Genomic DNA, 115,343 nt, shown 5'->3' with positions numbered 1-115,343 from the left:
GCCGATCCTGTTCATGGAGGCCTGCGCGGACACGGTGGTCGGCTCGCTGCGGCTCGCGGCGGGGACGCGGATGATCCTGCTGACGCGGCAGATCGCCCTGAAGGAGGAGCACTTCCACGACGCGGCCTCGTTCATGCCCGAGCGCTGGCTGTCCCCGCGGCCGGCGGGCGCCGGCAAGCACGACCCGCGCGCCGCCCTCGCGTTCGGCAGCGGCCCGCGGGTCTGCCCCGGGCGCGCGCTCTCGATGGTCGAGAGCGCGATGGTGGGCGCCATGGTCGCGCGCGACTTCGATGTATCGCTTGTCGACCCGGCGCGGCCCGTGAAGGAGCTCCTCGGGTTCACGATGAAGCCGGAAGGGCTGTTCGTCCGCTTCACCCCCCGCCGCCGCTGACCTCCCATCGAGCCTCGTTCCGGGGCGATGCTGCGGTTGATCCCGCCGCGAAAGACGCCCTGAGCCCATCGGGACACGACATGCATACCTCCTTCCAATCCGTAAAAATGCGCTACCTCCTGGTCCTCGGTGTCGCCGTCGTTTCCTTTGCGCTCGGGTGGTTTTTGAGGCCATCCGTCCGCGTCGCTGGCTTTCCGGAGATAGGGGAGCTGCAGCCGTTCACGAAACGGGGCTGCACGAAGGTGGGAGTACCGCTAACGGAGCTCGGGGCGTTCTCGGAGGCCTCGCTCCGCTACTCGCCCGGCGACAGCGCGCGGCTCCAGGTGGTGGCCTTCCGCCGCACGGGCCCGGACGCGGAGCTGCTGCAGCTCGACGCGGGCGAATACGATGACGAGTTCGACGCCAGCGGGGAGGTCTTCAACCTGCGCTGGGATGCCGCCAAGGGATGGCAGGTCGACGACTGTCACGTGGTCGTGAGGTACTGGCCCGGGAGGCCATGAGCCGAGCGTCGTGCTCATTCCCCACAGCCGACCGGAGATCTCGTGCGGCCGACAAAGATTTCCACACGACTTGCTCTGCCTTCCGGTAAGCGCTTGTTCTCGCACGCTGCATTACGTGCACAGCTCCACTCTCGCAGTGCAAATTGCGGCTCTCCGATTCGCCCCTTCGCATCGAACAAGGCTGGACATGCCGCGATGTTCGATTAGAGTCCCGCGCCAGTGCACAACCGCTCCGACCAGTTCACCAAGAGCTTGCTGCGGGACGGACTGAGCCTTGCCTCGGCGGCCGAGACCGAGGTCGAGGTGCTGGCGGCGACACAGAAGATCGATGTCTACAGCGTGCCTGATCCCGCGCGGGCGTCCGAGCGCGCCGCCATGGGACTGCTCGGCGAGCTCTCGGCGGAGCCGAGCCTGTTCGAACCGTTCAACGGCACGCCGGGCCTTCGTCAGGTCCGGCACTGCCTGCGCAAGCAGCTCACGTGGCATCACGAGCTCGAGCGCCGCGTCCGCTCTGCAGCCCGCTCGGTCGCGCCGGACGAGGACACCGACACGCCGCCGCAGCCGGCGGTCGCCTTCCCTGCGCTGGTCGTCATCGGCCCGGGGCGTCCCGAGACGGTGCTCCACGCCTACCGGTGCGAGCCGGTGCAGGCTGGCGTCTACCAGGCCGTGCCGGGCCTGGCGATGCGCGTGGTGGTGCTCGCGGAGCTGCCCCGGACGCGCGCACCCCTGCTGCTGCGGCTGCTCGGCTCGGGCCGCCGCTTTCGCGAGGCGGTGGCGGATCTGGCGGCGTTGCCCCGCGATGCCTTGGAGAAGAGCGTCGCCGTGCCGCTGCTGTTACACTTCGGGTTCGACCAACAGGAGCCCACAACCGACGAGGAGGACGATGTGAGCGCAGCGATCCGGGCTTGGTTCGAGGAGTACACGCAGCAGCTCCGCGACGAGGGGCGGAACCAGGAGCGCGCCGAGGAGGCGGCGCGTGCCGTGCTGACCGCGCTCCGGGTTCGCGGCATCGCGGTACCGGACATCCTGCGCAAGCGTATCCTGATCGAGAAGGATCCTGAGCTCCTGGAGCGGTGGCATGAGCGGGCCATCGTCGCTGCATCGATCGAAGATGTGCTCCCGGACCTGAGCTGAGCGATGCCAGCCGACGGCAGACTGCCGAGCTCGTAAGCGTCGCTCATCACCTCCCCGCGGTCTCCGCCGCCTCCCGAGCCACCCCGTGCCCCACGCCGTCATCACCTCCCCCAGCGCCGCCGCCCGCATCGATCGGGCCGTGGGCTGGCTGCGCCGCCGGCGCCCCGCGGAGCGCGTGCTCCTCGTCGGCGCCTCGGTCGAGGCCGTGAGCGAGCTCGCCCGCGCGTCGATCCGCGGCCGCCGCGCCACCTTCGGCTGGCACCGGCTGACCCTGGGGCGCCTCGCCGCCGCGCTCGCGATGCCGGCGCTCGCCGAGCGCGGCCTCGTCCCGGCCAGCGCGCTCGCCATCGAGGCCCTCTGCGCGCGCACCCTCGACGGGCTCGCGCAGGACGGGCAGCTCGGCCGCTTCGCCCGCGTCGCGGATCGACCCGGGCTGCCGCGCGCCGTCGCGCGGACGCTCGACGAGGCGCGGCTCTCCGGCGTCGCGCCGGACGCGCTCGCGCCGGCCGATCTCGACCGCATCGCCCACGCGTTCGACGCCGCCCTGGACGACGCTGGGCTCGCCGATCGCGCGATCGTCCTGCGCCTCGCGGCCGAGCGCGCCCGGGCCGCGGACGACGACGACCCCCGCTCGCGCCACCCGCTGCTCGGGCTGCCGATGCTCCTGCTCGACCTGCCCGTGCGGTTCGCGCTGGAGCGCGAGCTCCTCGAGGCCGTCGCCGCGCGCTCGCCGGACGCGCTCGCCACCGTGCCGGCCGGCGACGCCGCGTCGCTGCGGCACCTGCAGGCGGCGCTCCGATCGCCGCCGCGGCGGGTCTCGCTGACCGCGGTCTCCGCCGCGCACGACGGCGCCGGCGCGGGCAATGGCGTGGACGACGGCGCAGATGACGGCGCGGGCGACGAGCCGCCGCCGGTCGCGCCCAGCACCTCGCTCGCGCGCCTGCAGGAGCACCTGTTCGACCCGCTGACCGATGAGGCCCCCGGGCTCGGCGACGAGGTCGAGATCCTCTCCGCGCCCGGCGAGAGCCGGGAGTGCGTGGAGCTCGCGCGCATCGCGCTGCGCGAGGCCGCCCGCGGCGTGCCGTTCGAGCGGATGGCGATCCTCCTGCGCGCGCCCGAGCAGTACCGCGCGCACCTCGTCGAGGCGCTGCGCCGGGCCGGGATCCCTGCGCACTTCGCGCAGGGCTCGGTGCAGCCCGACCCGGCGGGCCGCGCGCTGCTCGCGCTGCTCGCGTGCGCCGCCGAGCACCTGTCGGCGTCGCGCTTCGCCGAGTACCTCTCGCTCGGGCAGGTCCCCGACGCGACGCCCGCAGGCGAGCCGCCGCCGGCCGCGCCCGAGGCCGATCGCTGGGTGCCGCCGGACGACGACCTCTTCCCCGAGCTCCTGCGCGGCGGCTTCGACGAGGCGCCGCCGGACGACGACATGGCGGGGGAAGATCTCGGGTTCGATCCGCCAGGGAAGAGCTTCAGTCCGTCCGCCCAGAACCCCAATCGGACAGCCCAGAGCCCCGATCGGACAACCCCAAACCCCGATCCGACAGCTCAAAACCCCGATCCGACAGCCCAGGGCCCCGACGCGCCCGTGCACGACGGCACCCTGCGCGCGCCGCGGCGCTGGGAGCGCATCCTCGTCGACGCGGCGGTGATCGGCGGGCTCGATCGGTGGGAGGCGCGGCTCTCGGGCTTCGAGCGGGAGCTCCGGCTTTCGCTCTCCCGCGCCCCCGAGGACCGCGACGCCGCGCGCATCGCGCGGACGCTCGCGGACCTGTCGGCCCTCCGCGCCTTCGCGCTGCCGCTGCTCGCGGCGCTGCCCGGCGCGGGCGAGCGCGCGACCTTCGGCGAGTGGCAGCGCCGCCTCTCGGCCCTCGCGACGCGCGCGCTCCGGCGGCCCGAGCGCGTGCTCGCCGTGCTCGCCGAGCTCGCGCCGATGGCCCACGTCGGCCCGGTGGACCTCGGCGAGATCCGCCTCTGCCTCTCGCGCCGCCTCACCGACCTCGTGCTGCCACCGGCCGCCCGCCGCGACGGGCGCCTCTTCGTCTCGCCCATCGAGGGCGCCCGCGGGCGCTCGTTCGACGTGGTCTTCGTCCCCGGGCTCGCCGAGCGGATCTTCCCGCAGAAGGTCACCGAGGACCCGATCCTCCGCGACGCTCTCCGCCGGACGATCGCCGGGGGCGACTCGGGCCTCGACACGAGCGACGACCGCGTGGCGCGCGAGCGCCTCGCGCTCCGGCTCGCGGTCGGCGCGGCCCGCCAGCGGCTCGTCGTGTCGTACCCGCGCGTGGACATGGATCAGTCCCGCCCTCGAGTGCCTTCGTTCTACGGCCTCGAGCTCCTGCGCGCGGCCGAGGGCAGGCTGCCCGGCTTCGGGGAGCTCGAGCGCCGCGCCGAGCAGGGCGGCGCCGCGCGCATCGGCTGGCCCGCGCCCGCCCGGCCCGAGGACGCCATCGACGCGGCCGAGCACGACCTCGCGCTCCTCGAGACGCTCTTCAGCCTGCCGGAGGCGCAGACGGTCGGCACCGCGCGCTACCTGCTCAACGCCAACCCCCACCTCGCGCGGGCGCTCCGGTTCCGCGCGCGGCGCTGGATCCCGGGCTGGACGAGCGCCGACGGGCTGTTCAAGCCGATCGCGGAGGCGCGCGAGGCGCTCGCGAAGCACGCGTTCGGGCGCAGGTCGTTCTCGCCGACCGCCCTCCAGCACTTCGCCGCGTGCCCTTACCGCTTCTTCCTCTACGCCGTGCACAAGCTCGCCCCGCGCCCGGCGCCCGAGGCGATCGAGGAGCTCGACCCGCTCCAGCGCGGCCGGCTCGTGCACGACGTGCTCTACGAGGTGCTTGTCGCCCTCCGCGACGCGGGCAAGCTGCCGCTCGGCCTGCCAGCGCTCGACGAGGCGCGGGCCGAGCTCGATGGGGCGCTCGACCGCGTCGCCGCGCGCTACGCGGACGAGCTCGCGCCGGCGATCCGGCGCGTCTGGGACGACGGCATCGCGTCGGTGCGGGCCGACCTCCGGGAGTGGCTGCGGCGCGCCGCGGAGGACCGCGACTGGGAGCCGATCCATTTCGAGCTGTCGTTCGGGCTGCCGCGCCGCCTCGCCACCCGCGATCCGGGGAGCTCGGACGCGCCCGTGGAGCTCGACTGCGGCGTCCGGCTCCGGGGCTCGATCGACCTGGTCGAGCGGAGCGTGTGGGGCGCGATGCGGGCGACCGACTACAAGACGGGCAAGGCGCGGGCGCCGCGCGACGCGGTCGTGAGCGGCGGCGGCACGCTCCAGCCGGTCCTCTACGCGCTCGCGCTGGAGAAGCTCATGCCCCCGGGCACGCAGGTCGAGTCCGGGCGGCTCTACTACTGCACCTCCGCCGGCGGGTTCACGGAGGTGCCGATCTACCTGGACGCGCGGGCGCGCGACGCGGCCGCCCAGGTGGCGGGGATCATCGGAGACGCGATCGACAAGGCGGCGCTCCTGCCGATGCCGGCGGAGGGGGCGTGCGCGCAGTGCGATTACCGGCCGGTGTGCGGGCCCTACGAGGAGCTCAGGACCGGGAAGATCAAGCGGCGCGACATCGAGCCGCGGCGGCGGCTGGAGCAGCTCCGCCGGCTCGCGTGAGCGCGGGTGTCGCACGGAAGCGTCGCCCCCAGACGGCGGCCCGCGATCGCCGGGGGCGTGGCCGGGGATGTATACACTCCATCATGCACAGCAAGATCGCTTTGCCCTGCGCCCTGCTCGCGCTCGCGGCGACGGGCACCGGCTGCAATCTCATTTTCGGCATCGAGCCTGGCACGGAGGGGCCTTCCGCCGCTTCCTCGACGACGAGCACCGGACCTGGTGACGGAGGCTCTGCCCAGACGACGTCGGGCGGCGGCGGCGACGGCGGCGATGGAACCGGGGGCGACGGTGGCGATGGCGCTGGCGGCAGCGCCGGGGGCACGCCCTCGTGCCCCCCGTCGAACTGCGCCGTGGGGGAGTGCCCGGTGACGCAGATGCAAGGGGAGCTCGGGTCCAACGTGAAAGGCATGGTGGTCACCCGGGATCTCGTGCTCATGGCCAACAACCAGGCCATCGTCGCCATCCCGAAGGACGGCGGGGCCGCGCGCACGCTCCCGGGCACCCTCGGCTTCGGGGATACCGCCTGGATCACCTACTCGGGCGGGCAGCTCTCGTGGACCAACTGGAGCAACGGAGACGTGCTGGGGATCTCGATCGAGCCGCCGAGCTCCAGCCCGATCCAGATCGCGCAGGTCCCCCTGCAGGAGAACGGTGATCCGGCGGTCACGGCCTTCGGCCGGATCGCCTCCTTCGGCGACAGCGTCTACTGGGCGACGCAGACGCCCGCAGCCGTCTGGCGGGCCAAGGCCGACGGCAGCCAGGCCGTCGCCGAGCTGGTCGCCCCCGACGACCATCCGATCGGCGTCGCCGTCGACGCGACGCACGTCTACTGGTCCAACTACTGGTCGCGCCAGATCCTGCGCAAGACGAAGGATCCGCTCGGCGAGACCGCCGAGGTCTTCGCGGAGACGAACGGCAACCCGACCACGCTCGTCCTCGCCAACGGCGTCGTGCACTGGGTGACCGACACCAACGGCGCGGTCCAGTCCAAGGCGACGAGCGCGGCGCCGAGCGCCCCGCCCTTCACCACCACGGTCGACGCTCAGGCCGTCGCCAAGTCGCTCGCTGTGGACGACGAGTTCGTCTACTGGACCGTTTACATGAACAGCGAGGGGAAAGGCGAGGTGCGGAGGGCGCACCTCGGCATGGGGGACATGATCACCCTCACGACCGGGCAGCCGTACTTCTTCGAGATCGCCGTCGACTGCGGGTCCATCTACTGGAACGTGAACAACGTGGAAGCCGAAGAGGAAGGCGTGGTGTTCCAGATGCCGAAGCCCTCGAACTGAGCACCTCGTCCCCCGACTCCGTCGCTGGCAGCGCGCTCCCGGGCAGCTCGGCGGGCGCGACGACTACCCGGCGCCCTCCGCCTCTTCCCTCCTGGGCCACGTGAACCGGAACGTCGCGCCGCTCTTGCCGTCCGACTCGACCCACGCCCGCCCGCCGCGGCTCTCCACGATCTTTCGCACGATGGCGAGGCCGATCCCCGTGCTCTCCACCTTGTCCCTCGCCTGCAGCGTCTGGAACATCCCCCACACCTTCTCCTGGAACGCAGGCGCGATCCCAGGCCCGTTGTCGGATACGGAGACCTCGACCCTGTCGCCCTGCTCCCGGGCGGACACGGAGACCGCCGCGTCCTCGCGGCCCGCGTGCTTGAGGCCGTTCGTGATGAGGTTCATGAGCACCTGTTGCAAGGGCACCCTGTACGTCCGCAGGGTCGCCGGCGGCACGTCGAGCGTCACCCGCGCGGGCGGCCTCGGGGCGATGAGCTCGACCACCTCCCTCGCCAGCCTCTCGAGGTCGACGCTCTCCGGCTTCTGGCGGAACCTCGTGGCGCGGGAGTAGGCCAAGATCCCCTCGATCAAGGCCTCCATGCGCCGCACGCGCCCGCGCAGGAGCTCCATCTGATGGCGCGTGTCCGCGGTGAGCTTGTCCGAGAGGTCCTCCTCGATCCACTGGGCGAGGCTCGCGATGCCCCGGAGGGGCGCCTTCAGGTCGTGGCTCGTCACGTACGCGAACTGGTCGAGCTCGGCGTTGGTCCGCTCCAGCGCGCGGATGAGCGATTGCGCCTCCTGGAACCGCCTCGCGTTGTCGATCAGCAGGGCGACGCGGTTGGCGAGCTCCTCGGCGAGCGCGACGTCCGCCTGGCTGAAGCGGCGGCCCGACTCCGCGTGGACCAGCGTCAGCGCGCCGATGGTCCGGTCGCGCCCCCGGAGCGGGACGACGACATACGATCTCAGCCCGAGCGACCGGATCAGGCGCAGGTGCTCGGGGCTCAGCGCGGCGGACTCGATGGCGGCGTCCGGGATGTCGGCCATCCACTCGGAGCGACCGGCGCGGATCACCGCGGACACGCCCGCCGGGGCGTCGGGCCGGGGCGGGGCCATCGCCCGGAGGCGCTCGGCGAGCTCGATCTTCGCGGGATCGCCGTGGTGGACGGCCACGCGCTCGATGGAATCGCCGTTCAGCATGTCGACAGCGCACCAGTCGGCCAGGGTGGGGACCGCCAGGTGGGTCAGGTGCGTGAGCCGCGACGCGACGTCGAGCGAGCCGGAGAGCGCGGCGCCCGCCTCGCTCAGGAGGCGGAGCGTCGCCTGCTGCCGCTCGAGCTCCGCCGCGAGCATCTCCGCGCGCGCCCGGGCCTCGCGCTCCCGCTCGAGGAGGCGCGCCCTGTCCAGCGCCGACGCGCACTGCGCCGCCACGCTGAGCAGGAACTCGCGCTCTTCTGGGCTCCACGCCCGATCGTTCGCGAACGAGAACGCGAGGCCGCCGAGCAGCGCCGCGTGGGCGACGATCGGCAGGACGGCGAGCGCCTTCACGTCGTCGCGGACAGGCCGCAGGGCCGCGAGCTCGGGGTACGCGGCGTGCAGGCTTTGCCTCGTGTCCACCCAGATGGGGCGGCGCTCCCGGAGCGCGTCCGAGAGCGGCAGTCGGGCGTCGAGGGGCACCCTGGCGTAAGGGCTCGTGCGCTGCTCCTCGAGCCCCGAGTGGCCGACGAGCGCCGCGACGCCGGCCGCCTCGTCCGCCGTGTACATCATCGTCGTCGAGGCGCCGAGCACCCGGTGGATGTCGTTCACGACGGCGGCGGAGACCTGCTCGACCGTCACGGCGCCGCTCAGCGCGGTGCTGACCGCGAGCAGCGCCTGGGTGAGCCGGGCGCGGCGATCGAGCTCCTCGACCCGCCTCGTGAGCTGCGCGGCGAGCTCGCCGCGCTCGGCCTCGACCTGCTTGAGGCGCGAGATGTCGGCGAACACCGAGATGCCGCCCTCGAGCTCGCCGCCAGGCCCGATGATGGGCGCGGCGCTCCCGAGGACCATGCCATACGTCCCGTCGAAGCGCTGAATCCGGGTCTCCTCGCTCTCGATGACCTGCCGTTCGGACATCGCGCGGGCCATGGCCCAGTCGTTTGCCTCGTACGGGCGGCCGTCCTCGTGGAAGGCGCGATACAGCGTCCAGTCGTTGATCGATTCGGTCGAGGCGCTGCCGGCCCAGATGCGCTCCGCCGCCCGGTTGTGCAGGACGAGCTTCCCGGAGGCGTCGCAGAGGATGACCCCGTGCGGGCTGTGCTCGAGCACGGCGTCGAGCCACCCGCGATCCCGGGACCCCACGGCGCGGAGCCGTTCGAGCTCACGCTTCAGGGCCTCGATGTCCGTCGTATCGACGCGGGCGGCGGGCCCGGGAGACGGGCCGTTGTGCGCGGAGGTTCTCATAGGATGACGGCGACCGGCGCCTCGGCAGAGGGCCGAGGCGGCGCTCGGTCGGACGTCGCCGGAGCTTACGCGCATCGATGGCGCGGCGGAAGGCGGCGCGACCCGGCCGGGCGGGTTCCTCAGCGCGCGGCGCTCGTGCGCATGCCCGGCTGCCTGGCGGCGATCCGGCCGCCTGGCAGCTTGTCCGGCGCCGCGCAGGCGCGGGCGCGGGCGGACAGCGCCGGCGGCGGCGCGCCCTCGCGCGACCGAGTGCCCGAGCGGGTCCTTGGGATCACGGTCGATCGCCGGGCCGGCCGCTGCGCACCGGCTGGGTCTGGGTCAACGCCGAGCGGGACTGCGACTCTCGGCGCGATCGCGCAGGGGGCGCAGGGGCGCTCGGGGAAATGACGATGCTGGCTTAGGGCTCCACCTCGCTCACCATCCTCGCTTCCCGAACCCAGATGTTCGGGGCCGATAACCGGCAGGTGAGCGCGACAGCGCGCCGGTGTCGGCCAAGGAGCAAGCAATGATGGGCAATCGTTCAGGTCGCCTCATGGCGATCATGTTCGCTGGGAGCTTTGTCCTCGCGGGGGCCGGCGGCTGCATGGGCAGCGACGATGACGCCGAGGCGAATCGCGATGGAAGGGATGGGCAAGAGCGGACCGGCACGGGCCCCGACGGCAGGAGCCACGGACAGACGGGCCGAGACGGCGCGCGAGGCGCCGGGAGGGGCGGTGGAGCGCAGGCCGGCGGCAGGCAGGGAGGCCGCGAGCAGCCCGGTCATCAAGGCGGCCGACAGGGCGGCGGCCAGCGCGCGGGCGACAGGCAGATGTGCGGCGAGCAGGCCGGCCATCAAGGCGGCAGGCAAGGGGGCCGCGGACAGATCGGCAGTCAGGGCGACAGGCAGGGAGGCAGCGGACAGCGTAGCGGGATGCAGCAGCCGTCGGACGCGGAGCTCACGATGCTGATCTCGTTCATCCACCAGAAGGAAGTGGATCTGTCGCAGATCGCCTTGGACAAGGCCGAGTCCCCGGATGTGAAGCGCTACGCCGAGCAGATCGTCGAGGAGCACGCCCAGTCCGAGCAGCTCGGCGCCGGCTCGAGGGGTTCAGGTGTGAAGATGGAGTCGTGCTCGCGCTGCCGGGAGCTCGACGAGAGCTCGACCGAGGTGAGCGGAGCGCTGGAAGAGGAGGAAGGCGCCGAGTTCGACACGGCCTTCATCTGGGCTCAGATCTCCTTCCATCGCCGCGCCCTCGAGCTCCTCGACGTGCCGGGCGTCGCGAACGCGGAGAACGCCAGGATACGAACCAGCGTGAAGGCGATGCGAGCGGACGTCGAGCAGCACCTGACCGAGGCCGAGCAGCTGTTCTGCTTGCTGCTCCACGAGCAGCAGGGAGGCGGCCAGCAGCAACGCGGCCAGCAGGAAGGCACCCAGCCCGGCCAGCAGCAACGCGGCCAGTTCGGCTGGGCGCAAACCGGCCAGCAGCAGGGTATCCAGGTCGGACAGCAGCAAGGCATCCAGGTCGGACAGCAGCAGGGCATCCGGGTCGGACAGCAGCAGGGTACCCAGGTCGGACAGCAGCAACGCGGCCAGGCCAGCCAGATGCAGCCCGGCCAGCGGCAAGGCGCCCAGCTCGGCCAGCAGCAACGCGGCCAGCAGCAACGCGGCCAGGTCAGCCAGATGCAGCCCGGCCAGCGGCAAGGCGCCCAGCTCGGCCAGCAGCAAGGCGGCCAGTTCGGCCAGCCGCAACCCGGCCAGCAGCAACGCGGCCAGCAGCAAGGCCCCCAGGCCTACGCGCAGCGGCAAGGGGAATCGCAGAAGTCCCAGTAACAGGGCTTCATGTCCGCAGGGCGGCGGCGACGGCGCCTGCTCGCGGCCTTCGCGAGCGCCGAGCTCGCCGAGCGCGACCCCGCCTACCCGATCCAATCACGGCGTCCATGATCTCGTGACCGCGATCGCGGGCGAGTAGGCGCCTGCGCGCCGCCGCTCGGGTGAGCCGCGCGCGTCATGAGTCGATCCACGTCCACGGGAAATCGACCTCCACCAGCGTGTCGGCGCCGTCGAACACGTCGACGCTCTCGACGCGCACGATGTCGCTCATCGCGTGTCCGTCGAAATCCACGAGCCAGACATCGACGTCATAGTACCCCTCGGAGAGGCCGTCGATGGTGAGGCCGAGATCATCGCAGTCCCCCACGGCGTCGAGGACGAGGAAGCCATCCTCGTCCTCGACGCTGACCGCGACCCCGCTCACGTCGTGATCGAAGCACGCCCACGGGTCGTCGCTGCCGTCGATGGTCAGGGCGACGGTGAGCGAGCCGCGCATGAGGTGATCGTGGTCATCGTCATGATCGACGACGATGCACCCCGCGAGCGAGGCAGTGGCGAGGACGCAGCCAGCGAGACCGGTGAGCACCTTCGAAAGTTTCATGGGGATCGTCTTCCTTTATCCAAGTCTGGCGCTGTCGCGCCGATGCGCGGCACGGCAGCAAGCGCTATACCAGCGAGCGGCGCCCTGCGGTGCCACGCGGCCACGCCCCCCTTCGCCGGGTGGCACCGCAGTTGCTCCTGTGAACCCCATGGAGATGAACGTGCCAGTCCTCGATATTTCCTCCCCCAGAGCTGCGGCGCGCGCTCAGCAGCGCAGCAGCAGGCTCGCTGTGCTGGCCGCGCTCGTTGCGCTCGCGCTCCTCGGCGCGATCGGGTGCGCGGCAGAAGTCCACACCAGGGCCGCTGCGCCGGCGCATGCGACCGTCACGTACCAGGAGTTCGCGGTGTACGAGGAGCCGGTCGTTCACATCGCAGCGGCGCCGGTCCACGTCGAGACCTACCCGCGCGTGTACTACCGCGGGACCTACGTCTACTATGTGGACGGCCGCTGGTACTACCCGTCGCACCACGGCTGGGTCTACTACCGCGACGAGCCGCGCGCCCTGGTCCGCTACCGCGTCGGCTTCGAGCGACACGGCCACCATCACCATCACCATCACCACGCGCACCGCACAACCACGGTCAGGCCGGCAGCGACGGTCCGGGCGGGGGCCTCGGTCCGGGCGGGGGCCTCGGTCAGGCCGGCAACCTCGGTCAGGCCGGCAACCTCGGTCAGGCCGGCAACCTCGGTGAGGGCGGGGGCAACGGTGAAGGCGGGGGCGTCGGTCAGGCCGGTGACTCCGGCGAAGCCGGCGAAGAAGCATCGCGTGGAGCGTCGACGGCACCACGTCGAGGAGAGGCGCCCCGAGCGCTGACTTCCGCCTCGGCGTTGGCACAAACGTTGCGCTTACACCAGCGACGAGGCGGCGGCGCGAGTCGCGGCATGACCGCGCTCCCTTCGAGGCCGCCTCCGCCCGCGCACGGGCCCAGCCTCCCCCGATCCCCTCGCCCGCCCTTCCGCTACCCGCCCTTCGCGGCGTCAGCGAAGGCCTTCCAGGTCGCCTCGGCCGCGCCCACGCAGGCGCGCGTCCCGTCGCGCACGATGGGCGTGCGGAGCAGGAGCGGATCGTCGACGAGGAGCTCCGCGAGCCGCGCATCGCTCGGGCCGAGGTGCTGGAGGCCACGCTCCCTCACCCGCGCGCTCTCCGCGTCGTAAAGCGCGCGCACGCCGCCCACCGCGCGCGCTACGCTCGCGAGCTCCCCCTTGGAGAGGCCCTTCTCGCGCAGATCGACGAGCTGCACCTTGATGCCCCGGTCGGCGAAGAACCGCTGCGCCGCCCGCGTCGCCTTGCACTTGGCCGTGCCGAAGATCTGGATCATGCGCGTCGCTCCTCGGTGGAATGGCTACTGCGCGCTCCGGAGGGCAGCGCGGGCGTGGAGCATAGCAACCGCTGCCCGGACGGCGCAGGGCCAGCGGCGCGCGGGACGCTCCGCGTCGTGCCCGAAGCGCATCGCCCCGAAGCGCGGCTCAGCAGCAGCGCCGCCGCGCGCACGGGTCGATTCTTCCGACCGACGTTGCCGTCCGCTGCCGTCTCGGATCGATGCGCCCCGTCGCGGCCGCTCTACCGGACGGATGGCGACCTCGCGCCGCCCCCTCCGAGGTCGCCCGCTCCGGTCTCGACCGGCCCCGCTCCCCCGCCGGGCGGTCCCGGCAACTCGCGACCTCGCCGTACCCCCTCCGAGGCCGCTCGTGTCGGTTCGAGAGCGCCCCCCCCTCGAGGCCCTCCGCCAGCGCCCTCACGTCGCGCCCTCCAACGCCCGCTTCTCCGCCCCGCAGCGCGTTCGATCGGGACGCGCCCGCTCGCCCGGCGACGTACACTCGTCCGGCAACGCACACGCGCGCGCCGCCATCCCAGGACAACGAGAACGCGCCGCGCCGAGCGGGGCAACAACACCGAAAAACGCCGTGGAAATGCGCCATGTCGGCGGTCGATTCGTTTTCCTATTTACGTCCTCAGCGGTTAGGATATCGAGGCGCATTGATGATCGTGCCCCCTCACACCCTTCGCGGTCGGGTACGACGCAGCGGCAACACTGGAGCGCATTGAATGAGGTTCCGTCCCTCGCTCCCGACGAGCGAGTCCGAATCGAGTCATCCCGTTTCCATCGCTTCCGCGGGCGGACGCGCGGGCGAGCGCGCGCCTGCTCGGCGCGCGAAGGCCGCCGGCGCGCAAGCCACGCTCGGCGCGACCGAGCTCTACTTCAGGGCGCTCGCCGGCAGCCAGCCGCTGACGCGCGAGGGCGAGGTCGCGATCGGCCGTCGTATCGAGGCGGGCGCGCTCGCCTGCTTCGAGGCGTGGGTCCGATCGCCCGTCGCGCTGCGCGAGCTCGCCTCGACGGCGGAGGACGTCCAGGTCGGGGCGCTGAGCCTCCGGGATCTGCTGTGCGAGACCGACGCGGGTGATCCCGAGGCGGACGCCTCCGCGAAGCGGCTCGCGGAGCTGCTCACTCTCGCCCGCTCGCTCCTCGGCCGGCAGATCACCGAGGACGGCGTGGAGACCGCCCTCGCGGGCCTCGCAGCAGGCCTCGCCGAGCTGCGCCTCGATCCGACCTTCGAGGAGCGCATCGAGCGGAGCCTTCGCACAGCAGCGGCCGAGGGGGACAAGGCGGAGCGCGCCGCGATCGAGGCCACGATCGCGGCGATCGCCCGGGGGCGGCGCGCCGTCGCGCAGGCGAAGTCCGAGCTCGTCCAGGCGAACCTGCGGCTCGCGGTCGCCATCGCGCGGGAGCACCAGCGCTTCGGCGTCCCGCTGCTCGACCTCGTGCAGGAGGGGAACCTCGGGCTGATCCGCGCCGCCGACAAGTTCGAGTACCGCCGCGGCCACCGCTTCGGCACCTACGCCGCGTGGTGGATCAAGCAGGCGATCAAGCGGACGATCCTCAACCAGGGAAAGCCCGTTCGGATGCCGGTCCACCTCACCGCGATCCGGAGCCAGGTGGTGCGCGCCCGGCGAGATCTGGTGCAGGAGCGGGGGCGCGAGCCTTCCGTCGAGGAGATCGCGGAGCGCAGCGGCCTCACCGTGGAGAAGGTGCGGGTGATCAGCGAGCTCGCGCTCGAGCCGCTCAGCCTCGACGCCCCCGTCGGCGAGGAGGGAGATACCCGGTACGGCGATCTGCTGGCCAACGACGAGCCCACGCCCGCGGACATGCTGGCCCGGCGCCGGCTGATCGAGCAGACGCGCGAGCTGCTCGACTCGCTGCAGCCGCGTGAGCGCGAGCTCCTGCGGCGCCGCTTCGGCCTCGACGGCAACGAGGACGAGACGCTCGAGGAGATCGGGCAGTCGTTCTCGCTGACGCGGGAGCGCATCCGTCAGATCGAGGCGAAGCTGCTCGAGAAGCTCCGGACGCGCTCGCGGCAGCGAGAGCTCGGCTCCTATCTCGAGGGGTGAGGGCGCGGGGAGCGCCGGCGCGCTTCAGAAGCTGTACCCCACCGCCCCGCCCAGCCGGTGAGACGAGCCGGCCGCGTTCTCGACCGCGAGCTCGACGTGGTTGGGGACGAGGAAGAGCAGGGCGTCGACGAGCAGGCAGTCGTCCTTTCCGTCGCACAGCCGCTCGTCCTGGCTCCCGAAGATCATGCGCCACTTCACGGGCAGGCCGAGGCCGAGGGCGGCGCGCGCGGAGCGCGCCGCCCTCGGCCTCGGGGAGCCTGTCGCTCAGCGTCCCGGCGAAGAGGTAGACCGGCGCGACGGCCAGATAGACGTGGTGGTTCATCGTGCGGCTCTTGCCGACAAAGCCGGCGCGGAGTTCGGGACCGAGCGCGTAGCGCGCGACGCGCACCTGGCCGTCGAAGCCACGGCGATTGTCAACGTCGGTCGAGCCGAGAGCCCGCGGAGAAGTAGGGGGCCCACGACGCGCTGTCGGGGCCGGTAGACCCGCACTAGTCGAGAAACAGCCTGCTCTCGAAGACCCGTACGCCGCTGCCCGCGCGCGCGCCGAAGGCGAGATCCATCTGAAAGGACCGCACCGGATCGGCGAGAGCAGCGCCCGGGCGAGGGTGCCGGCCATCCCTGCCACGGCCGCGAGCAACCACACGGCGCGCGTCACGGTCGCCCGGTCCCGATCTGACCTTGGCTGTCACTGCCCCAGCAGAACACCCCGCCCTGCTCGTCGAGCGCGCAGGTGTGCTCTCGCCCGGCAGCGAGGGCGACCGCGCGCACGTCGAGCGCCGCCAGCACCGACGCGGAGACCAGGTTGGCCTCCTCGGAGCCGAGCTGGCCGCTCTGGTTGGAGCCCCAGCACACGACGCCGCCGTCGTCGAGCAGCGCGCAGCTGTGGCGCCCGCCGGCGATGACGGCCTTCGCAGCGGCAACGCCCTCGACGAGGGTGACGCCGACGACCTGGTCGGCGCTGTCGACGATGGGCCCGCCGCCGCTCTGGCCGTTGAGGTTCCAACCCCAGCACGCCACCTATCCCGTGCCGAGCGCAACGCAGCTGTGGCGCACGCCCCCGCTGCAACGTCGGTCGCGCCGCGCACGCCCAACGCCCGCCGGGAACCCACCCAGGTTGAGCACGAGGCGGACGAGCGCGGGCTCGCTCCTCACGGTGGCCTCGGGATCGGAGCCGAGCTGGTGGCTGCGGTTGTCGCCCAGCAGACCACGGAGTCGGCACCGCGCACGACGCACGTGAACTCGAGCGACGGGTCGTCCGCTCCACGAGCCCAGCGAGACCTACCTCGGGGAGGTACTCAGCGAGCCGATAGAAACGTCGCCAAGCTGGTCCGCGTCGTTGTGCCTCAGCACGCGGGATTACCGTTCCTGAGAATCGCGCAGGTATGGTAGGCACCGGCGACGACCTGCGCCGCGGGTTCGAGCGCCTTCACGCGCACCGTGGTGAAGTGGTAGTCCTCCGAGCAGCCACCGGCGAGGGGCGCCCTGATGCGCAGCGAGGCGGCCGCCCACCTTCGGGAGATGAAGCCTCTTCGTCCGATCATCATTCGCCTCGTCCGCGTGCCTGCATAACCCACCCTACCCAGGTTGCGCCGCGCCCGAAAACGACGAAAACGACCGACCTACCTTGCGATGCGGCCAGGTTGCGTTGCAACCGGGGCGCGGCGGCACCCCACCCCGGAATGACTATCCCATGGGTCCACCTTTCGAGAGGAATCATTCGGCTCGGCCAACCATCGCGTACAGCACTCTGCCCCTGACGCCGCTTCCTCTGGGTTCGGCACCGCCTGCAGACGTACGAAGGCACGGATACACCGCCGCACGAGATTCGGCCGTCCACACCGCCGGTCCTAGACGGAAGGCCCCACGACAAGGCACGGATGCCCTTGCCCGTCCCGCCCGCCTTCCTGCAGCGCCGCCGCTGTGGCTCTACATCGTGAGCACGACGTCAGCCACGCTGGCCCCGTGAAACGTGCACATCCACCACGTCCCCGCGGGGAATACGGCGTCGCGTACGCCAGCACGCCATCGCTCGAGTGCCGCACGGTACAACGTTCGAAACGCACGCACAGCGGCACCAGCGATTCGCCACGCGTCTCCCTGCTCGCGACCAACCGCAAACGTTGGATTGCCGTCGCGCAGCGGATCGAAGCTCGTCACGCGCTCGTAAGGGGACACCTTACTGACTCTCTCGGCGCCCAAGAAGTGACGTCCTTGCCGCTGCACCTCCGCGCGGGCCCGGGCTTCCTGGCGCTCGAGCTCGGCAGAGACGTCCTGGCGAAAGCCCTCCGCGCTGTCCTCCTCGATGGCCGGCGGCAGCGCGAGCGAGACCGTCACCTCCTCGGGCCACTGCGGGTTTTCCGGGTCGAGATACACCGAAGGCCGTGCCGCGCGCAGCACGCCGCGACCGAGGTCGTCCACGTCCACCTTGGCGCCCGGCCACTCGCGAGCATGCTGCACCAGGCCAGCGGCGACAGGATTCGCCATGACATAAGCAATTTTCTCCACCACCGCCGCGCGCGTCAGCAGCCGCACCACGCTCGTGGCCTCGTGGTCCCACACCGGGCCTTCCCACCCGCGAAGCACCTTCGTGCCGAGCGCGACGATGCGATGGAAGAATTGCAAGAACCGCGGCAAGACGCCCCTCGAGTCGGTCACGACCAGGTGCAGATGCGTTGACATGGCGCAGAGCGCATGGACCTCGATGCCGTAACGGCGGGTCGACACCGCGAGGACGTAGACCAGGAGCTGGGTGATTGCCACATCGGGGCGGAAGAGCAGGTGCCGGCGCAGGACGCGACGGGTGATGAGGTAGGTGGCTCCGGCAGCGATCTCGCGGGGCTGGCTCATGACAGGCGCAACAAGACAAGTGCCGTGCCAGGGATTTTCGTCAATCATTTCGCTGCTCGATCAAGCTTCGTGGGTGGCGGCCGCCAGGCGGTCCGCCACCCGAGCGGGAGCCGTTGCTACTCCTAGCCCTCCTCTCCTAGCCCAACCTGGGTTGCGGTTAGTCCGGCTGCAACCTGGTCGAGACCACTGCCACCGCCGCCAACCGGTATCGGATCCGCTGCACCTGGTCGGTCCACAGGAGCCGGGCCGCCAACCTGGGTCGGGTCCGCCCAACGCTCACACTGTAATTCAAGTTTTCTCTTGCGCATCTATGTCGCCCGGCCGTATGGCATCGACGGGTCGCGAAGACCCTTCTGAGTGGGGGAGGATGAAAGCCACCTGAAACCTCGCCGCGCAAACGCCGGGGTCTTCCTGCATCGCGTGAATCATGGGTTGCGCCTCCGCACCCCCGCGTGGAAGCGCGGCTCTCGGTTCGATGGTTCACCGGAATGCCCCTGTCCCGGTGTGATTGGCCATCACAGAGCCAGAGCCCGCGCGCCTGTGCGGCGCAACCGAGGTATGCCACCTCCGCAGGCCTGGGTGCGCGCGACGGCGTTCGACCCCTACAGCGACGATGAGAGGTTACCGTCAGTATGCAAATCGCCCACGCACTTCGAGAGGTGCGAGGGTGCTTGGCCTTCGCCACGAGAAAGCGACGCTGCCCGATAGCCGCCTCCCGGCGCGCTGGCCGCTGCGCATCTCCTCCCCGGCGTCCTCCTCAGCCAGCGCGGGCGCGGCAGAGCCGCCGCCGGTCTGCACCGGCCCGGGCCCTGGACGGCCGCCTGAACCAGGTTGCGGAGCGAAGGCTCGTGAACCAGGTTGCGGAGCGAAGGCTCGTGATAGTCTCGCCTCGCGCCCACCAGGATCCGGGTAGAAGGCGCGAGGGGCGGATTGAACAGCGACGACAGAAGGCGCGGAGCCGAACGGGGTGGACCGTCCAGGGAGCGACACCGCGGGGATCCGCCGGCGTCGGACGACACGCTCGCCCGCGCCGTGGCCGACGCGTCGATGGCCCCCTCGCGCGCCGGCGATGACAGTCCGCAGCAAGCGCTCGTGGCGGCGGCGGCGCGCCTCCTCCACGTCGACATCGCCTGCCTCTACGATGTCGCGCAGGCGCCGCACACGCTCGGGCTCGTCGCCTCCGCGGGCGGCAGCGCGGGCTCGCTGGACGCCCTCCGGCGCCTGCCGCTCGACGCCCCGAGCCTCGCCGGCGCCGCCGCCCGCTTGAACGTCGCGCAGGTCGCGCCCGAGGACGAGAGCGCCGACGCGCTCCTGGACGCCGGCCATCTGCGCCGATGCTGCGGCTGCACCCGCGCGTTCGCGATCCCCATCGCCTTCGCCGGCACCCTGCGCGCGGTGCTGCTCTGCGCCACGGCGCAGCCCACCCTCCCGCAGGCCGAGCTGGTCGAGATCGCGGGCGCCCTGTCGAGCCTCTTCGGGATGGCGCTCGCCGCCCCCGAGCTCCACGCCCAGCGCGCGCGGATCGACGAGCTCGAGCGGGAGAACCACGAGCTCGAGCGCGCGCGCGAGCAGCTCCACGCGACGCTCGCGGAAGCCAGGCAGACGGAGGCCGCGCTCCGGCTGAGCGAGGACAGCCTCGCCCGCGCGCAGAGGTTGGCGAAGCTGGGCAACTGGGACTGGCGCATTCCGAGCGACGAGCTGCTCTGGTCCGACGAGTGTTATCGGATGCTGGGCCTGTCCCGCGACGCCGGCGCGCTCACGTACGAGCGGTTCCTCGCCTGCATCCACCCGGAGGACCGCGAGGGTGTGATACGCTCCGTCGACCTCGCGCTCCAGGGCACCCTGCCCTATTGCGTCGATTACCGGATCGTCCGCCCGAACGGCGAAGAGCGCTCCCTCCACACCGAGGCGGACGTGATCCGCGCCGAGGACGGCTCTCCGCTGCGGATGATCGGCACGGCCCTCGACGTCACCGAGCAGCGGCGCGCCGATCGCGCCTTGCGGCTCAGCGAGGAGCGCCTGCGGCTGATCGCGGAGCACGCGAGCGACGTCATCTTCCATATACGGCTCGGCCCGGAGGGGGGCTACGAGTACATCAACCCCGCCGTCCTCGAGCACACCGGCTATCCGCCCGCGGCCTGGTACGAGAACCCTGAGCTGTTCGTCACCCTGATCCATCCCGAGGACGTCGGGCGCTATCATGCGTTCGTCGAGCACATGGCCGCGGCCGGCGGCCGGCTCACCTTCCGGATCATCGACAGGAGCGGCCGGACCCGCTGGGTCTCGACCCACATCACGATCCAGCACGACGAGCACGGAAACCCGATCGCCGGGATCGGCATCTCGCGCGACGTCACCACGGAGAAGCTCGCCGACGAGGAGCGCGACCAGCTCCTCGGACAGCTCGCTGCCGAGCGGCGCTGGCTCCACGCGGTCATCGAGCGCTCGCCTGTCGGCATCCTCCTCCTCGACCATTCCGGCGCGCAGATCGCCCGGAATCGCCGCGCCCAGGAGCTCGCCGGGACAGACTCGCCGCCCGGGCTCCCGGGCGCATGGTGCCTGTGCCTCCCCGACGGGGAGCCCCTCACGGACGAGGAGCAGCCGTCGGCGGGCGCGCTGCGAGGCGAGGTCACGAGCTCGAGGGAGCTGTCGCTCCGGCGCGCCGACGGCAGCATGCTGGCGGTGCTCGCGAGCGCCGGCCCCATCGTCGACGGGAACGGCAAGCTGCTCGGCGCGGTCGTCGTCTTCGACGACATCACCCGGCTCAAGGAGCTCGAGCGGCTCAAGGAAGAGTGGACGTCGGTCGTCGCGCACGACCTGAAGCAGCCCGTGACGACGATCATCGGCTACGCGACCCAGCTCGAACGGAAGCCCCAGGTCACGACCGAGGTGAAGACGAGGGCGGGGCACATCCTGGCGAGCGCCAAGCGGCTCGGGCGGATGGTCTCCGATCTCACGGACATCTCCCAGATCGAGTCGCGTCGCCTCGCGATCGAGCGCGCCCCCATCGACCCGCGCGCGCTCGTGGAGGCGGTCGTCGAGCGGATGGAGAGCGAGACCGAGGGGCGCGCTGTCGACGTCGAGAGCCGCGGGGAGATCCCGATCGTGCACGCGGACGCCGGGCGCGTCGAGCAGGTGCTCAGCAATCTCATCTCCAACGCCGTCAAATACGGTGATCCAGAGACGCCGATACAGGTGGCGCTGGAGCGGCGCGACGACGCGGTGCAGATCTCCATCCGCAACAGCGGCCGCGGGATCCCGGCCCAGGACCTCCCGCTCCTGTTCGAACGCTTCTTCCGGGGGAAGGCGAAGGAGGAGCGCGTGGTCGGCCTCGGCCTCGGCCTGTACATCGCGAAGGGGCTGGTCGAGGCCCACGACGGCAGGATCTGGGTCGAGAGCCCCGAGGGGGGCCACACGACGTTCCATTTCACGCTTCCGGTGGGCGCGGCGCCGCGCCGGGATGCAACGTAGCCACGAGCCGCCCGGCCCTCGGAGGCGGCCTACCGAGAGGAGATGGCCTGCTGTGCGCGGTCAGCGCGCGCCCGCGACCGGAGCGGGCGTCCACAGCGGCGGCTCCGACACGCCCCTCCCCGCTCCGGCCGGCACAGCATGGCTTCGTCCGGTGATGCGCTCGAACTCCACGACGTCGTGAGAGCACACGAGCCTCACCTCGTGGCCGCGCTCCTCGCGCAGCGCGCGCAGCCGCCGCTGGTTCTCGAGCCGCGCGCCGCGGTCCTTCTCCATCATGAACTGATAGAGACGCAGACCCGGCGTGCACGCCGGCCGAACCGGATCCATCTCATCAGCGCGCCGCCGACCGGACAGGTCGAGATGCAGTTGAGATGATGGATTCGCACGGACGCACCTCCCCCTTCGCGGCTACCCTGCTCCCGCGACGACCGCTCGACGCGCTGGCGCCGACGCGGGCCCACGGCGCGGTGTGCGCTCGAACTGCTCATCGCGACCCGCGCGCCGGAGATCACAAGACCGGAGCCAGGCCTCACCGGAGCGCATGAGGCGCTGGGACTGCACGGGGTATGCCGATCTCCGGGCCCCGGACGCCGTAAACGACGGAAAAACGGGCGGCGCGGGCGCGCAGGTTCTCCTGAGGCGCCAAGGCTGGTACGCTGGGCGACATGTCGGATGAGAGTGCCCGCCGTCCGCACCAGGCCACCAAGCCATCCGCTCGCGGGAGCGACTCGACAGGGGCCAGGAGCGTTGGCCCCGGGGATGTCGTCGGCCAGCACTTCCGGATCGACGAGCTCCTGAAGAAGGGAGGCATGGGCCGGGTCTACCGGGCAACCGATCTTCGCCTCGGCGAGCCGGTCGCGCTCAAGCTGATGGATCCGGCGATCGTCGGCACGGAGCGGGCGCGCGCCCGCTTCTTCCGCGAGGCGCAGACAGCGGCGAAGCTGCGGAGCAAGAACGTCGTGCAGCTCCTCGACTTCAACGTCGATGCAGCCACGCAGGTGCCCTACATCGCCATGGAGCTCCTTCGCGGCGAGGACCTGGCCCAGCGGATCGCCCGCGGGCCGCTCTCCTATGAAGAGACGAAGGCGATCCTGGGCGATGTCTGCAGCGCGATCGCCAAGGCCCACCGCATGGACATCATCCATCGCGACATCAAGCCGGCCAACGTCTTCCTCGTCGAGGACGACGATGGACCGCTCTGCAAGGTCCTCGACTTCGGGATCGTCAAGCTCGGTGACCTCGGGCTCGACCCCCAGGGAGCGCCGCAGACGGACGCCGGCGCCACCCTGGGCACGGTGAGCTACATGAGCCCGGAGCAGATCGCCGACGCCCGTGGGGTCGACCTCCGCGCGGACCTGTGGTCGATCGGCGTCATCGCCTACGAGTGCATGACCGGGCAACGGCCCTTCCGCGGCGAGTCGCTCTTCGAGCTCGTCCACAAGATCTGCTTCGACGTCCCGGCCCCGCCGTCGCGCCTGGCGGACGTCCCGAGCGGCTTTGACGCCTGGTTCGCCCGGGCGACCCACCGCGACCTCGACCGCCGGTTCACCTCGGCCCGCGAGCTCATCGAGGCCCTCCGGGCGCTCGCCGAGCGCCCGCCGGAGCCGCCCCAGCCCCGGCCCGCGCCGCCCGATCTCCCCACGAACCAGAGCTGGGCCTCGGACGCCAACCAGATCGATATCGGCGCCCTCAAGGACCTGACCTTCAAGAACGCCGTGGTCCGCGAGTTCCTCGACAGCGCCAACAAGCACTTTGTCTCGGGGAGCAAGGGGCTCGGCAAGACCCTCCTCCTCACGTACAAGCGCTCGGTCCTCAGCGAGATCTACCTGGCGGCGACCGGCCGCGAGCGCCGCCACGCCGCCGTGCAGTTCATCCCGGAGGGGCGGCCGTACCTCGATCTGATGGGCGATCTGCCCAGCGTCGATCAGACCCGGCGCGACCTCATGTCGGGCCTCCACGAGTGCAAGCGGCTCTGGAGCTTCAGCTTCCGCATGTCGATCGTCTCCTACCAGTCGGCGGCCACCGGCGCCGCCGGCGCCGGCGATACCGCGGATCTGGCGCCGCTCCCCCGGAGCCTGCGCGGGCTCCTGGAGGGCCGGCCTGTCGAGCCGACGATCGTGCTGAAGGAGCTGCTCTCGCTGACCGTTCGCCAGATCAACCAGGTCGTCGACGCGATGGAGCGCCCGCTCGAGCGGCGGCTCCGCTCGCTCCACAGCGGCGTCTTCATCTTCATCGACAAGCTCGATCAGGCGCTCCGGCGGCTCCCGCGGGCCGCGTGGATCCACATGCAAGCGGGCATGATCGAGGCCGCGTGGGATCTGATGAACGCCAACCGGCACGTCAAGATCTTCGCCGCCATCCGCGAGGAGGCGTTCTCCGCCTACGAGTCCGACATCAAGACCAACCTCTACGGCGCGACGTCGACGCTCCGCTACGCCAAGCACGAGCTCTTCGAGCTGCTCGAGATGCTCACGTATTATTACGAGCGGCTGCCGCTCCGCGAGTTCATCCACCTCGACGTGGTGAGCGCGGGGCGCTCGGCCCGCGGCGAGTCGACCTTCGACTTCCTCCACCGCCACACCCTCGGGCGGCCGCGCGACCTCGTGATCCTCGCCTCCGAGATCTCGCGCAACCGACAGGCGCTCGACGAGCGGACCTTCACGCAGATCGTGCAGCGCACGAGCGCCGGCCTCCTCGTGGCCAACATCTTCGACGAGATGCGGGTCTTCCTCGAGGTGCTCTGTCACCGCGACAAGCGGGCTCGCTTCCTCGGCCTCCTCCCCTGCGACGTCCTCACCCACGACGAGGTGGTCGAGGTCTGGTGCAGGTTTCATGAGGTCGACCGCGCGTTCTACGACGCCCACGGCCGGAACGCCGACGACGTCTACCACCCTTTCCGCGAGCTCTTCGAGTGCGGCCTCCTCGGGGTGCTCGGCGCCGATCCGGGGGCCGAGCGCCAGGTCCAGCGCTTTCGCCAGCCGCACGACGCCGTCGCCGGCTCGCGCCACGAGCTGCCGCGCTCGCGGTATTACCTGCTCCACCCTTCCCTCCGCGCGCTGATCGAGCCGCTCCCCGGCGGCGGCCGATTCCACGCGATCCGCCACGTGATCATCGGCCACGGGGAGCCCTGGCCCCGCCACTGGGATCTCGTGGTCGACGTCCAGCGCGAGCTCTTCCGGCGCCCGGACGCCGACGAGGAGATCGCCGGGGCGGTGTTCTCCCTCCTCGACCGCCTCTCGACAGAGGTCGCCGACGGCGAGGGCCCTGACGCCGCGCGGCGGGCGATCGCCGCCTCCCCCACCTTCGCCCGCCTCAGCGCGCACCTCGAGCGAATCCACTGGGACGATCTCCACCTCACGCTCCTCGAGCTCTTCCCCGACGAGCGGCGGGAGGAGACGGAGCCGACCGACCGGGCGGAGGTGGCGATGCTGCTCATCGACATCGTCCGGTCGACCCACATGATCCGCAGCATCGGCGACACCGGCTTCGTCGACCACCTTCACCGGCTCCGCGGCTCCCTCCGAGGGGCGACGAACCCGCGCCTGCTGAAGGGGACCGGCGATGGGTACCTCGCGGTCTATCCCACGGTGGCCCGCGCCGTCGACGCGGCCCGCATGCTCCGTGGCACCGTCGACGACCCTGCCCAGCTGCGCCTCGTCGTCCACTGGGGCTGGGTGCGCATGAGCGATCACGACGTCATCGGCAGGGAGGTCCACCGGCTCTTCCGGATCGAGGCGGTCACCGAGGAGGATCGCGCGGACGAGCCGAGCTCCGGGATCGGCCTGCCGCGCCCCGGCCGCGTGACGCTCTCGCGCTCCGCGGCCGCCGCGCTCCCCGACCCGTCGCGCGCGGACTTCCGCCGAGCGGGCGCGTTCCGGCTCAAGGGGTTCGACGACCTCGAGTCGATCTGGGTGGAGACCGACGGGACCGACGAGACCGACGCCTGCCCGTGAGATCGCTCGCAGTGAGCCAAGGGCCCACCGACGGGCCGCGCCCGCTGCCCGCGAGCGATCGGCCGGAGGCGCGCGGCCGTGTGTGGTAGCCTGCCGGCGCCATGACCGAGCTACTTGGCCTCATTTTCTCGCCATGGACGGAGAAGGCCCGCTGGGCGCTCGACGTCCGGCGCGTCCCCTACACCTTCCGGCACTACCAGCCGCTCGTCGGCGAGCCGGCGCTCCGGCTGAAGCTCCGCCGGCTCACGGGCCGTGTCTCGGTGCCGGTGCTCACCACCGACGACGGGCGCGTGCTCGGGGACTCGGCCGACATCGCGCGCTGGGCTGACGGGCGCGGCGCGGGACCGACCCTGTTCCCTGTCGAGCACGAGGCCGACATCGCGCGGCTCATCGACCTATCCGAGCGCGGCCTCTCCGCCGGGCGCGCCCGCGCGCTGACGCGCATGCTGGCCGACGACGAGGCGCTCGCCGAGATGGCGCCGAGGCCGATCCGCCGCGCGCTCGGCCCCCTCGCCTCGCGGCTGGGAGCGCTGGGGGTCGCCCGCACCCTCCGCAAGTACGACGGCCACAAGACCGACGGCGAGGCGCACGGGCAGACGCAGGTCGCCGTGCTGGAGGAGATCCGCGAGACCCTCGCGCGGGCGGCGCCGTCCGGAGACGCACCGCGGACGCTCCTCGGCCGCTTCACGTTCGCGGATATCGCGATAAGCCAGGTCCTCGTGAACGTGGCGCCGCCCGCCCAGCTGAAGCTCGGCGCCGCCAGCCGCCGGTGCTTCTCCGACCCCGACCTGCGCGATCGCTACGACGACCTGGTGGCGTGGCGCGACGAGCTCTACCGCGCCTACCGGACGAGCTGACCTGCCCGGTCGGGCGAGCGCGATGTCTCAAGCGCGGTGAAGCCCGGCCAAACCAGCATGGCACTGCGCTTCATCGGGGGCTCTCTCCTTCAGGCGTTGAGGGCGACTGACCGGGAGCGCGGTCGTCCAGCGCGCCGCCCCCGACCGTTTGCAGGCGCGTCCGCAGCGCTGGGCCTCGCCTCGCGCCAGAGGCTCGATCATGGACCCCGGATCTGGTAGCGGTGGAATTTACCATGAAACAAGCGTGGCAAACGGACGAGCTGGGCCGCTTCTTCGAGATGTCCGTGGATCTGATCGGCACCGCCGGTTTTGACGGGCATTTCAAGCGGGTTGGCCAGGCGTGGGAGCGCACGCTCGGGTTCTCGCGCGAAGAGCTCCTGTCGACGCCGTTCATCGACTTCGTGCACCCCGACGATCGAGAGCGCACGCTGGCCGAGTCGGCGCAGGTGTTCGGCGGCAGCGGCAGCGTGACGTTCACGAACCGCTACCGGTGTCGCGACGGCTCTTACCGATGGATCGAGTGGAACTCGTCGGTTCACCCGGAGGAGGAGCTCGTCTATTTCGTCGCTCGCGATATCACGGATCGCAAGCGCGCGGAGGAGTCGCTGCTCGAGGCCGAGTCCCGGTTCCGGGCGGCGGTCGAAGGGAGCCTGGACGCCTTCTTCGTGCTCCGGAGCGTGTTCGACGAGGCCGGGACACTCGTTGATTTCGTGATCACCGACGCCAACCAGAGGGCCCTCGCGGGGATGTCGATGCTCCGCGAGGAGATCGTCGGCAAGCGGCTCAGCGAGCTCTCGCCCGCCGCGCGCCAGCAGCTGGACAAGTACGCGCGCGTCGTTCGGACCGGCGAGCGGCTCCTCGAGGAGGAGCAGAGCGAGAGTCCAGCGCACAAGGATCGGTGGTTCCAGCATCAGGTCATCCCGCTGAGCGACGGTGTCGCGATCACGATCAGGGACATCACGCCCTTCAAGCAGCTGGAGGCCGAGCTCAGGGAGGCGCTCCAGCGCCGGGAGATCCACGCGGAGGAGCTCGAGGAGAAGAACCGCCTGCTCGCGGCGGAGAACGCCGAGCGCGAGCGCGCCGAGGCGCTGATGCGGCGGCAGCAGGAGACGATGCGCGCCATGTCCACGCCCATCATCCAGGCGTGGGAGGGGGTCCTCGTGCTGCCGATCATCGGGACCGTGGAGACCGGGCGGGCGAATGACATCATGGAGCGGCTCCTCACCGAGATCGTGCGGACGAGCGCGCGCTTCGCCATCCTCGACCTGACCGGCGTGAACGCCGTGGACGCCGCGACCGTGGCGCACCTCCTCGCCGTGGTGCGCGCGGCGAACCTCCTCGGCAGCAGCTGCCTCGTCTCCGGGATCTCGCCCGAGATCGCGCGGACGATGACGGAGCTCGGCGCGGCGGATGGAGGGTTCAAGACCTTCGGCGTGCTCCAGAGCGCCTTGCGCTACGCGCTCTCCCGCTGCGGCGCCGAGGGCGCGCGGTGAGCCGCCCGGACGCGCGCTCGAGCTGACGTGAGGAGGCGGGGAGCGCCTCTGCGTCGCTCGACGGCTGTCGGGCCGCTCACCCGCGGCTGCGCGCCCGCTTGCCCTCTGCGGGTGCGAGCCATCGCTCGAGCTCGCCCGAGACGAGGTGAAAGTCGAACGCTTCGGCGTTGATCCCGAGCTGGGTCATGGCGCCGATGATGAAGGACGTGACCACGCGGGCCGCGGCGCGAGGATCCAGATCGGAGCGCAGCTGTCCGCCGCGCACGCCTTGCCGCACGAGGTGCTCGACAGCGAGGTTCCACTCCTTGTGGACGGCGCTCAGCGCGGTCCGCGCCGCCGGGTCGCGCTGCGCGCGCACGGAGAGCTCTTGCAGCACGGCCGTGAGGTGCGGAGTGTCCTGGAAGGTGCGCCATGCGCTCTCGAGGTGCGCTCTCAGGATCGCGCGCGCGTCCGCCGGCCCTGCGGCGCCCTGGCCTGCCGGGCGGCGCTGCGCCTCCACGAATTTGTCCGTCACGTGCGTGACGATGGCCGCGAGGAGCTCGTCCTTCGTCCCGAAATAGTAGTGCAGCGTCGAGATGTTGACCCCTGCGCGCGCCGCGATGTCGCGCGTCCGCAGCCCCTCGAGGCCCTTCTCGGCGATGAGCGTATACGCCGCCTCGAGCAGGTCGCGCCGCCGCGCTGCACCGAGCTCCGTGGCCGAGGTCTTGCTGGCCGAGGCGGCGTGTCTCGTCTTCGCCAAGTCCGCGCAAAGCTACAGGTTTTCTCCGGTCCCAGCAAGCGCCCGCGGCGCGCGCCTTGACCGTCCGGCCGCCGTCGCGTATTGTCAATCAACTGATTGATTGACTTCCATCGCATGGAGGAAATGCATGACGTCCTTGGAGCTCACCACCGCGCCGCTCGCCGCCCGGGTCCAGCGAAAGGCGATAGGCGTGGGGATGCGTCTCTTCTTCGCCTGGTCGCACCTTGCGTATCGCCTGCTTCCGCCGTGGGGCGGCAAGCTGCGCGCGGTCGATCATCTCACGCTGCCGTGCGCCGATCTCGAGGTGGCCGAGCGGTTCTATGTCGGGCTGCTCGGCGCGCGCGTGGTGATGCGGGTCGACGTCCCGTTCCTCGAGCGGATGGGGCGTCCTGCGGACGAGATCGCGCGGGGGGTCCACCTCTCGGTCGTGTTCGCCGGGGGCCCGCGGTTCGACCTCTTCGAGTCGCCGATCGGGCAGCCGCCCCGCGAGGCGGATCATCCGCACTGCGCGCTCTGGGTCGCGCCTGGGAAGCTGCTCGCGTGGAAGGAGCGCTTGAATGCCGCTTCGGTGCCGACGTACGGCCCGACGCGGCTCGGTCCACCGGGCCAGGCGTCGCTCTATTTCAACGATCCATTCGGCAACCGCCTCGAGCTCGTCACGCTCGGCTTCACAGGGGAGATACCGGTCGGGGCGCCCGACGTCTCCGCGCTGAGCTACACCTGGGCTGGCCGGTGAGCTGCAAGCTTGCAGTCAGCGGACTGCCAGCTGACTGCAAGCGGATGACAGGCGGATGACGCCGCGCGGTCGATGCCGGACGTGATTTCCGGGTGGCGTCTCCTCCCGCGGTTGCCCGGGAGGAGCGTGGGCACTATGGGAGCGTACCCGAACGGCGCTGCCCGGTCGGGCCGTGCCCGGCGGGGACGCGCTGCCCGTGACCGGGCTCATCGCCACGAAAGGAACGCTCCAATGCCTGTTGACGTGAAGTACACGACGCAAGCCACGGCCAATGGCGGCCGCGATGGCCACGCTGCCACTGCCGACGGTGCTCTCAAGGTCAAGCTCTCGACGCCGAAGGAGCTCGGCGGCGCTGGCGGCGAGGGGAACAACCCGGAGCAGCTGTTCGCGGCGGGTTATGCGGCCTGCTTCCTGGGCGCTCTCAAGTTCGTGGCCGCGCAGGAGAAGGCCCGGATCCCGGCCGAGGCCACCGTGACGGCGACCGTCGGCATCGGCCCGCGCTCCGAGGGCGGGTTTGGCCTCGACATCGGCCTGCGGATCGCGCTGCCGGGCCTGGAGCGGTCGCAAGCCGAGCAGCTTGTCGAGAAGGCGCACCAGGTTTGCCCGTACTCGAACGCCACCCGCAACAACGTCCCCGTCCGCCTAGAGGTCGCCTGACCTTCTGACGCCGCGCGCCCCCTCCACGGGGGCCGGCCCCTCATTCACGAGCTCCCGGTGGAGCGCCGCGAACGCTCCCCCGCGCGCGAGCAGCTCCGCGTGGGTCCCCTGCTCGACGACCCGACCGTGGTCGAGCACGACGACGCGATCGGCGTGCCGGATCGTGCTCAGCCGGTGGGCCACGACGAAGCTCGTCCGCCCTCGCAAGAGCCTCCCGAGCGCCGCCTGCAGCCGGGCCTCGGTGAGCGCGTCCACGGCGCTCGTCGCCTCGTCGAGCAGCACGATGCGCGGATTGGCGACCATGGCGCGCAGGAAGCACACGATCTGCCGCTGCCCGAGCGACAGCGCCGTCCCGCGCTCGCCGACCTCGGTGCCCAGGCCGTCCGGCAGCGCGTCGAGCATGTCGAGCACGTCGAGGCCCCGCGCCGCGTCGCGGATCTCGGCGTCCGTCGCGGCGGGGTTGCCCAGGCGCACGTTGTCGAGCACCGTCCCGCTGAAGAGGAAGTTGCTCTGCAGCACCAGCCCGAGCTGCGCGCGCAGCGAGGCGGACGAGGTCGCCGCGAGATCGTGCCCGTCGACGGTGATCGACCCCGCCGTCGGCAGGTAGAGCTTCGCGAGCAGGTTCAGGATCGACGTCTTGCCGCTGCCCGTGTGCCCGACCAGCGCGATCATCTGCCCCGGCTCGGCGATGAGATCGACGCCATGGAGCACCGGCTTGCCCGGATCGTAGGCGAAGTGGACCCGCTCGAACACGACCCGGCCGCGCACCGGGGGCAGCGCCGGGAGGCCGCGCTCGTCGGGCCAGTCGGGCGCGGTGTCGAGCACGCGGAAGAGCCGTTCGGCGCCCGCCATCGCCGTGAGGGCCTGGTTGTACTGGTTGCCCAGGACGGGGATCGGGTTGAACAGGAGGTTCGCGAGGAAGAAGAACTCCACGAGCACGTGCAGATCGATCGCGCCGTGAAGGGCCTGATAGCCGCCGACGACCACGAGGACGGCCAGGAACAGCTGCCCGTTGAACTCGAGGAGCGGGAGGAACGTCGCCGAGTGGCGCGCCGCATCCATGTTGTAGCGGGAGTGGTCCAAGATCAGCGCGCGGAACAGCCCGCCGTTGATGTCCTGGCGCACGAAGCCCTGCGTCACGCGCACCCCCGTGACCGACTCGGCGAGCGTCGCGGTCACGCGGGTGAAGCTCTCCTGCGCGCGCTGGTGGGCGGCCCCGAGGCGCTTGTGGAAATAGACGATCAGCCCCCAGAAGACGGGGACCATCGCGACCACCACGAGGAAGAGCTGCCAGTGCGCGTGGGCCATCAGCGCCATCGCGACCGCCATGGTGCCGAGGTTCACCGTGCTCACGAACACGACGTCCTGCACCGCCACCCGGATCGCGTCGATGTCGGACGTCATGCGGCCGATGAGGCGCCCCACCTTCGTCTTCACGAAGAAGCGCATCGGCATGCGCAGGAGGTGGCTCTCCAGCCGATCGCGCATGTCGAACACCACCGCCTCGCCGAGCTCGAGCGCGAGCCGCGCGCGGTAGTGGAAGACGATCTCGGTGAAGAGCACGAGCGCCGCGAAGCCGAGGACGGCGAGCAGCGTGGCGCGCTCGTCGCGCCGGGCCACCGGGCCGCTGATGATGGCGCCGACCGCCCAGGTCAGGATCGGGAGCTGGATCGACCTCACCACCACGAGGGCGAAGAGCGCGTTCCGCTTGCGCGCGTACGGGCGGGTGAAGGCGAACACCCGCCGCGCGAGCCCGAGATCGAGCGTGCGGTGGTGCTGGTCCGCCTCGTCCTCGAGCGCCACGCGCGCGAGGCCGAGGCGCGCGTCGATCGGCGCCGCATCGGCCGCGGAGCGGGGCGTCCTCGACGCCGTCCTCGACGCCGTCGCGGGGCGGCTCGGCGCGTCGACCGCGCGGCTCACGCCGGGTCCTCGGCAGGGCGCGCAGCCGCGGCGGCGCGGCGCGAGGGGGTGTCGTCCGCCCGCGCCCCGGAGGCGTGGGCGTCGTGCAGCGCGAGGGCGCTCGCGTAGTGGCCGCGCCGCCGGAGCAGCTCCTCGTGGGTCCCCCGCTCGGCGATGCGGCCCCGGTCGAGCACGATCACCTGGTGCGCGCGGCGGAGCAGGTGCGCCCTGTGCGTCGCCATGATCGTCGTCCGCCCCCGCGTCGCGCTGAGGATCGCGTCGAGGATCTCGCGCTCGGTGCTCGCGTCCACCGCCGCTGTCGGGTCGTCGAGCAGGAGCAGCGGCGGGTCGAGCAGCACCGCGCGCGCGATGGCCAGCCGCTGCCGCTGGCCGCCCGAGAGGTTGGCCGCCGCCTCGCCGAGCTCGGTGTCATAGCCCTCGGGCAGCTCCCGGATGAACTCGTGGGCGCAGGCGATGACCGCGGCGCGCTCGATCTGCTCGCGCGTCGCGTGCGGGGCGCCGAACGCGATGTTCGCCGCCACCGTGTTGCTGAAGAGGAAGTTGTCCTGGAAGACGACCCCCATGCGCCGCCGGATCTGGTCGAGGTCGTGGCGCCGGAGGTCGATGCCGTCGAGGAGGACGCGCCCCGACGTCGGATCGTAGAAGCGAGGGATCAGGCTGAGCAGCGTGCTCTTGCCCGCGCCGGTCGGGCCGATCACCGCGACGAACTGCCCGGGCGCGACGTCGAGGTGGACGTCGTGGAGGACGGGCCTCTCCGGATCGTACCCGAACGTGACGCGCTCGAACACGACGCGCCCCTCCACCCGCGCGGGGCGCGCCGGCGCCTCGGGGCTCGTGATCTCGACGGGGGTGTCGAGCACCTCGAAGACGCGCTTCGCCCCGATGAAGCTCTGCTGCGCTGTGTTGACGATCGTCGCCATGCTCGCGATCTGCCCCGAGAATTGCTGCAGGATGCCGGCGAACACGACGAGCTGCCCGAGCGTCAGCCGGTCGCGCGTGACGAGCAGCCCGCCCATGCCGAGCAGGATCACGATGTTGATCTGCCCGAGCAGATCGATGGTCGGGCTGAGCACGCTGACGGTCCGGAACGTCTCCTGCTGCTGCTCGCGCACCTCGCGGCTGCGCTCGTCGAAGCGGCGATGGGCCTCGCGCTCTCGCCCGAGCCCCTTGATGACCTGGATGCCCTGCAGCCCCTCCGTGAAGCTCAGGACCATGCGGTCCACGAGCTCCCGGTTGCGCAGGTAGGCGGGCTGCGCCCACCGGGCGAAGAGCGTGCTCGCGATCCAGAGGAGCGGCGTCGGGGCGAGGCACGCGAGCGTCAGCAGGACGTGCGCGCGGAGCATGTACGCGACGTACACGCCGAGCGACAGGACCATGATGACGCTCGGGAGCAGCACCCCGTCCACGAACGAGCGCACGAGCTGCACATCGCCGGTGACGCGGTTGATGAGCGAGCCGCTCTTGTTGGCGTCGAAGAACCGGAAGCTCAGCCGCTGGAGCTTGTCGTACACCCGCGCCCGGAGATCCGGGACGATCTCCATGTGGACGAGGTAGCCCACCGAGAGCGCGTAACCGTAGTTGATCACCGCGCGCGCGGCCGCCATCGCGAGGATGGCGGCGCCGATCGAGAGGACCGCGCGCATGGGCTCACGCTCGGCGTCGACCAGCGTTCCTAGGCCGGCGCCGGCCGGCAGCTCGGGGAGGTGGATCGACGGATCGAGCCGGTGGCGGAGGATGTCGATGGCGAGCCCGGTCAGGCCGAGCCCGGCGAGCCCCAGCGAGAGCAGGATGATCTGGTAGCCGAGGACACGGAGGACGCGCCCCCGGTAGGCCCAGCTCAGCCCGAGGAGCCGCAGCAGGAGCGAGCCGCCCTCGCGGGAGCGCCCTGTTTCAGGAGAAGCGAGGGAAACGACATCAGGACGTGAACCGGACAACATCAGCGCAGGGCACCTGGCATTCCGGCCACGCCGGGGCCCGTAAGCTACCGATTTGTGCGGCGTTCGCCAGCCGTGGGGACACGAACCCCGGGGCGCGGCCCGCGTGTCGCCTGGACCGCCGGGCCAGCGCCCTGACAGGGCTCCTGGCGCGCCGCTAGTACATCAGGTTGCCCTTGCCGAGCTGGAAGTTGATGTTCGATCCGAACTGATCGCGCGCGTTCTGGACGCGCGAGATCGCGTTCGAGATCCGGCCCTGGCGCTGCGACCAGGTCGCCGCCGAGAGGCCCGCCGCGATCTCGGTCTTCGCCAGCTGGAGGCGATCCGTGGAGACGGGGTGCAGCGGCGTGCCGCCGGCGTCGAGGACCTCCAGCGCGTCGTCGATCTCGGCCTCGGCCAGCTCCATCAGGCGCTTCTGGACGTCGGCGCGCGTGTCGTGGAACTGCTGGACGAGCACCTGGGCGGCGTTCAGGCGCTGCCTTGCGATGTCGAGGTTGAACGCCGCGTTCAGCACGCGAAGGAACCGCCCGATCTTGTTGATGTCGGTGTCGGGGAACTGGATGGGGCTGCCGAACCGCGCCTCGAGCTCCAGGCCGGCCGGCGAATCCCTGAAGAAGTTCGAGATATAGAACGCCACCGCGCCCTCGATCTGGTTCCCGAAGGCGTTGGTATGGAAGAACGGCGGCGTGTCCACGGCCTCGATGAGGGGCGGGGTGCTGAACGTGCCGTCGCCGAACCCGTTGAGAAAACCGATGTCCAGCACATCGATGTTGGGCGAGGCCAGCCCGGAGCCGCCGAAGCCGCCGTCGAACGCGCCGATGGTGCCGGTCGCGGGGGCCTTCCGGGTGCCGGTGTCCAGGTTGCGGTTGCGCCCCGTGTCCAGGTGGTTCGCGCCCGCGTTGGAGTGGCATACATTGCAGCGGCCCCGCGCCGGGTCGAGGAACGCCTGCCGCCCCTCGTTCGCCTCGGGATCGGCGAGGTTCACCTGCGTGAGGTCGAGCTCGTTCGTCCGGCCAAGGCTCATCTGGTAGGCGAGCGTCAGATCGAGCTCCTGCTCCGTCGGGAGCCGGAAGGCCACCCCCGGCTCGCGGCCGAGATCCGTCGGGTAGTGCTGCGTGACCGCCCCGGTGAGGAACTCGCGCAGCGAGCCGGTGCCCGGGGCGCCGTCGCCCGACCAGCCCGTGCGATGGACCGGCGGGCTCGTTATCCCGTCCACCGGGTCCGGCGTGATGCTCGTCGCCAGCGAGAGCGTGTGGGGGACCGCGCGCATCGAGAATTTGTTGTCGAGATCGTCGAAGCCGTCGATGTTCTCGCGGATCAGGCCGAGCGTCTTCAGCTCGGGCGTCTCGAGATCGGTCAGCCCCGGGTCCTGCTCGAAGACGAACAGCGGGTCGAGCGGGTTATCGACGAGCAGAGCGTCGATGAAGGGGATGTCAATCGTGAAGTTGTTTCCGACAGGATGGCACGTCCCGCAGGAGCGGCCGTTGCCCTCGAAGGTCTCGCGAAAGAAGATGTCGGCGCCCGCGCAGATCTCCCTCGTGACGAGCCCGGCGATCACGCGAGGATCCTGGTCGCACGCCGCGAGCCGCTGCTGAGCCGTGAGCGCGCTCGACGCGGCGCCGAGGGTCTCTACCTCGCCCTCGCCCTCCGGCGCGGACTCCGGCGCGGACGGCGCGCACGAGGCGAGGAGAGAAACAGAGACGATGGGAGCGAGGATCAAGGAACTCAATCTCGGACTTGGCATGACGCTCTCTCTTCCTGTTACGGTTGTTCGACACCGATTCCGAACCACGGCGTTCATGGATGCGGCGCGCCGTTCGGCGGCAACACCGGCGAAACACAGGCGAAACCGACCTGGCGCTACGACGGCGGCCGGCGGCCGACTGCCAGCGGCCGACGCGGCGCCGGCGCTGCGGGCGAGATGGCCGATCCAGGCCATCCGCGCGGCTTTGGAGGCACTCCGGAGCGCTCGAGGCCCGGTCCTCGCGCGCTCCATGCGACAAGCGCGCTCGGGCCGCTCCGCCTCGATACGACCCCTTGCGGGGATCGCGCCACAGGCGATCTCAGGCGGCGATTACTTAGCGGACCGGACCAGACATGGCAACGTTCACAAACGTTCGCAGCACAAATCTGACTTCTTAACGAACCTTTACAAACAGGATCAGGAGACGACATCCCCCGGCGGATCGGCCTGCGGCATCGCCGGGTATCGCCATGACGGCGGGCGGAGCGGGCGCGAGGAGGAGCCGTGAGCCCGGCTCCGCGGGCGCGCTCGGGAGATCGAAGCGGGACATGGGCGCGAAGGCCGGCGGCATCCCCCCACCGCTCTCGGTGAGGTCAGTGACCGTGCCGGCTCAATGGCCAACCTTTAGGTCAGCCGATGGCGCCCTTCCAACTCATTAGTAGCATGGGCCCCATGCATCCCGTGCATCTCGCTTCCATCGACCTGAACCTGCTCGTCGTCCTCGACGCCCTGCTGGCGGAGGGGAGCGTCACGCGCGCGGCGGCGCGCGTCGGGCTGAGCCAGTCGGCGATGAGCCACGCCCTCGGGCGCCTCCGCGTGTTGATCGACGATCCCGTCCTCGTGCGCACGCCGCGGGGGATGATCCCGACGCCGCGCGCGCAGGAGCTCATCGGCCCCATCCGCGAGGCGCTCGCCAAGATCGAGGCGACGGTCGCGCGCAGCCCGCGCTTCGAGCCCGCAACGGCGCGCCGCTCGTTCACCGTCGCCACGGTCGATTACGTGGAGCTCATCCTGCTGCCGCGGCTCGTGCAGAAGCTCGTCTCCGAGGCGCCCTTCATCGACCTCGTCGCGCGCCCCTACGACAGCGAGATGTGGAGCGCCATGGAGACAGGCAAGGTCGATCTCGCGATCGGCCTGCTCCCCGCCTTGCCCGCGGGGTTTTACCGGCAAAGGCTCATCGAGGAGCGCTACATGTGCGTCGTGCGGAGGAGCCACCCCGCGGTCCGGGGCAAGCTCACGCTCAAGACGTACACGAGCTTGCCGCACGCGCTCATCAGCCCGCGCGGCGAGGGCGGCGGCCGGGTGGACGAGGTCCTCGCCGAACGAGGGCTCTCGCGCCGCGTGGCGCTGCAGATCCCGCATTTTCTCGTGGCGGCCCACATCGTGGCCCAGACCGATCTCGTGCTGACCGTGCCGGAGCGCATCGCGCGCGTGTTCGCGGAGATGGAGCAGCTGCACGTCATGAAGCCGCCCGTCGAGCTCGGCGGGTTCTCGGTGGATCAGGTGTGGCACGAGCGGCACGCGAAGGACCCGGCGCACACCTGGCTGCGCGGCGTCTTCGCGGAGATCGCCCGCGACAGCTGACGCGCTCTCCAGCGCGGCGGCCAGGGCTCGCAGGATCAGGGGCGAGCCGGCATGCCGATTGATGCAAAAATGAACCGGTTAACCGGCGCCTTCGTTCAACCGGGGTCGCGGGGCGCCGCGATGAACGGGGCGCCCTCGGTCTCGGCGAGCTGCCTGTGGAGCGAGGTCAGGCGGGCCGTGACGGGGCCGCGCTCGCCGCGGCCGATGGTGCGCCCGTCGAGGCTCCTGACGGCGATCACGCCGGCGCCGGTGCCGGTCAGGAACGCCTCGTCGGCGGCGAAGAGGTCGAGCCGCCCGATCGAGCGCTCCACGACCGTGAGCCCGACGCCGCGCGCGAGCTCCATGACGGCCGCGCGGTTGATGCCCTCGAGGCACCCGTCGGTGGCCGGCGGCGTCGCGAGCACGTCGCCGCGGAGCGCGAACACGTTGGCCACGGAGGCCTCGGCCACGTGGCCCCGCGCGTTCAGGAGCAGCGCGTCGTCGGCGCCGCGCTGCCTCGCCTCGAGCTTCGCGAGCGCGGAGCCGAGGTAGTTCAGGCTCTTGATCCGCATGTCGAGCGCGTCCGCGTTGGGCCTCCTGTGGCTCGACGTGATGAGCTCGAGGCCGCGCCGCCGCTGCTCGTCGTCGAAGAGGCGGATGGCCCCCACGATGCAGAACAGCCCCGGCCGCTCGCAGGTCGTCGGGTCGACGCCGAGCGGGCCCACGCCGCGCGTCACCACGAGGCGCACGTAGGCCTCGGGCTGGCCGTGCGCGCGCGCCGTCTCCTCGACGATGGCGCGGAGCCCGTCGAGCGAGCGCGGGAGCGCGATGCCGAGCGCCCTCGCGCCGATCTCGAGCCGCGCGAGGTGGCGCTCGATCCGGAAGACGCGCCCCGCCGCGACGCGCATGCCCTCGAACACGCCGTCGCCGTAGAGCAACCCGTGATCGGTCACGTTCACGGTCGCGTCCGCAGCGTCGACGATCCGCCCATCGATCCATGTCTTCATGCCGTTCACCTCCTGCCCTCGCCCTGGAGGGCGCGCGCGACCCGCTCGGCGGCGTCGCGCGTGTGATTCACCGCGGCGTCACGACGATCGCCGCGCAGGCTCTGGGCGGCCGCGGCGCAGGCGACGCAGCCGTGCAGGCCGCCGCGCGCGAGCACCGGGGCCGCGATGACGGTGAGCCCGTCGATCCACGCGCCCTCGTTGACGTCGTAGCCGCGCTTCGCGGCGCGCCGCGCGGCGCGGAGCATGGCCGGGTCCGCGCCCGCGGCGCCCACGAGCTCCGGCGCGTGCGCGAGGTAGAGCCGGCCGCTCGCGGTGACGTCGACCGGCACCTCGGCCCCGACGGTGGGCGCCGCGCGCAGGAGCCCCGTGCCCTCCGCCTTGTCGAGCACGACGAGCCTGCCGGCGCGCGCGGCGACGAGGAAGAACGTCTCGCCGAAGGTGCGCGCCGCACGCTCCAGCTCGGGCCTCGCGACGCGCGCGACCGCGTCGAGCCCCTGCGCCCCGAGCCCGAGCCGGATCAGGCCGACGCCGAGCCGGTAGCGCCCCTCCCCGTCCTGCTCCACCAGCGCGTGCGCGGCGAGCGACGCGAGCAGCCGGTGCAGCGTCGCCTTCGGCATGCGGAGCCGCCCCGCGAGCTCCGAGAGCGAAGCGCTCCCGCCGCCCTCGCCCAGCGCCTCGAGGGCGCGCACCGCCTTGTCGACCGTCCCGGATCGCTCCATGCTCGTTCCACTATTCGGAATGACGTTCCGATTATTGGTATAGCTCCATCCCGTGCCCCGGTCGAGGGCGCGGCGCGGCGCGGCGCCGCGGGATCCCCGCGGCGTGGCGGGCGTCGGCGCCCGGGGGCAGGCGGAGGCGCGGGGGGAGCGGGCTCAGCGCTGCGGGCGACGCGCGCTGGTGTCGCTCGAGGGGGTCGGATAGCGTGTTCGGTCCCGCCGTGAGCTGCGGAGGAGAGGAGCACATGCGCAAGATCTCATCGGTCGTACTCGTCCACGGCGCCTGGCACAGCCCGTCCTGCTGGTCCCAGGTCGCGTGTCGGCTGCTCGCCAGCGGGCTCGACGTCCGGGTGCCAGAGCTGCAGAGCGTCGGGCCCGCCGCGGGCGGCCTCGCGGGGGACGCGGAGGCGGTGCGGGCGGCGCTGGCCGAGGCGCCCGGCGAGACCGTCGTGGTCGCGCACTCCTACGGGGGATTGCCGGTCACGGAGGTGGCGGCCCGCGCGGGCAACGTCGCCCACCTCGTTTACGTGTGCGCGTTCATGCTCGGCCCGGGGGAATCCCTGCTCTCGGCGATCGGAGGCCAGGAGCCGCCATGGTGGATCACCTCCGCGGATGGCCGGACGATGATGCCCGACCGCGCGCGCGACATCTTCTACAACGACTGCAGCGACGAGGTCGCGGCCGCCGCGGCAGCGGCGCTGCGGCCCCAGTCCAGGGCGTCCTTCGCGGAGCCGCTGGGGGCCGCGGCCTGGCAGGAGCTGCCCTCCACCTACGTGATCTGCGAGCGCGACAACGCCATCCCGGTGTTCGCGCAGGAGGCGATGTCGCGGCGCGCGAGGGACGTGCGGCGACTCGACGCGGGCCACTCTCCGTTCCTGTCGCAGCCGGACGAGGTGGCCGCGCTCGTGCGCGACATCGTCGCGGCCGCGGCCGGCTGAGCCGACGCCGGCGCGCGGCGACGTCGGGGCGGCCATCGCCCGCGCCCGGCCCCCGGAGCCGCATCGACATTTCGGCTCGGCCAGCGAAACGGAGGCGGAGGGCTTCCGTATCCAGCGAGCATGGCGGCCTGTCGCGACGGCCTGTCGCACTGGGCAGACCCGCGCCCGACGCTGCCGTGGAGGATCAAGCCATGACTGTCCTGAACATCGCCTCGATCGAGAAGCTCAGCCTGCCCGGGCTCGCGCACCAGACCCTCGCCGGCCCTCGCGACGGCCTCCGGACGCTCGAGGTGTGGATGCAGACCGTTGCGCCGGGCGCGCAAACGCCGCGTCACCGGCACGCATGTGAGGAGGTGATCGTCGTCCTCCGCGGTTCCGGGACATGCGAGATCGATGGAGTGGCCCTCACGTTCGGCCCAGGCTCGACGCTCATCGTGCCGGCGGGCGTCCCGCACCAGATCGCGAACACGGGTGAGGAAGAGATGCACGTCGTCGCCGCGCTCGGCGCAGCGCCGGTCACCGTGGAGACGCCTGCCGGCGAGCGCATCGAGCTGCCGTGGGATCAGCACCGCTTCGCTCGCGAGAAGTGCGAGGTCTGACGTTCATGTCGCTGCGCAGGCTGAGCCAGGCCGCACGCCGCGTTCCGGCGAGCTCGCCTGCCTCGCGCAACCAGGCGGGCGGGCGTGCAGTCTTGTTCTGCCCGGCCGCAGGACGCCGCCCGCACCGGAGCCACACGCGGCGTCCTGGCTCGTGGCACAGCAGTTGCCAGCCGCCGCGGGCATGAAACTGAACACGCTCTTCAAGGTCCTTGCGCTGGTCGCTAGCTTCCCGTTCACCGCCGGCTGCGCTCTCGGCTCCGAGGAGGAGGCAGCGCCTGAGCAACAGTCGCTCGGCGCTTCGTCCGAGGCCGAGGGGATCTGGCTCTCCACGAAATACTCCTTCGGTCTCTGCGCCGGCGAGTGCGTCACGACGGTGTCCCGCGACGGCGTCGAGCTCTCGCTCACGGCCTGCACGCGCAACCAGGGCTGTCCCCGCTCGAACCTGGCGACGCTGACGGACGAAGGCGCGCGAAAGCTCGACGAGATCGAGGACGCGCTCTCGGGCGTCGCCCTCGACGGCCGCTACGGCTGCCCTGACTGCGCCGACGGCGGCGCAACATCGGTGCGCCTGCGCCGCGGTGGTCTCGAGACGTCGCACCTCTACGAGTACGCCGGAGCGCCTGCACCGCTGTCGGCGCTCGATCACCTGGTAGCCGACCTCCGGCTCGGCCTGGACTCCTGCACATCGGGACCGCTCCTGAAGCTCTCGCCGGGGTGCACGCCCAAGTGAACGCGCTCGACCGGAGGCTCCGGGTCGGCTCGTCTGGGGGAGACCGCCGCCGCTGGAGCCGCGCCCGGCCAGCGCCGCCCGCCGGAGCGGGCGCTACCCGTCGTCCGGCAGGTAGAGCTTCACGTCGTCGAACTCGGCGGTGCCCTCGTAATAGTTGATGTGCGGATCACCGAAGAAGAAGTGATCCGGGTAGGCCGACCCCGCCGGCCAGGTCTCGAAGGTCTTGCCGAAATCGACGGTCTCGTTGGGGTGTTCCGCCTCGAGCTCGTCGGGGCGCTGGTTGTAGTGCCACGTCACCGGCGGCTCGCGGAAATCCCTCCGCGCGGCGTACGTCGTGCTGCCGCCGTGGTGGAACCTGCCCGCCGCGGACATCGCATAACCCCGGCCGTCGCGCTCGACGGTGACCACGTAAGCCTCCCTGTCGAGGTACTTGTCCACGAAGATGGGGCCGTCCTTCCACCCGCCCGCGGTGTACGACGTGAACCCATTTCCGGTCCACGGGCTCCCGAACGCGTCGCCGCGGAGCCAGATCATGCTCACATAACGTGATCCGTCCTGCTCGGCCCGGCCGGTCGAGGGGTTCCAGACCTGCGACCAGGGGCCGTCTTCGCCGAAGTTGCTGTCCGTGTCCATCACGACCTTCCGGTGGTGATGGATGAAGACGTTGTTGTGAGGGGCCGGCCGCGGGTAATCGGTGATGCAGAGAAAGTAAACACCGTTATCGAATGTCGCCGACCGCGGCGCGGCGCTGCGATCGCTGAACCGCCACGGGTCGGCCAGCTCGTCCCCGTCGTAGCCGTTGGTCTTGCCCCCGTGCGTCCAGCTGCCCTCGCGCAGGCCGCCGAAGTCGATGTTCGAGACCGTCACCTCCACGCGGTACCGCGCGGGCAGCGGCGCGGTCGAGCGGAGGATCGCGCCGTCGTAATGGCGGGTGGAGACGAGCCTCGCCTTGCCGCCCGCCGCCTCGAAGCGGCCGCCTGTCTCGGGGACGCCGTCGCGGTCGCTGTCGCGGCCATACAGCTCGACCGTGAGCCAGCCGCCCTCGCCATAGGTGAAGGACTTCCGGAACGATCGGAACCTCCGCAGGCCTTCCCGGAACACCTCGCCGCCCCGCGCGGAGAAGAACTCACCATCTTCGTCGAAGACATCGACGTGATAGGGGCTCTCGTCACCATACCGATCCTCGGTCCACGCCGCGGGCTCCTGGAACGGCGCATCGAAGGTCTCGTGGTGGACGAGCTTCCAGCCGGCGCCGGCGGCCCGCGCCGCCGGCGCAGGCCCGCCGCCGCTCGCCCCGAGCGCCTCGGGCGCGGGCGCGCGCGAGCACGCCGCCGGCAACACGAGCGCGAGCGCGGCGAGGCGTCGCGCCGACGCCCCGCGCGCACCGGCGGCGCCACGCCGCATCAGCGGTTGGGCTGCGGGGTGAGGCGCAGGTACGGGCGGACGGCGTTGTACCCCTTGGGGAACTTCTGCGCGAGGACGGCGGGGTCCTGGAGCGAGGGGACGATCACCACCTCATCGCCGTCCTTCCAGTTCGCGGGCGTCGCCACGGAGTGGCTGTCCGTGAGCTGGAGCGAGTCGATGAGGCGCAAGATCTCGTCGAAGTTGCGCCCCGTGCTCGCCGGGTACGTGAACGTCGCGCGGATCTTCTTGTTCGGATCGATGACGAACACCGAGCGCACCGTGAGCGTGTCGCTCGCCTGCGGGTGGATCATCCCGTAAAGGCCCGACACCTTCCGGTCGACGTCGGCGAGGATCGGGTAGTTCAGCTTCGTTCGCTGCGTCTCCTCGATATCCACCGACCAGCGCCTGTGCGAGTCGACGTCGTCGACGCTGAGCGCGATGGGCTTCACGCCGCGCTTGTCGAACTCCGCCTTGAGGTTGGCGACCGCGCCGAGCTCGGTCGTGCAAACCGGGGTGAAATCCTTCGGGTGGGAGAACAGGATCACCCACGAGCTCCCGGCCCACTCGTGGAATCGGATGGTCCCGTGCGTGGACTCTTGCTCGAAATCAGGCGCGATGCTTCCGAGTTGCAGGCTCATGACATTCCCTCCTGGCCGCGGCCCAGTCTCCGCTATGGCGGAGGAATCTCCGTCAAGCCGCTCAGGGTGTCAAGCCGGGAGCGGCGGTGTTTCGCGCCGGGACGCGGCCGGCGCGCTCGACCGCACCGCACCGCGCCTCAGAGCGCGCCGACCTCGCGGCGGAGGCCGCGCCACGGGATCTCCCGCGGCGGCGAGGCGCGGCGCTCGCTCGCCCCGTCCGGCTGCGCCGCGGTCGAGCACGCGCCGTGCTCCAGCAGGTGCAGGGCCTCGGCGAGGCACGTCTCGCCCGCGTCGCCGAGCTCTGCGCCGAGCGTGTCGTCGGCGGCGCAGTCGGGGGGGAGGCCATCGTAGAAATCGCCCTCTTCCTTGGCGTTGAGCACCCGGAACGCGATCGGGTGCACGACCATGTCGCAGTTGTCCCATCCGTACATGCCGACGGGCTTGCCGTGGGTGGTCGAGCCGACGATCTTCACGTCCATGTAGGCGCGCAGGCTGTTGATCAGCGACTCGCTCGCGGAGGCCGTCCCGCCGGACGTGATGACGACCAGCCGGGACAGGGGGAGCGGCGGCTGGTCGAGGTCGTCGAACGTCTCCCGCTTGTCCCAGTCGACGTGCCTGTCGTTGTGCGCGGTGATGTCGAGCAGCGCGCCGGCCTCCGCCGGACGGTGGATCAGGCTCGCGAGGTGCCTCTCGACGGAGAGGCGCCCACCGCCGTTGTAGCGCAGGTCGAGCACCAGCTCGTCGACCTGGCTCTCCCTGAACAGGGCGAAGGCGCTGTCGAGCTCGCTCACCGAAGGCTCGATGAAGGTGGTGAGCATGAGATATCCGACGGTCGTGGACCCCGTTTGCAGGACACGCGGGCTCACGACCGTGGTGATGCCATACCACGCCTTCCGGAGCGCGACCGTGAAGGCCTCGGCGTCCGCGCGCTCGATCGTCAGCGACATCTCGTACCCTTCCTCGTCGGGGCCCGCGAGCTCCTCCCAGAGGTCGTCGCTCACGACCTGCTCGACGTCGAGCCCGTTGATCGCCACCACCGCGTCGCCCCGCCGGAGGCCGGCCTCTCCGGCAGGCGAGCCCGGCTGGATCAGGGCGAGCCGGAGGCTGTCCTCCTGGTCGAAGCTCCACCGCATGCCGAACCCGAGGGTCTGCCCTTCCCGGAAGAAGGCGTCGTCGACGCTCTTGGTCGAGATGTAGCTCCAGCGGTCTCGGGGCTCGGTGATGAGATCCACGAGCAACGCCTCGGGCGAGGGGTACGCCCGGTAGTCCAGGTCGGGTACGCCGTCGTACCAGAGATAGGCGTCCTTCATCAGCTCGAACAGGAACTGGTTCTGTCCCTGCAGCGAGCAGTCTGCCTTTGGCTCCGCGTCACCGTCCGAGGCGGTGCAGCCTCCCGTCGCGGCGGCGGCCAGCGCGAGGGTGCATGCGGAGAGGACCGCGACGAGCTTCGAGGCGAGCATGCGCCTCAGCACACCACGAAAGGGAAAGGGCGAGCAACGGGGTTGGGTTGGCGGTTCGCCCCGACCGGGGTTGGGTTTGCCGGCAGCCCGCGCGGGGTTGCGGGTCGATCCCCGACCGAGGTTGACCCCTGAAGAGGGTTGGGTTGGCGGTTCGACCCGACCGGGATTGGGTTCAGCCGCGGTTCATTCCCCGACCGGCGCCGCTGCCAACTGTGGCCTATCTCACTCTGCGCCTCGACCAGATCCCGACCGAGGTTGAGGTTTGCCGTCCGTTTCCCGACCGAGGTTGAGGTTTATCCGACCGAGGTTGAGGCTTATTGTAATACAAATCACTCTGCTGCCGCGACCAGATCCCGACCGGGGTTGAGGTTTGCCGGTCTCGGCAGCCCATAGTTGTCCCGCAACGTCTTCCCCGCATAGTCCGTCCGGAACAGCCCTCGTTTCTGCAGGATCGGGACCACATGCTCGACGAACGCCTCGAGCCCCGACGGCAGCACCGGCGGCATCACGTTGAAGCCATCGGCCGCCCCCTGCTCCCACCAGTGCTGGATCGCGTCCGCCACCTGCTCGGGCGCGCCGGCGAACGTCCGGTGGCCGCGGCCGCCGCCCAGCCGCCCGATCAGCTGGCGCACCGTCAGCCGCTCCCGCCGCGCCAGGCTCACGATCAGCGTGTACCGGCTCTTCGCCCCCTCGATCTGATCCTCGCTCGGAAGATCCCGCGGCAGCTCCGCGTCGAGGTCGAGCTCCTCCGGCTTCACCCGCAGCGTCTGCGCCAGCTGGCGCTTCGCGTACTCCGGCTTGATGAGCCGATCGAGCTCGGCGTCGAGCGCGTGCGCCTCGGCCTCCGTGGCGCCGATGACCGGCACGATCCCCGGCAAGATCTTGATCGACCCCGGATCGCGCCCCAGCGCGCGCGCACGCCCCTTCAGATCGACATAGAACCGCTGCGCGTCCTCCAGCGTCTGCTGCGCCGTGAACACCGCCTCCGCGTACCGCGCCGCCAGCTCCTTGCCGTCGTCCGACGAGCCGGCCTGCACGAGCAGCGGATACCCCTGCGGCGAGCGAGGCACGTTGAGCGCCCCCTCAACCTTGAAGTACCGCCCCACGTGCCGCGGCGGGTAAATCTTGCGGTCATCGCCCCAGACGCCGTTCTCCTTGTCGCCGAGCGGCGCGTCGTCGCCCCAGCTGTCCCACAGCTTCAGCGACACATCGATGAACTCCGCCGCCCGCGCGTACCGGTCGCTGTGCGCCGGCAGCTCGTCCAGGTTGAAGTTGCGCGCCGCGTCCACGCCCGCCGTCGTGACGATGTTCCAGCCCGCTCGACCCCCGCTGAGGTGGTCCAGCGAGGCGAACCTCCGGGCCAGGTTGAACGGCTCGTTGTACGTCGTCGATGCGGTCGCGATCAGCCCGATGTGCTCGGTCACCCCGGCGAGCGCCGCGAGCAGCACCGTCGGCTCCAGCGTCCCGGCCGGCCTCCGACCGACGTTGTTCCACAGCACCGGGCTGTCGGCGAGGAACACCGAGTCGAGCTTCCCCCGCTCCGCGATGCGGGCCAGGTTCTTGAAGTGCGCGACGCTCGTGTTCGCGAACGGATCGCTCTCCGGCAAGCGCCACGAGGCCTCGTGGTGGCCGACGCTCATGAGAAACGCGTTGAGATGCAGCTGTCCGGGTCGTTGGGTCACGGGGAACTCCGTTCCAGTTCAGGGTTCGCGTCAGGATCTCCGGCAGCGGCCGCGCCCGGCGCGACCCCCAGCGCCGAAAGCAGCGACTCGCGGTGGGCGAGGAACCGCGGATCGCGCAGCGGGCGCGGCGCCGGCAGATCGATCCGCCGCTCCTCGGCGATGCGGCCGCCCTCGAGCACAAGCACCCGATCGGCCAGCGCGATCGCCTCATCGACGTCGTGGGTGACCAGCAGCACGGCCGGCCGGTGCCGCGCGCACAGCTCGCGCAGCAGGTCGTGCATGCGCGCGCGGGTCAGCGCGTCGAGCGCGCCGAACGGCTCGTCGGCCAGCACGAGCTCCGGATCGCGCACAAGCGACCGCGCCAGCGCCACCCGCTGCTGCTCGCCGCCGGACAGCTCGACGGGCCACGCGCGCTCCCGCCCGGCGAGCCCCACCTCCGCGAGCGCGTCCAGGCCGCGCTCACGGGCCTGCGGCACATCGAGCCCCAGGATCACGTTGTCGAGCACCCGCGCCCACGGCAGGAGCCGCGTGTCCTGGAACACGACCGCCCGGTTGTCCGGCACGTGCAGCTCGCCCGAGCCGGTCACCTCGTCGTCCAGCTCCGCGATCGCCCGCAGCAGGGTGCTCTTGCCCGATCCGCTGCGGCCGAGCAGCGCGACGAACTCGCCCCGCTCGATCGTGAGCTCGATCCCGTCGAGCACCACGCGGGCGCCGAAGCGGCGGACCAGGCCGCGGATCCGCACCGCGGGCGGGGCCGCCGTCAGCCGGCCAGGATGCGGCGCCATGACAGGGCCTTTCGCTCGATGAGCCGCACGGCCGAGTCGGAGGCCAGGCCGAACAGCCCGTACACGACGAGGCCGAGGAGGATGATCTCCGTCTGCCCGTACGAGCGCGCCAGCGACATCATGTAGCCGACGCCGCTCGTCGCGTTGATCTGCTCGACCACCACGAGCGCCAGCCACGCGCCGGTCACCGCCAGCCGCAGGCCCATCAGGAAGCCCGGAAGCGCCCCCGGCAACGCCACCTTCCGGATGAACTGCCACCTCGTCAGGCGGACCGTCTCGGCCAGCTCCACGTAGCGCGCGTCGATGGTGCGCAGCGCCGCGTGGGTGTGGACGTAGACCGGGATGACGACGCCGAGGGCGATGGTGAGCACCTTCATCTGCTCGCCGATGCCGAACCAGAGGATCAGCAGCGGGATGAGCGCCAGCGTCGGGATCGCGCGCTTGATCTGCACCGGCCCGTCGAGCAGCGCCTCCCCGACGCGCGTCAGCCCGGCAAGGAGCGCCAGCACCGTGCCCAGGCCGGCCCCGAGCGCGAGCCCCAGGAAGGCCCGCTGCGCCGACGTGAGCAGGTTGGACAGGAGCCGCCCGTCGGCGATGAGCTCGTGGGCCGTGGTCACCACGGTCCACGGCGCGGAGAGCACGCGCGCGTCGAGCGCGCCCGTCGCCGAGGCGGCGGCCCAGAGCGCGAGCAGCAGCACCGGGCCGAGCGCGAGGCCGTACGGGATGCGCCGCCCCGGGCCCAGGCGGCGCCGCAAGCGACGGCTGGACACGCGGCGCCCGGTCGGGGCGCCGGACGGCGGCGCGGAGACGTCCGCGCTCGCGGTGAGATCCGGGAAGCTGGCGAGGCGCGGCGAGGCGGCGCTCGTGGGCAGTGCGGTCGTCATGGAGTGCTCCTGTCGGCCGTCGCCGGCCGGTCCGTCGGTCCGGCGCCCTCGGCGGCGCCAGCCACCTCCGCTCCGATCGTCTGGAATCGAAGGTCGAAGATCGTCCTGGCCTCGAACCGCTTCTGGCCGGAGGCCTCGGCGAGCAGATCGGCGGTCTCCTGGGTCAACGCGATCGCCTCGGACCAGTCGCGCGGAACCTGCGGCTTGCCGGCGGCCTCGATAAGGAATCGCCCTTCCTTCGCCGAGAGGCCCTGATCCTTGACGTAATACGCCTCGATCCACGCGTCCGGGTGCGCGTAGGCCCACAGCTGGGCCCTGGCCCGCCACTTCGCATAGTCGACCAGCGCGGCCGCCTTGTGAGCGTCCTTGAGCACCTCGGCGCGCACATGAAGGAAGCCCAGGTTGTCGCGGACGCCGTGCGCGATCGACGAGGCGCCCTCGGCGCGGTACTCGTTGAGATAACGTAGCAGGGTGACGCCGGACAGCGGCGCGACGTCGACCTGGCGGCTGGTGAGCGCCTCCTTGAACTCGGTGCTCCCGAGCTGGACGAGCGTCACGTCCTTCTGCGACAGCCCGGCCTTCTTCAGCACGCGCAGCACGAGCGCGCCCTGCGCCTGCCCTGGCGAATACGCGATCTTCTTGCCGCGGAGGTCGTCGATGGACGCGACCTGCGCGCCCGGCGCGGTGGCCAGATCGTAGATGGGCTTCTCCCGGACCTGCACGGTGAGGATCTTCACGTCGACCCCGGTGAAGGTGGCGTGGATGGGCGGCGTGTCGCCGACCACGCCCGCGTCGAGCACCCCGGCGCGGAACGCCTCGATGGTCTGCGGTCCTCCGCTGATGTTCTGCCAGTCGACGCGGAAGGGCAGCCTGTCGATGTCGCCGGAGAGCTGGAGTTGCTTCTGCACCGTCGGATCACCGATGCTGAGCCGCGTCTCGCGCGGAATCTCGGCCGGGATCGGGGCGTCCGGGGCGAGCGTGACAGCGGCGCTCGCCTCGCCGTCGCGCTTGCACCCGGACGAGGCAATCAGCGCAGGAAGCGCGGAGAGCGCCGCGAACGTCGCGAGTGAGCGAATCCTGTCGATGAACGAGCGCAGATGGACCTCGGTGCGCGGCTGGAAGCGGTGCCGTTTCGCGGATGCCCAGGCGCCGCCCTGCTCGCCGCCCAGCCGGCGGGGGAGAGGAGCGCTCGGGAGACGCCGGGATGGGCCTCGCCGAGCCGATGGCTCGCGGCCCCTCCTCGGGATCGTCTCGCCCTGACCAGCAACGCCCATGCCGCCGCGCCGCTCGCCCGTGGACGGCGCCGTCCAGCGGCCCGCGCCCGCCGTCGCGCGGCGCCCGCCGGCCGCGGGGCGGCCGGGCCAAGGCCGCGTTGCTTCCCCAGCAACAGCCGGTGGTGATCCGCTGCTCCGGCGCGAGCACGGCCAGCCTCCCTCCGGCGGGGGCAGGCGCGGAGGGGGCGGCCCGCTACCGCGCCGCGGCGGGGGCCTCGCGCCGCCCCTGGACGCCGAACGCGTCGAGCAGGTAGTCGCGGAAGGCGCGGATCTTGGACGGCAGGAAGCGCGTCCCCGGGTGGACGAGGTACAGGGAGGCGGCGCCGTGGATCGCGTAGTCCTTGAGCACGGGCACGAGCCGCTTCGCGTCGAGGTCGCCCCGCACGTTGATCGCGGGGACCAGCGCGATCCCGCCCCCGGCCAGCGCGACCTCGCGGCAGAACGAGAAATCGGAGGCCGAGATCGCCGCGCGCACCCGGAGCTCCGCGCGATCGCGGCCGTCGCGCGCGCGCGCCGACAGCGCGATCGTCGCGTGCCCGCGCGCGGTCTGGGCGAGCAGCAGCCGGTGCCCCGCGAGGTCCTCCGGGCGGCGCACCGCCCCGTGCTTGCGGAGGTAGGAGGGCGCCGCGAACAGGCCGACCTCGATGTGCTGCAGCTTGTGGGCGATGAGCGACGAGTCCGGGAGGCTCGAGGTCGCGCGCAGGGCCACGTCGACCTGGTGGGCGTCGAAGTCGAGGAGCGCCTCGGTGAGCAGCAGCTCCAGCGAGATCTCGGGGAAGCGCTCCGCGAAGCCGGCCGAGAGCGGCGCCAGGATGCTCAGCCCGAGATCGAACGGCGCCGTCACGCGCAGGTGCCCGCGCGGCCTCGAGCGCGCCTGCTGCACCGCCACGTTCGCGTCCTCCAGCAGCTCGAGCGCCCGGCCGACGCGCATCCGGTAAGCGAGGCCGTCCTCGGTGGCCTGCACGAGCCGCGGGCTGCGGCGGAGCAGCTCCGCCCCGAGCGCGTGCTCCAGGCGCGTGATGCGGCGGCTGACGCTGCCCTTCGTCTCGCCCAGCGTCCTCGCGGCCGCCGTGATCGATCCGAGGTCGACCACCAGGCAGAAGGCCCGCAAATCGCTCACATTCGCGTCGATCGTTTCCGTTTCTGCAACCTGGCGTTTCATTTCAGGGTCATTGTACCACTCCCGGAAACGACCTAGGGTGAACTCATCATGGATCGCCGGGCTGCATTAAGGCTCCTCCTTGCCGCGGGCGGGGCCGCACCGATCGCCGGCGCCTGCGGGCGCTCGACGTCGACCGCGCCCGGCGCGGCTCCGGCGTCGAGCGCCACGTCCACCGCGGCCGAGAGAGGTTCGATGTCCGACACCCAGCACAAGGCGCGCGAGGGGCGCATGCCGGCCCTGTTCCTCGCGCACGGCTCTCCCTTCCTGCTCGACGATCGCGCGTGGGTCGCCGAGCTCGCCGCCTGGGCGCAGGCGGTGCCGCGCCCCACGGCGATCCTCATGATCTCGGCCCACTGGGTGGACGCGCCGGTCACGCTCGGCGCCACCGAGGCCGTGCCCCTCGTCTACGACTTCTACAACTTCCCCGAGAAGTACTATCAGGTGACGTACCCCGCGCCCGGCGCCCCCGCGCTCGCGCGGCGCGTCCGGGAGCTGCTCGGCCCGCTGGGTCCGGTCGCCGAGGCTCCTCGCCGCGGGCTCGATCACGGCGCTTATGTGCCGCTCGTCTGCATGTACCCGGACGCGGACGTCCCGGTGCTCCAGATCTCTTTGCCGACGCTCTCTCCAGCTCCGCTCCTCGAGATGGGGCGAGCGCTCGCGCCGCTCCGCGACGAGGGGGTGTTGATCGTCGGCAGCGGTTTCTTGACCCATAACCTCCGCGCGGCAGACTGGCGCGGAGATGCGGTCGCGCAGCCCTGGGCCACGGAGTTCGACGCATGGTGCGCCGAGGTCCTCTCTCGCCGCGACGTGGGCGCGCTCATCGAGTACCGCGCCCGCGCGCCGGGGGTGCGGATGGCGCTCCCGACCCACGAGCATTTCGTGCCGGTCGTCGCCGCCATGGGGGCGTCGATCGACGTGAGCGAGCCTGTGCAGTTCCCCATCACGGGGCTCACCTATGGCTCGTTCACGAAACGTTCTGTGCAGTTTGGCTGACCAATAAGGAGATTGTCTCTCATGTTCACCGCTCGTTTCGCTCGCATCGCCCTCCCCGCCGCGCTCTTGCTCTCGCTCGCGGGGTGCGAAGATCCGACCAAGGACAAGCCCAAGGCGACCATCTCGACCGCCGTGCCCGCGCAGACCCAGGCCGCCGCCGCGCCCTCGGGCCCCGCCGAGACGCTGCCCCTCGACGTGGCCGCCTCGACCATCGGCTTCGTCGGCTCGAAGGTCACGGGCAAACACGAGGGCAAATTCGAGAAGATCTCGGGCTCGATCACGCTCGCCGGCGGCAAGGCCGCGGGCGGCAAGCTCACCGTCGAGGCCGACGCGTCGTCGGTGAAGAGCGACGCCGAGAAGCTCGACGGCCACCTCAAGTCGCCGGACTTCTTCGACGTCGAGAAGTACCCGAAGGCGACGTTCACCTCGACCGAGATCAAGGTCGGCGGCGAGAAGGGCGCGACGCACACCATCACCGGCGAGCTCGATCTGCACGGCGTGAAGAAGACGATCACCTTCCCCGCGACCATCACCGAGGGCGCCGATGCCGTCTCGGGCAGCGCGGAGTTCGTGATCAACCGCAAGGACTTCGGCATCGTCTATCCGGGCAAGCAGGACGACCTGATCCGCGACGACGTGCTGCTGAAGCTCTCGCTCAAGGCGCCCCGCAAGCAGGGCTGAGCGCCGGCCGGACAATCGGGCGCGCCGCCCGTGGACACCGCGCTCCGATGACGCAGGTGCCATGGCGGCGCGCCGGCGTAGCCGTACCGGTACTGGACGCGCCACTCCTGGAAATGTCCACAGCTGGGGCAGTCCGCTCGGGCGATGACGATGTCGAACAGTCCCATGATGGTTAGTTTGGCTAACTGATCACGGATGTCTCTCCACCAGCATCGCCGTGTGCGCCAAGGAAACCAGCACCAGCGCGAACAGGTGCACGATGCCAAAGCGCTCCAGATTCCCATCGAGCCCGCCGTAAACCCTCCGGACCACGAAGAGGGCGACCGCTGCTACCACGTAGACGCCTCCCAGGAGGCCGGCCGGGATTCGTTCACCGAGATTCCTCGCGGAGGATCTCCATGCAGAGATGCACGCAGGGACTGCAGATGTTGTTCCGGCCGTCCCCTAACAGCGCGGGCACATCGACCAGCGAACGCTTGCAGAACAAGCACGCAACATGCGGGTCCCGATAGCTGAGCCCGGTCCAGGTCTTGCTCGGCTCGCCGCCCTCCCAGAATCGCCACCAGGGGCGCCACCCGAGGACGTTGCGGCGGCGAAGACGGCGGGTACATTCCTGAACGCAAGCGCTGCAAATGCTGACATCCGCGGCAGCGATGAGGCGCTCGAGAACGGCCACCTCGCGCCGGCAGAACGAACACTGAGAACGCGCATCAGCAACGCCGTCGCTGGCTGCCACTCTGCCCGACAGTTCGATCCAGATACCCGACATGCCAGTAAGCTCTCACGACCACTCGAGCTGTAGCCTGTCATCATAGGGCCACAGATCATCGTGCGGCTTCATCGTGAAGATGAAACAGCGGTTGGTGAGCAGCTCGACGCGCTCCTCCCGCGTCAGGCCATCGTCATCTTCGACCGTTGACTCCAGCGTGCCCAGGTCGCGCTTACCGTCGACGTTGTAGTACAACCTCTGGCCCACGCGATAGTCCCTGCGGAAGGCGGTACGCCACTGCGAGTTGCTGCCCCAGCCATAGGACAGGTCCTGCCCGGGGCGGTTCTTCCGCCGGTACGTCCAGTACATGGTAGATGATTCGGCGATGTCCTTGCGGATGATCTCGCGGCCGCCGCGCACACGCGCTCCGGCCCGAGAGAAGAGCATGTCACCGAGCATCAGGCACGGCCAGGAGCAGCTGACGAGCGATACCGGCTGACGGCGGTCGTCGGCGTACTCGACCGCGACGATCTCGTGATGGAACGGCGAGAACGAGGACGCCTGGACGATGGTGAGCCCCAGCGCCTCCGCGAACGCGACATACTCGACCTGGGAGATCAGCGGCCCCGGCCAGTCCGATCCGTCCGCCGTCCCGCGCTGAAATCGCAGCAGCAACGTGTCATTGACGCGACTCAAGGCATACAGCCGCCACAGGTCCTCGACGTCCACGGACGGGATGGGGCTTCCGCGCCGGGAAGCGAAGGAGCAGAGCCAGATCCGCTCGCCGGCGCTCGCCGCGAGCCAGGGCGCGAGCACGTCCGGGTAGAGCGAGCCACCGTCGTACTCGAGGAGCGAGTCATAGAGCTCACGGTAGCATGCTTGTGCGCTGTGCATTGCGTTCCTCGATACCCCTGGCGATACTGTCGTTCAGGTGCCGGTGCCAGGCCGAGCGTGGCGTAGGAGGGCGTCATCCGCGACGGCTTGTTGGCAGCGTCACCGGCCTCACGTAGGCTCCTGTTCTCGCGGGCCAAATACTTCGTCTATGCGGGCTTGGAGTAGCCTCTTGGCGTCGTCACGAAGCGGCTCACCATGAGCGCTGATAAGATGGCGAAACGGCAGGTCGGCGAGGCGGCGAAAATCAGGAATATCGGGTGTACACGCCTCTCGCCAGGTCGCGGGGATGTTCGCCGCACCGATCAACCCTTGAGCGAGGAACAGCGCGCCTGTTTCATCGGAAAAGAATGGATCGACGTGTGACCAGTTCTGGACGGCATCACAGGTAATGAGGATCCCGCCCTCCCGCGGGAGCAAAACGGCGGCTTCAGGGAACCGCGACGTCGTGAACACGAATACGATGCCTCCGTGAGCGGGAAACGGGCCCCCTGCCGCGAGCGCTCGGTCGGCAGGTCGGCCGTCGGCCGCGGCTGACTCGGGGAGCGCCCACAGGGTGGCGCCGTAACGATCGCGATAGAAGGGATCATCTCGGCCGTGGAACGCGCCGAGCCGCACGATGTGGCGGACCTGGCCGAGGGCGTCGAGCTGGCGCAACCCTTCCTCGGTCAGTCGCACGGTGTTCACGAGCGTGAGCTCTCCGTCGTGTCGGAGCACGGTCATCGTGCGGCTCGTCTGGAGATCGATCCCGGCGTGGTGAGTCCTGTTCGTACCCACGACGTAAAAGACCTCTGGGAATGCGCCCTGTACCTCGCCATGCGGCCATGCGGGGCTGTACTCGAGCATCTGGAAGGCTCCGGCGAATGATCTGGCGCTCAGCGGGGGCGCGAAGCGCTGCCCGATGGAACACCTTGTTGAACTGCGTCGTCGGTCAGAGGGGTCAGCTCCCTGGTCATCATGATCCGCGGCGAGACGTTGAACCCCTGCCCCTCATACAAAGCGATCGCTCGCTGATTGTCCGGTCGCACCATGAGATGGACGGCGTTCACGCTGCGCTCCCGCAGGTGTTGTACGGTCGATTCCAGCAGGGTCCGCCCGAGGCCCCGCCGTCGTGACCCAGGCTCCACGAAGATTTCTGTCACGAAGGCATCACGCCCCGCGAACTCAAGATCATACCCGAACGTGGCCAGGCTATAACCGACGAGGGGGCGACGCGCGCCGACACGCGCAACCAGGATCAGCCCGAGGTCCTTGTCGTTGAGCACACGGTGCAGAGCGGGAATCATGGCCTCGGGCCTCCAGGGGATGCCCTCGGCCTCGTTGAAGGCGACCATCAACGGAAGGATGTCGTGCGCGTCTTCACTCCTGGCAAGGGCTATTTCTTCGAGCTCTTCCATGTTCGTTCACCCGCTCCGCTGTCTTGGTCCGCATGGCGCCGCGCCTCGGCCGCGCCACGCCTCCAGAGCTGCCCGCACGTAACCGATACTACAGGGGTCTGCGGATTCTGTCAGGCCGAGCCTTGCATCTGCCGAGCGCGGTCCTTCCGCGCCACGATCGTGCTCGCCGCGCCGGTCTTGGCCAGGGCGTGAGAACGATGCGCGCATGCTCTACAGCGACGTCTCTCGACACGCCCTCTGCCTGCTCGCAGCCGTCTCCGTCTCCACGCTCGTCGCCGGCTGCGCCGATGACGAGGCCTTGCCTCCGCACGAGGGCGATCCGGTCTGCACCGGCTGGGGCGACGAGGCGCCTGCCGACGGCGTCCTCGAGCTGCCCCGCCCGACCGGCCCGCACCCGGTCGGCACGCAGATCCGCGCCCTCACCGACAGCGCGCGTGGAGAAGAGGCGACGGAAGATCCCGACGACCGCCGGGAGCTCATGGTGCAGCTCTTCTACCCGGCCGATCCCTGCGGCACAGGGCAGATCGCGCCGTACCTGTCGCCGGAGGAAGGCGACAGCCGGCGCACGACCGGCGGCCTCCCGGCCGAGGACGGCTTCGAGGCGCGCATCCTCACGCACGCGCGCGTGGGCGTGCCGGTCGCCGGGGGCGGCGCGCCCCACCCGGTGCTCCTCTTCTCGCACGGGTTCGGGATGCTCCGCGCCGACTACACGAGCCTCCTCGAGGACCTGGCGAGCCACGGCTTCGTGGTGGCCGCCATCAGCCACACCTACGACACCGAGCTCACGGTGTTCCCCGACGGCCGCGCCGTGCCCTTCGGCTCGGTCGTCCTGACGCCGACGATGGACGCGTCGGAGGAGGAGATCGAGGCCTTTACTCAGGCGATGGGCGAGCACGTCGCGGTCTGGGCCGACGACGCGCTCTTCGTGCTCGACGAGCTCACAGCCGCCGCGCAGGACGACCCGGGCGGCCTGCTTACGGGCCGGCTCGACCTCGAGCGGATCGGCGTGCTCGGCCACTCCTACGGCGGCGCGATGGCCGCCGAGGTATGCGCCCGCGACGACCGCTTCGACGCCGGCCTCGACATCGACGGCAGGCTCTTCGGGCCGCAGGACGGCGCCGGCGGCAGGGGCCTCGCGCAGCCCTTCTTCATCATGCTCGCGGCGGACCACCCCGACGATCCGAGCATCGACGAGACCTACAACGCGCTGAACGGCCAAGGCTACCGGGCGCGGGTCGAAGACGCCGCCCACCTCACGTTCTCGGACCTGCCGATCGTCGTCGAGCACTTCCTTGGCGAAGGCGTCCTCCCGGAGCTGCTCGGCACGCTCGATCCGGCCCGCGCGGTCGAGATCACGAACGCGTACACGCGCGCCTTCGTCCAGGCGCACGTGCGCGGCGAAGCGGCCCCGCTGCTCGGCGGCCCCTCACCGGAGTACCCGGAAGTGACCTTCGAGAAGCGGCCCTGACACCGAAAGAGCCTGCTGAGCCCGCCCGTCCATGCGCCGCGCCCGCCCGTCGCGGCCCCGCGCCCGCTCGCCGGCCCCGCGCCCGCTCGCCTGGGCGCTCTGGAACGTCGAAGATGTCAACCCCCCATGTCCGCGGTACACCCACGTCGTGGGCGCTGTAGAGTCGATCCCCGGAGATCGCCGCCGTCCTCAAGCCCCTGGAGAGGTTCATGCTGACGAAGCTCAACGAGCGTGAAGCCGTCGCGTCCTGCGAGCGCTGCTGGGAGCAGGAGATCGTCCCCGCGCTGCACGACTACATCCGCATCCCCAACAAGTCGCCCGCCTTCGACCCTGCCTGGCGCGAGAACGGCCACATGGACAGGGCGGCGTCGCTCATCGCGGCCTGGTGCGAGGCGCAGCCGATCCCCGGGCTCACGGTGGAGGTGGTGCGCATCGGGAACCGCACGCCGGTGATCCTGATGGAGGTGCCGGGCACGCGCGACGACACGGTGCTGCTCTACGGGCACCTCGACAAGCAGCCCGAGATGACGGGGTGGCGCGAGGGGCTCGGCCCCTGGGAGCCCGTGCGCGAGGGCGACAAGCTCTACGGCCGCGGCGGCGCCGACGACGGGTACTCGGCCTTCGCGTCGCTCGCGGCGCTGCGCCTCCTGCACGAGCAGGGGATCCCGCACGCGCGCTGCGTGATCCTCATCGAGGGCTGCGAGGAGAGCGGCAGCCCGGACCTGCCGGCCTACATCGACGCGCTCGCGGGGCGCATCGGCAAGCCGAGCCTCGTCGTGTGCCTCGACTCCGGCTGCGGCAACTACGACCAGCTCTGGACCACGACGTCGCTCCGCGGGCTGCTCCAGGGCACGCTCGACGTGAACATCCTGCGCGAGGGCGTCCACTCGGGCGTGGGCAGCGGCGTGGTGCCCTCGAGCTTCCGGATCCTGCGGCAGCTCCTGTCGCGCATCGAGGACGAGCGGACCGGGCGCGTCCTCGTGGACGCGCTGCACGTGCAGATCCCGGAGGAGCGCGCGGCGCAGGCGCGGGCCGCGGCCGACGTGCTGGGCGAGTCGGTCGTGTGCGAGCTGCCGTGGGTGAAGGGCGCGTGCCCGGTGACCGGCGACACGGCGGAGCTCCTCCTGAACCGCACCTGGCGCCCCGCGCTCTCGGTGACGGGCGCCGACGGCCTGCCGCCCATCGCGGGCGCGGGCAACGTGCTGCGCCCGTTCACGAGGGCGAAGCTCTCGATGCGCCTGCCGCCCCGCCTCGACCCGAGGAAGGCGGCGGCGGCCCTGAAGGAGGCCCTGGAGAAGGACCCGCCTTACGGCGCGGAGGTCCGGTTCCACGTGAGCGAGCCGTCGGCCGGGTGGGACGCGCCGGCGACGGCGCCCTGGCTCGAGGCGGCGGTGCGCAAGGCGTCGAAGACGTTCTTCGACCGGCCGGCGATGGGGATCGGCGAGGGCGGGACGATCCCGTTCATGGCGATGCTGGGAGAGAAGTTCCCGGAGGCGCAGTTCCTGATCACCGGCGTACTCGGACCGCAATCGAACGCGCACGGTCCGAACGAGTTCCTGCACCTCGGCATGGGGAAGAAGCTGACCTGCTGCGTGGCGAGCGTGATCGCGGACCACGGGGCACGCGCGCGCTGAGGGGCGCGGCGGCGCGCCGTGCAGACGCGCGCGTCCACGGCGGGGGCGGTCGCAAACGGGAGCCCGCGCGCGCCGCCCGTCGACACACCGTTGACACACCGCCGGGATCGCCGTGTGCTGGGGCCGAGGAGAACATCGTGATGGGACAATTTCGATATGCCGCGCTCTGCCTCGCTGCGCTCTGCGCGGGAGGCTGCGGTTCGAGCGAAGAGCCCGGGGACACGGGCACGCCGGGCACGGGCGGCGCGGGCGGCGCGGGCGCGACCACCACCTCCCAGAGCTCGAGCTCGAGCTCGAGCGGCGCAGGCGGCGACGGTCAAGGGGGGACGGGCGGCGGGACCGCGACGACGACCGTCGTGGTGAACGAGATCTCGGCCAAGGGCGGCGACTGGATCGAGCTCGGCAACCCGGGCCCGGGCTCGGCCGACCTCGGCGGGCTCGGCCTGTGCGACTCCGACGAGAGCGGGGAGTGCAACACGGCCGACGCCCTCAGGTTCCCCGAAGGCACGCAGCTCGCCCCGGGAGCGTACCTGCTCATCCTCGGCGACCAGCTGCCCGAGGACGGCCCTGGGCCCCACACCGCGTGCCTGCCGGACGGCGGACCGAGCAGCTGCTTCTATGCGACCTGGAAGGTGAGCGCCTCCAGGGGCGAGACCGTCTACCTCATCTCCGAGAGCGACGAGGTGCTCGCCCAGCTCGAGTACCCGATCGAGGCGGCAGCCGATGGAGAGACGTGGGGCAGGTTGCCCGACCTGACCGGCGACGGCGCGACCACGGCGCCGACCCCCGGGGCGGAGAACGCGGCGCCCTGACGCCCAGCGGAGCCGCGGCCCCCTGGCGCTCCGGCTGAGCCGCGGCTCCTCCCAGGCCTCGTCGGCCATCGACGGCTATCCCGCCATGCCGAGCGGCCGTGCCGAGCAGAGCGAAGCGTGCGAAAACGTCACTGAACCGCGATGCTCATGTCACCGACGTCTGCACTCGAGATCCTTCGCGCTCCGCTGCTGCCACCGCGCCGACTCCGGGCGCCCCGTCCGAATGGAGGGCCTGCGCCAGGCGCCTTGGCACGGCGCTCTGCGGCGCCGGCGCTCGCGCTCTCGCTGCTCCTGTCGGCTTGCGGGGGCTCGGATCCACCGCAGGTGCGGGAGACGGGCTGCCCTCGTTGCACCGGGGCCGCGCGAATCGGCGCGCTCCCGCCGGGCGACATCGACGAGTGCTCCGGTGTCATCGCCAGCGGGCTGCACCCGGACACGCTCTATGTTCACAACGACCACGGCGATGACCCCCGGTTCTTCGCGATCGGGTTCGGCGGCGCGCTCCGGGCCGAGGTGACCGTGGCCGGCGCGGCCGCGGTCGACTGGGAGGACATCGCGCGCGGACCCTGCCGTTCGGGCGTGGGCAGCTGCCTCTTCCTCGCGGACATCGGCGACAACGACGGCGAGCGCGACAGCACCACGATCTACGGCGTGCCGGAGCCGGACACGCTCGGAGGAGGGCCGCTCGCCTCGACCGCCGAGGTGTTCGTGCTCTCGTACCCCGACGGAGACCACGACGCGGAGACGCTGCTCATCCACCCCGCCACCGGAGCGCTCACCATCGTGACGAAGGTCAACAAGGGCACCTCGAGCGTCTACGAGCTGCCTGCGCTGCCCGCCGCCGGCGCGCCGGCGACGCTCGTCCGGACGGGCTCCATCGAGCCGCCCGCCGGGAGCGCGCGCTTCACCAGCGGCGACGTCCACCCGGACGGCACGGGCGTGCTGCTGCGCACCTCATCCCACGTGTTCTACTACCCCATGACACCGGATCAGACGGTGGCGCAGGCGCTGGCCGAACCGCCCTGCGTGCTGCCGTCGCCCGACGAGGAGCAGGCCGAGGCGATCACGTGGGTTCCCGGTGGATGGGACTACGTGACGGTCGGTGAAGGGAAAGAGGAGCCGATCCACCGCGTGTCCTGCCAGGCGCCCTGAATGGCACCCGAGGTGCCGAGTCCGCGCTGGTCGTTGCTCGCGGCCCGATGAGGACACGGCTTCTCGGTGTACGAGGCTTTCGGTATCCTCATCCTCCTTCCACCACCGAGTCCGCAAGGAGGACCCTCATGTCGCAACACAGGAAGGCTGCGGCCGCGCTGCTCGCCATGGCGCTGCTCGATGCCGGCTGCGCGTCCCCCGAGCAGGACACGTCCTCCGGCGCGACGGGCGGCGGATCCACCTCGGTCAGCTCCGCGTCCAGCGCGAGCGGCGGAGCCTCGTCGAGCGAAGCCAGCAGCGCGTCGACAGGCCAGCCGCCCGTCACTCCGGGCGAGGTCGACTGCCGCACCCCCGGTGACGGGAAGTCCACCCTGGCCTTCGTCAACAAGTGCGACCAGCCGCTCCAGTTCCTGGGGAGCCTCATCGACGGTGGGGAGCTCGGCCCGGGGCAGTTCGCGTGCCGCGACGTGGGCACCAGCGAGGAGCCGCTGTCGTCCCTGCGCTACTGGGCATACGCCGGGTCGGACCCCGGCGGCGGCCGACACACGCTGGCCGAGATGACCCTCAACACCGATTTCAACGACTTCGATTGGTACAACATCAGCCACGTGGACGCGCACAACCTCCCGATGGCGATCGTGCCCGTCGGCCTGCCGGACTGCCGGACGCTGTCGTGCCCGACGAGCCTGCTCGCAGCGTGCCCTGAGGTGGGTCGCTACAAGGACGCGGGCGGCGCGACGATCTCCTGCGTGAGCCCTGACCGGGACGATCCCGCGAACCCCGTGGCCGCGTACTTCGAAGAGCAATGCAAGGACGCGTATTCGTGGTCCGGCGATGATCAGGAGTCGATGGCCGCCTGCGCCGGGGAAGACTACGACATCGTGTTTTGCCCCTGACGTGCTCCCTCACATCCGTGCTGCACCTGCACGTCAGGGCCGGCGCACCGCGGATTGGCACCCGAAAGGCCGCTCAGAGGGTGATCCAGAGGCCGGCGAATACGTGCTCGCCGCGGGGCGCCGGGCGGGTCACGGCACCGCGTGGCCGTCGACCCGGAGCTGGAACAGGAAGTACGGCGGGATGCAGGCGCCCTCGCCCGAGCTCGTCCTGGCGCACACGTAGTCCTCGCGGCAGGGCGCCTCGCTCGAGCAGCGCCGCAGGCCCGCGGGCGTGACGTGGCGGCTCAGGCACTCGGTGAACACCGTCCCGCGGGCGAGGCAGCGGTTGAACGGGTCGAGCACCGCGATGGCGCCGCAGACGCCCTCCTCCGGGAGCGCGACACAGCTGCTCGTGCACATGCCGCCGGGGAACCCGACGGGGCTCGTGTTGCACACCGCCGCGAGCGGGCACGCCCCGGGCTGCGCCGCCGCGGCGCGATCGCGGTGCGGGTCGGCGTGGGGGACGACGGCGCCGACCTGGCACGGATCGCCGACCTCCGGCGCCGCCGGCAGGCAGACGCCGACGGTCGCGCGGTCCTCCTGGGGCGCGTCGTACGCGGAGCACACGAGCCCTTCCGCGCAGGCCCAGGCCGCGAAGCTCGGGTCGCCCAGCCCGCAGCGCGCGCCGTACCCGCCGCGCGCGCCGTCGCCTCGCTCGGGATACGGCACCTCGTCGTCCGGGGCGGCGCCCCGAGCGATGGCCTCGACCACCGCCCGCCGGCGCGGGAGATCGCCCGCGAGGTGCGCGGACTCGACGGTGAACAGCGCGTCGTGGACGCGGCCGGGCGGCTCCTGCCCGAGCAGGTGGAAGCCGGCGACGGACCCGCTCTGGTGGCACCCGGGGCAGGTCATCTGGTCGAGCCGCCGGAGCAGCCCCTCCGGCGAGCGGACACGCGAGAGGCCGCCGAAGTCGACGCCTGCGAAGTCGCGGGGCTCGAACAGGACACGAAAGGGCCGGTTGGCGCGGCGCGCGAGCCCGTGGGGCGTCGCCGACAGCGCCTTCGTGGCGAGGAACTCCTCGGGCAGGAGCGCGGTCCCCTCGTCGAGGCGCGCGAGGTTCTCGGGGGCCGATAGCCACGCGCGCAGCCGCTCGCGCCGCGCCGGGTCGCGCGAGAGCCGGGCGACGTCGGGGGTGTTCTCGAGGGCGAGCGGCGCGTAGCGCCCGGCGCGGGCGTCCCAGCGGAAGGCGCGGAGCACGTACTCCGCGTGCCCGCCGAGGTCCGGGCGCACGGTGGAGGGCCAGCGGACGCTCTGCAGGTTCACGACGAGCCGCGCGAGGTGCGCGCGATGGGCGGCGCCCGGGGCGAGCGGGCCCTCGGGCGAGGTGAGAAAGCGGACGAGATCCGGCCCGGAGAGCGCGCCGGCGCGCGACCAGGCCTGCGCGAGCCGGCGGCACGAGAGGGCGTCGCCGGCGGGCGCGAGCAGCTCGAACGACGCGGTCATCGGGAGGCGCGAACTCGCTCCGGCCGGGGCCTCCGCGGCGTAAGCGAGCCGGTACACGAGGCGGGTCTCTCCACAGGCGGAGGCGTCGAACGGGCGGCGATCCATCCGGTTCACCACGCCGATGAGCTCGAAGCGGGCGCTCTCTGCGGAGAGCCACCGCTCGTCGAAGAGGCGGTGAGCGTGGCGGGCGACGCTGGTCCCGCTCCTCGGATCGGCGCGCTGGACCTGCCGCAGGTCGTCGGCGAGCACGCGCGCGACCGAGGCGAGCGCCGCGGTCCGGAACAGCGCGGAGAGCGAGGCCGGCGCGCGCGACGCCCCGGTGAGCACCGAGCCGAAGTCGAGGCCCGCGGCCTCGAGCTCGGCGAGCACCGCGGGATCCGTGATGAGCAGCAGAGGCCGCCCCGGCGGCGCGTTTTCCTGCGGCGCAGCGCCGGGCGCCGGCTCGCCCGCGGCCGCGCCGGAGGGCGACGGGGCCGGCGGTTGCACCCCCGCCCTCGCGACGTCCTGGCGTGACACGGAGGGGCGCTCGGACGGCCACCACGAGCACCCGGCGATGCCGGCGCCGGCCGCCAGCGCAACGAGGGCGAGGGCGTGACGGAGGCGGTGGGCGCGCATGCCGCCAGGCTACACCGACGCGCGCGGCAGCGCGCGGCGCGGGACGGCGGTCACATTGGACAGGTCATCGGGGCCGTCGGGCGCGACCAGGCGCGGACAGCGCCTCGATCCAGCCGCGAAACAGGCGGGCCTCGCCCAGGGGGAAGAAGGCGGTCGGCGGCACAGCGCCCGCGTATGGGTTGTGGAGCTCGGCGGAGTGTCGCAGGCGCGGTGGAAAGGCGCACCGCTGGTCGGGGATCTGGCGCCGCGCGGAGCAGGTTTACGCGCTCGATCTCGGCGCGTGGTCAGACATAGCCGAGCGCGTCCCTCAGCGGAATCGTGCTCTTCATGAAGGTGCCGCTGCCCTGGCCGAGCAGCTTTCCCTCGTCGTTCACAAGCGTCGACTCGGCGATGTAAAGACGCGACGACGAATGCGTCAGCCGGCCTTCCGCGCGCAGCGCGCCGCCGGTGATCGGGCGCGTGAAGTAAATGGTGAACGAGACGGTGAGGACGAAGACGTCTTCGACCGCCGAGTTCACCGCGAAGAAGGCCGCGTCGTCGAGCGCACGGAAGTAAAGAGAGCCGTGCACCGCCTGGGCGGCGTGAAAGAACTCCTGCTTCACCGGGATCGTCACGACGGCGCGACGCTCGCTGACCTCGGCTGAGGCGCCTTGCCATTGCGACACCGGGGCCGAAGCGAACATCCGCTCGAGGCGGCGGTAATGATCTGCATTGGGCATGGCCGGGAGCATGCTCCAAGAGCGGCGACAGCGAAAGCGGCAGGGCGCCGCGCGGCTCACGTGCGCGGCAGCGAGAGGATCTGCTCACCGACGCGGTTCAGGATGAGCTCGTTGCTGATCGGCGAGAGCTTGAGCAGGCGCATCGCGTCCCACATCTGGATGATGCCGTGACGCTCGTCGAACCCCAGCCCTCCCAGGGCCTGGATGGCGCAGTCGACGGCAGCCAGGCCGGTGTCGGAGGCCAGGTACTTGGCCGAGTTCGCCAGAAACTCCGCTTCCTTCGCCGGCGCGCCCTCCGAGAGCGCGCGCACCGCCCTGTCGATGAGCAGTTCCACCGCTTCGAGTCGGATCCTCACGTCGGCGAGTGGATGCTGGATCGCCTGGTAGGCGCCGATCGGCCGATCACCGAAGACCTTGCGGCCGCGGGCACGTTCGACCGCGACCGCGAGGCAGTGGTGCGCCGCGCCGAGCATCACCGACGCGATGAGGATCCGCTCGATGTTGAACCCCGCGACCAGGGCAGAGAAGCCCTGATCTGGTGCGCCGACGAGCCGATCGCGCGGGACGCGGACGTTGCGCATCGCGACGCGGTGCGGGTGGACGAGGCACTCCCCCCGGATCGGCAGCACCTCGCTCTCCAGGCCATCGCTGCCGGTGGGGACGAGGAAGAGCGAAATGCCCGCTGCTCGCGGGAGCCCGGCGCGGACGACGTCCTCGAGCGGGCGCGTGCGCGCGATGACGAGCATCTCGTGGGCGACGTCGAAGCCCGAGACGTAGCTCTTCTCCCCGGAGAGCAGGTACTCCTCGCCGTCCGCGCGAGCAACGGTGTCGATCTCCAGGACGTTGAAACCGGCGCGCGACTCCGTGACGCCGAAGCAGATGCGGCGCGCGCCCGCGGCGACCTCGGGCAGCAGCTCCGCGCGCAAGGCGGGCGACCCGTGCCGGAGGATGCAGGCAGAGCCCGCGATTGTGAGCGCCGGGAAGAGGGCAAGGAAGCCGGCCTCGCCGAGCGCGCGCATCGCCAGCGCCGCATAGGACAGACCGCGGGGCGCCTCCGCGGGCGCCTCATCGAGGATCGCGCCGAAGGCGCCGGCGCGGGTCAGCGCCGTCCAGATCGGTTCGGCAAACTCGCCGCGGCACATCTGCGCCCAGAGCCGCCCGCGATCCTCGTACACCGGCCGCAGCGCCTCCCACAGCTCGGGCCGCACATCTCGTATCATCGCTTCGCGCATCGCTTCCTCGCCGGATGGTGTGAGGGCTAGGGAGATAACCACAGGGAGGCAGGGGGCGCAGATGTTTTCATTCCATATGTATCCTCAACGCCGCCGTGGTCCGATTTCTCGGGCTCAGCGACGGCCGCGTGGCCTAGCCCGCCGGCGAGCCTGGCAGCTCGATGGCCCCGGCCGCGGCGACGATCTTCTCCGAGAGCTCGCCTTGCGCGAGCATCGCGGCCAGGGCCAGCCGCTTGAGCTTGCCGCTTGTCGTGCGAGGCACCGCGCGCTGCCCGAGGACGATCACCCGCACGCGGAAGCCGAGCTGCCGCAAGAGCTCCCCTTCGAGCCGACGGGCCCTCTCCTCCACCCCGTCCGGCGCGCGCTTCACCTCGATGGCGAGCCCCACCCCGTCCGGCGAGATCCCATCGAGCCGGAACGCCGCCTTCGCGGTGATCTCCGCGCCCTCGAAGAGGCCGCTCTGCTCGACGAACGCCTCGATGTCCTCGGGGAAGTAATTCGCGCCGCGCACGATGATGACCTCGTCCATGCGGCCGCAGATGTAGAGGTGCCCGTCGTGGACAAAGCCCAGGTCGCGCGTCCGCAGCCAGCCGTCCACGAAAGGCTGGCTCGGGCTCGAGCCCGCGGAATCGGTGTAGCCCTGCATGATGCATGGCCCTCTGGCCAGGATCTCGCCCACCTGGGGCGGCAGCTCCCAGCACTGCTCCGTCTCGGGCGGGCGCCGCAGCGTGATCTCGTGCCCCGGCAGCGGCACGCCGACGGACATGAACGGCCGCTGCCGGAAACGCGGTGCGCAGTCCGGACCGAATACCTCTGCGCCCTGGACGACGCGCGACGCGCCGAGCGGCGGGAACGTCAGCGCCAGCGTCGCCTCGGCCAGTCCGTAGACGGGAAACATGGTCGTCGCCGGGAACCCGTGCGGGCCATAGACCTGTTGAAAGCGCTCGACGTCCGCGGGCCGGACCATCTCCGCGCCGTTGAACGCGACCCGCCACCGGCGGAGATCCAGATCGCGCGCCCGCTCGGGGTCGTACTCATCGACGAGCAAGCGATAAAAGAAGTTCGGAGACGGGTTGATCGTGGCCCCGCGAGCGGCGAAACGGAGGAGCCAGCCGAGCGGATCCATGAGAAAGACCGACGGTGAGCACACCCGGAGGTTGGCTCCGCTCGCGATCGTGGCGAGCGAGCCCATCAGCCCCATATCGTGGAAGAGCGGGATCCAGAGATCGATCGTGTCCCGCGGGTTCATGTCCACGAGATGGGCGATCAGCTGGACGTTGACGCTGATGTTCTGCTCCGAGAGCACGACGCCCCGCGGGGACGAGGTGCTTCCCGACGTGTATTGGATCAACGCCGGATCGTCGAGCCGCTCCCGCTGGAGCTCCCCGCCGGCGCCCTCGCCGAGCTCGGCCACGGCCGCGAAAGTGCAGCGGGGCTGCTCCTCGGGGACAATACGCTTCCCATCGAGGCCGGCGCCGTCGATCAGGCACGCGAGCCGCGCGTCCTCGACGATGGCGGCGAAGCGCTGCGCCTCGCGCCGGCTGAGCCCGCGCCCGAAGGCCGGCACCGGCAGCGACACCGGGACGAGCCGCGCCATCAAGGCGCCGAAATAGGCCACGAAGAACTCGACGGACGAGGGCAGGTAGAGACCTATCCGCTGGCCCGCGGCGAGGCCACGTCTCCGGAGCCCGAACGCGAAACGCTGCGCGCGGCGGAGCAGCTCCGGATACTTCTCCTCCGCCTTGTCGCCCCGCGCGTCGTAGACCGTGACGCCGTTCTCCGGGGATCGCTCCGCCGTCCTCCGCAGGCAATCGACGACCGTGTCCTCCATTCGCGCGCTCATGCGCCCTCGCGCGCCGCCTGCCGCGGCTCCGCCGGGGCCGCGGCGATCCTGTCGAGGAATGCGGTGATCGGCGGCAGCGCCGCGGCAGGCGACTCGGCCACCAGCTGGTGACCGACCTCCGGCAGCGTCACGATCTCGCTCCGCGGTATCAGGTCGCGCAGCACGCGATTGTGCCGCAGGGTCATCACAATATCGGCGTCCCCGCCCAGGAGGAGCGTGGGCACCTCGATGGCGGCGAGGCGGCTCCGCGTCTCGTGGGTCTCGCAGGCGATGGTGTGCTGGACGAACGCCGCGGCGTCGAACGCCTCCTTTCGGATCATCGACTTCAGCCTCTTCATCTCCCGCGTGCGCTCGTTGCAGAAGTGCGGCGAGAAGTTCCAGAGGAACAGCTCGTCGATCAGGAGCTGCGGATCGCCCTTCTCGGCGAGCGAGCGCCAGTGCCGGAGCAGAGTCCTGCCGTATTCGTCCGTGTACGAAGCGCTCGCCGCGAGGACCAGGGCGCGCACCAGGGACGGGTGCGCGAGCGCGAGCTCCAGCGCGACGAAGCCGCCCTGGGAGTGGCCCATGACGACCGCGCCATCGATCCCGAGCGCCTTCATGAACAGGGCAATGTCCTCGGCGAGATCGGGGATGGTGAACTTACCGCTCGCCGCTTTGCCCGCGTGGCCCCGGAGATCGCAGGCGTAGACCCGGTAACGCTCCTCGAGCGCCAGGATGATCTCCAGCCATATGAAGCGGCGGTTACCCAAGCCTGGGATGAGGACGATGGGCGCGCCGCGACCGGACACATCATAGTCGAGGCAAACGCCGCTCGGCAGTTCGAGTGAGGGCATCGGGGGTCTTTCTCCCGCGGGCCGCCTCGCCGCTACGCGCCGCGTGATCGGCGGGGTGGGGCGGGCAGGCATCGGTCGCTCAGGCGCGGCGGAGCCGCTCCACGTTCACGTCGAAGGGTCGTGGGATGGTGGGCATCACAGGCACCTCGGGGGAGGCGAAGGTGCCCCCGCGCCCTGCGTACAGGCTCGTCCGCGTCGGCGGCTCGTAGACATGCGGCCCTTCCCTCTCCAGCCGCTGCATCTCGCTGTCGAACGCCTCCCGGAGGAGGCGAGCGGTGGCGAGGGCCTGCTCGTCCGGCGGGCCCACGTCGGCCTCCATCTCGGCCAGGCATCCCTCCACCGCCTTCCGGACGGCGTCATTCGGCAGGTACTCGAAGGTGTCGAGGAACAGCGGGCGGAAGGCCGCCGCGCGTCGGGCGAGCAACTCGCCACGCGCGCGCAGCCGCTCGCGGTGGGAGCGCCGCAGGTTGCGCGATCCCTCCAGCCAGGTCCTCATCATCCGATAGACGGCCGGGCCGATGGTCTCATAGATGTAATCGTACCCCTGGAAGATGAGCTCTCGCAGCTCGCCGCGGCCGAACTCCGGGTGGACGACCTGGTCGCTATAGAGGTGGGAGTCGATCAGGAGCTGATCGACGACCAGGCGGTTCTCCTGCGCCAGCCGCTCGCGGAGCGGCGTCCCGGGGCCGGCGATCAGGTTCGAGATCTGGACGGTCGAGGGGAAGAGCGAAGCGAGGTGCTCGAACTCCCCGTGCAGGTTGTCACGCCTGTGATGATCGAGTCCGGCGATGATGGATCCGGTTGTCGTCACGCCGTAGTGCTGCAGCTCCTCGAACACCTCCCGGATGGGCCGTCCCATGCTCTTGTTGAAGGGCGAGTCGGTCGACTCCACGCCGATCCACACGTGCGAGAGCCCGCTGTCGACCAGCTCCTCGATGTCGAACTGGCTCAGCGCCTTGATGGTCGCGTAGCACCCGTAGGAGAAGAGCGTCCCATGGCCGCGCGCGGCGGCGACGAAGTCGTTGATGTGACGTTTGTAGAGATAGAAGTCCTCCTCGTAGATGATGAAGTCCTTGACCCCGGCCTCGCGCTCGTAGCGCACCATGGTGTCGAGGAGCGCTTGACCGGAGCCGAGCAGCGGGACGTGCTTCCTGCCAAAATAGGCCGACGTCGAGCAGAACTCGCAGGCGTGGGGGCACCCGAAGCCGTTCACCAGGATGCCGACGCGCTTCCTCGGCAGCCCGGGGTGCTGGACTCCGACGCGCAACCCGATGTCGAAGGTGATGATCGGGTGCTCGACCGGATCCTGGAGGCTCTGCCCGAGGAACTTACGCATATAGCCGATCCCTTCCTCCTGGCAGACGCCGTCCACCTCGAGGCGCTCGAGATCGTAGAGCGCAGTGCCGAAGCCGCCGATGACGATCTTCGCCTCGGGCGCGAGCTTGCGCGCCCAGGCGACCATGTGCATGAGCTTCGGGAAGTGCAGCGTCAGGAAGGTGATCGCCACGATGTCGTAGCCCCTCCTGAGCTCCTCCTTGAACTCCTCGATCGTGGGTGTCTCCAGGACAGTGACGTCGGCGTCGACGTTGGCGGCGATGAGGTGCGGCGCCACGGTCGGGTGGTTGTCATGAAGTACAAACAACCCGGGCTCGCGGGTCAGACGGTTGGAGAAGTAGTCGAGGAACTTCTCGTCGCCGGGCAGGTTGTACTTCCCCGGCTTGGAGAACGGCCGGAAGATGGTGGTGAAGAGGATGCGCTTCTTCATGTCTAGCTCGCAGCGCGCCGCGCCTCCTCGGCTTGAGCACTTTGGACGCAACGTAGCACGTCGTTGAGCGAGCGAAGATTCCCCGCCTGCTCGCTCGGCAGCTCGATCTCGAGCTCGACCTCCAACGTGCTCAGTAGCTTGACGGCCCGCAAGCTGTCGACCCCGTAGACCTGGAAAATATCGGCGTTCATGTCCACCGTCTCTGCGGGGACCTTCTGGATTCTGGCGAAGAGTGACCTGATCAACAGCTCGAGATCCTGGCTCATGGTGTCTCCTCATGGATGCTCGCGAGGGTGCGACCGAAGGACTTCAGAAGCCACGCCTGCTCCCTGTCGGACAGCCGTAGCCCCCACACTGCGGCCAGCGCCGGGTGCAGGCGGAGGACGAACCGGTCGTACGAGGCGATGCGCCCTCGATCCGGCCGGCGTGCCCGCTGCAGGATGTCGTGCGCGATGCGGGCGGCGAGGCGGCTCGCGCCGAGAAGATCGCTCTCGAAGGACAGGAGGGGCCCGTGCTGCGGCAGAAACGCGCCGAAGTTGAGTCCGATGAACGGCACCCCGGACTCGGACGCGGCGCGCGCCATCTGCTCGACAGCGCCGTCGATGTGGAGGCAGTCGATACAGCTGATCAAACAGGCGCGGACCGCTTCCGGCGCGCGGCGCGCGGCCGGCGGGATCGCGCGCGCGGCCTGCGCGGCGCGCTCGGGATCTGCGCAGGGGTGCTCGAAGACGGCGACATCGATGAGCTCGCCGAGCCGCCTGAGGCCCGGGAAAGCCGAGAGCTCCGAGCCCGAAGGGATCCAGGCGTCTCCTCGCTCACGCGAGAGCGCGCGCTCGTAGCGCGCTCTCCGCGCCCCCTGGATGAAGGCGCTGTCCATCGAGAAGGTGCAGTGCACCTGCTCCAGATTGGGGAACAGCCGCTTGAGCAGCCGGAAATGCCGGTGCGAGCGGTAGAGCGGCATCGGCACCTCGACGCCCGAGATCCAGGGCGCGCTCGGGCGGGGGTTCACGAGCTCGCCGCAGTCCTCGATGTGCGATCCCCAGTAGACGATGGGCACGCCGGGCCCCCCGCGCTCGTCGAGGGCGCGGGCCGCGACCTCCATGACGGAGGAGCCGCAGGCGTAGACGAGCGCCGGGTCGACGGAGAGACGCTTCAGGAAGCCTGCGTGCGCCTGCAAGCTGCGCGCGTGGTGGACGACCACGTCCGCGCCGGCCCCCAGGCGGGCGAGCTCCCGCTCGAACTCCTGCACCGGCGGGTAATGGACACCCACGCCGGCGCCCACGCCGTAGGAGCTGAGGACGAGGACCCTGCTCATCCCACGATCTCATGGAAGAAACGAGCCGAGCCCTCGATGGTCTTCGGCGGGACGCCGAGTTCGAGCAGCCGCGCGCGGTTCATGGAGAAATGGGTGTCGTGGCTCCACTCCAGCGTCTGTCTCCCTTCCTCCCAGCGGCCGGAGAGAAACTCCTCGACATAACGGGCCGCGTGCTGAGCGACCCGCATGAAGGGGTTACAGAAATCCGCGACCGCGCCGGCCGCAGGCATGGTGGGGTTGTTGACCCACACCACGGGGACGTTGTCCTGCTTCGAGTGGTCGAGCAGGACGCGGGGAGCGCCGGCGATGTGGTAGGTATCATTGAAGGCGACGATCACGTCATGGACCGGCTCCTCCGGCGAGCGCGCCGGGATCGCCCGCAGGGCCTCGCGGAGCCCGGCGGCGGTCGTCAACGGGTGCTCCGCATAATCGGCGTCGATGATCCATGAGAGGTTCCGCAGGGAGGCGAAGCCGACCTCGTCGCCCTGTATCCATCCGTGCGGGCCGTGGGCGGCCACGAACCTATCGTAGCGCTCCGCCATCTCGCGATGGCAGAACGCCGTGTTGCGGGCGAACGGGATGTGAACCTTGCGGAGCTCGGGAAAGAGCCGCCGCAATATCGAGAAATTGCGCGGCGTATACGTCAAGGGCAGCTCGATGCGAACACAAACGGTGTCCGGGCGGAGGCAGTCCCGCAACGCGACCTCGTGCTCTCCATCGATGGGGTGGGCGCCGTAGTAGACGACCGGCTTGTGCTGGCCCGATTCCGAGAGGATCTTGCGGATCACTGCGCAAGCCGGCGTGCCCCCCGAGAACAAGAGGTCGACCCCCTCGCGGAGCCATCTCCGCAGCGCAGCCTCGAGATCCTCAAGCGCGTTGGAGTGGACCGCCACGAGATCATAGTCCCTGCCCTGCTTCCGTCCGCACCGGCACAGTCCGTCGATGAGCCCTACGACGGTCGGCGCATGGAGAGCGTCGACCGGATCGAGCGTGTAGCTCGACAAAACACCGATAAGAGGTTGCACATGACCTCCAGGCGTACTCGTCTCTACGCTTGAACGAAAGCGAGGCTTTCAAAGCTTCGTCGACCTGTCAAGCCTCACGTGCACCCGAACTCACACTTCTATCGAGCACAATACCGAACATAAAATTTCACACTGGACACTTTGTTTCGCGACTGTGACGCCGTCAGTTCAGGCGCGGCATGAATCGCCCTTTCCGGAGATCTCGATCAGCCGTCGCCGCGCCTTCGGGGTCGCGCCTCTCTTGAGCGGCGTGGCCTTCGATGAGGATGCACAGGCGGGAGAGATTGGCGGACTGCAATGGTATCGTGACGGCAAAGTGAATCCGCCGCTCCGCGCGTCGCCCCCTTCCGGACAGCTTCGATTGGAGCTCCACGACGCCGTAGGCGGGTACACGACCCCTGCCGTGAATGGCACCCGAACGGCCGCATCAGCCTGTACTCGTATTATGAAATCGGTGTCAGGGTCCGCGCGCAACGCTGGGGCGGAAATGGTCGCTCGCTCGGCCTGAAGAGACGGATGACGCGCACGCCGACATCACGCACGACGGGCGGCTGTTGAACAGCATCGCGTACGAGAAAGACAAAGGCACGGACGCCTCCGGTCCGCCGCGTCATCCCCGAGGGCGACGGCGCGGCGCGGGGGACTGGGATGCTCGGCGATCACGGGGGCCCGAGGCGACTGGCCAGTCGGCGCCAGCTCTCCAGACCCCAGGCGCGCCGGTTGGGCCAGCGTCGCGGCTCACCGCACCGATCCGTCGCTCTGCCTCAGGGCTGGGGGCGGTATGATGGATCGCCCCCTCGGAGGCCATGGCCCCGAGGTCACGAGGCCGTGCGCCGCGTGCAGGGGCGGATTGCGCCTCGATCCAGCCGCGGAACAGGCGAGCCTCGCCCGGGGGGAAGAAGGCGGTGGGCGGCACCTCGGCGTGGTAGCGCCGGAACGCGGCGCTGAAGTCCGCAGGATCGCGGTCGAACCACGCCTCGGCCTCGGGCGAGCCGCGCAGGAGGCGCTCGAAGCGCAGCCGCGCCACGAGCAGCGCCGACATCCTCACGCCGTCCTCGTCCGCGCCGAGCAGCGCCTTCCGGAGCGCGGGCGGCAGCGCCGGATCCTCGGCCGCGGCGCGCAGCGCGGCCACGGGATCCTCGACGGTCATCGCGCGGGCTACGAGCGCTTCGTAACGCGCGTGCGCCTGCGCCCCGCTCAGCCGCGCCGCCGCGCCCTCCCCTGCCCCGCCGCGGGCCTCCCCTGCCCCGCCACGGGCCTCCCCTGCCCCGCCGCGGGCCTCCCCTGCCCCGCCACGCGCCGCGCGCCCCGCCGCCCCGCCGCCGGCCGCCCGCGTCACCCGCGCCTCCCGCGCCGGCCGAGCGCGCGCCGCGCGCGGCGGAGCTCCTCCCGCACGGCCGCCGCGTCGTCCGCGCCGTGCACCGTGCCCTCCATGCGCTCCAGGGTCACCCCGCGCAGGTTCGGGCAGCGCGGCGCGACCTCGTCCAGGAGGCGCCACACCGGCTCCGGCACGGCGTCGTCGTGGCCGTCGAGCCGCAACACCCGGCCTGAAGGCAGCCAGCCCGGATCGCTCGGGCCGCCGCCGGAGAGGTGGATCTCGATCACCCGGGCGAGATCGAGCCGCGCCACGTACTCGGCCGGATCGAAGCCGAAGTTCTCCGCCATGGTGTGGACGTTGTGCAGGTCGAGCAGCAGGTGCGTCCGCGGCGCCCTCAGGATGCGCTCGAGGAAGCGCGGCTCGTCCAGCGGATCGCCGAGCACGAAGTAGCTGACGCTGTTCTCGACGCCGACGTCCTCCACGACGTCCTGCATCGCCCGGAGCGCGCGGCGGGCAACCGCGGCGCTGTGCGCGCTCATGGGCATCGGGAGCGGCAGCCCGGCCGAGAGCCCGGCGGGCGCGCTGATCCCGAGGTGATAGATGGGATGAGGCAACCCAAGCGGAGCCTGGATCCACGATGCCGACCGCACCGACCCGTGCGTCTGCTCGACGTGTCCGCGCGGCGGGGCCTGCGAAGACAGCCCGCTGCACCGTGGAGGTCGGCCCATCGGCAGCAGCAGAGCGTGCTGGAGTGCTCGGGGGCGTCAAGGGTTCGCGAGCGGAGCTCGCCGGCTCCGCCGCCCTTGACTCCCCCTGCGCGCTCCAGCCGGACAAAGCTGCGGGCGACGGGCGGACGGAGGCCTCCGGCGGGGGCTCCAAGCTCCGGAGAGCAGCGCGCAAGAAGGAGCCACTCGGAGCAGCAAGCAAGATGGCTGACCTCTCGCCTGCAGGGTTGCCTGCGGGCACCCCCACGCGTTCGAAGACGCAGTCGACGGGGGCCCAGGAGAGGTCAGCCATGCGAAGTGTAGCGCTGGATCTGGGGGTCAACGAGATTTCGTTCTGCGAGGTAGCGGGCGGGCAGGTGGCGCTGCGACGCACGGTCCGCTCGTTTGATTCGCTTCAGGACGTCCTCGGTCCGTCGTCCTCGCCGGCCCGGGTGGCGCTCGAGGCGTGCCGCGAGGCCTGGGTGGTTCACGACAAGCTCCGCGATTGGGGCCACGACGTCTTGGTCGTCGACACCACGCGAGCACGTCAGCTCGGCGTTGGCCAGCACGGCCGCAAGAATGACCGCCTCGATGCCGAGGCGCTGGCGCGCGCCGTCGAGCGCGGGGGCATTCCGCTCGCTCACGTGCTGTCGCCCCACCGGCGAGCCATACGCCACCAGCTGGCCGTGCGACGCGCGCTGGTCGAGACGCGGGCCCAGTATGTCACCACCGTGCGCGGCATCCTGCGCGCCTGCGGACACAAGGTCGCGACATGCATGACCGAGGATTTTCTCGCGCGGCTGAGCGAGGCCTCTTTGCCAGCCGATACCCGTCAGCTGGTCGGGCCCTTGGTGACCGCGCTGGAGGTGCTCAACCCCCAGATCGCGCTGGTCGATGCTGCGCTCGAGCAGCTGTGCGCCCACGAGCCGGTGATCGCGCGGTTGACCACGGCGCCCGGCGTGGGGCTGGTCGTCGCTGCCGCGTTCGTCTCGGTCGTGGACGAAGCCAAGCGCTTTCGCCACGCCCACCAGCTCGCCTCCTACCTGGGTCTGGTTCCCTTGGAGGACACCTCCGGCGGGCGCGACAAGCGGCGGCTGGGTTCGATCACCAAGCAAGGCAACGCGTACGTGCGCATGCTGCTGACGCAGGCCGCGCACACTATCCTGCGGCACAAGAACAAGAGCGGCGACGACCCACTGCGTCGATGGGCAGACGCCATTGCCGAACGCCGGGGTCGCCACATCGCCGTCGTGGCGCTGGCGCGGCGGCTGTCGGGGGTGCTGTGGGCCATGTGGCGCGACGGCACGCTCTACGACGCGCAGAGCGCAGCGGCTGCCTCGGCCAAGGGCCTGCGCCTGCAGGCGCAGTCGGTCGAGCAGCAGGCGCACGCCTTGCAGCGAGCCACGGTCAAGGCGCGCCGCCGGCAGCGGTCCGTCGACAAGGGACTCAATGCCGCCACGGCAGCGGCTCCATCGAGGCCGAGCTCGACCTCAAGGAGGGCCTCGATGCACTGACTTCCCCCACACGGGGGACCTGCGCCACGAGCGCGCCACGTTGGGAGCGTGAAAGAGGGCTACGTGGATGAGCGCGGGAACACCGAGGGTGATCCGCCTCTGGGTAGAACACGCCGTTTGATAGATTGCGCCTCCACGATCCCGTTTCGGACCCCAGCCTGCATCCAGGCCACCAGGGCAACCGCCGGCCTGTGAATGCGGATCGTCGATTGAGCCACAGCTCGCTCCTGCGGACGCGACGCGGCGCTCCAGCACAACCGTAACGACGCCCACCAGGGCGAAGGGAGACGTCCATGCCGAAACGACCTGCACTGACGACGCCGAGCGCTACCGCTGCCGCTTCGAAGCCGGTCAGCCGCGGAAAGAGAGCGCTAAAGCCCTTGACCTCGGGGTTGCCTCATCGTCGGTGTACCAGCGGAACCGGAAGATCGCGTGGTCGCGCCGGAGGGCCGCGAGCCAGCGGGCGCGCCGGCCCGCGTCGGCGGCCGAGGCGCCGCCGAGCGACCAGCCGACGCCGTGGGCGACGAACGGCCGGTCCGACCGGCGCGCGAGCTCGGCGAAGCGGCGGTGAAAGCCGTTCTCCTGGAGATCGGCCTCGGCGGCGTCCGGCACGCGCCAGAGCGTCTCGGGCGCCACCTCGTAGTAGTCGGCGTCGCGCAGGATCACCTCGGCCAGCAGGTCGAGGAACGCCGCGTCGGGCTGGAGCGTGAGGCCGACCGGGATCAACGCGTCGATGCCCCGCGCCCGTCGACCGAGAAGAAGTACAGGAAGCGCCGTGACTTGGAGGGCACGTGCCCCATGCCGCAGGCCATGAGCCCGCTGTCCTTGGCCCCCTCGACGTCGATCCCGCAGCCGCTGGCGATCGCCCACTGCGCGCCCGCGGGCGGCGCCTTCACGAGCCGCGCGCGCACGCTCGCGGCCCGGGCCTCCACGTTGCGCGCGTCGGCGCCAAGGCCCTTCCGGAGCAGCGCCCCGAGCGCGCCGATCCGCTGCGCGGCGATCGTGTCGTCGTGCTTCAGCTGCTCCTCCCGGCCCCCGGCCGCCATGCGGCGCATTCCGTCGTAGCTCGGGAGCGCGACGTCGAGCTGCGTCGCGACGACAGGCACCTTGTCGGTCCTGACAGCCACCATGAGCGGCTCCCCGTTGCCGGCGCCGGGCACGAGCTTCTTCAGATCGGCCATGGTCGCGCAGACGACCTCGACGCCCGCGAGCGGGGCGAGATCCCCGTCCGCGCCGAAGTTGAGCAGCTCGCCGAACGCGTGGCCGCGCTCCCACTTGGCGCTGTCGTCGGCAGGGATGACGAAGACGAGCAGCGCCCTGCTCGCCTGCCGGGCGCGGCGGAACGCGGCCGACACCTGGACCAGCGACCCCGCGGCGGCCACCGGCTTGCCCGTCTCGTCGCACGCGGCGCCGTCGCCGAACGCGTCGCGGATGAACGCGGGCCACGCGGTGGCCGCGAGCCCTGCTGCAGTCGCTCCCAGCAAATGCCTGCGCTTCATGGTCACTCCTCACCGCCGTTCCCGAGCAGCCCGCTCTCCGCCTCGCCACGCCCCGAGGGCTCGGGCGCGAGCGGCACGAAGGCCTCCCAGCCCAGCTGCACCAGCCTATCCCGATCCCGGCCCAGCACGATCGGCGCCGCCCCCGCGGATCGCAGCATCACGTGATCGCCCGCGGCCGAGTAGTCGCCGGTCGCGACCACCTCCCCGGTGCAGCGGTCCTCGAGCGTGAAGCCCCCGGACGCGTCCAGGAGGAGCGTCCGCAGCCCCGCGGCGTAGAGGCCGACCAGCTCTGCCTCCGCGCTGCCAGGCTCCAGCGCGCCGCCTCTGGCGGCCGCAGGCACCGCGGCGAGCGCGTCCAGGGCGTCCTGCGCCGCCGAGGGCGCGAACGCGGCGGGATCGCCGGGATCGCGCTGCGCGTCCGGCAGGGCCTCGATCACGCCCTCGGGCGGATCGAGGAAGGAGCCACGCTCCAGCAGATCCGGCGCTGTGAGCGTCCACATGCCGTCGCGGCGCGGGGAGATCTCGCCGCCGACGAGCGCCGCGAGCGCCGCCGCGGCCGCTTTGCTCGCGTGCAGCGTCAGGCGGTCGTCCCGCGCCTCCTCCCCCAGCGCGAGCCATCGGATCTCGCCCTCGACGCCGCGGACGTGCGCGAGCATGCCCCCGCGCAGCGCGATCCGCTGCGCGCCCTCCGGGCCGCGCAGCACGGCCGTCTCTTCCACGTCGAGGGCGACCGGCAGGATCGGCGCGCCTTGCCAGCCGTCGCTGGCCACGGTCCAGCGAGCGCGCGCCGCGGGATCGAGCAGCACGTACGCGGTCGCGTCCGGAGCGTCGATCGGCTGGGCACACCCGGCGGAGAGCAGCGCCGGACAAAGAAGGGAGAACGCAAGGAAGAGACCACGACGTCTGGGCATCGGGCGGAACCTCCGGGGAGCTGAGACGCCCCACGGCGGTGAAAGTTTCATCGACCACGAGGGCCGCGCCCAGCCCGTGATCGCCCGGGGCGAGCCCCGAGCGGCGAGGGGCACGGCCCTCCGCTTCACCTCCACGCCGTGCATCGGTATAACGAGGTAGCCATGAGCGCCGACCCGTCAGGCCTGAGACGGCCCAGGCACCCGATCCCCGAGTTCGTCAAGACCGCGCTGAACGAGCGTGGCCTGATGAATGCTTACAAGGCGCGCCCTGCCTACCAGCAGAACGATTATGTCGGGTGGATCCATCAGGCGAAGCGGCAGGACACCAGGGACAAGCGCCTCTGCCAGATGCTGGATGAGCTCGAAGCCGGCGGTGTCTACATGAACATGAAGCATCCGGCATCGGAGAAGACGTGAGTTATCCCGCGGAAGGGAACAGCGAGTCCATGTTGGCCTACGTGTTCTGGCACTGGAGGCAACCGCAGGCCGCCGCGGGCGAGTACGAGCGCCGGCAGCGCGCCTTCCACGCGGCGCTCGCCCGAGCGCCCGCGCCGGGCTTTCGCCGGTCGTTCAGCGTCGGGCTGTCCGGGGCCCCGTGGGCGGCCGGCGGCGGCGACGTCTACGAGGACTGGTACCTCGTGCACGATTTCGGTGCGCTCGGCGCCTTGAACGAGGCCGCGGTCTCCGCCAGCCGCTCGGCGCCGCACGACGCGGCGGCCGCGCTCGCCGGCGGCGGGGCCGGGGGCCTGTATCGCCTGCGGGGCGGGGTTGCGCTGAACGCGCCCGGCTACGCCCACTGGTTCGGCAAGCCCGACGGCGTCTCCTACGGTGAGCTGTTCGCCCGGCTCACGCCGATCCTGGAGCAAGCGAGCGCCGGCCTGTGGATGCGCCAGATGGTGCTCGGACCCGGCCGGGAGTTCTGCTTGCACGCGGCGACCTCCGTATCGCTGCCCGCGCCGTTCGATGCGCTCGTCCTCCCGCTCCGGCCAGCCTGGCCGGCGCTCGACGACACGGGCATGACGCCGGCGCGCTGAGGAAAGCCGCGACGCCGCTCGAGGGGGCGTTCGATCGCGTCTAACTCGAGCTCTTCTCCCTCGTGCGGCGGGCCCTTGTCGACCTCGGCATGCCCGAGTCGCTCGTCGCGCTGGCCCGCTGATACGACAGCGCCCGACAGCAGCGAACATCACGAGCGCTCCCAGGGAGGCTTGCCGACGTGCTCCCGCGTTCCGTGTACACTACGCGCCATGAACCGCTTCCTGCTGATGAGTGTGCTTGCTTTGTCCGCGTGTAGCCCCGAAGCTCGGGACTTCGCTCCTGGGAGCTCCGACGCCGCGAGCTCGGGGACCTCCGGCGGGGGCGGAGGCGTCGCCGTGGCCGCGGCGGGGACCGGAGGCGACGACGCGCCCGGCTGCCAGGATGGCCTGTCCTTCTGCGGCGGCGCCTGCGCGGACAGGACCTCCGATCCGGAGCACTGCGGCGCTTGCGGCCATTATTGCCTGGGAGCGCCGTGCGTGGCGTCGCGCTGCCAGCCCCTCCTCCTGGCGTCGGGCGGCGTCGAGCCGACGGACATCGCCGTCGACGACACCACGGCGTACTGGGTCGATCCCGTCGCTCGACAGGTGATGACGGTGCCTGTCCGCGGCGGCAATGCGGAGTTCCTCTTCATGGGAGACCCCCCCTTCGCCCCCCAGAGCATCACGCTCGACCCCTCCGGCCAGATCTATTTCACCGACTCAGGCCTCGAGATCATCATGATGGCGACGTACGAGGGCGATTCCACGGTCCTCGCGGACGGACAGACATACCCCATGGGCATCGCGGTCGACGCCGAGAACGTCTACTGGACGAGCGCCGACCAGGGCACCGTCATGAAGGTGCCCGTCGCGGGCGGCGCCCCGGTCGCGCTCGCGGAGGGGCAAGACTCGCCGCTCGGCATCGCGGTCGACGCGACCCACGTCTACTGGGTGAACGAAGGAGGCACGGTGATGAAGGTGCCTGTCGCAGGCGGCGCCCCCAGCGCGATCGCGGACGGGCAGGTCAAGCCGCAGGACATCGCCGTGGACGCCGCCGCCGTCTACTGGACCAATGACGGAGGCACCGTGATGAAGGCTCCGCTCGAGGGCGGCCCCCCCTTCGCGCTCGCGGAGGGGCAGCGCAACCCGCGGAAGCTCGCGATCGACGCCGAGAGCGTCTACTGGACGAACGACGACGGCACCGTGAAGAAGGTGCCCATCGGAGGCGGCGATCCCGAGACGCTCGCGACGGGGCAAGATCATCCGCTGGGCATCACCGTGGACGCGACAAGCGTCTACTGGACGAACAGCGCCGCAGGTACGGTGATGAAGCTCCCGAAGTGACACCCCGCTTGCCAGGGGCCCGGTTCGAGCGCGACGATCGGCGCCGCCATGAAGCGCGCCGCCCTCCTCCCGATCGCCCTCCTCACCGCGTGCGCCGGCCCCCCGGCTCCCCAGCGCGCTCCCGTCGCGCCGCTGCCCGCGGCGCCGCGCCCCGCCGTCGCCGCGCCCGCGGTCGTGGCGGCGCAGCCCGCGAGCGCGCCGGCAGAGCTCACCTTCGTGCTGAGGATCGCCCATCCGAAGCGGACCTGGGCGAACGCCGCGCAGCTCGTGCCGAGCAGCGCGCTCATGTTCACCATGGGCTCGACGGAACCCACGAGCGTGCTCGAGGGAGCGGTGGGCCCGGACCTCGCCGGGATCGTCGATCTCGACAGGCCGATCGACGTCGCCTTCCTGGGCACCACGGGCGCTCACGCCGTTGCCTCCCTGTCGGTCGCGGAGCAGGAGGTGCCGCGGCTGGCCGATCGCTTCGTGCTCAAGGAGCTCGAGGAGCACCCGGGCCTGTTGCGCGTCGAGCGCGCGCGTGACGCCGATCCCGACGAGGAGGCGCCGCCCTGGGCCTGCGCCTTCGATCCGGGCGAGCGGCGGGACGGCGCGCGCCTGCTCTGCGGCGAGGACGTGGAGGACATCGAGGCCGCCGCGGCCTACCTCGTCCAGGTCGTGGCCCGGGAGCCGCTCGACGCGGACGCGCGGATCGAGCTCTCGGATCGGATCCTCCGCCAGGCCGTGGAGGAGGCGAGCGCCGCGGACGAAGCGGACGAGGACGACGGCCGCGCCGGGGCGCTGGGCGAGGAGCTCGCCGCGGGGTTCCTGCGCGACATCGAGCGGTTGAACGTCGACCTCACGTGGGGCCGCGCGGACGTCGAGGTCGGCCTCACGCTGCGCTTCGCGGGCCGGCGCTCGCCCCTCACGCTGGCCCTCGCGCCGGCCGCCGCGCAGGACGCCGCGCCGCCGCCGGCGTTCTTCCGCCTCCCGGCCGACACGGCGGTCGCCTTCCACACGCAGGGCGCGTCGCGCGCCGAGCTCACCCCGCTGCGGGAGGCCGTCTTCAAGGCGCTGCGCGACGACATGATCGACGACGGCTACGACGGGACGCGGCTCGATCAGGTCCTCGCTCGCCTCGAGACCCTGGCCCTCACGGGCGGCCCCCTCGTCGTCGGCGCGGGGGCGAACGGCGCGGCGGCGGAGAAGGCGCTCGCGGCCTACCAGCGCGACAAGGGGGCGCCGCGCGCGCGAAAGGCGGCGCGCCTCGCGCTCCAGGGGTGGGTGCTGGCCTCGGTCGAGGAGCCGGCGCAGACCTGGATCTCCGGGGTGAAGGAGCTCCTCCAGCGCGGCGATGAGCTCGACAGGTTCAAGCGGAGCGCGCCGAAGGACGGAAACACCGCTCAGGCCGCGGGCAAGCCGAAGAAGGACGACGAGGACAAGCAGAGCACGACGCACGCGATCGTCCGCGCGCCCGCCTCGCTGCCCGCGGGGACGCTCCACGTCGAGCTCCGCTCCAAGCCGCTCACGAAGGACGCCCCGCCCGCGCACACGACCCACCTCTATGTCGTCCCCGCCGGCCAGCGGACGTGGCTCGGGATCAGCGAGGACGACGCCGCCCTGGTGGCTCGGCTGCGCGTCGCGGCGGATCCGGGTCGCGACGAGGGCACGCTCGGCGCGGCGCCGGACATGGACGTGCTGCGGAGGCGCGGGACGCTGGCCGGCGGGCTCTTCTCGCTGGTCGGCTTGACGCTGCTCGCGGCGAACGGCGACACGCCCGAGGCGCTGGACGAGGCCGCCAGGGATCTCGCCGCGCTCGCGGCGCTGCCGGCGCGCGGCGGGGTCGCCGTCCCGCTCGCCGTCACCTCCGAGGTGCTCGGATCCGGCGCGGCCCGCGTCGACGTCCGCGTACGGCTGACCCACGCCGGGATCCAGGACGCGATCGCGCTCCTCGCCCGCTGACGTCGACCCACGGCGCGAGAGGCCCGGACCGCGCTCGTGGCAGCGTCACATCGAGATGTTGATCGTGGGCGACTGGTCCGTCGTCCAGGCGCTGACGCCCGGGAAGTAGGTCGTCTCCTCGTCGCCGCCCCGGGTCGTGTGGATCTGATACCGGCGATTCGCTCCGCAGTTGAAGAGCGCCCCATAGACGACCGATTTCGTCTGACCGGCGCCGACCGACTCGGACGAGGTCTTCGCGAGCTTGTCCCACGTGCCGCCGGACACCTTCACCTTGCTCTCGTCCCAGTCGACCGTGAACGGCCGACTGCCGGAGTTGTGCACGCGCACCGTGATCTGGCAGCCGGCCACCGCGTCGTTCGGCGCGCTCGCGGCGATCGCGGCGCCGATGGGCAACGCGAGGGCAGCGGCGATCAAGGTCCGGCGAATGAGCACATGTCGTTCGAACATCATGGCGAGTTCTCCTGGGGTGGCGCTGCCGTCGATTCATCTCGACGGCTCGCTCGCGCAGGGACCTCAGCAACCGGCAGGCCAGCTGCGAACTCGCGCCGAACCGCGAAGATTGAGCCTCGTCTCGGCCGCGCGCCGCCCGCCTCCGCTGCGCGGAGGTGCTCGCGCCGCGCCCTCGGGCGCCTGCGCGCGCCGCTGGCCAGGAGCGCCGCGGGTGACACATCGCCACGAGGGTGTCACGTGACACCCTGTGGCAGGTGAGCCAGCGGCCCGGCGCGCCTCGCGGTCAGCCCCACCCCTCCAGCACCAGCTTGCCCACCGCCTGCCCCGACTCGATGCGGGCGTGCGCGGCGCGCAGGTTCGCCGCGCTGATCCGGCCGAAGTGCTCGCGGCGCGTCGTGCGGACCCGCCCCTCGTCGACCCACGCCGCCACGCGCGTGAGGATCGCCCGCTGCGCGGCCATGTCCGCGGTCTCGTAGAGGGACCGCGTGAACATCAGCTCCCACGCGAAGGTCGCGCTCTTCGACATGAGCTTCCCGAGATCGAGCGGCGCCTTCGCCTCGACGATCCCCACGATGCGCCCGCGCGGCGCCACGAGGTCCGCCATCGTGTCCCACCACGCCTCGGTGCTCTGCGTGTTGAAGATGAGCTCCACGTGCTGTATCCCCGCGGCCTCGAGCTGCGGACGGAGCGGCGCGCGGTGGTCGACGAGGACGTCCGCGCCGAGGGAGCGCGCCCACGCCCGGCTCTCCTCGCGCGAGGCGGTCGCGACGACCCGCAGCCCTGCGGCCTTGGCGAGCTGCACTACCATCGAGCCCACGCCGCCGGCGCCGCCGAGGACGAGCACGGTGCTCCCCGCGTCGCGCCCCTCGGGGTCGACGCCGAGGCGCTCGAAGAGCCCCTCCCACGCGGTCAGCGAGGTGAGTGGCAGCGCCGCCGCGTCGGCGAACCCGAGCGACCGCGGCATCGGCGCGGCGATGCGCTCGTCGACGAGGTGCACCTCCGCGTTGCTGCCCGGCCGCGCGATGCTGCCGGCGTAATAGACCTTGTCTCCCGGCCGAAACACGGTGACGTCCGCGCCGACCGACTCGACGATGCCGGCGGCGTCCCAGCCGAGGACGCGCGGCGGGTTCTCGACCCGGGGCTTCGGCGCGCGGACCTTCACGTCGACCGGGTTCACGGCCACCGCGCACACCCGCACGCGCAGATCGCGCGGCCTCGGCGCCGGCTCCGGCAGCTGGAGATCGAGCAGGCTCTCGGGGTGCTCGATGGGAAGGTAGCGGTGGACTCCTACGGCATGCATGGTGTTGCTCCTCTGCGGGACCGGCAAGAGGCCCCGTCACGCGCCGCAAGGTGACCCTCGCCGGCGCGACGGACAATCCACCCGCGGCGACGAAGATCTGTGAACGCCGTTCACAGATCGCCCCGGTCGCATCCTTGCCACTGCCTCTCTCCGAAGGTACCATCTGTTACTGCTACGGCATGCGAAGAGGCTTACTCCCGTTTCTCTTGTTCATGAGCGCTGGCCTCGCGTGCCAGCCGGTGCCCTCCGGGTCGGACACGGGCGTCGAGGAGCCGCTCCCTGACGATGGCAGCGACCCCGACCCGCTCTGCCCCGGCCCCGTCGAGCCGGACACGAAGAAGGCGGCCCTGCCTTCTTCCTTGCGTGGGAAAGCCGCCCAACCTACTTCTTGATGCGAGAGCCGTCTCCGCTCGAACAGCTCGAGGAGATCTCCATGCCCTGGTATGTCTATTTCGCGTACTTCTTCGGTGGGGCGTTCCTCGCCAATGCGCTCCCCCACCTGATCGCCGGCGTGTCCGGCCAGCCGTTGCAGACCCCGTTCGCATCACCGCCATTCAAGGGGTTGTCGCCGCCGGCGGTGAACGTGGCCTGGGCGCTGGCCAACCTCGCCTTCGCGTACCTCTTGCTCGTGCGCGTCGAAGCCCTCGACCTCCGGAGCTGGTCTGACGTGGGTGTCTGCTTTCTCGGGTTCGGCGCCATGGCCCTCCAGTGTTCTCGTTCTCTCGCTCGCCTTCGCGAGCAGGCCCTCCCCTGACCTGCCCCGTCGCGAGGCGGTCCCACAGGAGCTCGGCGCACCGCCTCTCAACGTGCGTCGTCAGCGCCGCGCACGAGGATGACGCGGGTCTTCGACAGCCCGTCGTGCAGGCCCACGGGCGCGTCGCCCCGCTTCAGGAACGTGAACGCTTCGAAGGGGATGAACCGGCACAGGGTCCGGATCGCGATCCGACCGAGGCCGGCGCGGCTGCCGTCCTCCATCACGACCCGCGTGCCCGTGACGAGCTTGCCCAGCGTGGCGCCGAAGATCGCCTCCATCGAGACATAGTACGCGAACATCATCACGAGACCGAGCAACGTATCGTTGACCTGCTCGAACACCTCGGCGCCGCCGAGGAGCCCCAAGATCGCGCCCGCGAGGAACGTGAACAGCATCGATCCCATGTAGTCGACGATGAGGTTCGCGAACCGCCGGCCGCCGCTCGCGAGCCGCAACCGCGAGCGCTCCTCCGGTTGCAGCGCCGCGGGCGCGTCTGCCCTGGGTGCTTCGTAGGGGTTGTAGCTCTCGGCGGGCTGGGCGGTCGGAGAACTCATGAGACCTCTCGATGCGGGTTGGGTGACGTCGCGGCGCAGCGCTCGAGGGCAGACTGCCCCCGGAGTCGACGCGCCCAACCGCATGCTACGCCCCGCAGGCGACGGCGTGAAGACAGCCCCTTCGGCCCGGCGATGAAGGAACGATCAAACCGGACACGCTTTTCGGAGCGTGGACGGATCGCAAGGGCGACCGGCGGCGCGGCGCCGGATCGAGCTCACCGCCGAGCACGAAGTCGACGCTCCCCGCTGCCTTCGCGTCCTACACGGCGTCCCGGCCAGCGGAGAGCACGAGCTCGTCGGCCTCGTGGAGGGAAGCAGCCAGCCTGCGGCTTCAGAGATTGATGACCAGCATGGTCACGGCTTCGCCGTCGTCGTACACGATGTCGGGCCTTTCGTCCCCGTTGAGGTCGCCGACACCGAGAGACAGGCCCTCCCGGCTGTTCGCCTCGTCGAAGGTGTGATCTTCGCCGAACGCCGTCCCCTCGCTGACGACCAGGTGGATCACGCCGTCCATGGCCCAGTTCGCGACGACATCGTCTCTCCCGTCACCGGTGAAGTCGGCCATCGCGGTCCTGGCATGGTGATTCGCCGACACCTGGTGCTCGGGCCCCTGGGTGAAGCCGCCCGCGCCGTCGCCGACGAGCACGCGCAGCCTCCCGTCGAGCATGGCCACGACCAGGTCCTGGTCGCCATTGCCGTCGAAGTCCCCGACGGACACCGACGACACCTTGGAAGGCATCGCGAATGCGGTCGGTGAATCGAGGCCCCCCGCCCCGTCGCCGAGCCAGACGCTGACCTTCCTCTGGTCCCAGTGAGCCGCCGCCAGATCCTCGTTGCCGTCGGCGTCGAAGTCCCCCACGGCGAGCGCAACCGGAGAGTCGGCGGGCACCGTCGCTGTCGCCACGAACCCGCCCGCGCCGTCCCCCAGGAAAATGGTCACGTCCGAAGCACCGCCGGATGCGAGATCTTGATGCCCATCCCCGTTGAAATCCGCGGTCGCCAGACAGAGCGCGCTCGCCGGATCGATCTCGACCGCGGGCAGAAACGTCGCTCCCGGCCCCCCCACGGCGAGCGACAGGCCCCACACCTCCGCCACGACGTCGGGATCGCCATCCTCGTTGAAGTCGGCGACGATCGCCGCGGCGTAGTAATCCCTGGGCGGCAGCGCCCAGACGGGCTCTTCCAGCCGCCCCGTCCCCTTGCCCCGCATCACGCCCAGCCCCTCGCCCGAGCCCCCGCCGACATTGCCGAGGATGACGTCGGCGCGGCCGTCCTGATCGGCGTCGCGGACGAAGATCTCGGTCAGGCTGCCGCCCTCGAGGGGCTCGGAGACGCGGACCTTCTTGACCGAGCAGACCGCGTTCAGCGGCGATTGGCTCGGGTTCGGGACGAGGCGACAGGTATCCTCGGCGTCGTAGATACCGTCGCCATCCTCGTCGAAGAACCTGTCGATGTCCGGCACCTCCGCGGTCGAGCCCAGCTCCTCGAGCCGCTCGCCCAGGAGATCCTTCACTTCATAGCGATCCAGCGCCGAGGCCGCGCCGGCGAGCTCCGCGACGAGCGCGGGGTCGAGCGCGCCGTCGCTCGCCAGATCGAGCGAGAGCTGATTCACGAGCTCCTGCATCGTCGCGTCGACAGAGCCGCGCTCACCCGCCTCGAGGAGGGCTGCCTTGAGCACCACGGCGCCGACGGCGAGGAGGTACGCATTGGCGTCGCCGTCGCCCCCGAGAGCGTTCATCTCGACGCCGCCCGCGTGGGGGTCGAAGCCTGCCGGGCCGATGCCGAGCGCTGCGCGGAGCTCACCCTCTGCCTGCTCGACCGCAGCCGCGAGATCCCCGCTGCCCTCGGCGAGCCGCCTGGCCCGCTCGTAGCCGAGGTGCGTGATCAGGTTGACGTACGCGGTCTGCTCCGGCGCATCGCCGGCAACGTCGAACAGCGCGCGCAGCGTCAGCGGGGCGCCCGAGAGGCGGCCGGTGACCTCGTTGTAATAGAACCCTTCGCTCACGATCGAGACCGGACCGGGGTGAGCGAGAGCCACTTCAAAATGTCCAAGGTCGTCGCCCGTCGCCGTGATGAACGTCTGTCCCGTCGGGGTCAGGTCATGACCGAGGACCGAGATCACCACCGACGAGCCGACCACGAACGGCCCTTTCTCGACGGCTCCCGTGAGCTGCACGGGCCCCGCGCCGCCCGTCCCTCCCCCGGTCGCGTTGCTGCTCGCGTCCACGCCACCCCCGGTCGCGCTGCTGCTCGCGCCCGCGCCGCCCGTCCCCGCCGCGCTGCCGCTCGCGTCCACGCCGCCTGTCCCCGTTCCGCCGGCGGGCGAGCCCGTCGTCCCGCCCGCCTCCGGGCTGGAGGGCGCTGTTTCCCCACCGCATGCGCCCAGCAACGCAGAGACGGCAACCGCAAACAGGGCGCGATTCGACCTCATCGTCATGCTCTCAACCTAGCATCGCAAGCAGCGAAGCGTCGCGATGGCCGCCAGTTACCGCCGCCCCCCGCCGCGCGACGAGCTCTTTCCCGGCGTCGCTGTCGCCCGTGACGCGCGGGGCATCCTTCCGCGCGAAGAACGCTCCCGGCCGAGCGAAATCCAAATAGGTTCACGAGTCCGCGGGCATTGTAGGGCTGACGGAGAGGTGGCGAACGCGGGCATCCGGAGGGCGTTCCGGGTGTCAGCCGTGCGCCACATCTATTGAGGCAGGAAAAATACGACCATGACAAAGCGCGTGAGCCGAAGAATTTTCCTCCGGGGGCTGGGCGGAGCTTGCGTCGCAGCGCCGTTCCTCGGCTCGATCCTCGACCGCTCCGTGATGGCGCAGCCGGCCACACCACCGAAGCGGCTGATCGTGATGTACACGCACTATGGCTGCATCACGACGCGGTGGTTCCCGAAGAAGTCCCACGGCCCGCTCACCGCCGCGGACCTCGAGTCGACGACGCTCAAGCACCTCGCGCCTTACGTCGACAAGCTCCTCATGCCCCGAGGCATCCGCGCGATGAACGAGTGGACGGCGACGATGGTTCGGGGGCAGGGGAACGATGAAAACACGCAGGTGAACGGGTCGTACTTCACTTGCCACCCGGTCACTCCCAACAGCAACGACCCGTTCAGCTTCAACACGGCGACGAAGTTCTACGCCATGCCGACCGGTCCCTCGCTGGACCACGTCATCGCACGACAGCTCAGCCCGCAAGGCACTCCGTTGCTCATGAACACGATCGGTGGGAATGACAACTCTCAGTCGGCGATCTCCTACTCCGCCGCCGAGACCCTCTTCAAGGGCCTCGACGCGCAGCAGGCCTTCAGCAACCTCACGGGCCTCTTCGAGGCCGGGAAGCCGACGTCTCCGGACACCTACGCGGCGATGCGCGGCAAGAGCATCCTCGACATCGTGAGGGATGATCTGCAGACGCTCGAGCGGTTCGACATGAGCCGTTCCGACAAGCAGAAGCTCGCAGCCTGGAAGGAGCTCCTCCACGCGACAGGAAACGTTGTGGTCCCTTCGCAGTGCAACACGTCCCTCGCCACGGCGCTCGGCGTGACGCAAGAAAACATCGACCTGACGAGCACGGTCTCGTACTCCGAGAAGCTGACGCAGCGAATCTCGGACAGCCTGGACGGAGCCGACCTCTATTCGAACCTCGCCGTGCTCGCGGCGGCGTGCAACGCGAACCCCGTCATCTTCCTGAAGTACCCCGCGGCTTACAGCTTCAAGGGGCTCGGCCTGACGCAAGAGGCCGCCGGTCTCGCGAGTCGCTTGCCCCATGCGGGCATGACGGGCACCTGCGTCCCCGGTGTGATCGACATGATCCTCACGATCGACGACTACTATGCGAGGAAGTTCGCCCACCTCGTCGGGCAGCTGAACCGTATCGACGAGGGCGACGGGACGCTCCTCGACAGCTGCGCGGCCGTCTGGTTCCAGGACGCGTCGGACGGCTGCGCCCGCAACCTCAACAACCTGCCGATCATCCAGGCCGGCAGCGCCGGCGGCTATTTCAAGACCGGCTGGGCCGTGAACGTCGATGACGGCTCGCCCGATCTCACGACCGGCAACAGCGAGATCACGTGTGCCGACGGCACGTCGGACCGGGTCGACGCGATCTCCCAGGAGACGGGGACCGATCCGTCGCTCGCCAACGCGCCGATCAACAAGTACTTCTGCAGCCTGATGAACGCCCTCGGGGTCAAGGCGGGCGCGGATGGTTTCCCGGCGCCGGGCGGTTCGGCGCCGGTGACCCACTTCGGCATGTACGACCGGACGGAAGACTTCATCGGTGGCGGGACCAATCCCCCCACCATCCACGATCCAGGCGAGTTCACCGCGCTCAGGGCGAACTCCTGAGCGGTCTCCCTCGTCTTCATCGGCCTCGGGACCGCCGTGCTCCCCGAGCCCTCCAGCGACCGCGCCGACGCCCCCGGAAGCCGTAGGCACCCAATCGCTGATCGATCTCACCCCCTGATCGTCCTACCTCGAGCGCTGCTGGAGCCGGCCCGGCAGGCGCTCGCGCCGAGAGCACGAGCTCGTCCACCTCGCGGATGGAAGCAGCCAGCCTGCGGGTTCAGAGATTGATGACCAGCACGGTCACGGGCTGGTTTCTGCGCGAGCTGCGGGAGCGATTCGGCCTCAGCGGCGAGGAGCTGAGCAAGCGATTCGGCCGGACGCCGAGCAGGGTGAGCCGGCGGCTAGCGCTGGTCGCGGAGCTGCCGGAGTCGGTACACGCGCACGTGCGCGCGGGCTCGATCGGCGCGCTTGCACCGTGACATGTCACGCCGGAAAACCCTCTCCGCGAGCGACGTCGCCGGTCGCTGCGCGCCCGGCTCCGGAGACATCGACACGCTTCGCGGTCTCGGGCATGGTCGAGACCGATCACGTCGTCTCCCCCCTGGCGCCATAACCCTGCGATGGGGTGGCCCCATGACCCTGCGACGTGGCAGCATGCATGCAGGCCGCATCGCGTTTGGATTTCTTAGCCCCACACGCCGCCGAGGTTCTCTTTCCCTTTCCGCCCCGAGACCGCGGTCTCTGGAAACCGATGACTCAAGGAGGAGCGTCATGATGCGTTTCGATTCCCCGTTCCAGCGCTGGCTGTTCATCTTGTCTACCTTGCTCTTCTGCGGGGTGCTGTCCACGGGCGGCGCCGGCTGCGCGCTGGGCCCCGAGCCGCCCGCGGGCGACGAGCTCCGGCTTCGCTTCCCCGACCACGCGCTGCAGATCCTCGGGGGCGGCGAGGCATTCGTCGCGGTCGACCGCGGCTTCGCGCTCGCCTCGACCGTCGGATTGGCCGGCGACGGCGAGATCGAGGCCTCGCTCCAGCGACGCGGCGGGCTGCACGCCGCGCTGCCGGCGCGCGGCGAGGGGGAGATCCGGTTCCATCTGCCCGGCGGCTTCGAGGCGCGTGTGCGCGAGATCGGCGCCGAGGGCGAGGGCGTTATCGCCGAGCAGGCGGTGGCGTTCCGGCGCGAAGGCGGCACGTCGTTCTGGTCGGCGATCGAGGAAGGCTACGAGGAGTGGCTGCTGCTCGACGCGGGCGTCGCGCGCGCGGGCGCTCCCGCGGCCGCGTGGGAGGTCGCGGGCGCGACCCTGAGGCAGCAGGGCGACGCCGTCGAGGTCGTCGACGAGTCCGGCGCGCCGCGGCTGCGCGTGACGGCGCCGGCCGCGTTCGCGCGCGGCGGTCGCCCGATCGCCGCGCGCCTCGCGGTGCGCGGGGCGACCATCGAGCTCTGGGCGGACGCGGGCGGCGAGCCCGCGCTGGTCGACCCCGTGTGGGCGCCGGCCGGCGCGATGAGCACCGCGCGCCACGGGCACTCTGCAACGCTGCTCCAGCACGGCGACGTGCTCGTCGTGGGCGGGTACAACGGCGCTCTCCTGGCGAGCGCCGAGTTCTACAGCCCGAGCACGAACACCTGGTCATCCGCCGGATCGGTGGCCGCCGCCCGCCGCTACCACACGGCGACACGGCTGAACGACCACAGGGTGCTCATCGCGGGCGGAAACGGGGCCTCGAACGCGCCAGTCGCGAGCGCCGAGCTCTACGACCCGAGCACGAACACTTGGTCGACGGCCGCGCCGATGGCCGCTTCGCGCGAGGGGCATACCGCGACGCTGCTCAACGATGGCACGGTGCTGGTGACCGGCGGGCTCACCGCCGGCAACACCTACGTGGCCAGCGCCGAGATTTATAATCCCGCGACCGACACCTGGTCGGCGGCCGCACCGATGACCCAGGGCCGTGGCGAGCACACCGCGACGTTGCTCACGAGCGGCAAGGTGCTCGTCGCGGGCGGGCGCAACGGCTCCTACCTCTCGAGCGCGGAGCTCTACGATCCGAGCACCGGCGCGTGGTCGTCGGCTGGATCGATGAGCACGCCCCGCAATCAACACGCCGCGGCTCGGCTCGCGAGCGGCAAGGTGCTCGTCACGGGCGGCTACAACCCCTCCTCCAACAAGCTCGCGAGCGCCGAGATCTTCGATCCGGCAGCCCCCTCGTGGACGGCGGCCGCTCCGATGGCTGCCCCCCGCACCGGACACACTGCGACGCTGCTCTACAATGGCGACGTGCTCGTGACAGGAGGGGCCACCGGCATCACATCGACCGCGACCGCCGCCCTCTACAATCCGGCGGCCGATGCGTGGACCTCGGTTCCAGCGATGAGCGACGAGCGCAGCGGGCACACCGCGACGCGGCTCGGGAACGGCAAGGTGCTCCTCGCGGGCGGCCTGGGGTTTGGAATCTTCACGAACGTGTACCTGTCCAGCGCAGAGCTCTATGCCGATCCGACCACGACGTGGGCTGCCACGACATGGACGATGGTCACGCCGATGAATGACGCTCGAGCCGAGCACGCAGCGATCGCGCTCGGCAACGGCAGGGTGCTGGTGACGGGGGGTGGCCATGCGCCAGCGGCCAACCGCGCCGAGCTGTACGATCGGGTAACCAATACCTGGACAGCGGCCCCTCCCATGGCAACTGGGCGAGATGAGCACACGATGACGCGGCTCCCGAACGGCAAGGTGCTGGTCGTGGGAGGCCACGGGACGTCCGCGTCCAACGCCGCCGAGGTGTACGATCCGACGACCAATTCATGGTCGCCCGCGGCATCGCCGCACGCCGCCCGAGTCGGACACTCGGCCACGCTGCTCCTGAACGGCAAGGTGCTGGTCGTGGGTGGGTTCCTGCTCGACGCTCTCACTGCCCCAGTCGCGCTTTACGATCCGGCGAACAACACCTGGTCGCCTGCCGCGCCGGACGGCGCCACCCTCGGCAAGCATACCGCGACGCGGCTCACGAGCGGCGACGTGCTGGTCACGGGCGGTAACGGCAACGGGACGCTGTTGGCCAGGGCCATGCTCTATCATCCGGCGACCGACAGCTGGTCGCACGCGGGCAGCATGAGCGTCCCGCGTTGGTATCACACGGCGACGTTGCTGAACAATGGCGACGTGCTGATCGCCGGAGGTGCCAACGGCCACAACTATCTGTCGAGCACCGAGCTGTATCATCCGGCGACGAACAGCTGGTCAGCCGGACCGTCCATCGGTATCCGCGCCTACCACACGGCGACGCGGCTCGCGGACGGCAGGGTGTTGATCGCTGGAGGCTATATGGGGACGTCTCAGGTGGCGACAGCCTGGCTCGTGAATTCGACAGGAACGACTTCGGCCCCCACCGGCTCGATGAACCAGGCACGAAACAGCCATACAGCGCTCCTGCTCGGGAACGGCAAGGTACTGGTCACAGGCGGAGTATACTCCGGAAGTCTGCCGAGCGCCGAGGTCTACACGCCCTGACCCCGGCGAGGCCCGCGCATCCCCGCGGGAGCGAGGCCGCGCCCCGCTCCTGTCGCTGCCCGCGGCGCTACGCGGCCAGACAAACTCATGATCGACGTCGACGACCCGTCGCCGATCACCCCAGGCCCGGGGCTTGACAGCTGGGCCCGGTCCGGGTCCATGCCGCCCGAGGAGCTGCGATCCGCCGTCACGCCCCCCTCAAACAGCACCCGCGCGATCAGCCGACGCGCGATCGGCCTTCAAGCCGGCCGAAACGTCGTCCCGCTTGCATCGGCTGCCCGTTCCTGGCTACGCGTCCATGCAAGGAGGGTCCCGATGGCAACGACCGCTGTTCTCCAGTTCCTGCCTGACTGGCAGCACGCGCAGCAGGGTCCGATCGAGCGCGGGGGGAAGCTCAGGATCGAGTATGAGCTCAGCCGCCTGTCGCGCTGCTTCGCGACGTGGCGCGGCGCCGAGATCGGCGAAATCACCGCCTACGTCCGCTTTCACCCGCGGGGCGCGATCGTGCAAGGGAGCGTCGTCGAGGAGGTGCGGGCCCCGGGGAACCCGCCCGGGCACGTCGTCGCGCACAGGCCCGCGGCCCTGGAGATCTCGGTGCCCGACGACGCGACCCAGGCGGAGATCTGGTTCCACGGTTTCTCTCAGACCAGCCGCCGGTGCGAGGCGTGGGACACGCGCTTCGGCGACAACTACTGGTTCGACGTGGGCGGCCCGCCGCCGCGGATCCCGGCGCAGCCGGTCCTCTACCGCGCGGGGGCGCAGCGGCGCCCCGACATCACGAACGTCCGGGCCTTTCGGGTCTCGAAGGTCTACGCGTTCCCGAGGCCCGCGCAGGGGCCGATCGCGGGGACAGACATCCAGATTCACCTGGACCTCGACGCGTGGGTCAGCCATTCGGCGTGGGGCGCCAGCGCATGGATCGATGTCCACGTGTTCGACGGCCACGACGCGCTCGTCCACGCCGAGACGATCCCGCTTTCGTATACCGGGTGGGGCCCGAACCAGCAGTTCAGCTTCGCCGGCAAGATTTTCCAGGGATCCACCGCGACGCCGGGCTCGGTGTCGCCGCGGCCGGACGCGCGCAGGGTGCAGCTCCGGCTCTATTACGAGATCGACGGCCAGGTGTTCACGGATGGAGTCCTGCACCAGGCCGAGCTCCCCGAGGACGCGCTGCTCTGATCGGCGCCGCGCCGGCTCGCCGCGGGAGAGCGCCCCATGCTAAGAGGGCGTTGCCATGGCGAGCCGCTTCTACGTCACGACGCCCATCTATTACATCAACGACGTCCCGCACCTCGGCACCGCCTACACGACGATCGCCGCGGATGTGCTGTGCCGCTACCACCGGCTGCGCGGCCACGAGAGCCGCATGCTCACCGGCACGGACGAGCACGGCCTCAAGATCCAGCGCGCCGCCGAGGCGCGCGGCGTCGCGCCGGGCGCGCACGCCGACGAGATCGCCGCCGTCTTCCGCGCCACGTGGCCGAAGCTCGGCTGCGCTCCCGACGACTTCATCCGCACGAGCGAGCCGCGCCACAAGAAGGCCGTGCAGGAGCTCTGGAGCCGGATCAAGGCGCGCGGGGACATCTACCTCGGCCACTACGAGGGGCTCTACTGCGTCGGGTGCGAGGCCTACTACACCGAGAAGGACCTGGAGCAGCCCGGGAACGTCTGCCCGCTGCACAAGAAGCCCGCCGAGAGCGTCAAGGAAGAGAGCTACTTCTTCCGCCTGTCCAGGTACGGAGACGCGCTGCTCGATTATTACAAGCGCAACCCGACCTTCGTGCAGCCGGCGAGCCGCCTGAACGAGGTGGTGAGCTTCGTGCGCGAGGGGCTCCAGGATCTGTCGGTCTCCCGCACCACGTTCGAGTGGGGCATCCCCGTCCCCGACGACCCGAAGCACGTCATGTACGTCTGGTTCGACGCGCTGGCGAACTACATGACCGCCCTCCGGGAGCCGGAGGACAACACGCGCTTCTGGCCCGCGGACGTGCACCTCGTCGGCAAGGACATCCTGCGCTTCCACGCCGTCTACTGGCCTGCGTTCCTGCTCTCGGCCGGCTACGGCGAGGCGGAGCTGCCGCGCCAGGTCTTCGCCCACGGGTTCCTCACGTACAGCGGGCAGAAGATGTCGAAGACGCTCCGCAACACCATCAGCCCCGTCGAGGTGGCGTCCGCCCTCTCCGAGGCGGCCGCGGCGGCCCTGCCCGGCAGCCCGGGCGCGGCGGACGTCGGGGTGGACGTGGTGCGGTATTGCCTGATGCGCGCGATCTCGTTCGGTCAGGACGGCGACTTCAGCCTCCAGGACGTGCTGTCGCGGTATGGCTCGGAGCTCGGCAACGCGCTCGGCAACCTGCTGAATCGCGTGCTCCCGTTCGCCGAGGAGGTGCCCGCGAAGGGGGCCTCGGGCCCGCTCGAGGAGGAGCTCGCCGGGGCGCAGCGGCAGGCCGCGGCGGCCGCGGCGACGGCGTTCGACGCGAACCAGCCGACGCGCGCGCTCGACGCGATCTGGACGGTGATCGCCGCGGCGAACCTCTACATCGACAAGGCCGCTCCGTGGGTGGCCAAGAAGACGGACCCGGCGCGCCTCGGGACGATCATCGCGACCTTGATCGAGCAGCTCGAGGCGATCAGCGTGATGATCTCCCCCGTGATGCCGGTCGTGGCGGGCAGGATGCGCGAGCAGCTCGGGCTGCCGCCGATCGCGTTCGAGGAGGGCAGCGATCGCTGGCCGATGGCGCTCCCCTCGCGAGCGCCGGGCGAGAAGCTCCGCAGGGGCTCGCCCATCTTCCCGCGCCTCGAGAAGGAGAAAGAGGCCGAGCTGCTCGCCCGGTTCGCCCCGCCGCGACCGGACGTTGAGCCGGGGAAGGCCGATGCGAAGGCCGCCCCGGAGGCGAAGGCCGCGCCCGCGGCGAGCGGCGGCGCCGAGGTGGCCGCCCCGCCGGCGCGCCAGGGCAAGAGCCCTGTGGCGTTCGACGATTTCGCCCGGCTGGATCTCAGGATCGGCGTGGTCACGAGCGCTGAGCGCGTGAAGAAGAAAGACCGGCTGCTCGATCTGCGCGTCGACACCGGCGACGGCGCTCCCCGGCGCATCATCTCGGGCATCGCGGCGAGCTACGCCCCGGAAGAGCTGGTCGGCAAGCGGGTCGTCGTCATCTGCAACCTGCCGCCGCGCGACTTCGGCAAAGGGCTCGTGTCCGAAGGCATGCTGCTGACCGCCGAGGTCGAGGGGCGAGTCCGCACCGTCACGGTCGAGGACGCCGCGCCGGGCACGCCTGTGCTCTGATACCGCACGCCGGCACGCGATTCGCAACGCAGCGACACGAGGGGAGCGAAACACCGGCTGGTGGTGGGGGGGTACTTTGGCCGCAGGTGTTTTTTTGAACCGCCAAGTCGCCAGAAGTCGCCAGAAGACGCCAAGAAACCACAAAAATCTTGGCGTCGTCTGGCGACTTGGCGGTTCCATCATTCCCGCAGGGTGGAGCAATCCCCTCACCCCCGGCCTCCCCGGCCGCGCGGCGCGATCGCAGCGCCGCGATCGTGCTTTTCGCGCCGGTGGGCAGGGGACCCCCGGGGATGCAGGTCCGCGCGCCGGGGGGCGTGCTAGAACTGGTCGATGCGCGCTTGCCTTGGCACGAGGAGGCGGTGAGCATCTCCCTGCGGGGGCGCGATGCCGTGGCCCTGGCCATGGCGGTCGCGGCGCACGCCGCGATCCTCGCCGCGCCGAGGCCGGAGCGGCCTCCGGAGGGCCCTTCCGAGCCGTCCGCGATCGTGGATGGCATCGATTTCGAGCTGGAACCACCAGCGCCCCAGGCCGCAACCACGGCGCCGGCCGGGAGCGAGCCGGAGGCGGCCGGCGAGATCGGCAAGGCCGCTCCGGCCGAGAAGGCGCACGCGCCCGCGCCGGGCGCCGCGGCGGCCAAGGTCGCCTCGGTGGAGCGCGCGAGGCCGGCGCCGGCAGCCCCCGCCGCCGAGCCGAAGGCCGCGCCTCCGGAGACGGCGCCGCCCGTAGCCGGAGCCGCCGCCCGGCCTGCGGCCGAGGCCGCCGCGCCCGCCGTCGAGGCGCCCGGGGCTCCCGCGCCCACCGCCGAGGCCCCTGCGCCCGCCGCGGAGGCCCCGGGGGGCCCGGCGACGGCGCCGCCCGGCGACGAGTACGGCGGGGCACCGCCCGCCGAGGGCGGGGGCATCGCGCTCGCCCCAGGGCTCGGGACGCCCCTCTGGGCCGTGCCCGGCGTGCTCCCCGGCCCCGACGCGCCGCGCGCCGCCCCGACGGCCGCCCCGCGCGCTCGCCCCGTGGATCCGGCGATCGCGGGCACGGTGCTGAACGAGACGCTGCACAGCAAGGACAAGAGCGTGGGGATCAGCGTCCCCGCCGCGGGCGCTGTGGCGAGCACCCTGGCGGACATGGTCCGCTCCTCGGCGGCGCCCCTCGACGCGCGGGCGACCTTCGAGGTCAAGCTCGGCGCCGACGGCCAGGTCCTCGGCGTCCGGCTGGTGAGCGCGTCGGCCGGGGACGGCCCCACGTGGGATCGCATCGTGGACGGGGCCAAGGGCGCGCTCGCCGGGAGCGCGCTGCAGATGGGGCCTGACCGGCAGCCGGTGACCGTGACGGTCAAGGTCCAGTCCAAGGTGCAGTATCCGTCCGGCAGCAAGAAGAAGCCCAAGGCGGAGCTCGTGTGCGCCGAGGAGGTGCTCGAGCAGCTCCAGCTGGCGATGGAGGATCCGAGTCGGCTCGGCCAGCTGCGCGGCCCGGGCGACGGGGCGCCGCCGGCGGGCGACATGGATGAAGAAGAGCGAAAGAGGAGGTTCTGCATCCCTGTCGGGCTCCGCGCCAAGGGTGATCTGTCCGATATCGGGGCGCACAGGATCAACGTGGTCTCGGCGTCGTTCGCGGTGAAGCGCGAGGGCGAGCGCGCCCTGCCGCACGAGGACATCCTGCCGATCGACACGCGTGTTCCGTGGGCGCCCAAGGACCCGAACAAGACGAAGCTCCCGCCGCCCAAGAAGAAGAAGTGGAAGAAGAAGAAGGAGCCTTGAGGGCCCCGGCCTGCTCACACCCCTGACGGGCTGCAAAGTGACGCTACGGGCGCCTGGGGTCGATCAGGTACTCGCGCTCGCGGTACTCGAAGTAGTCGAAATCGGCTGGGCGCCCGGCACCCGACATGTCCTGGCACGCCATGCCGACGAACGCACCGGTGAAGTTGGGAAGGCCGGGCGCAGAGGCCTCGTCCGAGAGGATGCTGGCGTCCAGGTGCTCCGGGAACCAGCTCCAGTCCGCACCGTTGAGGCTGTAGGCGAAGTAGAGCCGGTCGTGGTCGAGCTCGGCGCGCAGGTGCACGGGCGCGGTGCCCGGGATGGGGACGGGTGCGGTGAAGGCGTCCGCCATGACCCCATCCGGAATCGCCGACATGATCCGGAGATAGCGCCCGACCGTCTCATCGTGCGAGATGTGCAGGTAATGGAACTTGCTCGCGTTGTAGTAGCAGATGAGCCCGGCCATCTGCTGATAACGCTCGGGCGCGAAGTCGACCGACGTGACCGCCGTGTAGCAGTGCGCCTGCTGGCGACGCGCGACGAGCGACTGGCGGAACAGGCTGCCGAGCGTCTCGCGGCCATAGAGCCGGAGATGACCGGGACGTGCGGTGAGGCTGAACAGCTCGTCGGGGTAGGGCGAGCGCAGCCACTGGAAGTCGATCGGCAGCTGCGGTGAATCGAAGTCCTCGCGCGCGGCTCGGGCGGGGAACGGATGCGCGGGCAGGCCGGGGGCTGGGACCTCGACGCGCGGGACACCTTCACCATCGGCCGTGCGAAGCCAGCCGTCGTCCGACCAGACCATCCTCTGGATCGCGGTCTCGCGGCCGAGCGTCGAGCGCCCGCGGTTCGGGATGGGACGGCTGCACAGGTGGACCATGTACACGTCGCCCGACGGCGTCTCGCAAAGGTCAGCGTGGCCCGCGCGCTGCAGCGCGACGTCGGCGCGAGCGCGCGAGGTCAGGATGTACGTCTCGGGGTGCAGCTCGTACGGGCCCGTGAGGTCACGGGAGCGCGCCATGGTGACGGCGTGGCCCTGGTACGTGCCGCCCTCGGCGGTGATCAGGTAGTAGAAGCCGCCGCGCTTGTAGATGTGCGAACCTTCGGTGTAGCCGATCGACGTGCCTTTGAAGATGTTCGTGACAGGCCCGATGAGCTTGCGCTCGGCGTGCGAGTACTCCTGGAGCACGATGCCGGCAAAGCGAGCGCGGCCGGGCCGGTGGTCCCACAGCATGTTGCTCAGGTACTTGCGGCCGTCGTCGTCGTGGAACAGCGAGGGGTCGAAGCCGCTCGAGTTGAGATGAACGGGCTCCGACCACTCGCCGTCGATGGTGGGGCTGGTCACCAGGTAGTTGTGGAAGTCGCGCATCGACGCGCCGGACGCCCCACCGACGGTGGTCCGGCCGTAGCGCTTCACGTCGGTGTAGATCAACCAGAACAGGCCATCCGCATACGTCAGGCACGGCGCCCAGACGCCGCACGAATCGCCGTCGCCAAGCAGGTTCAACTGGCTCGCGCGGTTGAGCGGGCGCGAGAGCAGACGCCAGTGCACGAGGTCGCGCGAGTGGTGGATCTGCACGCCGGGGTACCACTCGAAGGTCGAGGTCGCGACGTAGTAGTCGTCGCCGACGCGGACGATGGACGGATCGGGGTTGAAGCCCGGCAGGATCGGATTGCGGATGACGGGATCAGGCATGGATGAATGGCTCGCCGGCGATGGTCCGGAGGACGATCGCGCCGAGGATATCGAAAGACGAAGCTGCCGCCGCCAAAAAAGAAGAAGTGGAAGAAGAAGGAGCCTTGAGGGCCGCGTCCCGCGCCCGGGGCGCCGCCGGGCGGCCTGAAGCGGCGCCTCCCGCGGTCAGAAGCCCCAGACGAGCGGGACGACGATGACGGTGGTCGCGAGCACCAGGAGCTGCAGCGGCAGCCCCACGCGCGTGAAATCGTTGAAGCGATAGCCGCCCGGCGCGATCACCAGGACGTTCACCGGAGAAGCGATCGGCGTGGCGAACGCCGCGGAAGACGCGAACGCGACGCCGATGAGCAAGGGCTCTGGCGCGAGGCCCAGCGCCTCGGCCAGACGGACCGCGAGGGGGGCCACGAGCAAGGCCGTCGTGGTGTTGGAGAGGACCATCCCGATGGCCGAGGTGAAGAGGACGAGCAGACCGAGGACCACCGTGGGCCGCGCCCCCGTGAGGAGCTGCTCGACCGCGGACACGGCGGCCCCCATCGCCTCGGTGCGCTCCAGCGCCGTGGAGACGGGGATCATCCCCGCGATGAGCACGACGCTCTCCCAGTTCACGGCGCGGTAGGCGTCCGCCGGGCGCACGCACCGCGCGAGCACCAGGAGGACCGCGGCGAGCAGCACGGCGACCACGTTGGGCAGCCACCCGAACGCCATGATGACGAGCATCCCCAGGGTGACCCCCACGGCGGCAAGGGCGCGCCCGCGATCGACGAGCACGGCGCTCGGCGCGTCCGGCTCGGCGACGAGCACGAGATCCCGCCGCTCGTCGCGGAGGTTCCTCAGGTGCTTCTGCCGCCCTTTCACGAGGAGCGTATCGCCGGCGCGGAGCTTGAGATCGCGCAGCTCGGGCGTCGCATGGAACACCGGCAGCGATCCTCCGCCTCGGCGGATCGCGAGCACGTTGGCGCGATAGCGATCGCGGAACTTGGCTTCCCGCAGGGTCTGTCCCGCCAGCCGGGAGCGCCGCGGGAGCACGACCTCACACATGGACTCTTCGTCGGGCAACGAGAAGACGGGGCGCTCCGGGAGCGCTTCGAGCTCGAAGCGCTCCGCGAGCGCGGCGATCGCGCTGTCGCTCCCGAGCACGCGCAGCTCGTCGCCCGCGACGAACACCGCGTGCGGAACGACGCGCTTGGCCAAGGGGCCACGAGGCCCGTCGTGCGCGATCCCCACCACGGTCACGCCGAAGTCGGCGCGGAGGTTCGCGGCGCCGAGCGTGAGGCCGGCGAGCTTCGAGCGCGCGGTGACGCGCAAGGCGCGCAGCGACGTGCCGAGCTCGTAGTCCATCGCGAGATCGTTCAGCGTGAGCGAGCGCGGCGCGCCCGCGTCCGCCGCGTCCGCCTTGCCAGGGAGCAGGCGACGACCGAACGACACGACGTAGGCCACGCCGATCACGAGCACGGCGAGGCCTGGAACGATGAAGCTGAAGAAGCGGAATGGCTCGCGCCCCGCCTCACGGAGGGCGTCGCTCACGAGCAGGTTCGGCGGCGTGCTGATGAGCGTCAGGTTGCTCCCGAGGTGCGCGGCGAACGCCACGGGCATGAGGAGCCTCGCGGGCGCAATTCCACGCTTCAACGCGAGGGTCCCCACCACCGGCAGGAGGATCGCCACGGTCCCTGTGGAGCTCATGAAGGCGGAAAGGAGCGCCGTCGCCCCCATCACGACCACCATCACCCTCGCCTCTCCCGTTCCCGCGACGCGCTCGAGGCGGTGACCCAGCCAGTCGGCGACGCCTGTGTCCGTCAGCGCGGCCCCCACGATGAACAGGCCAGCTATCATGAGCACGGCCGGGTTGCTGAACCCGGCGAGCGCGTCCGAGACCGTGGTGACGCCGGAGAGGGTGAGCGCGAGCAAGGACATCATCGCCACGACGTCGAGCCGCAGGCGATCGCTCACGAACAGGACGATCGTGGCTCCGAGGATGGCCAGCGTGAGGGCAGCTTCCGGCATCATGCGACGGCGGAGCCTAGCCGAGGGGGCCGCAGAGCCAACCCCCTATCGTCTCACCGCCTCACAGCGCTCACGCCACCTTGCCCTCGGCGGGTCGAGTCGACGCGCGCGTCCAGGCGCCGCCGGAGCATGCTTCGCTGCCGCGCCGCTCAGGGCAGCTCCAGCACGAACGTGGAGGGGCGCGCGATCAGCACGTCGCACGGCGCCGAGCGCATGACGGATTCGGCCACGCTGCCCAGGAGAGCGCGCGAGATCCCCGAGCGCCCGTGCGTGCCCATGAGGATGAGATCGGCCTTCCATCGCCCGGCTTCGCGGACGATCGCGCGCCTCGCGTCGCCGCGCCGGACCGACGACTCCCACGTCACGCCGAGCCCGTCGAACGAGTCGAGGAGGCGCCCGAGGCCGGCGCGCGCGTCGTCATGGTATCGCGCCTTGTAGGCCGCGAACTCCATCGAGGGGAGGGCGAGCGCCATCCTGTCCTCGAAGGGCACGCGGTAGGCGTGGATCGCCCGGATGCGGCTCACCTCGGGGTCGATGACCTTCGTCGCGAGCGCGGCGCTCCGGAGCGCGACGTCCGAGAGCTCGACGGCGAGCAGCGGTCGCCTGTAGGCGCCGGCGGGGGCTCCTTGTACGACGAGCACGGGCGTGTCCGCGTGACGGACCGTGAGCTCGGCCGTCGACCCGAGCAGGAGATCGAGGATCGGGCGCTCCCCGCGCCTGCCGAGGACGATCAGCTCCGCGCCGTGGCTGCGCGCATGACGGATGATCTCGACGAACTCTCTGCCGACGAGCACGCTCGAGACGACCTTCAGACAAGCGTTCCCCGCGCCTCGGGCGACATCGAGGGCGCGGGCCGCGATCTCGTCGAGCGAGCGACGCGCGGCCTGCTCCGCGCTCTCGCCCTCCGCGGGCGAGGCGGGCGCTGGCAGCACGTGAACGAGGCGCAAGGTGCTGCCCGCCGCGAGGGGGAGGCGCGCGGCGCGCTCGATCGCCGCGAGAGCCCCCGGCGAGAAATCGGTCGCAGCAAGGACGTCGCCGAGGCGAGCCTCGCGGCGCGGTATGCTCGTCGTCCGGCCGTCGCGCCGGGGGGCCGGCTCCGCCTGGGCGGGCGAGTTGGAAGGCGTCGTGGGCGTGGCGTTGGAGCGGCGCATCGGCTCGTCGCGCAAACATAGCAAGCCACGCGCCAGGCGTCGCGACCTGCCCTGCGCAGGGCGCATGTGCCGCCGAGGACCTGCGGCGCGGGCCCCTGAGGTCGGCGGAGGCCGGCTGCCGCTGCGGCCCACCGATGCCTTGGCGAGCGACTCGCCTCGCGTGATCGAGGGGGGGTGTCGCGCCGCGTGCGATCATCACGGCGGGCGACGTCAAGCGCAGCACCGGGTCACGCGGCTCATCCCGGCCGTGGAGGACGCACCTGCCTGCGTTCCGTCATCGACGCGGGCTACCCGGGCGCGTGCTCTGTCGGTCTGGTGTCGTCCGTCGCAGCCCCATCAACGCGGAGATGCCTTGATGGCGGCAAGAGCAGACGTGTACTCGGCCATCGCCGCCGAGATCGCTGCCGCTTGCCGCTCGTGCGCCGATGCACCTTCGAGCGCCTCGCGCTGCCGACAGAGCGCTTCGCGCGCGAGGACATCGTCACCCGCTCGAACCGCGAGCATCGCGCGTAGTTCCCATTCCCTGGCGTTCGCAGCCTCCTGCGCAGCCGCTCGTGCCAGCTCCGCCCCATATCTCTCAAGTGATTCCAGACGGCGTTGAGCCTCTTCAAATCGACGAGCTCCCTCGTCCTCGGCGCTCGGCTGAGCCTTCGAACCACGTCGAAGCTTTGAAAGGACGCGAGTAAACCAATGAGGTACCCTTTCTGGTGCCCGCACCGGCTTGAGCCGAGCAGCAACTCTAGCATCATCGATACGCTTCAAATCGCGTTCGATTCGCTCGGCGAGCTTGGCAAACTTCTCGGCATGGGAATCCATCTCGATTGAACCCCCTGCTTCTCATCTTATGCCGGATCCACGTCCGTTGGAAGACGGTTACCACCCGGTTACGACGCGGAGCACAACCTGGTCAAGGGCCCGGTGGCGGTCAGGGGGATCGCTACATCTCGTCGATCACGCTGGACCCCGCGGCGGAGACCGCGAACCCGATCGGCCAGAACGGTGGTACCGGCGCCCAGGTGCCCTGGTCGATGTTCCGTCTCCCCTGACGCGAGCGGCCGCGCCGTTGGCTCGGTGAACTCAGCAGCCTGCGGCGTCGCGAGAGCGCGCTCTCGTCCTTGTCATCCCCGCGATGGGAGGCCGACGCTGGCAAGGTAGGCATCCAGAGCCGGCGCATGATCGGACGACACGATGGCGCCGATATATCCGTCCGGCCGGACGAGCACCCAGTCGCCGAGCGACACGCCATAAGCAGCGCGGAGATGGCCGCCGTCATCGACGATGTCGCCGCGCAGCCCGACGGCGTGGATGTGAAGTCCGGGGCGCGGCTCGACGGCCGAGAGCCGGTCCGACCCGTAACCCAGCAAGGTCCACTGCGGACCCTGGAAGAGCTTGAAGAGCCGCGTCGGCATCCCCGCCACGCCGCGGACGGGCGCGTCCGGCGCTCGGCCGCCCGCGACGATGCCGCCGCTGCGTTTCGGCTTCTCCATGGCCAGCGACGATTCCGGGTATCCGAGATCGAGCTGATGCACCTCGCGACCGCGGCGCATGTCGCCTCGCTTCGCCGCGTCCAGGAGCTTCGTCGTCAGGCCGAGCGTCTCCGCGGCGATCGGCCGGCGCTCCTCCTCGTAGGTCGCGAGCAGCGCCTCCGGCGCGCCTGCCAGAACGGCGGCGAGCTTCCAGCCGAGGTTGTAGGCATCCTGCACGCTCGTGTTGAGGCCCTGCCCACCCGTCGGCGGGTGGATATGCGCGGCATCGCCGGCGAGGAAGACGCGCCCGTCCCGGTAACGGTCGGCGAGGCGCGCGTTCATCGTGTAGGCGGAGGCCCAGGAGACCGAGCGGATCACGATGTCGCCTCGGCCCGTGCGGCCCGTGACCATCGCTGTGAGGCCTTCCGCGGAGAGATCGACATCACCCTCCAGAGGAATCGGCGCCTGCAACTGGAACAAGTCGGTGCCGACGAGCGGGCACAGCGACATCTGCTTTTCCATCGACCCTTCGTTGAAGCGATGCCAGGCGGCCCTGCTGAGTCCCTCCAGGACGACGTCGGCGACGACCGCGCGCACCCCCAGGGTCTTGCCGGGAAAGCCGATCGCGAGCGCGTGCCGTACCACGCTGCGGCCGCCGTCCGCTCCGACGAGGTAGCGGACGCGGACGGTCTCCTCGCCCGCCGGGCCGGCGATGCGGGCGTCGACCCCCTCGCCATCCTGCTCGAAGCTCTTCAGCTCGCGGCTGAACTCCGGGTGCTTCCCGAGCTCCGCCAGACGCTCGCGCATCACGGCTTCGGTCAGGAACTGAGGTACGAGGAGCGCCAGGCGATAGGGCTCGCCAGGCGTCGGGTCCTGAGGCTCCATGATCTGCGACTCCTCGTAGCCTCCGTCGTCGCGATAGACCCGCGGGGGTGGGTACAGGCCGCCTGCCGCAACGACGCGGTCGAGGATGCCCAGATCCTCGAACACCTCCTGGCTGCGCGGCTGGATCCCTTTGCCCCGCGAGCCGCGAAAGGGCCCGTCCTGCCTGTCGATGAGCCGGAACGCAACGCCCCGGCGGGCGAGCTCGATGGCGAGGGTCAACCCAGCAGCACCTGCGCCGACGATCAGGACATCCGTTGAAAAAGTAGATTCCACAGCGAGCTCCGCTTTGTTGGACCGCGTTTCAGATATGTGTATCATGCATATAACCGCGCCCTCCGGAGCGTCAAGGAATTTGTGCAAAATACACGCATCGCAAAAAAGAAACTCCGCGAGCTCCACGGAGCCATGGTCGATCTGGTCGCGCTCATGAACCAGCCGCAGCGCGATCAGGCGCTGCTCGCGGAGGCAGGCATCTCCCTGGATCAAGCCCTCTTTCGGCTGCTGGTGGGGATCGAGCGCTTCGGGCCGATCGGCGTGGTCGAGCTCTCGAACCGAGCCGGGCGCGATTACACGACCGTCAGCCGCCAGGTCGCGAAGCTCGAGAGCCTGGGGCTGATCGAGCGTCGACCGAGCCCGGCCGATCGTCGCATCCATGAGGCGGTGATCACCGACAAGGGGCGGCTGATGACCGACGCCTTGGACGCCGCGCGTCAGCGGCTTGCGGCCCCTATCCTCGCCACGTGGAGTGAGGAGGACTTCAGCGACCTGGTGCGCCTGATGCGCCGGTTCGTGGACGACTTGATGGCGCAGTCAAGCGGAACGGACAAGACCTGAGGTGGTCGCAGGCCTCCTGCGGCGCCGCCTTCACCCGGGGCACGGCGTGTGCGCCCCCGCGGCGTGCACCGCGGCGCGCCTCCCCGGCTCGAAGCGGATAGGCAATCGCGCCGGACCGTGCACGATGATCGCCTTGCGCGGCTCCCACGGCTCGTCGCTCGCGAGCCGGAGGCCCTTCAGCCGGGAGAGGAGATCCGGCAGCGCGATCCGCGCCTCGAGGCGCGCCAGCGCCGCCCCGATGCAGAAGTGGATGCCGTGGCCGAACGCGACGTGCGGGTTGGGATCGCGCCCGATGTCGAAGCGGCCAGGGTCGTGAAATTGATGCGGATCCCGGTTTGCGGAGCCGATCACGGGCAGCACCAGCTTCCCGGCCGGGATCACCTGGCCGTGCACCTCGACGGCGCGCCTCGTCTCGCGGAACACCATCTGCAGCGGCGAGCGGTGGCGCAGGACCTCCTCGATCGCCGAGGGCAAGAGCTCGGGCGCCGCCCGGAGGCGGAAGAGCTCCGCCGGGCTCTCGAGGAAGCACATGATCGCGTTGTCGATCAGGTTCGTTGTCGTCTCGGTGCCCGCCGCGAGCAGGAGCTGGAAGAAGTTCAGGATGTCTCCCTCGGTCAGCCGCTCGCCGTCCACCTCGGCCTCGACGAGCCGGGTCAAGAGGTCCTCCGCCGGCGCCCTCCGGCGCACCTCGATCAGGTCCGCCAGATACGCCTTCATCTCTTCCTTCACCACGGCGTGCTCGCTCACGGCCCTCGCCGCCTCCTCGCCGCCGGAGATCGCGTGGCTGAGGTTCACGATCACCTCGCTCCAGCGCAGCAGCCGCGCCCGGTCCTCGGAGGGAACGCCGAGCATCTCCGCGATCACCATCGTGGGCAGCGGCCCCGCGTAGTCCGCCGCGAGGTCCATCTCCCCGCGCTCGATCCACGGATCCAGGAGATCGCGCGACAGCTCCCGGATGCGCGGCTCCAGGCCCGCGATGGAGCGCGGCGTGAACGCCCGCAGGATGATGGATCGAAGCTTGGTGTGGCGCGGCGGGTCGGAGAAGACGATCCAGTCCGGCGCCTTGCCAGTGGGAGGCGTCACCGCGGAGCTGAAGGCGTCATGATCGGTCAGCGCCCGCTTCACCCCGTCGTAATCGAAGACCATCCAGAGATCGAGCGGAGCGACATGGAACACGGGAGAGCCGGTCCGCAGCTGATCATAGAGGGGATAAGGATCCCGCCGCATCTCGTCCGGGAAAAGGTTCATCGTCGAAACCTCCGTCGTCTGGAGTCGCCGGTGGCAGCCGCCCTTCGGAGACGATGGTAATCGATGCCCCCACGAGATGGAGCGCTGGAACGCGCGTCCCGCGCGGAATGCGCCAGTCGACACGACCCGGACGGACGTGGCGCCCGGCCACCGCGAGCCACCGGCGGCCCCGGATGAGCCCGCGGCGCCTGACGTAGCGAGTCCCGGGCGGCGCCTGACACGGGTCCTCCCGCGCGGACGCGGGAACCGGTCGGGGCCCGGCGCCCGTACCCAGGCCGAGACCTCGACGCGCCGGCGCCGCTCGGTAGCGCGATGCCCGCGTCCCCAGGGCTCGAAAGGACATGGACCATGCGTATCGCCTCCTCGTTTGCCGCCGCCGCCCTCGGAGCTTCCTTTGCCCTCGCCGGCTGCATCGCCGACACGTCCGATCCCGAGCCGCTCGACGGAGAAGGCTCCGCGCAGGAGGACGTGGGCGAGGCCGCTGCCGCGCTCGGCAGCTGCTACGGCGCGCCGTGCACCGGGCAGGACCCTGGCGCGACCGGGTGCGAGGCCGACGCGGTCACGCGGGCGTCGAGCGACATCATGTCGGGCACCACCGCGGTCGGGAAGATCGTGATCCGGTACTCGGCGAGCTGCAACGCGGCTTGGGCGAGGACCGTCGTGACGAGCGGCAGCTCGTATCTCCGGGCAGAGATCACGAGGAGCTCGCCCTACGCGACGAGCCAGGCCGAGTCGACCTCACCGATCGACGCGCTCCGCTCGCCCATGCTGGCCGTCACGCCAGGATCCAGGTTCACCGCCGTTGGCAAGATCGGCTCGAAACCTGGCATCTTTCAGTTCAGCGGCACCGTCCGAACGAACTTTTGATCCCACGGTGAACCCGGGCCTCCGGCAACGCAGCGCCGGGGCAGCGAGCACCGCAGAGCCCGCCGGCCGGGGCGCGCCGGCGCGCCCCGGCTCGATCCCGTCGATACCGCCGCACCGAGGCCGCAGTGCTGATGTCTGTAGGCCTCAATCGGCCCGCCGCAGAGCCGCCTGGAGCCGCGAGATCCCAGACAAACCACCCGCCCCACGCGACGGCGGGGCGTGCACACGCCTTGCATAGACCGCGCTGCGACGCGCTGCGAAGACCGGCTCGCAGGTGAGCCGCCCTGTCGAGGCCGATCCGAATTCGGACGGCCGCCCATCGAAAAGTCCACCGGTAGCGTCCCGCGAAGCCTATAAGACGGCCCGGGAAACGCGGCGTACTCGACGATCCTCCTCGTCGAGTACGCCGAGTTTCCCCCAACTTGCCTGCGCGCCGGAGCAGTCGACGGCCGCTCGCCCAAAGCACCCAAGGTGATCCTGCGCATGAGAGCCCCCTTGCCCCCTCGATGGATCTGCGGCGCCGCCGCCCTAGCCGCGGCGGCGTGGGCCGCGCCAGCGTCCGCTCAGGAGGCGGGACCGGCGCGCGGCCTCGCCCTCAACCGCTTCAGCCCCGCGCCCGCCGGCGACCGGATGTTCGGTGTGCCGTCGCCGTACGCAGCCTCGCCGAACCAGGACGGCAGCGCGACGCTGCACGTGATGCTGCTCGGCGACTACGCGCACAACCCGCTCGTGCTCACGCGGCAGGGCAGCGACGAGCACCTCGGTGCGATCGTCGGCCACCAGCTGTTCCTGCACCTGAACTCCTCGCTCACGCTCTGGGACCGGCTGCACGTCAACGTCGACCTGCCCCTCGCCGTGCTGCAGCAGGGCGACAGCCCCGCGGCCGAGGGCCTCTCGTTCAGGTCGCCGAGCGACGTGCAGCTCGGCGATCTCCGGGTCGGGCTGCGGCTGCGCCTCCTCGGCGATTACTACGACCCGTTCCAGCTCGCCGTCGGCGGCTTCGTGTGGGTGCCGACCGGCGACCGCGACGGCTCGTTCGTGGGCGAGGAATCGGTCCGCGGCCTGCCGCAGATCCTCGCCGGCGGCCGGATCCCGGGCTTCGTCTGGTCGGCCGCGGCCGGCGTCGATCTGCGCCCGGCGCAGACGTTCGCGCAGGTGCGGCAAGGCCTGATGTTCAACGGCGGCGCGGGCGTCGGCCTGCTGCTGGGCTCGGAGGAGCAGCTCCAGATCGGCCCCGAGGCGACCGTGTCGACGGTGCTGGAGGACCCGGAGGCCCGCAACACGAACGTCGAGGCGCTGCTCGGCCTGCGCTACCGCTTCGCGCCGACGCTCCGCGACTTCGAGCTCGGCGTCGCCGCCGGCCCCGGCTTCACCTCGGGCATCGGCACCCCGGATTTCCGCGCCGTCGCGATGCTCGCGTACTCGCCCGAGGTCCGGCGCGCGGACCCGGACCGCGACAAGGACGGCATCGTCAACGAGAAGGACGCCTGCCCCGACGTGCCCGGCGTCGGCGACCCGGATCCGAAGAAGAACGGCTGCCCGCCGTCCGATCGCGACGAGGACGGCTTCCTCGATCGCGTCGACGCGTGCCCGGACACGCCCGGCATCGCGAACGACGACCCGAAGAAGCACGGCTGCCCGCCGCCCGGGGACCGCGACAAGGACGGCATCACGGACGACGTCGACGCGTGCCCGGACGAGGCCGGCCCGGCGAACGAGGATCCGAAGAAGCACGGCTGCCCGCCGCCGCCCGACAGGGACGGCGACGGCGTGATCGACGCGGAGGACGCCTGCCCCGACATCCCCGGTATCCGCACCTCGGATCCGGCGACGAACGGCTGCCCCGGCGACCGCGACGGCGACACGGTGCGCGACGATCAGGACGCCTGCCCCGACATCAAGGGCAAGCCCGATCCGGATCCGACGAAGAACGGCTGCCCCGTCGCCGTGCGCATGACCGAGACCGAGATCGTCATCCTCCAGCAGGTGCAGTTCGACACCGGCAAGGCGACCATCAAGAAGGTGAGCGATCCGCTCCTCGATGAGGTGGCGAGTGTGCTGAAGGAGCACCCGGAGATCACCAAGATCGAGGTGCAAGGGCACACAGACCCGCGCGGCGGACGCGCGTACAATATCAAGCTCAGCCAGGCGAGGGCCGAGTCGGTCATGAAGGCGCTGGTCCAGCGCGGCGTCGAGGCCGAGCGGCTGGCGTCGAAGGGCTACGGGCCCGACGTCCCGATCGCGGACAACGACACCGACGAGGGACGCCAGCAGAACCGCCGCGTGCAGTTCAAGATCCTCGAGAAGAAGCCGAAGCAGCAGCAGGAGGCGCCGTGAAGAGACGTTGGGTCATAGGTAGTCTTGTGGGGCTCGCCTGCGTGGGCGGGCAGCGCGGGGCCGCGCATGCCGCGCCCGAGTTGCGCGAGCAGGTCGACCAGCGGGGCGACTTCCTCCTCATCGGGAACACGCTGGGCCACGAGTGCGGCAGGGACGACATCGACTCGCCCGTGGTGGGCGACATCGGTGCCTGCGGGAACAACATCGGCGACAGCGCGCCCGACACGTACTGGCGCTCCGACTCGCCCGGGGAGGGCGACGCGGAGGCGAGCACCAGCATCACCGCCGCGCAGGCGCGCACCACCGCGGTGCTCCAGGTGCCGGCCGGCGCGACGGTCACCCACGCGTACCTCTACTGGGGCGCGCACCTCGGGACCACCGGGGACGCGGACCTGGCCGTCACGCTGGAGCGGCCCGGCACGGGCAGCTTCTCCGAGGAGGTCACCGCCGACGACTTCGTCGAGACGATCAGCTCGGGTCGCGTCTACTACCAGTCGGTCGCGAACATCACCGCCCTCGTGCAGGAGCACGGGTCCGGCGCGTACCGGGTGAGCGGCGTCAACAGCGCGAGCTTCACGAACAACAACTTCGACAACCACTTCGCCGGGTGGTGGCTTGTCGTGTTCTACGAGCTCGCCTCCGAGCCGCCGCGCAACCTCGCGCTCTTCGACGGCCTCGACACGGTGGCCAGCGGCTCGACCCAGAACGCCACCCTGGACGGGTTCCTGGTGCCGAACGCGGGCTACGACGCGAAGATCGGCATGGTCGCGTTCGAGGGCGACGTGGCCCACGCGGGCGACCAGTTCCTCTTCAATGGGACCGCGCTCGGCAATACGCAGAACCCGGCCGACAACTTCTTCAACGGCACGCGCTCCTACTTCAACGCGCCGGTGTCGAACGTCGGGGACCTGCCGCAGCTCGCCGGGACCGCGGGGAGCATGGCGGGCATGGATATCGACGTCTTCGATATCACCTCGCTGGTGACCCCGAGGCAGACCTCGGCGCCCATCGTGGCGTCGAGCAGCATGGACCTCTACTTCCTCGCCGGCTTCATCACGTCGATCTCGACCTTCAGGCCGGACTTCACGTCCTCCTCGAAGTCGGCCGTCGACGTGAACGGCGGGCTGCTGCTGCCGGGCGACGTGCTCCAGTACACGATCGAGGTCGTCAACAGCGGCAACGACGCGTCGAGGGGCACCGTGCTCACCGATCCGCTGCCCGCGGGCGTCAGCTACGTGCCCAACTCGCTCTCCATCGTGGCGGGCGCCAACATGGGCGCGAAGACGGACGCGGCCGCCGACGACCAGGGCGAGTACGACGCCGGGACGCGCACGGTCCGCGTGCGGCTCGGCACGGGCGCGAACGGGACGGCGGGGGGGTCGATCCCCGTCGGGATGTCGTCGCGGGTGACCTTCCAGGTGACGGTCAACGCCGACGCCTCGGGGGTCATCGCGAACCAGGCGATCGTCCGCGCCTCGGGGCAGCAGGGCGCGCCCGAAGAGGACACGCCGACCGACGGCAACGGCCCGACCGACGGCGTGCCGCCGACCGAGGTCGTCATCGACGAATGCGAGACCAACGCGCAGTGCGCCGCGCCGACGCCTCATTGCGACACGGCGGCGGAGCCCAACGAGTGCGTCGAGTGCCTCACGGACGCGCACTGCGGGCCGCTCTCGCCGACGTGCGATCCCGACACGCACGCCTGCGTCTGCGAGCCGACGGGCGCCGAGGTCTGCGGCGATTCGATCGACAACGACTGCGACGGCGTGTTCAACAACGGCTGCGACTCGGACAACGACGGGATCGACGATCCCGACGAGGTCGAGGCCGGCACCGACCCGAACGACGCGGACAGCGACGACGACGGCGTGGTCGACGGTGATGAGCCGGACTTCGGTGAGGACTCCGACGACGACGGCCTCATCAACGCGCTCGACCCCGACAGCGACAACGACGGGCTCTATGACGGCACCGAGCTCGGCCTGCCCTGCGACAACGCGGCCACCGACGCCGCCGCGGGCCATTGTCGTGCCGACGGGGACGCCGGCGCGACAAAGACCGACCCGCTCGACGCCGACACCGATGACGGCGGCGTGCCCGACGGCCACGAGGACTTCGATCTCGACGGCGTCGTCGACGCGGGCGAGACCGATCCGAACGTCCGCGCCGACGACGTGCCGCCGACGGACACCGACGGCGACGGGCTGAGCGACGATCTGGAGGAGACGATCGGGAGCGATCCGAACGACGCCGACACCGACGACGACGGCGCGCTCGACGGCCAGGAGCCGAACCCCGCCGACGACACCGACGGCGACGGCCTCATCAACGTGCGCGACGTCGACAGCGACAACGACGGGCTCTTCGACGGCACCGAGCTCGGCCTGCCCTGCGACAACGCCGCCACCGACGCGGAGGCGGGCCACTGCCGCGCCGACGCGGACGAGGGGGCGACCAAGACATCGCCTGTCGATCCGGACACCGACGACGGCGGCGTGCCCGACGGCCAGGAGGACCTCGATCTCGACGGCGAGATCGACGCGGGCGAGACCGATCCGAACAACGGCGCCGACGACGGGACGCCGGCGGACAGCGACGGCGACGGGCTGATCGACGTGATCGAGGAGGAGATCGGCACCGACCCGAGCGACGCCGACAGCGACGACGACGGCGTGATCGACGGCGACGAGCCGAACTTCAGCGACGACCACGACGGCGACGGCCTCATCAACGCGCTCGACCCCGACAGCGACGGCGACGGCCTGTTCGACGGCACCGAGCTCGGCCTGCCCTGCGACAACGCCGCCACCGACGCGGCCGCGGGGACCTGCATCGCGGACGCCGACCCCGCGACGACGACGCACCCGCTCGACCCGGACACGGACGACGGCGGCATCTCCGACGGCGCGGAGGACGCGGATCACGACGGCGCCATCGACGAGGGCGAGACCGATCCCAACAACGGCGACGACGACGCGGTGGACGAGGACCGCGACGGCGACGGGCTGCCCGACGCGGAGGAGGAGGCGATCGGGAGCGATCCGGACGACGCCGACACCGACGACGACGGCGTGCCCGACGGCCAGGAGCCGAAGCCCGGCGAGGACACCGACGGCGACGGCCTCATCAACGTGCGCGACGTCGACAGCGACAACGACGGGCTCTTCGACGGCACCGAGCTCGGCCTGCCCTGCGACAGCGAGGGCACCGACGCGGAGGCGGGCCACTGCCGCGCCGACGGGGACGCCGGCGCGACAAAGACCGACCCGCTCGACGCCGACACCGACGACGGCGGCGTGCCCGACGGCCAGGAGGACGTGAACCTGAACGGCGTCGTCGACGCGGGCGAGACCGATCCCAACGTCGGCGAGGACGACGGGACGCCGGCGGACAGCGACGGCGACGGGCTTGTCGACTCGCTCGAGGACGAGATCGGCACCGACCCGAACGACGCGGACAGCGACGACGACGGCGTGGTCGACGGCGACGAGCCGAACTTCAGCGACGACCACGACGGCGACGGCCTCATCAACGCGCTCGACCCCGACAGCGACGGCGACGGGCTGTTCGACGGCACCGAGCTCGGCCTGCCCTGCGACAACGCGGCGACCGACGCCGCCGCGGCGACCTGCATCGCGGACGCCGATCCCACGACGACGACCAACCCGCTCGATCCGGACACGGACGACGGCGGCGTGACCGACGGCGTGGAGGACGCGAACCACAACGGCGCCATCGACGCGGGCGAGACCGATCCGAACAACGGCGACGACGATCAGACGGCGTGCCGGCAGGACAGCGACTGCGGCGGCGCGACGAGCGGGATGATCTGCGAGGATCACGCCTGCGTGGAGGGTTGCCGCGGCAGCGACGGCAACAGCTGCCCGTCCGGCGAGGTGTGCAGCTCGACCGACAGCACGGCGGGCACCTGCGCGCCCGAGAGCGACAACGACCCGACCGGCATCTTCGCCGAGGGCAACGGCTTCTGCGCCGCTCGGCCCACGCCCGCGGGCAGCACCCGCGGCGCCGCCGCGCTCCTGCCCATGCTCGCCGCCCTCGCCGGCCTCGCCCTGCGCCGGCGCCGCGCGGGCCGCTGACCGGCGGATAGAGAGGCCCACGGCCGCGCGCCGCCCCGCCCACCTGGCGGGGCGGCGACCCCTCCAGCGGTCGCGGGCGCCTCTCGCCGCGAGCGCCCTCTCAGGGGCGCCGAGATCCCCCACCCGCTCCTCTACCTGCACCCTGCGTTCGCCCTCGCCCCCCGCGGCGCTGGGCTCCAGCGTGTAAGTTTCTTGTCCACCTGTAGCCGTCCTCCGTAGCGTACCGCGCCAAGGAGAACGACCATGGAGATGCTGCTCGCCAGCGAGCGCCGCGCCACGCGCCGCGCTGCGATCGTGGAGTGCCAGGCCGTGCGCGAGCGGGGCTTCCGGCTGCTCGGGACCCGGGCGATCGACCTGTCGATCGACGGCATGCTCGTGCTGACGAGCGCCCGCCCGCTCACGGGTGAGCCGGTGATCGTCTCGTTCCGGATCCCGGACACGAACGTCTGGATCGACGCGACGGCGACGATCACGCGCACGCTCCACGGCCGGCGCCTGGGCGACCCGGGGCGCGCCGTGGGCCTGCGCTTCGACCCGCTCGACAGGGCGTCGAGCCGGCGCCTCCGCGCGGCGCTCGAGCATTTCCCGCCGACGTACCCCTACCGCGCGCAGCGCGTCGACTACGCGGCGACGGCCGCGATGATCGCGCTCGGCTGATCTGCGCGCCCGGGCGACCGAGCGGCCCTGACTCCGCTGCGAGGCAGGTCCCCGCGGCGAGGGATCAGAGGGAGCGAGGGGGCTCGACGTCGGCGACCGGGAACTCGGCCTTGAAGCCGGACAGCCGGACGGCGAACACCACACGACCCTCGTCGACGCGCGGCATGCGCGCCGGATCGACGCGCGCCTCG

General features: G+C 70.9%; 95 protein-coding genes (2 of these 95 running past the window's edge). 42 read left to right on the top strand and 53 right to left on the bottom strand.

Features of this window, described 5'->3' with window-relative positions:
• The 5 genes from WME95_RS01140 to WME95_RS01120 all read left to right on the top strand — a co-directional run.
• Window positions 1–391 carry the final stretch of a cytochrome P450 gene (locus WME95_RS01140; RefSeq protein ID WP_437906551.1) on the top strand. 1,058 nt of this gene lie to the left of the window's left edge, so 391 of the gene's 1,449 nt are visible here — the last part of the coding sequence; its start codon lies beyond the left edge, outside the window; the stop codon is at window positions 389–391.
• Between the two features lie 242 nt (window positions 392–633).
• Window positions 634–891 (top strand): hypothetical protein, encoded by a 258-nt coding sequence (locus WME95_RS01135; protein ID WP_437906550.1) that lies wholly within the window; start codon window positions 634–636, stop codon window positions 889–891.
• A 219-nt stretch (window positions 892–1,110) separates the two neighbouring features.
• Window positions 1,111–2,025 (top strand): hypothetical protein, encoded by a 915-nt coding sequence (locus WME95_RS01130; protein ID WP_437906549.1) that lies wholly within the window; start codon window positions 1,111–1,113, stop codon window positions 2,023–2,025.
• Between the two features lie 85 nt (window positions 2,026–2,110).
• Complete coding sequence (locus WME95_RS01125; RefSeq protein WP_437906548.1) at window positions 2,111–5,626, top strand: PD-(D/E)XK nuclease family protein; 3,516 nt, start codon at window positions 2,111–2,113, stop codon at window positions 5,624–5,626.
• A gap of 83 nt (window positions 5,627–5,709) precedes the next feature.
• Entirely contained in the window at window positions 5,710–6,915 is a 1,206-nt protein-coding gene (locus tag WME95_RS01120) for an ABC transporter permease (RefSeq protein WP_437906547.1), read from the top strand.
• A gap of 63 nt (window positions 6,916–6,978) precedes the next feature.
• Here the strand turns inward: WME95_RS01120 and WME95_RS01115 are convergent, their stop codons facing one another.
• Entirely contained in the window at window positions 6,979–9,336 is a 2,358-nt protein-coding gene (locus WME95_RS01115) for a GAF domain-containing protein (protein WP_437906546.1), read from the bottom strand.
• Window positions 9,337–9,856: 520 nt separating this feature from the next.
• A complete protein-coding gene (locus tag WME95_RS01110; RefSeq protein WP_437911135.1) occupies window positions 9,857–10,387 on the bottom strand; it encodes a hypothetical protein in 531 nt (176 codons plus the stop codon).
• Between WME95_RS01110 and WME95_RS01105 the strand changes: the two genes are divergently transcribed.
• A complete protein-coding gene (locus WME95_RS01105) occupies window positions 10,277–11,146 on the top strand; it encodes a DUF4142 domain-containing protein (RefSeq protein ID WP_437906545.1) in 870 nt (289 codons plus the stop codon). The two genes, WME95_RS01110 and WME95_RS01105, sit on opposite strands and share 111 nt — an antisense overlap.
• 175 nt (window positions 11,147–11,321) lie before the next feature.
• Here WME95_RS01105 and WME95_RS01100 read toward each other — a convergent pair whose 3' ends face one another.
• Window positions 11,322–11,747 (bottom strand): hypothetical protein, encoded by a 426-nt coding sequence (locus WME95_RS01100; protein WP_437548747.1) that lies wholly within the window; start codon window positions 11,745–11,747, stop codon window positions 11,322–11,324.
• A 229-nt stretch (window positions 11,748–11,976) separates the two neighbouring features.
• On the opposite strand from WME95_RS01100, the gene WME95_RS01095 reads away from it, so the two are divergent.
• Window positions 11,977–12,561, top strand: a complete 585-nt coding sequence (locus tag WME95_RS01095) for a hypothetical protein (RefSeq protein ID WP_437906544.1) — start codon at window positions 11,977–11,979, stop codon at window positions 12,559–12,561.
• Window positions 12,562–12,706: 145 nt separating this feature from the next.
• On the opposite strand, the gene WME95_RS01090 is transcribed toward WME95_RS01095, so the two are convergent.
• Entirely contained in the window at window positions 12,707–13,066 is a 360-nt protein-coding gene (locus tag WME95_RS01090; protein WP_437906543.1) for an arsenate reductase family protein, read from the bottom strand.
• 728 nt (window positions 13,067–13,794) lie between these two features.
• Between WME95_RS01090 and WME95_RS01085 the strand changes: the two genes are divergently transcribed.
• Window positions 13,795–15,135 (top strand): sigma-70 family RNA polymerase sigma factor, encoded by a 1,341-nt coding sequence (locus WME95_RS01085; protein ID WP_437906542.1) that lies wholly within the window; start codon window positions 13,795–13,797, stop codon window positions 15,133–15,135.
• Between the two features lie 24 nt (window positions 15,136–15,159).
• Here the strand turns inward: WME95_RS01085 and WME95_RS01080 are convergent, their stop codons facing one another.
• The 4 genes from WME95_RS01080 to WME95_RS01065 all read right to left on the bottom strand — a co-directional run bounded on the left by WME95_RS01080 (window position 15,160) and on the right by WME95_RS01065 (window position 17,982).
• Window positions 15,160–15,321, bottom strand: coding sequence for a hypothetical protein (locus WME95_RS01080; protein WP_437906541.1), 162 nt, complete (start codon window positions 15,319–15,321; stop codon window positions 15,160–15,162).
• Window positions 15,322–15,786: 465 nt separating this feature from the next.
• Window positions 15,787–16,152, bottom strand: a complete 366-nt coding sequence (locus WME95_RS01075) for an RCC1 domain-containing protein (protein ID WP_437906540.1) — start codon at window positions 16,150–16,152, stop codon at window positions 15,787–15,789.
• A 326-nt stretch (window positions 16,153–16,478) separates the two neighbouring features.
• Window positions 16,479–16,676 carry a hypothetical protein gene (locus tag WME95_RS01070; RefSeq protein ID WP_437906539.1) on the bottom strand — a complete coding sequence of 66 codons (198 nt, stop codon included), beginning with the start codon at window positions 16,674–16,676 and terminating at the stop codon, window positions 16,479–16,481.
• A 385-nt stretch (window positions 16,677–17,061) separates the two neighbouring features.
• Complete coding sequence (locus tag WME95_RS01065; protein WP_437906538.1) at window positions 17,062–17,982, bottom strand: transposase; 921 nt, start codon at window positions 17,980–17,982, stop codon at window positions 17,062–17,064.
• 1,032 nt (window positions 17,983–19,014) lie between these two features.
• Between WME95_RS01065 and WME95_RS01060 the strand changes: the two genes are divergently transcribed.
• On the top strand, window positions 19,015–21,453 hold the full coding sequence (locus WME95_RS01060) for a PAS domain-containing protein (RefSeq protein WP_437906537.1): 2,439 nt from the start codon (window positions 19,015–19,017) through the stop codon (window positions 21,451–21,453).
• Window positions 21,454–21,513: 60 nt separating this feature from the next.
• Here WME95_RS01060 and WME95_RS01055 read toward each other — a convergent pair whose 3' ends face one another.
• Window positions 21,514–21,780 (bottom strand): hypothetical protein, encoded by a 267-nt coding sequence (locus WME95_RS01055; RefSeq protein ID WP_437906536.1) that lies wholly within the window; start codon window positions 21,778–21,780, stop codon window positions 21,514–21,516.
• A gap of 338 nt (window positions 21,781–22,118) precedes the next feature.
• On the opposite strand from WME95_RS01055, the gene WME95_RS01050 reads away from it, so the two are divergent.
• The 3 genes from WME95_RS01050 (at window position 22,119) to WME95_RS01040 (ending at window position 27,756) form a co-directional block, all read left to right on the top strand.
• Complete coding sequence (locus WME95_RS01050; RefSeq protein ID WP_437906535.1) at window positions 22,119–25,406, top strand: protein kinase domain-containing protein; 3,288 nt, start codon at window positions 22,119–22,121, stop codon at window positions 25,404–25,406.
• A gap of 101 nt (window positions 25,407–25,507) precedes the next feature.
• Window positions 25,508–26,263, top strand: a complete 756-nt coding sequence (locus WME95_RS01045; RefSeq protein WP_437906534.1) for a glutathione S-transferase — start codon at window positions 25,508–25,510, stop codon at window positions 26,261–26,263.
• 233 nt (window positions 26,264–26,496) lie between these two features.
• Window positions 26,497–27,756 carry a PAS domain S-box protein gene (locus WME95_RS01040; RefSeq protein ID WP_437906533.1) on the top strand — a complete coding sequence of 420 codons (1,260 nt, stop codon included), beginning with the start codon at window positions 26,497–26,499 and terminating at the stop codon, window positions 27,754–27,756.
• A gap of 76 nt (window positions 27,757–27,832) precedes the next feature.
• Here WME95_RS01040 and WME95_RS01035 read toward each other — a convergent pair whose 3' ends face one another.
• On the bottom strand, window positions 27,833–28,495 hold the full coding sequence (locus tag WME95_RS01035) for a TetR/AcrR family transcriptional regulator (RefSeq protein WP_437906532.1): 663 nt from the start codon (window positions 28,493–28,495) through the stop codon (window positions 27,833–27,835).
• Window positions 28,496–28,622: 127 nt separating this feature from the next.
• Between WME95_RS01035 and WME95_RS01030 the strand changes: the two genes are divergently transcribed.
• Together WME95_RS01030 and WME95_RS01025 are read left to right on the top strand one after the other, a co-directional pair.
• Window positions 28,623–29,231: a VOC family protein gene (locus tag WME95_RS01030; RefSeq protein ID WP_437906531.1), complete on the top strand. Its 609-nt coding sequence runs from the start codon at window positions 28,623–28,625 to the stop codon at window positions 29,229–29,231.
• 231 nt (window positions 29,232–29,462) lie between these two features.
• Window positions 29,463–29,888, top strand: coding sequence for an organic hydroperoxide resistance protein (locus WME95_RS01025; protein WP_437548723.1), 426 nt, complete (start codon window positions 29,463–29,465; stop codon window positions 29,886–29,888).
• Here WME95_RS01025 and WME95_RS01020 read toward each other — a convergent pair.
• The 3 genes from WME95_RS01020 to WME95_RS01010 form a co-directional block, all read right to left on the bottom strand.
• Window positions 29,874–31,808, bottom strand: coding sequence for an ABC transporter ATP-binding protein (locus tag WME95_RS01020; RefSeq protein ID WP_437906530.1), 1,935 nt, complete (start codon window positions 31,806–31,808; stop codon window positions 29,874–29,876). The two genes, WME95_RS01025 and WME95_RS01020, sit on opposite strands and share 15 nt — an antisense overlap.
• Window positions 31,805–33,745, bottom strand: a complete 1,941-nt coding sequence (locus WME95_RS01015; protein ID WP_437906529.1) for an ABC transporter ATP-binding protein — start codon at window positions 33,743–33,745, stop codon at window positions 31,805–31,807. The genes WME95_RS01020 and WME95_RS01015 overlap by 4 nt, the downstream gene beginning before the upstream one ends.
• Window positions 33,746–33,899: 154 nt before the next feature.
• Window positions 33,900–35,462 carry a hypothetical protein gene (locus WME95_RS01010; protein WP_437906528.1) on the bottom strand — a complete coding sequence of 521 codons (1,563 nt, stop codon included), beginning with the start codon at window positions 35,460–35,462 and terminating at the stop codon, window positions 33,900–33,902.
• A 696-nt stretch (window positions 35,463–36,158) separates the two neighbouring features.
• Between WME95_RS01010 and WME95_RS01005 the strand changes: the two genes are divergently transcribed.
• Entirely contained in the window at window positions 36,159–37,070 is a 912-nt protein-coding gene (locus WME95_RS01005; protein WP_437906527.1) for a LysR family transcriptional regulator, read from the top strand.
• A gap of 95 nt (window positions 37,071–37,165) precedes the next feature.
• Here the strand turns inward: WME95_RS01005 and ilvE are convergent, their stop codons facing one another.
• On the bottom strand, window positions 37,166–38,056 hold the full coding sequence (ilvE, locus tag WME95_RS01000; RefSeq protein WP_437906526.1) for a branched-chain-amino-acid transaminase: 891 nt from the start codon (window positions 38,054–38,056) through the stop codon (window positions 37,166–37,168).
• Window positions 38,057–38,061: 5 nt separating this feature from the next.
• The gene (locus tag WME95_RS00995; RefSeq protein ID WP_437906525.1) at window positions 38,062–38,775 is read right to left on the bottom strand and encodes an IclR family transcriptional regulator; all 714 of its coding nucleotides are present in this window, start codon (window positions 38,773–38,775) and stop codon (window positions 38,062–38,064) included.
• 242 nt (window positions 38,776–39,017) lie between these two features.
• Here WME95_RS00995 and WME95_RS00990 point away from each other — a divergent pair, with 242 nt between their 5' ends.
• The 3 genes from WME95_RS00990 (at window position 39,018) to WME95_RS00980 (ending at window position 41,039) form a co-directional block, all read left to right on the top strand.
• Window positions 39,018–39,710, top strand: coding sequence for an alpha/beta fold hydrolase (locus WME95_RS00990; RefSeq protein WP_437548712.1), 693 nt, complete (start codon window positions 39,018–39,020; stop codon window positions 39,708–39,710).
• Between the two features lie 191 nt (window positions 39,711–39,901).
• Window positions 39,902–40,309 (top strand): cupin domain-containing protein, encoded by a 408-nt coding sequence (locus WME95_RS00985; protein ID WP_437906524.1) that lies wholly within the window; start codon window positions 39,902–39,904, stop codon window positions 40,307–40,309.
• Between the two features lie 181 nt (window positions 40,310–40,490).
• A complete protein-coding gene (locus WME95_RS00980) occupies window positions 40,491–41,039 on the top strand; it encodes a hypothetical protein (protein ID WP_437906523.1) in 549 nt (182 codons plus the stop codon).
• A 93-nt stretch (window positions 41,040–41,132) separates the two neighbouring features.
• Here WME95_RS00980 and WME95_RS00975 read toward each other — a convergent pair whose 3' ends face one another.
• The 8 genes from WME95_RS00975 to WME95_RS00940 form a co-directional block, all read right to left on the bottom strand.
• Complete coding sequence (locus WME95_RS00975; protein WP_437906522.1) at window positions 41,133–42,443, bottom strand: hypothetical protein; 1,311 nt, start codon at window positions 42,441–42,443, stop codon at window positions 41,133–41,135.
• Window positions 42,443–43,081: a peroxiredoxin gene (locus tag WME95_RS00970; RefSeq protein ID WP_437548705.1), complete on the bottom strand. Its 639-nt coding sequence runs from the start codon at window positions 43,079–43,081 to the stop codon at window positions 42,443–42,445. Before WME95_RS00970 ends, WME95_RS00975 begins: the two co-directional genes overlap by 1 nt.
• A gap of 137 nt (window positions 43,082–43,218) precedes the next feature.
• Complete coding sequence (locus WME95_RS00965) at window positions 43,219–44,541, bottom strand: S41 family peptidase (RefSeq protein WP_437906521.1); 1,323 nt, start codon at window positions 44,539–44,541, stop codon at window positions 43,219–43,221.
• 329 nt (window positions 44,542–44,870) lie between these two features.
• Window positions 44,871–46,223, bottom strand: a complete 1,353-nt coding sequence (locus WME95_RS00960) for an LLM class flavin-dependent oxidoreductase (protein WP_437906520.1) — start codon at window positions 46,221–46,223, stop codon at window positions 44,871–44,873.
• The gene (locus WME95_RS00955; protein WP_437906519.1) at window positions 46,220–47,008 is read right to left on the bottom strand and encodes an ABC transporter ATP-binding protein; all 789 of its coding nucleotides are present in this window, start codon (window positions 47,006–47,008) and stop codon (window positions 46,220–46,222) included. The genes WME95_RS00960 and WME95_RS00955 overlap by 4 nt, the downstream gene beginning before the upstream one ends.
• Window positions 46,984–47,892, bottom strand: a complete 909-nt coding sequence (locus tag WME95_RS00950) for an ABC transporter permease (protein ID WP_437906518.1) — start codon at window positions 47,890–47,892, stop codon at window positions 46,984–46,986. Before WME95_RS00950 ends, WME95_RS00955 begins: the two co-directional genes overlap by 25 nt.
• Window positions 47,889–48,800 carry an ABC transporter substrate-binding protein gene (locus WME95_RS00945; RefSeq protein WP_437906517.1) on the bottom strand — a complete coding sequence of 304 codons (912 nt, stop codon included), beginning with the start codon at window positions 48,798–48,800 and terminating at the stop codon, window positions 47,889–47,891. Before WME95_RS00945 ends, WME95_RS00950 begins: the two co-directional genes overlap by 4 nt.
• Window positions 48,801–49,359: 559 nt before the next feature.
• The gene (locus WME95_RS00940; RefSeq protein ID WP_437906516.1) at window positions 49,360–50,286 is read right to left on the bottom strand and encodes a LysR family transcriptional regulator; all 927 of its coding nucleotides are present in this window, start codon (window positions 50,284–50,286) and stop codon (window positions 49,360–49,362) included.
• A 234-nt stretch (window positions 50,287–50,520) separates the two neighbouring features.
• Between WME95_RS00940 and WME95_RS00935 the strand changes: the two genes are divergently transcribed.
• Together WME95_RS00935 and WME95_RS00930 are read left to right on the top strand one after the other, a co-directional pair.
• Window positions 50,521–51,321, top strand: coding sequence for a dioxygenase family protein (locus tag WME95_RS00935; RefSeq protein ID WP_437906515.1), 801 nt, complete (start codon window positions 50,521–50,523; stop codon window positions 51,319–51,321).
• Between the two features lie 21 nt (window positions 51,322–51,342).
• Complete coding sequence (locus tag WME95_RS00930) at window positions 51,343–52,002, top strand: YceI family protein (RefSeq protein WP_437906514.1); 660 nt, start codon at window positions 51,343–51,345, stop codon at window positions 52,000–52,002.
• 189 nt (window positions 52,003–52,191) lie between these two features.
• Here WME95_RS00930 and WME95_RS00925 read toward each other — a convergent pair whose 3' ends face one another.
• From WME95_RS00925 to WME95_RS00905, 5 genes are all read right to left on the bottom strand, one after another.
• Window positions 52,192–52,338 (bottom strand): hypothetical protein, encoded by a 147-nt coding sequence (locus tag WME95_RS00925; RefSeq protein ID WP_437906513.1) that lies wholly within the window; start codon window positions 52,336–52,338, stop codon window positions 52,192–52,194.
• Between the two features lie 34 nt (window positions 52,339–52,372).
• Window positions 52,373–52,771: a ClpX C4-type zinc finger protein gene (locus WME95_RS00920; RefSeq protein ID WP_437906512.1), complete on the bottom strand. Its 399-nt coding sequence runs from the start codon at window positions 52,769–52,771 to the stop codon at window positions 52,373–52,375.
• A 12-nt stretch (window positions 52,772–52,783) separates the two neighbouring features.
• Window positions 52,784–53,605, bottom strand: coding sequence for a hypothetical protein (locus WME95_RS00915; protein WP_437906511.1), 822 nt, complete (start codon window positions 53,603–53,605; stop codon window positions 52,784–52,786).
• A gap of 108 nt (window positions 53,606–53,713) precedes the next feature.
• Complete coding sequence (locus WME95_RS00910; RefSeq protein ID WP_437906510.1) at window positions 53,714–54,325, bottom strand: hypothetical protein; 612 nt, start codon at window positions 54,323–54,325, stop codon at window positions 53,714–53,716.
• A 152-nt stretch (window positions 54,326–54,477) separates the two neighbouring features.
• The gene (locus WME95_RS00905; RefSeq protein ID WP_437906509.1) at window positions 54,478–54,999 is read right to left on the bottom strand and encodes a GNAT family N-acetyltransferase; all 522 of its coding nucleotides are present in this window, start codon (window positions 54,997–54,999) and stop codon (window positions 54,478–54,480) included.
• Between the two features lie 205 nt (window positions 55,000–55,204).
• On the opposite strand from WME95_RS00905, the gene WME95_RS00900 reads away from it, so the two are divergent.
• The 5 genes from WME95_RS00900 to WME95_RS00880 all read left to right on the top strand — a co-directional run bounded on the left by WME95_RS00900 (window position 55,205) and on the right by WME95_RS00880 (window position 60,961).
• Entirely contained in the window at window positions 55,205–56,467 is a 1,263-nt protein-coding gene (locus tag WME95_RS00900; protein ID WP_437906508.1) for an alpha/beta hydrolase family protein, read from the top strand.
• A gap of 209 nt (window positions 56,468–56,676) precedes the next feature.
• Entirely contained in the window at window positions 56,677–58,101 is a 1,425-nt protein-coding gene (locus tag WME95_RS00895) for a M20 family metallopeptidase (RefSeq protein ID WP_437548676.1), read from the top strand.
• 140 nt (window positions 58,102–58,241) lie between these two features.
• A complete protein-coding gene (locus tag WME95_RS00890) occupies window positions 58,242–58,913 on the top strand; it encodes a lamin tail domain-containing protein (protein WP_437906507.1) in 672 nt (223 codons plus the stop codon).
• A 246-nt stretch (window positions 58,914–59,159) separates the two neighbouring features.
• A complete protein-coding gene (locus WME95_RS00885) occupies window positions 59,160–60,065 on the top strand; it encodes a hypothetical protein (RefSeq protein WP_437906506.1) in 906 nt (301 codons plus the stop codon).
• A 128-nt stretch (window positions 60,066–60,193) separates the two neighbouring features.
• Window positions 60,194–60,961, top strand: a complete 768-nt coding sequence (locus tag WME95_RS00880; protein ID WP_437906505.1) for a thaumatin family protein — start codon at window positions 60,194–60,196, stop codon at window positions 60,959–60,961.
• 129 nt (window positions 60,962–61,090) lie between these two features.
• On the opposite strand, the gene WME95_RS00875 is transcribed toward WME95_RS00880, so the two are convergent.
• The 11 genes from WME95_RS00875 to WME95_RS00825 all read right to left on the bottom strand — a co-directional run bounded on the left by WME95_RS00875 (window position 61,091) and on the right by WME95_RS00825 (window position 73,722).
• Entirely contained in the window at window positions 61,091–63,058 is a 1,968-nt protein-coding gene (locus tag WME95_RS00875; protein ID WP_437906504.1) for a hypothetical protein, read from the bottom strand.
• A 284-nt stretch (window positions 63,059–63,342) separates the two neighbouring features.
• On the bottom strand, window positions 63,343–63,777 hold the full coding sequence (locus WME95_RS00870; RefSeq protein ID WP_437906503.1) for a PaaI family thioesterase: 435 nt from the start codon (window positions 63,775–63,777) through the stop codon (window positions 63,343–63,345).
• 56 nt (window positions 63,778–63,833) lie between these two features.
• A complete protein-coding gene (locus tag WME95_RS00865; RefSeq protein ID WP_437906502.1) occupies window positions 63,834–64,985 on the bottom strand; it encodes an acyl-CoA dehydrogenase family protein in 1,152 nt (383 codons plus the stop codon).
• Window positions 64,986–65,142: 157 nt separating this feature from the next.
• A complete protein-coding gene (locus WME95_RS00860) occupies window positions 65,143–66,840 on the bottom strand; it encodes an AMP-binding protein (RefSeq protein WP_437906501.1) in 1,698 nt (565 codons plus the stop codon).
• An 8-nt stretch (window positions 66,841–66,848) separates the two neighbouring features.
• On the bottom strand, window positions 66,849–67,685 hold the full coding sequence (locus WME95_RS00855) for an alpha/beta fold hydrolase (protein WP_437906500.1): 837 nt from the start codon (window positions 67,683–67,685) through the stop codon (window positions 66,849–66,851).
• 79 nt (window positions 67,686–67,764) lie between these two features.
• Window positions 67,765–69,450, bottom strand: coding sequence for a B12-binding domain-containing radical SAM protein (locus WME95_RS00850; RefSeq protein ID WP_437906499.1), 1,686 nt, complete (start codon window positions 69,448–69,450; stop codon window positions 67,765–67,767).
• A gap of 2 nt (window positions 69,451–69,452) precedes the next feature.
• On the bottom strand, window positions 69,453–69,716 hold the full coding sequence (locus tag WME95_RS00845; protein WP_437906498.1) for an acyl carrier protein: 264 nt from the start codon (window positions 69,714–69,716) through the stop codon (window positions 69,453–69,455).
• Window positions 69,713–70,765, bottom strand: a complete 1,053-nt coding sequence (locus tag WME95_RS00840) for a hypothetical protein (RefSeq protein ID WP_437906497.1) — start codon at window positions 70,763–70,765, stop codon at window positions 69,713–69,715. Before WME95_RS00840 ends, WME95_RS00845 begins: the two co-directional genes overlap by 4 nt.
• Window positions 70,762–71,790: a hypothetical protein gene (locus WME95_RS00835; protein WP_437906496.1), complete on the bottom strand. Its 1,029-nt coding sequence runs from the start codon at window positions 71,788–71,790 to the stop codon at window positions 70,762–70,764. The genes WME95_RS00840 and WME95_RS00835 overlap by 4 nt, the downstream gene beginning before the upstream one ends.
• Window positions 71,791–72,400: 610 nt before the next feature.
• A complete protein-coding gene (locus tag WME95_RS00830; RefSeq protein WP_437906495.1) occupies window positions 72,401–73,129 on the bottom strand; it encodes a hypothetical protein in 729 nt (242 codons plus the stop codon).
• A complete protein-coding gene (locus WME95_RS00825) occupies window positions 73,126–73,722 on the bottom strand; it encodes a multinuclear nonheme iron-dependent oxidase (RefSeq protein WP_437906494.1) in 597 nt (198 codons plus the stop codon). Before WME95_RS00825 ends, WME95_RS00830 begins: the two co-directional genes overlap by 4 nt.
• Before the next feature lie 401 nt (window positions 73,723–74,123).
• Here WME95_RS00825 and WME95_RS00820 point away from each other — a divergent pair, with 401 nt between their 5' ends.
• Window positions 74,124–75,326, top strand: a complete 1,203-nt coding sequence (locus WME95_RS00820; protein WP_437904722.1) for an IS110 family transposase — start codon at window positions 74,124–74,126, stop codon at window positions 75,324–75,326.
• Window positions 75,327–75,677: 351 nt separating this feature from the next.
• Here the strand turns inward: WME95_RS00820 and WME95_RS00815 are convergent, their stop codons facing one another.
• Genes WME95_RS00815 through WME95_RS00805 form a run of 3 tightly spaced genes read right to left on the bottom strand, consistent with a single transcriptional unit; the run spans window position 75,678 to window position 77,736 of the window.
• Window positions 75,678–76,052, bottom strand: coding sequence for a hypothetical protein (locus tag WME95_RS00815; RefSeq protein WP_437906493.1), 375 nt, complete (start codon window positions 76,050–76,052; stop codon window positions 75,678–75,680).
• Window positions 76,049–76,825: a hypothetical protein gene (locus tag WME95_RS00810; RefSeq protein WP_437906492.1), complete on the bottom strand. Its 777-nt coding sequence runs from the start codon at window positions 76,823–76,825 to the stop codon at window positions 76,049–76,051. Before WME95_RS00810 ends, WME95_RS00815 begins: the two co-directional genes overlap by 4 nt.
• A gap of 2 nt (window positions 76,826–76,827) precedes the next feature.
• On the bottom strand, window positions 76,828–77,736 hold the full coding sequence (locus tag WME95_RS00805) for a hypothetical protein (protein ID WP_437906491.1): 909 nt from the start codon (window positions 77,734–77,736) through the stop codon (window positions 76,828–76,830).
• 162 nt (window positions 77,737–77,898) lie between these two features.
• Here WME95_RS00805 and WME95_RS00800 point away from each other — a divergent pair, with 162 nt between their 5' ends.
• The 4 genes from WME95_RS00800 (at window position 77,899) to WME95_RS00785 (ending at window position 82,034) form a co-directional block, all read left to right on the top strand.
• A complete protein-coding gene (locus WME95_RS00800; protein ID WP_437906490.1) occupies window positions 77,899–78,153 on the top strand; it encodes a YdeI/OmpD-associated family protein in 255 nt (84 codons plus the stop codon).
• Window positions 78,150–78,770, top strand: coding sequence for a hypothetical protein (locus WME95_RS00795; protein WP_437906489.1), 621 nt, complete (start codon window positions 78,150–78,152; stop codon window positions 78,768–78,770). Before WME95_RS00800 ends, WME95_RS00795 begins: the two co-directional genes overlap by 4 nt.
• 210 nt (window positions 78,771–78,980) lie before the next feature.
• Window positions 78,981–80,093 (top strand): hypothetical protein, encoded by a 1,113-nt coding sequence (locus tag WME95_RS00790; protein WP_437906488.1) that lies wholly within the window; start codon window positions 78,981–78,983, stop codon window positions 80,091–80,093.
• Between the two features lie 48 nt (window positions 80,094–80,141).
• A complete protein-coding gene (locus WME95_RS00785; RefSeq protein ID WP_437906487.1) occupies window positions 80,142–82,034 on the top strand; it encodes a hypothetical protein in 1,893 nt (630 codons plus the stop codon).
• A gap of 45 nt (window positions 82,035–82,079) precedes the next feature.
• Here the strand turns inward: WME95_RS00785 and WME95_RS00780 are convergent, their stop codons facing one another.
• Together WME95_RS00780 and WME95_RS00775 are read right to left on the bottom strand one after the other, a co-directional pair.
• A complete protein-coding gene (locus WME95_RS00780) occupies window positions 82,080–82,484 on the bottom strand; it encodes a hypothetical protein (protein ID WP_437906486.1) in 405 nt (134 codons plus the stop codon).
• Between the two features lie 283 nt (window positions 82,485–82,767).
• Window positions 82,768–83,784, bottom strand: coding sequence for a zinc-binding alcohol dehydrogenase family protein (locus WME95_RS00775; RefSeq protein WP_437906485.1), 1,017 nt, complete (start codon window positions 83,782–83,784; stop codon window positions 82,768–82,770).
• A gap of 391 nt (window positions 83,785–84,175) precedes the next feature.
• Here WME95_RS00775 and WME95_RS00770 point away from each other — a divergent pair, with 391 nt between their 5' ends.
• Complete coding sequence (locus tag WME95_RS00770) at window positions 84,176–84,538, top strand: hypothetical protein (protein WP_437906484.1); 363 nt, start codon at window positions 84,176–84,178, stop codon at window positions 84,536–84,538.
• Between the two features lie 47 nt (window positions 84,539–84,585).
• On the opposite strand, the gene WME95_RS00765 is transcribed toward WME95_RS00770, so the two are convergent.
• Both WME95_RS00765 and WME95_RS00760 read right to left on the bottom strand, forming a co-directional pair.
• Complete coding sequence (locus WME95_RS00765) at window positions 84,586–85,092, bottom strand: RDD family protein (RefSeq protein ID WP_437906483.1); 507 nt, start codon at window positions 85,090–85,092, stop codon at window positions 84,586–84,588.
• Between the two features lie 331 nt (window positions 85,093–85,423).
• Entirely contained in the window at window positions 85,424–87,529 is a 2,106-nt protein-coding gene (locus WME95_RS00760; RefSeq protein WP_437906482.1) for an FG-GAP repeat domain-containing protein, read from the bottom strand.
• Between the two features lie 289 nt (window positions 87,530–87,818).
• On the opposite strand from WME95_RS00760, the gene WME95_RS00755 reads away from it, so the two are divergent.
• From WME95_RS00755 to WME95_RS00730, 6 genes are all read left to right on the top strand, one after another.
• Entirely contained in the window at window positions 87,819–89,438 is a 1,620-nt protein-coding gene (locus tag WME95_RS00755) for a DUF1552 domain-containing protein (protein WP_437906481.1), read from the top strand.
• 227 nt (window positions 89,439–89,665) lie between these two features.
• Window positions 89,666–89,857 (top strand): hypothetical protein, encoded by a 192-nt coding sequence (locus tag WME95_RS00750; RefSeq protein WP_437906480.1) that lies wholly within the window; start codon window positions 89,666–89,668, stop codon window positions 89,855–89,857.
• A 292-nt stretch (window positions 89,858–90,149) separates the two neighbouring features.
• The gene (locus WME95_RS00745) at window positions 90,150–92,885 is read left to right on the top strand and encodes a Kelch repeat-containing protein (RefSeq protein WP_437906479.1); all 2,736 of its coding nucleotides are present in this window, start codon (window positions 90,150–90,152) and stop codon (window positions 92,883–92,885) included.
• 315 nt (window positions 92,886–93,200) lie between these two features.
• Window positions 93,201–94,064 carry a DUF6209 family protein gene (locus WME95_RS00740; protein WP_437906478.1) on the top strand — a complete coding sequence of 288 codons (864 nt, stop codon included), beginning with the start codon at window positions 93,201–93,203 and terminating at the stop codon, window positions 94,062–94,064.
• A gap of 55 nt (window positions 94,065–94,119) precedes the next feature.
• The gene (gene metG / locus WME95_RS00735) at window positions 94,120–96,168 is read left to right on the top strand and encodes a methionine--tRNA ligase (protein ID WP_437906477.1); all 2,049 of its coding nucleotides are present in this window, start codon (window positions 94,120–94,122) and stop codon (window positions 96,166–96,168) included.
• Between the two features lie 359 nt (window positions 96,169–96,527).
• On the top strand, window positions 96,528–97,919 hold the full coding sequence (locus WME95_RS00730; RefSeq protein ID WP_437906476.1) for a hypothetical protein: 1,392 nt from the start codon (window positions 96,528–96,530) through the stop codon (window positions 97,917–97,919).
• Window positions 97,920–97,962: 43 nt separating this feature from the next.
• Here the strand turns inward: WME95_RS00730 and WME95_RS00725 are convergent, their stop codons facing one another.
• The 5 genes from WME95_RS00725 to WME95_RS00705 all read right to left on the bottom strand — a co-directional run bounded on the left by WME95_RS00725 (window position 97,963) and on the right by WME95_RS00705 (window position 105,430).
• Window positions 97,963–99,609: a glycoside hydrolase family 43 protein gene (locus tag WME95_RS00725; protein ID WP_437906475.1), complete on the bottom strand. Its 1,647-nt coding sequence runs from the start codon at window positions 99,607–99,609 to the stop codon at window positions 97,963–97,965.
• 165 nt (window positions 99,610–99,774) lie between these two features.
• Entirely contained in the window at window positions 99,775–101,613 is a 1,839-nt protein-coding gene (locus WME95_RS00720) for an SLC13 family permease (protein WP_437906474.1), read from the bottom strand.
• Window positions 101,614–101,759: 146 nt separating this feature from the next.
• A complete protein-coding gene (locus WME95_RS00715) occupies window positions 101,760–102,761 on the bottom strand; it encodes a universal stress protein (protein WP_437906473.1) in 1,002 nt (333 codons plus the stop codon).
• Between the two features lie 336 nt (window positions 102,762–103,097).
• Complete coding sequence (locus tag WME95_RS00710) at window positions 103,098–103,577, bottom strand: hypothetical protein (RefSeq protein ID WP_437906472.1); 480 nt, start codon at window positions 103,575–103,577, stop codon at window positions 103,098–103,100.
• Between the two features lie 302 nt (window positions 103,578–103,879).
• Window positions 103,880–105,430, bottom strand: a complete 1,551-nt coding sequence (locus tag WME95_RS00705) for an FAD-dependent oxidoreductase (RefSeq protein ID WP_437911125.1) — start codon at window positions 105,428–105,430, stop codon at window positions 103,880–103,882.
• An 87-nt stretch (window positions 105,431–105,517) separates the two neighbouring features.
• On the opposite strand from WME95_RS00705, the gene WME95_RS00700 reads away from it, so the two are divergent.
• A complete protein-coding gene (locus tag WME95_RS00700; RefSeq protein ID WP_437906471.1) occupies window positions 105,518–105,946 on the top strand; it encodes a MarR family winged helix-turn-helix transcriptional regulator in 429 nt (142 codons plus the stop codon).
• 30 nt (window positions 105,947–105,976) lie between these two features.
• Here the strand turns inward: WME95_RS00700 and WME95_RS00695 are convergent, their stop codons facing one another.
• Window positions 105,977–107,194, bottom strand: a complete 1,218-nt coding sequence (locus tag WME95_RS00695) for a cytochrome P450 (protein WP_437906470.1) — start codon at window positions 107,192–107,194, stop codon at window positions 105,977–105,979.
• Window positions 107,195–107,542: 348 nt separating this feature from the next.
• Here WME95_RS00695 and WME95_RS00690 point away from each other — a divergent pair, with 348 nt between their 5' ends.
• From WME95_RS00690 to WME95_RS00675, 4 genes are all read left to right on the top strand, one after another.
• Window positions 107,543–108,061, top strand: a complete 519-nt coding sequence (locus WME95_RS00690) for a DUF2690 domain-containing protein (protein ID WP_437906469.1) — start codon at window positions 107,543–107,545, stop codon at window positions 108,059–108,061.
• A gap of 483 nt (window positions 108,062–108,544) precedes the next feature.
• The gene (locus WME95_RS00685) at window positions 108,545–110,398 is read left to right on the top strand and encodes an OmpA family protein (RefSeq protein WP_437548607.1); all 1,854 of its coding nucleotides are present in this window, start codon (window positions 108,545–108,547) and stop codon (window positions 110,396–110,398) included.
• Window positions 110,399–110,424: 26 nt separating this feature from the next.
• Entirely contained in the window at window positions 110,425–114,495 is a 4,071-nt protein-coding gene (locus WME95_RS00680; RefSeq protein ID WP_437906468.1) for a DUF3344 domain-containing protein, read from the top strand.
• 243 nt (window positions 114,496–114,738) lie between these two features.
• A complete protein-coding gene (locus WME95_RS00675) occupies window positions 114,739–115,152 on the top strand; it encodes a PilZ domain-containing protein (RefSeq protein ID WP_437906467.1) in 414 nt (137 codons plus the stop codon).
• A 64-nt stretch (window positions 115,153–115,216) separates the two neighbouring features.
• Here the strand turns inward: WME95_RS00675 and WME95_RS00670 are convergent, their stop codons facing one another.
• Window positions 115,217–115,343, bottom strand: partial view of an acetoacetate decarboxylase family protein gene (locus tag WME95_RS00670; RefSeq protein WP_437906466.1) — the 3' end only. 569 nt of this gene lie beyond the right edge of the window; only the last 127 of its 696 coding nucleotides appear in the window; its start codon lies off the right edge, out of view; the stop codon is at window positions 115,217–115,219.

Origin of the sequence: Sorangium sp. So ce327, from assembly GCF_051530205.1 — a bacterium.
Lineage (GTDB): Bacteria > Myxococcota_A > Polyangia > Polyangiales > Polyangiaceae > Sorangium > Sorangium cellulosum_B.
The sequence above is the reverse complement of the archived record's forward strand: the minus strand, read 5'-3'. Positions and strand labels throughout refer to the sequence as shown.

Coding starts and splice junctions, on each gene's coding strand:
- WME95_RS00790 (WP_437906488.1), top strand. CDS start 78,981: ATGAACCGCTTCCTGCTGATGAGTGTGCTTGCTTTGTCCGCGTGTAGC.
- WME95_RS00675 (WP_437906467.1), top strand. CDS start 114,739: ATGGAGATGCTGCTCGCCAGCGAGCGCCGCGCCACGCGCCGCGCTGCG.
- WME95_RS00935 (WP_437906515.1), top strand. CDS start 50,521: ATGTCCGACACCCAGCACAAGGCGCGCGAGGGGCGCATGCCGGCCCTG.
- metG (WP_437906477.1), top strand. CDS start 94,120: ATGGCGAGCCGCTTCTACGTCACGACGCCCATCTATTACATCAACGAC.
- WME95_RS00895 (WP_437548676.1), top strand. CDS start 56,677: ATGCTGACGAAGCTCAACGAGCGTGAAGCCGTCGCGTCCTGCGAGCGC.
- WME95_RS00720 (WP_437906474.1), bottom strand. CDS start 101,613: ATGATGCCGGAAGCTGCCCTCACGCTGGCCATCCTCGGAGCCACGATC.
- WME95_RS01015 (WP_437906529.1), bottom strand. CDS start 33,745: ATGTTGTCCGGTTCACGTCCTGATGTCGTTTCCCTCGCTTCTCCTGAA.
- WME95_RS00765 (WP_437906483.1), bottom strand. CDS start 85,092: ATGAGTTCTCCGACCGCCCAGCCCGCCGAGAGCTACAACCCCTACGAA.
- WME95_RS00775 (WP_437906485.1), bottom strand. CDS start 83,784: ATGCATGCCGTAGGAGTCCACCGCTACCTTCCCATCGAGCACCCCGAG.
- WME95_RS00890 (WP_437906507.1), top strand. CDS start 58,242: ATGGGACAATTTCGATATGCCGCGCTCTGCCTCGCTGCGCTCTGCGCG.
- WME95_RS00705 (WP_437911125.1), bottom strand. CDS start 105,430: ATGATACACATATCTGAAACGCGGTCCAACAAAGCGGAGCTCGCTGTG.
- WME95_RS00990 (WP_437548712.1), top strand. CDS start 39,018: ATGCGCAAGATCTCATCGGTCGTACTCGTCCACGGCGCCTGGCACAGC.
- WME95_RS00745 (WP_437906479.1), top strand. CDS start 90,150: ATGATGCGTTTCGATTCCCCGTTCCAGCGCTGGCTGTTCATCTTGTCT.
- WME95_RS00860 (WP_437906501.1), bottom strand. CDS start 66,840: ATGGAGGACACGGTCGTCGATTGCCTGCGGAGGACGGCGGAGCGATCC.
- WME95_RS01065 (WP_437906538.1), bottom strand. CDS start 17,982: ATGAGCCAGCCCCGCGAGATCGCTGCCGGAGCCACCTACCTCATCACC.
- WME95_RS00915 (WP_437906511.1), bottom strand. CDS start 53,605: ATGCACAGCGCACAAGCATGCTACCGTGAGCTCTATGACTCGCTCCTC.
- WME95_RS00985 (WP_437906524.1), top strand. CDS start 39,902: ATGACTGTCCTGAACATCGCCTCGATCGAGAAGCTCAGCCTGCCCGGG.
- WME95_RS00690 (WP_437906469.1), top strand. CDS start 107,543: ATGCGTATCGCCTCCTCGTTTGCCGCCGCCGCCCTCGGAGCTTCCTTT.
- WME95_RS00910 (WP_437906510.1), bottom strand. CDS start 54,325: ATGACCGTGCTCCGACACGACGGAGAGCTCACGCTCGTGAACACCGTG.
- WME95_RS00710 (WP_437906472.1), bottom strand. CDS start 103,577: ATGGATTCCCATGCCGAGAAGTTTGCCAAGCTCGCCGAGCGAATCGAA.
- WME95_RS00950 (WP_437906518.1), bottom strand. CDS start 47,892: ATGACGACCGCACTGCCCACGAGCGCCGCCTCGCCGCGCCTCGCCAGC.
- WME95_RS00740 (WP_437906478.1), top strand. CDS start 93,201: ATGGCAACGACCGCTGTTCTCCAGTTCCTGCCTGACTGGCAGCACGCG.
- WME95_RS01030 (WP_437906531.1), top strand. CDS start 28,623: ATGACGTCCTTGGAGCTCACCACCGCGCCGCTCGCCGCCCGGGTCCAG.
- WME95_RS00770 (WP_437906484.1), top strand. CDS start 84,176: ATGCGAGAGCCGTCTCCGCTCGAACAGCTCGAGGAGATCTCCATGCCC.
- WME95_RS00800 (WP_437906490.1), top strand. CDS start 77,899: ATGAGCGCCGACCCGTCAGGCCTGAGACGGCCCAGGCACCCGATCCCC.
- WME95_RS00870 (WP_437906503.1), bottom strand. CDS start 63,777: ATGCCCAATGCAGATCATTACCGCCGCCTCGAGCGGATGTTCGCTTCG.
- WME95_RS00785 (WP_437906487.1), top strand. CDS start 80,142: ATGAAGCGCGCCGCCCTCCTCCCGATCGCCCTCCTCACCGCGTGCGCC.
- WME95_RS01120 (WP_437906547.1), top strand. CDS start 5,710: ATGCACAGCAAGATCGCTTTGCCCTGCGCCCTGCTCGCGCTCGCGGCG.
- WME95_RS00805 (WP_437906491.1), bottom strand. CDS start 77,736: ATGCCCAGACGTCGTGGTCTCTTCCTTGCGTTCTCCCTTCTTTGTCCG.
- WME95_RS00715 (WP_437906473.1), bottom strand. CDS start 102,761: ATGCGCCGCTCCAACGCCACGCCCACGACGCCTTCCAACTCGCCCGCC.
- WME95_RS00955 (WP_437906519.1), bottom strand. CDS start 47,008: ATGGCGCCGCATCCTGGCCGGCTGACGGCGGCCCCGCCCGCGGTGCGG.
- WME95_RS01100 (WP_437548747.1), bottom strand. CDS start 11,747: ATGAAACTTTCGAAGGTGCTCACCGGTCTCGCTGGCTGCGTCCTCGCC.
- WME95_RS00820 (WP_437904722.1), top strand. CDS start 74,124: ATGCGAAGTGTAGCGCTGGATCTGGGGGTCAACGAGATTTCGTTCTGC.
- WME95_RS01115 (WP_437906546.1), bottom strand. CDS start 9,336: ATGAGAACCTCCGCGCACAACGGCCCGTCTCCCGGGCCCGCCGCCCGC.
- WME95_RS00930 (WP_437906514.1), top strand. CDS start 51,343: ATGTTCACCGCTCGTTTCGCTCGCATCGCCCTCCCCGCCGCGCTCTTG.
- WME95_RS00975 (WP_437906522.1), bottom strand. CDS start 42,443: ATGCGGCGTGGCGCCGCCGGTGCGCGCGGGGCGTCGGCGCGACGCCTC.
- ilvE (WP_437906526.1), bottom strand. CDS start 38,056: ATGAAGACATGGATCGATGGGCGGATCGTCGACGCTGCGGACGCGACC.
- WME95_RS00995 (WP_437906525.1), bottom strand. CDS start 38,775: ATGGAGCGATCCGGGACGGTCGACAAGGCGGTGCGCGCCCTCGAGGCG.
- WME95_RS00760 (WP_437906482.1), bottom strand. CDS start 87,529: ATGACGATGAGGTCGAATCGCGCCCTGTTTGCGGTTGCCGTCTCTGCG.
- WME95_RS00875 (WP_437906504.1), bottom strand. CDS start 63,058: ATGCGCGCCCACCGCCTCCGTCACGCCCTCGCCCTCGTTGCGCTGGCG.
- WME95_RS01045 (WP_437906534.1), top strand. CDS start 25,508: ATGACCGAGCTACTTGGCCTCATTTTCTCGCCATGGACGGAGAAGGCC.
- WME95_RS00845 (WP_437906498.1), bottom strand. CDS start 69,716: ATGAGCCAGGATCTCGAGCTGTTGATCAGGTCACTCTTCGCCAGAATC.
- WME95_RS00725 (WP_437906475.1), bottom strand. CDS start 99,609: ATGCCTGATCCCGTCATCCGCAATCCGATCCTGCCGGGCTTCAACCCC.
- WME95_RS00685 (WP_437548607.1), top strand. CDS start 108,545: ATGAGAGCCCCCTTGCCCCCTCGATGGATCTGCGGCGCCGCCGCCCTA.
- WME95_RS01090 (WP_437906543.1), bottom strand. CDS start 13,066: ATGATCCAGATCTTCGGCACGGCCAAGTGCAAGGCGACGCGGGCGGCG.
- WME95_RS00965 (WP_437906521.1), bottom strand. CDS start 44,541: ATGCTCGCCTCGAAGCTCGTCGCGGTCCTCTCCGCATGCACCCTCGCG.
- WME95_RS01105 (WP_437906545.1), top strand. CDS start 10,277: ATGCTGATCTCGTTCATCCACCAGAAGGAAGTGGATCTGTCGCAGATC.
- WME95_RS01050 (WP_437906535.1), top strand. CDS start 22,119: ATGTCGGATGAGAGTGCCCGCCGTCCGCACCAGGCCACCAAGCCATCC.
- WME95_RS00750 (WP_437906480.1), top strand. CDS start 89,666: ATGACCAGCACGGTCACGGGCTGGTTTCTGCGCGAGCTGCGGGAGCGA.
- WME95_RS01080 (WP_437906541.1), bottom strand. CDS start 15,321: ATGATCTTCGGGAGCCAGGACGAGCGGCTGTGCGACGGAAAGGACGAC.
- WME95_RS00695 (WP_437906470.1), bottom strand. CDS start 107,194: ATGAACCTTTTCCCGGACGAGATGCGGCGGGATCCTTATCCCCTCTAT.
- WME95_RS00980 (WP_437906523.1), top strand. CDS start 40,491: ATGAAACTGAACACGCTCTTCAAGGTCCTTGCGCTGGTCGCTAGCTTC.
- WME95_RS01040 (WP_437906533.1), top strand. CDS start 26,497: ATGAAACAAGCGTGGCAAACGGACGAGCTGGGCCGCTTCTTCGAGATG.
- WME95_RS00810 (WP_437906492.1), bottom strand. CDS start 76,825: ATGAAGCGCAGGCATTTGCTGGGAGCGACTGCAGCAGGGCTCGCGGCC.
- WME95_RS01025 (WP_437548723.1), top strand. CDS start 29,463: ATGCCTGTTGACGTGAAGTACACGACGCAAGCCACGGCCAATGGCGGC.
- WME95_RS00780 (WP_437906486.1), bottom strand. CDS start 82,484: ATGATGTTCGAACGACATGTGCTCATTCGCCGGACCTTGATCGCCGCT.
- WME95_RS01070 (WP_437906539.1), bottom strand. CDS start 16,676: ATGATCGGACGAAGAGGCTTCATCTCCCGAAGGTGGGCGGCCGCCTCG.
- WME95_RS01085 (WP_437906542.1), top strand. CDS start 13,795: ATGAGGTTCCGTCCCTCGCTCCCGACGAGCGAGTCCGAATCGAGTCAT.
- WME95_RS01005 (WP_437906527.1), top strand. CDS start 36,159: ATGCATCCCGTGCATCTCGCTTCCATCGACCTGAACCTGCTCGTCGTC.
- WME95_RS00840 (WP_437906497.1), bottom strand. CDS start 70,765: ATGAGCAGGGTCCTCGTCCTCAGCTCCTACGGCGTGGGCGCCGGCGTG.
- WME95_RS00880 (WP_437906505.1), top strand. CDS start 60,194: ATGTCGCAACACAGGAAGGCTGCGGCCGCGCTGCTCGCCATGGCGCTG.
- WME95_RS00900 (WP_437906508.1), top strand. CDS start 55,205: ATGCTCTACAGCGACGTCTCTCGACACGCCCTCTGCCTGCTCGCAGCC.
- WME95_RS00850 (WP_437906499.1), bottom strand. CDS start 69,450: ATGAAGAAGCGCATCCTCTTCACCACCATCTTCCGGCCGTTCTCCAAG.
- WME95_RS00855 (WP_437906500.1), bottom strand. CDS start 67,685: ATGCCCTCACTCGAACTGCCGAGCGGCGTTTGCCTCGACTATGATGTG.
- WME95_RS00905 (WP_437906509.1), bottom strand. CDS start 54,999: ATGGAAGAGCTCGAAGAAATAGCCCTTGCCAGGAGTGAAGACGCGCAC.
- WME95_RS01055 (WP_437906536.1), bottom strand. CDS start 21,780: ATGGATCCGGTTCGGCCGGCGTGCACGCCGGGTCTGCGTCTCTATCAG.
- WME95_RS00970 (WP_437548705.1), bottom strand. CDS start 43,081: ATGAGCCTGCAACTCGGAAGCATCGCGCCTGATTTCGAGCAAGAGTCC.
- WME95_RS00920 (WP_437906512.1), bottom strand. CDS start 52,771: ATGTCGGGTATCTGGATCGAACTGTCGGGCAGAGTGGCAGCCAGCGAC.
- WME95_RS00700 (WP_437906471.1), top strand. CDS start 105,518: ATGGTCGATCTGGTCGCGCTCATGAACCAGCCGCAGCGCGATCAGGCG.